At 60.2% G+C, this 98,048-nt stretch carries 93 protein-coding genes (1 of these 93 only partly in view); 43 read left to right on the top strand and 50 right to left on the bottom strand.

All coding sequences use genetic code 11. From position 1 onward, the window contains the following. The 4 genes from ACJ8M3_RS17570 to ACJ8M3_RS17585 form a co-directional block, all read left to right on the top strand. Positions 1–99 carry the 3' portion of a YraN family protein gene (locus ACJ8M3_RS17570; protein WP_089192279.1) on the top strand. The gene continues 255 nt to the left of window position 1, outside the view, so 99 of the gene's 354 nt are visible here — the last part of the coding sequence; its start codon lies beyond the left edge, outside the window; the stop codon is at positions 97–99. 50 nt (positions 100–149) lie between these two features. After that, a complete protein-coding gene (gene diaA, locus ACJ8M3_RS17575; RefSeq protein WP_004937103.1) occupies positions 150–740 on the top strand; it encodes a DnaA initiator-associating protein DiaA in 591 nt (196 codons plus the stop codon). Positions 741–749: 9 nt separating this feature from the next. After that, a complete protein-coding gene (gene dolP, locus ACJ8M3_RS17580) occupies positions 750–1,325 on the top strand; it encodes a division/outer membrane stress-associated lipid-binding lipoprotein (protein WP_004937101.1) in 576 nt (191 codons plus the stop codon). A gap of 116 nt (positions 1,326–1,441) precedes the next feature. Then, positions 1,442–3,004 carry a S10 family peptidase gene (locus tag ACJ8M3_RS17585; protein WP_071845110.1) on the top strand — a complete coding sequence of 521 codons (1,563 nt, stop codon included), beginning with the start codon at positions 1,442–1,444 and terminating at the stop codon, positions 3,002–3,004. Between the two features lie 57 nt (positions 3,005–3,061). Here the strand turns inward: ACJ8M3_RS17585 and mtgA are convergent, their stop codons facing one another. The 4 genes from mtgA to ACJ8M3_RS17605 form a co-directional block, all read right to left on the bottom strand. Continuing rightward, complete coding sequence (mtgA, locus tag ACJ8M3_RS17590; RefSeq protein WP_060660211.1) at positions 3,062–3,793, bottom strand: monofunctional biosynthetic peptidoglycan transglycosylase; 732 nt, start codon at positions 3,791–3,793, stop codon at positions 3,062–3,064. Continuing rightward, positions 3,790–4,443 carry an isoprenoid biosynthesis glyoxalase ElbB gene (gene elbB / locus ACJ8M3_RS17595; RefSeq protein WP_089197491.1) on the bottom strand — a complete coding sequence of 218 codons (654 nt, stop codon included), beginning with the start codon at positions 4,441–4,443 and terminating at the stop codon, positions 3,790–3,792. The genes mtgA and elbB overlap by 4 nt, the downstream gene beginning before the upstream one ends. A 237-nt stretch (positions 4,444–4,680) precedes the next feature. Beyond that, entirely contained in the window at positions 4,681–7,020 is a 2,340-nt protein-coding gene (gene arcB / locus ACJ8M3_RS17600; RefSeq protein ID WP_033644509.1) for an aerobic respiration two-component sensor histidine kinase ArcB, read from the bottom strand. Between the two features lie 92 nt (positions 7,021–7,112). After that, on the bottom strand, positions 7,113–8,051 hold the full coding sequence (locus tag ACJ8M3_RS17605; RefSeq protein WP_089192282.1) for a TIGR01212 family radical SAM protein: 939 nt from the start codon (positions 8,049–8,051) through the stop codon (positions 7,113–7,115). 691 nt (positions 8,052–8,742) lie between these two features. Between ACJ8M3_RS17605 and gltB the strand changes: the two genes are divergently transcribed. The 3 genes from gltB to ACJ8M3_RS17620 all read left to right on the top strand — a co-directional run bounded on the left by gltB (position 8,743) and on the right by ACJ8M3_RS17620 (position 15,280). Continuing rightward, positions 8,743–13,203, top strand: coding sequence for a glutamate synthase large subunit (gene gltB / locus ACJ8M3_RS17610; protein WP_089195220.1), 4,461 nt, complete (start codon positions 8,743–8,745; stop codon positions 13,201–13,203). A 14-nt stretch (positions 13,204–13,217) separates the two neighbouring features. Next, positions 13,218–14,636, top strand: a complete 1,419-nt coding sequence (locus tag ACJ8M3_RS17615; protein WP_089197492.1) for a glutamate synthase small subunit — start codon at positions 13,218–13,220, stop codon at positions 14,634–14,636. 164 nt (positions 14,637–14,800) lie between these two features. Continuing rightward, positions 14,801–15,280: a hypothetical protein gene (locus ACJ8M3_RS17620; protein WP_033644504.1), complete on the top strand. Its 480-nt coding sequence runs from the start codon at positions 14,801–14,803 to the stop codon at positions 15,278–15,280. A 62-nt stretch (positions 15,281–15,342) separates the two neighbouring features. Here the strand turns inward: ACJ8M3_RS17620 and sspB are convergent, their stop codons facing one another. The 5 genes from sspB to zapE form a co-directional block, all read right to left on the bottom strand. After that, complete coding sequence (sspB, locus tag ACJ8M3_RS17625) at positions 15,343–15,843, bottom strand: ClpXP protease specificity-enhancing factor (RefSeq protein WP_033644502.1); 501 nt, start codon at positions 15,841–15,843, stop codon at positions 15,343–15,345. A gap of 5 nt (positions 15,844–15,848) precedes the next feature. Continuing rightward, on the bottom strand, positions 15,849–16,490 hold the full coding sequence (gene sspA / locus ACJ8M3_RS17630; RefSeq protein ID WP_004937082.1) for a stringent starvation protein SspA: 642 nt from the start codon (positions 16,488–16,490) through the stop codon (positions 15,849–15,851). A 326-nt stretch (positions 16,491–16,816) separates the two neighbouring features. Next, positions 16,817–17,209: a 30S ribosomal protein S9 gene (rpsI, locus tag ACJ8M3_RS17635; RefSeq protein WP_004937080.1), complete on the bottom strand. Its 393-nt coding sequence runs from the start codon at positions 17,207–17,209 to the stop codon at positions 16,817–16,819. Positions 17,210–17,224: 15 nt separating this feature from the next. Next, entirely contained in the window at positions 17,225–17,653 is a 429-nt protein-coding gene (rplM, locus tag ACJ8M3_RS17640; RefSeq protein WP_004937079.1) for a 50S ribosomal protein L13, read from the bottom strand. A gap of 275 nt (positions 17,654–17,928) precedes the next feature. Continuing rightward, positions 17,929–19,056, bottom strand: a complete 1,128-nt coding sequence (gene zapE / locus ACJ8M3_RS17645; protein WP_033644501.1) for a cell division protein ZapE — start codon at positions 19,054–19,056, stop codon at positions 17,929–17,931. Positions 19,057–19,287: 231 nt separating this feature from the next. On the opposite strand from zapE, the gene zapG reads away from it, so the two are divergent. From zapG to degS, 3 genes are all read left to right on the top strand, one after another. Further along, the gene (gene zapG / locus ACJ8M3_RS17650) at positions 19,288–19,689 is read left to right on the top strand and encodes a Z-ring associated protein ZapG (RefSeq protein ID WP_004937074.1); all 402 of its coding nucleotides are present in this window, start codon (positions 19,288–19,290) and stop codon (positions 19,687–19,689) included. Positions 19,690–19,862: 173 nt separating this feature from the next. Beyond that, entirely contained in the window at positions 19,863–21,233 is a 1,371-nt protein-coding gene (gene degQ / locus ACJ8M3_RS17655) for a serine endoprotease DegQ (protein WP_025304368.1), read from the top strand. Between the two features lie 88 nt (positions 21,234–21,321). Next, positions 21,322–22,380: an outer membrane-stress sensor serine endopeptidase DegS gene (degS, locus tag ACJ8M3_RS17660; protein WP_103101399.1), complete on the top strand. Its 1,059-nt coding sequence runs from the start codon at positions 21,322–21,324 to the stop codon at positions 22,378–22,380. A 71-nt stretch (positions 22,381–22,451) separates the two neighbouring features. On the opposite strand, the gene murA is transcribed toward degS, so the two are convergent. From murA to mlaF, 7 genes are all read right to left on the bottom strand, one after another. Then, positions 22,452–23,711, bottom strand: a complete 1,260-nt coding sequence (murA, locus tag ACJ8M3_RS17665) for a UDP-N-acetylglucosamine 1-carboxyvinyltransferase (protein WP_089195222.1) — start codon at positions 23,709–23,711, stop codon at positions 22,452–22,454. A 55-nt stretch (positions 23,712–23,766) separates the two neighbouring features. Beyond that, complete coding sequence (gene ibaG / locus ACJ8M3_RS17670; RefSeq protein WP_025304370.1) at positions 23,767–24,021, bottom strand: BolA family iron metabolism protein IbaG; 255 nt, start codon at positions 24,019–24,021, stop codon at positions 23,767–23,769. 140 nt (positions 24,022–24,161) lie between these two features. Then, positions 24,162–24,464 (bottom strand): lipid asymmetry maintenance protein MlaB, encoded by a 303-nt coding sequence (gene mlaB / locus ACJ8M3_RS17675; RefSeq protein WP_033644499.1) that lies wholly within the window; start codon positions 24,462–24,464, stop codon positions 24,162–24,164. Then, on the bottom strand, positions 24,464–25,093 hold the full coding sequence (mlaC, locus tag ACJ8M3_RS17680; RefSeq protein ID WP_033644498.1) for a phospholipid-binding protein MlaC: 630 nt from the start codon (positions 25,091–25,093) through the stop codon (positions 24,464–24,466). Before mlaC ends, mlaB begins: the two co-directional genes overlap by 1 nt. A gap of 14 nt (positions 25,094–25,107) precedes the next feature. Beyond that, positions 25,108–25,656 (bottom strand): outer membrane lipid asymmetry maintenance protein MlaD, encoded by a 549-nt coding sequence (mlaD, locus tag ACJ8M3_RS17685; protein ID WP_033644497.1) that lies wholly within the window; start codon positions 25,654–25,656, stop codon positions 25,108–25,110. A 4-nt stretch (positions 25,657–25,660) separates the two neighbouring features. Continuing rightward, a complete protein-coding gene (gene mlaE / locus ACJ8M3_RS17690; RefSeq protein WP_033644495.1) occupies positions 25,661–26,443 on the bottom strand; it encodes a lipid asymmetry maintenance ABC transporter permease subunit MlaE in 783 nt (260 codons plus the stop codon). Positions 26,444–26,447: 4 nt separating this feature from the next. Next, the gene (gene mlaF / locus ACJ8M3_RS17695) at positions 26,448–27,263 is read right to left on the bottom strand and encodes a phospholipid ABC transporter ATP-binding protein MlaF (protein ID WP_033644494.1); all 816 of its coding nucleotides are present in this window, start codon (positions 27,261–27,263) and stop codon (positions 26,448–26,450) included. Positions 27,264–27,565: 302 nt separating this feature from the next. Between mlaF and ACJ8M3_RS17700 the strand changes: the two genes are divergently transcribed. The 13 genes from ACJ8M3_RS17700 to ACJ8M3_RS17760 all read left to right on the top strand — a co-directional run bounded on the left by ACJ8M3_RS17700 (position 27,566) and on the right by ACJ8M3_RS17760 (position 36,624). Next, positions 27,566–28,543, top strand: coding sequence for a calcium/sodium antiporter (locus tag ACJ8M3_RS17700; protein WP_033644493.1), 978 nt, complete (start codon positions 27,566–27,568; stop codon positions 28,541–28,543). Between the two features lie 16 nt (positions 28,544–28,559). After that, entirely contained in the window at positions 28,560–29,546 is a 987-nt protein-coding gene (gene kdsD / locus ACJ8M3_RS17705; RefSeq protein WP_033644492.1) for an arabinose-5-phosphate isomerase KdsD, read from the top strand. Between the two features lie 17 nt (positions 29,547–29,563). Continuing rightward, positions 29,564–30,118 (top strand): 3-deoxy-manno-octulosonate-8-phosphatase KdsC, encoded by a 555-nt coding sequence (kdsC, locus tag ACJ8M3_RS17710; protein WP_021505108.1) that lies wholly within the window; start codon positions 29,564–29,566, stop codon positions 30,116–30,118. Continuing rightward, a complete protein-coding gene (gene lptC, locus ACJ8M3_RS17715; protein ID WP_033644491.1) occupies positions 30,115–30,693 on the top strand; it encodes an LPS export ABC transporter periplasmic protein LptC in 579 nt (192 codons plus the stop codon). The genes kdsC and lptC overlap by 4 nt, the downstream gene beginning before the upstream one ends. Then, positions 30,662–31,201: a lipopolysaccharide ABC transporter substrate-binding protein LptA gene (lptA, locus tag ACJ8M3_RS17720; RefSeq protein ID WP_025160121.1), complete on the top strand. Its 540-nt coding sequence runs from the start codon at positions 30,662–30,664 to the stop codon at positions 31,199–31,201. Before lptC ends, lptA begins: the two co-directional genes overlap by 32 nt. 6 nt (positions 31,202–31,207) lie before the next feature. Further along, positions 31,208–31,933 (top strand): LPS export ABC transporter ATP-binding protein, encoded by a 726-nt coding sequence (gene lptB / locus ACJ8M3_RS17725; protein ID WP_004937040.1) that lies wholly within the window; start codon positions 31,208–31,210, stop codon positions 31,931–31,933. Positions 31,934–31,985: 52 nt separating this feature from the next. Next, positions 31,986–33,419, top strand: a complete 1,434-nt coding sequence (rpoN, locus tag ACJ8M3_RS17730) for an RNA polymerase factor sigma-54 (RefSeq protein ID WP_043141961.1) — start codon at positions 31,986–31,988, stop codon at positions 33,417–33,419. Between the two features lie 23 nt (positions 33,420–33,442). Next, positions 33,443–33,730: a ribosome hibernation promoting factor gene (hpf, locus tag ACJ8M3_RS17735; protein ID WP_004937038.1), complete on the top strand. Its 288-nt coding sequence runs from the start codon at positions 33,443–33,445 to the stop codon at positions 33,728–33,730. A 155-nt stretch (positions 33,731–33,885) separates the two neighbouring features. Then, positions 33,886–34,347 (top strand): PTS IIA-like nitrogen regulatory protein PtsN, encoded by a 462-nt coding sequence (gene ptsN, locus ACJ8M3_RS17740; protein WP_016930212.1) that lies wholly within the window; start codon positions 33,886–33,888, stop codon positions 34,345–34,347. 127 nt (positions 34,348–34,474) lie between these two features. After that, on the top strand, positions 34,475–35,329 hold the full coding sequence (gene rapZ / locus ACJ8M3_RS17745; protein ID WP_015379177.1) for an RNase adapter RapZ: 855 nt from the start codon (positions 34,475–34,477) through the stop codon (positions 35,327–35,329). Continuing rightward, complete coding sequence (gene npr, locus ACJ8M3_RS17750) at positions 35,326–35,598, top strand: PTS phosphocarrier protein NPr (protein WP_004937034.1); 273 nt, start codon at positions 35,326–35,328, stop codon at positions 35,596–35,598. Before rapZ ends, npr begins: the two co-directional genes overlap by 4 nt. A gap of 295 nt (positions 35,599–35,893) precedes the next feature. Further along, positions 35,894–36,205 (top strand): type II toxin-antitoxin system HigB family toxin, encoded by a 312-nt coding sequence (locus ACJ8M3_RS17755; protein ID WP_004937033.1) that lies wholly within the window; start codon positions 35,894–35,896, stop codon positions 36,203–36,205. Beyond that, complete coding sequence (locus ACJ8M3_RS17760) at positions 36,202–36,624, top strand: helix-turn-helix domain-containing protein (RefSeq protein WP_033644489.1); 423 nt, start codon at positions 36,202–36,204, stop codon at positions 36,622–36,624. The genes ACJ8M3_RS17755 and ACJ8M3_RS17760 overlap by 4 nt, the downstream gene beginning before the upstream one ends. 6 nt (positions 36,625–36,630) lie before the next feature. Here the strand turns inward: ACJ8M3_RS17760 and ACJ8M3_RS17765 are convergent, their stop codons facing one another. From ACJ8M3_RS17765 to ACJ8M3_RS17810, 10 genes are all read right to left on the bottom strand, one after another. Beyond that, positions 36,631–38,547: a BglG family transcription antiterminator gene (locus ACJ8M3_RS17765; RefSeq protein ID WP_033644486.1), complete on the bottom strand. Its 1,917-nt coding sequence runs from the start codon at positions 38,545–38,547 to the stop codon at positions 36,631–36,633. Positions 38,548–38,598: 51 nt separating this feature from the next. Further along, a complete protein-coding gene (locus tag ACJ8M3_RS17770; RefSeq protein ID WP_046687876.1) occupies positions 38,599–39,813 on the bottom strand; it encodes a lactonase family protein in 1,215 nt (404 codons plus the stop codon). An 87-nt stretch (positions 39,814–39,900) separates the two neighbouring features. Next, a complete protein-coding gene (gene dagF, locus ACJ8M3_RS17775) occupies positions 39,901–40,641 on the bottom strand; it encodes a 2-dehydro-3-deoxy-phosphogluconate aldolase (RefSeq protein ID WP_046687877.1) in 741 nt (246 codons plus the stop codon). Continuing rightward, positions 40,638–41,756: a DgaE family pyridoxal phosphate-dependent ammonia lyase gene (locus ACJ8M3_RS17780; RefSeq protein ID WP_033644482.1), complete on the bottom strand. Its 1,119-nt coding sequence runs from the start codon at positions 41,754–41,756 to the stop codon at positions 40,638–40,640. Before ACJ8M3_RS17780 ends, dagF begins: the two co-directional genes overlap by 4 nt. After that, positions 41,740–42,879, bottom strand: a complete 1,140-nt coding sequence (locus ACJ8M3_RS17785; RefSeq protein WP_072626911.1) for an amidohydrolase/deacetylase family metallohydrolase — start codon at positions 42,877–42,879, stop codon at positions 41,740–41,742. The genes ACJ8M3_RS17780 and ACJ8M3_RS17785 overlap by 17 nt, the downstream gene beginning before the upstream one ends. 63 nt (positions 42,880–42,942) lie before the next feature. Beyond that, the gene (locus ACJ8M3_RS17790) at positions 42,943–43,593 is read right to left on the bottom strand and encodes a DUF4310 family protein (protein WP_004937013.1); all 651 of its coding nucleotides are present in this window, start codon (positions 43,591–43,593) and stop codon (positions 42,943–42,945) included. A gap of 11 nt (positions 43,594–43,604) precedes the next feature. Then, entirely contained in the window at positions 43,605–44,381 is a 777-nt protein-coding gene (locus tag ACJ8M3_RS17795; protein WP_004937006.1) for a DUF4311 domain-containing protein, read from the bottom strand. A gap of 30 nt (positions 44,382–44,411) precedes the next feature. Then, complete coding sequence (locus ACJ8M3_RS17800) at positions 44,412–44,708, bottom strand: DUF4312 family protein (protein WP_004937003.1); 297 nt, start codon at positions 44,706–44,708, stop codon at positions 44,412–44,414. Further along, on the bottom strand, positions 44,708–45,073 hold the full coding sequence (locus tag ACJ8M3_RS17805; protein ID WP_004937000.1) for a glycine-rich SFCGS family protein: 366 nt from the start codon (positions 45,071–45,073) through the stop codon (positions 44,708–44,710). The genes ACJ8M3_RS17800 and ACJ8M3_RS17805 overlap by 1 nt, the downstream gene beginning before the upstream one ends. A 36-nt stretch (positions 45,074–45,109) precedes the next feature. Beyond that, positions 45,110–45,436: a glycine dehydrogenase gene (locus ACJ8M3_RS17810; RefSeq protein ID WP_089192640.1), complete on the bottom strand. Its 327-nt coding sequence runs from the start codon at positions 45,434–45,436 to the stop codon at positions 45,110–45,112. A gap of 444 nt (positions 45,437–45,880) precedes the next feature. Between ACJ8M3_RS17810 and rnk the strand changes: the two genes are divergently transcribed. Further along, a complete protein-coding gene (gene rnk, locus ACJ8M3_RS17815) occupies positions 45,881–46,291 on the top strand; it encodes a nucleoside diphosphate kinase regulator (protein ID WP_004936993.1) in 411 nt (136 codons plus the stop codon). 37 nt (positions 46,292–46,328) lie between these two features. Here the strand turns inward: rnk and ACJ8M3_RS17820 are convergent, their stop codons facing one another. Genes ACJ8M3_RS17820 through ACJ8M3_RS17830 form a run of 3 tightly spaced genes read right to left on the bottom strand, consistent with a single transcriptional unit; the run spans position 46,329 to position 49,442 of the window. After that, complete coding sequence (locus ACJ8M3_RS17820) at positions 46,329–47,117, bottom strand: sulfite exporter TauE/SafE family protein (protein ID WP_033644477.1); 789 nt, start codon at positions 47,115–47,117, stop codon at positions 46,329–46,331. Further along, positions 47,110–47,991 (bottom strand): formyltransferase family protein, encoded by an 882-nt coding sequence (locus tag ACJ8M3_RS17825; protein WP_089197496.1) that lies wholly within the window; start codon positions 47,989–47,991, stop codon positions 47,110–47,112. Before ACJ8M3_RS17825 ends, ACJ8M3_RS17820 begins: the two co-directional genes overlap by 8 nt. Further along, positions 47,988–49,442, bottom strand: a complete 1,455-nt coding sequence (locus tag ACJ8M3_RS17830; protein WP_089195224.1) for an FAD/NAD(P)-binding protein — start codon at positions 49,440–49,442, stop codon at positions 47,988–47,990. Before ACJ8M3_RS17830 ends, ACJ8M3_RS17825 begins: the two co-directional genes overlap by 4 nt. A 282-nt stretch (positions 49,443–49,724) precedes the next feature. Between ACJ8M3_RS17830 and ACJ8M3_RS17835 the strand changes: the two genes are divergently transcribed. Next, on the top strand, positions 49,725–50,507 hold the full coding sequence (locus ACJ8M3_RS17835) for an AraC family transcriptional regulator (protein WP_033644472.1): 783 nt from the start codon (positions 49,725–49,727) through the stop codon (positions 50,505–50,507). 4 nt (positions 50,508–50,511) lie between these two features. On the opposite strand, the gene cybC is transcribed toward ACJ8M3_RS17835, so the two are convergent. Together cybC and pmbA are read right to left on the bottom strand one after the other, a co-directional pair. Continuing rightward, positions 50,512–50,898, bottom strand: a complete 387-nt coding sequence (cybC, locus tag ACJ8M3_RS17840; protein ID WP_033644470.1) for a cytochrome b562 — start codon at positions 50,896–50,898, stop codon at positions 50,512–50,514. Positions 50,899–51,036: 138 nt separating this feature from the next. Next, positions 51,037–52,377 carry a metalloprotease PmbA gene (gene pmbA, locus ACJ8M3_RS17845; RefSeq protein ID WP_442514713.1) on the bottom strand — a complete coding sequence of 447 codons (1,341 nt, stop codon included), beginning with the start codon at positions 52,375–52,377 and terminating at the stop codon, positions 51,037–51,039. Between the two features lie 179 nt (positions 52,378–52,556). Between pmbA and yjgA the strand changes: the two genes are divergently transcribed. Then, positions 52,557–53,105, top strand: a complete 549-nt coding sequence (gene yjgA / locus ACJ8M3_RS17850; protein WP_442514714.1) for a ribosome biogenesis factor YjgA — start codon at positions 52,557–52,559, stop codon at positions 53,103–53,105. A 30-nt stretch (positions 53,106–53,135) separates the two neighbouring features. Here the strand turns inward: yjgA and ACJ8M3_RS17855 are convergent, their stop codons facing one another. From ACJ8M3_RS17855 to aaeX, 5 genes are all read right to left on the bottom strand, one after another. Continuing rightward, positions 53,136–53,435 (bottom strand): barstar family protein, encoded by a 300-nt coding sequence (locus tag ACJ8M3_RS17855; protein ID WP_033644909.1) that lies wholly within the window; start codon positions 53,433–53,435, stop codon positions 53,136–53,138. 5 nt (positions 53,436–53,440) lie between these two features. Then, positions 53,441–53,908 (bottom strand): ribonuclease, encoded by a 468-nt coding sequence (locus ACJ8M3_RS17860; protein WP_046687882.1) that lies wholly within the window; start codon positions 53,906–53,908, stop codon positions 53,441–53,443. A gap of 279 nt (positions 53,909–54,187) precedes the next feature. Then, on the bottom strand, positions 54,188–56,155 hold the full coding sequence (aaeB, locus tag ACJ8M3_RS17865; protein ID WP_033644464.1) for a p-hydroxybenzoic acid efflux pump subunit AaeB: 1,968 nt from the start codon (positions 56,153–56,155) through the stop codon (positions 54,188–54,190). Next, entirely contained in the window at positions 56,155–57,090 is a 936-nt protein-coding gene (aaeA, locus tag ACJ8M3_RS17870; protein ID WP_033644462.1) for a p-hydroxybenzoic acid efflux pump subunit AaeA, read from the bottom strand. The genes aaeB and aaeA overlap by 1 nt, the downstream gene beginning before the upstream one ends. 7 nt (positions 57,091–57,097) lie before the next feature. Further along, entirely contained in the window at positions 57,098–57,301 is a 204-nt protein-coding gene (gene aaeX / locus ACJ8M3_RS17875) for a p-hydroxybenzoic acid efflux pump operon protein AaeX (protein WP_004936952.1), read from the bottom strand. A 314-nt stretch (positions 57,302–57,615) separates the two neighbouring features. On the opposite strand from aaeX, the gene aaeR reads away from it, so the two are divergent. Continuing rightward, positions 57,616–58,527 (top strand): HTH-type transcriptional activator AaeR, encoded by a 912-nt coding sequence (aaeR, locus tag ACJ8M3_RS17880; RefSeq protein ID WP_004936950.1) that lies wholly within the window; start codon positions 57,616–57,618, stop codon positions 58,525–58,527. Here aaeR and ACJ8M3_RS17885 read toward each other — a convergent pair. Together ACJ8M3_RS17885 and ACJ8M3_RS17890 are read right to left on the bottom strand one after the other, a co-directional pair. Next, positions 58,518–58,862 (bottom strand): hypothetical protein, encoded by a 345-nt coding sequence (locus ACJ8M3_RS17885; protein WP_033644460.1) that lies wholly within the window; start codon positions 58,860–58,862, stop codon positions 58,518–58,520. The two genes, aaeR and ACJ8M3_RS17885, sit on opposite strands and share 10 nt — an antisense overlap. Next, on the bottom strand, positions 58,859–59,134 hold the full coding sequence (locus ACJ8M3_RS17890) for a zinc ribbon domain-containing protein (protein ID WP_033644459.1): 276 nt from the start codon (positions 59,132–59,134) through the stop codon (positions 58,859–58,861). The genes ACJ8M3_RS17885 and ACJ8M3_RS17890 overlap by 4 nt, the downstream gene beginning before the upstream one ends. A gap of 207 nt (positions 59,135–59,341) precedes the next feature. Between ACJ8M3_RS17890 and uriH the strand changes: the two genes are divergently transcribed. Both uriH and ACJ8M3_RS17900 read left to right on the top strand, forming a co-directional pair. Further along, entirely contained in the window at positions 59,342–60,283 is a 942-nt protein-coding gene (gene uriH, locus ACJ8M3_RS17895) for a uridine-preferring nucleoside hydrolase UriH (protein ID WP_069100226.1), read from the top strand. A 694-nt stretch (positions 60,284–60,977) separates the two neighbouring features. Further along, the gene (locus ACJ8M3_RS17900; protein ID WP_089197497.1) at positions 60,978–62,657 is read left to right on the top strand and encodes a PglL family O-oligosaccharyltransferase; all 1,680 of its coding nucleotides are present in this window, start codon (positions 60,978–60,980) and stop codon (positions 62,655–62,657) included. Between the two features lie 60 nt (positions 62,658–62,717). Here the strand turns inward: ACJ8M3_RS17900 and ACJ8M3_RS17905 are convergent, their stop codons facing one another. From ACJ8M3_RS17905 to csrD, 10 genes are all read right to left on the bottom strand, one after another. After that, positions 62,718–63,482, bottom strand: a complete 765-nt coding sequence (locus ACJ8M3_RS17905) for a CDP-diacylglycerol diphosphatase (RefSeq protein ID WP_069100234.1) — start codon at positions 63,480–63,482, stop codon at positions 62,718–62,720. A gap of 151 nt (positions 63,483–63,633) precedes the next feature. Then, a complete protein-coding gene (tldD, locus tag ACJ8M3_RS17910) occupies positions 63,634–65,079 on the bottom strand; it encodes a metalloprotease TldD (RefSeq protein ID WP_033651236.1) in 1,446 nt (481 codons plus the stop codon). Positions 65,080–65,086: 7 nt separating this feature from the next. Continuing rightward, a complete protein-coding gene (gene nit1 / locus ACJ8M3_RS17915; protein WP_033644455.1) occupies positions 65,087–65,947 on the bottom strand; it encodes a deaminated glutathione amidase in 861 nt (286 codons plus the stop codon). Continuing rightward, positions 65,944–69,747 (bottom strand): AsmA2 domain-containing protein YhdP, encoded by a 3,804-nt coding sequence (yhdP, locus tag ACJ8M3_RS17920; RefSeq protein WP_047573545.1) that lies wholly within the window; start codon positions 69,745–69,747, stop codon positions 65,944–65,946. Before yhdP ends, nit1 begins: the two co-directional genes overlap by 4 nt. Positions 69,748–69,835: 88 nt before the next feature. Beyond that, the gene (gene rng, locus ACJ8M3_RS17925) at positions 69,836–71,305 is read right to left on the bottom strand and encodes a ribonuclease G (protein WP_019453170.1); all 1,470 of its coding nucleotides are present in this window, start codon (positions 71,303–71,305) and stop codon (positions 69,836–69,838) included. A 38-nt stretch (positions 71,306–71,343) separates the two neighbouring features. Continuing rightward, positions 71,344–71,928 carry a Maf family protein gene (locus ACJ8M3_RS17930; RefSeq protein ID WP_033644452.1) on the bottom strand — a complete coding sequence of 195 codons (585 nt, stop codon included), beginning with the start codon at positions 71,926–71,928 and terminating at the stop codon, positions 71,344–71,346. Between the two features lie 10 nt (positions 71,929–71,938). Continuing rightward, a complete protein-coding gene (gene mreD / locus ACJ8M3_RS17935) occupies positions 71,939–72,427 on the bottom strand; it encodes a rod shape-determining protein MreD (RefSeq protein WP_004936918.1) in 489 nt (162 codons plus the stop codon). Next, on the bottom strand, positions 72,424–73,449 hold the full coding sequence (gene mreC / locus ACJ8M3_RS17940) for a rod shape-determining protein MreC (RefSeq protein WP_060424614.1): 1,026 nt from the start codon (positions 73,447–73,449) through the stop codon (positions 72,424–72,426). Before mreC ends, mreD begins: the two co-directional genes overlap by 4 nt. 94 nt (positions 73,450–73,543) lie before the next feature. Then, positions 73,544–74,587: a rod shape-determining protein MreB gene (gene mreB / locus ACJ8M3_RS17945; protein ID WP_003855260.1), complete on the bottom strand. Its 1,044-nt coding sequence runs from the start codon at positions 74,585–74,587 to the stop codon at positions 73,544–73,546. Between the two features lie 412 nt (positions 74,588–74,999). After that, positions 75,000–76,934, bottom strand: a complete 1,935-nt coding sequence (csrD, locus tag ACJ8M3_RS17950) for an RNase E specificity factor CsrD (protein WP_089197498.1) — start codon at positions 76,932–76,934, stop codon at positions 75,000–75,002. A gap of 204 nt (positions 76,935–77,138) precedes the next feature. Here csrD and acuI point away from each other — a divergent pair, with 204 nt between their 5' ends. The 11 genes from acuI (at position 77,139) to fis (ending at position 86,875) form a co-directional block, all read left to right on the top strand. Then, complete coding sequence (gene acuI / locus ACJ8M3_RS17955; protein WP_033644448.1) at positions 77,139–78,116, top strand: acrylyl-CoA reductase (NADPH); 978 nt, start codon at positions 77,139–77,141, stop codon at positions 78,114–78,116. Between the two features lie 156 nt (positions 78,117–78,272). After that, positions 78,273–79,274: a protein-methionine-sulfoxide reductase catalytic subunit MsrP gene (gene msrP, locus ACJ8M3_RS17960; protein WP_033651234.1), complete on the top strand. Its 1,002-nt coding sequence runs from the start codon at positions 78,273–78,275 to the stop codon at positions 79,272–79,274. Beyond that, a complete protein-coding gene (msrQ, locus tag ACJ8M3_RS17965; protein WP_089197499.1) occupies positions 79,275–79,874 on the top strand; it encodes a protein-methionine-sulfoxide reductase heme-binding subunit MsrQ in 600 nt (199 codons plus the stop codon). It abuts the gene before it with no gap. A gap of 287 nt (positions 79,875–80,161) precedes the next feature. After that, the gene (gene aroQ, locus ACJ8M3_RS17970; protein ID WP_004936891.1) at positions 80,162–80,614 is read left to right on the top strand and encodes a type II 3-dehydroquinate dehydratase; all 453 of its coding nucleotides are present in this window, start codon (positions 80,162–80,164) and stop codon (positions 80,612–80,614) included. A gap of 32 nt (positions 80,615–80,646) precedes the next feature. Further along, positions 80,647–81,114 (top strand): acetyl-CoA carboxylase biotin carboxyl carrier protein, encoded by a 468-nt coding sequence (gene accB, locus ACJ8M3_RS17975; RefSeq protein ID WP_033636178.1) that lies wholly within the window; start codon positions 80,647–80,649, stop codon positions 81,112–81,114. A gap of 12 nt (positions 81,115–81,126) precedes the next feature. Beyond that, positions 81,127–82,476, top strand: a complete 1,350-nt coding sequence (accC, locus tag ACJ8M3_RS17980; RefSeq protein ID WP_033651233.1) for an acetyl-CoA carboxylase biotin carboxylase subunit — start codon at positions 81,127–81,129, stop codon at positions 82,474–82,476. Between the two features lie 151 nt (positions 82,477–82,627). Further along, complete coding sequence (locus ACJ8M3_RS17985) at positions 82,628–82,870, top strand: YhdT family protein (protein ID WP_033644445.1); 243 nt, start codon at positions 82,628–82,630, stop codon at positions 82,868–82,870. Next, complete coding sequence (gene panF / locus ACJ8M3_RS17990) at positions 82,860–84,305, top strand: sodium/pantothenate symporter (RefSeq protein WP_004936863.1); 1,446 nt, start codon at positions 82,860–82,862, stop codon at positions 84,303–84,305. The genes ACJ8M3_RS17985 and panF overlap by 11 nt, the downstream gene beginning before the upstream one ends. 11 nt (positions 84,306–84,316) lie before the next feature. Continuing rightward, positions 84,317–85,198 carry a 50S ribosomal protein L11 methyltransferase gene (prmA, locus tag ACJ8M3_RS17995; protein WP_033644444.1) on the top strand — a complete coding sequence of 294 codons (882 nt, stop codon included), beginning with the start codon at positions 84,317–84,319 and terminating at the stop codon, positions 85,196–85,198. Between the two features lie 394 nt (positions 85,199–85,592). Beyond that, the gene (gene dusB, locus ACJ8M3_RS18000; protein WP_033644443.1) at positions 85,593–86,597 is read left to right on the top strand and encodes a tRNA dihydrouridine synthase DusB; all 1,005 of its coding nucleotides are present in this window, start codon (positions 85,593–85,595) and stop codon (positions 86,595–86,597) included. Beyond that, complete coding sequence (gene fis / locus ACJ8M3_RS18005) at positions 86,579–86,875, top strand: DNA-binding transcriptional regulator Fis (RefSeq protein ID WP_000462905.1); 297 nt, start codon at positions 86,579–86,581, stop codon at positions 86,873–86,875. Before dusB ends, fis begins: the two co-directional genes overlap by 19 nt. A gap of 129 nt (positions 86,876–87,004) precedes the next feature. Here the strand turns inward: fis and ACJ8M3_RS18010 are convergent, their stop codons facing one another. Continuing rightward, positions 87,005–87,346 (bottom strand): hypothetical protein, encoded by a 342-nt coding sequence (locus ACJ8M3_RS18010; protein ID WP_016930249.1) that lies wholly within the window; start codon positions 87,344–87,346, stop codon positions 87,005–87,007. Between the two features lie 248 nt (positions 87,347–87,594). Here ACJ8M3_RS18010 and lpxO point away from each other — a divergent pair, with 248 nt between their 5' ends. The 3 genes from lpxO to ACJ8M3_RS18025 all read left to right on the top strand — a co-directional run bounded on the left by lpxO (position 87,595) and on the right by ACJ8M3_RS18025 (position 90,533). Then, positions 87,595–88,500 (top strand): lipid A hydroxylase LpxO, encoded by a 906-nt coding sequence (gene lpxO / locus ACJ8M3_RS18015; protein ID WP_033651231.1) that lies wholly within the window; start codon positions 87,595–87,597, stop codon positions 88,498–88,500. A gap of 300 nt (positions 88,501–88,800) precedes the next feature. Further along, positions 88,801–89,721: a kdo(2)-lipid IV(A) palmitoleoyltransferase gene (gene lpxP / locus ACJ8M3_RS18020; protein ID WP_033644438.1), complete on the top strand. Its 921-nt coding sequence runs from the start codon at positions 88,801–88,803 to the stop codon at positions 89,719–89,721. A 116-nt stretch (positions 89,722–89,837) separates the two neighbouring features. Continuing rightward, positions 89,838–90,533 (top strand): CTP synthase C-terminal region-related (seleno)protein, encoded by a 696-nt coding sequence (locus ACJ8M3_RS18025; protein WP_422067113.1) that lies wholly within the window; start codon positions 89,838–89,840, stop codon positions 90,531–90,533. An 87-nt stretch (positions 90,534–90,620) separates the two neighbouring features. On the opposite strand, the gene ACJ8M3_RS18030 is transcribed toward ACJ8M3_RS18025, so the two are convergent. Next, positions 90,621–97,991, bottom strand: coding sequence for an amino acid adenylation domain-containing protein (locus ACJ8M3_RS18030; RefSeq protein ID WP_442514715.1), 7,371 nt, complete (start codon positions 97,989–97,991; stop codon positions 90,621–90,623). Positions 97,992–98,048 lie beyond the last annotated feature (57 nt).

Genomic DNA, 98,048 nt, shown 5'->3' on the forward strand with positions numbered 1-98,048 from the left:
CGCGGCGCCAGTTTTGACACATCATCTTGCCGTTTTGATGTTTTGGCCATTACCGGTAGCCAGTTAGAATGGATACCCAACGCCTTCAATGCGGATTAATTGGGGTTTGCGGCGCAGACCGGCCCTTTGACTTAGTGGATTAATACAACGTGCTGGATAGAATTAAAGTCTGTTTTACCGAAAGCATCCAAACCCAGATCGCGGCGGCGGAAGCGTTGCCTGACGCCATTTCCCGCGCTGCGATGACGCTGGTTCAATCCTTACTCAACGGCAACAAAATCCTGTGCTGCGGCAACGGCACCTCGGCGGCCAACGCACAGCACTTCGCCGCCAGCATGATCAACCGTTTTGAAACCGAGCGCCCCAGCCTGCCGGCCATCGCCCTCAACGCCGACAACGTGGTGCTGACCGCGATCAGCAACGATCGCCTGCACGACGAAGTGTACGCCAAGCAGGTGCGCGCGCTCGGGCACACCGGCGACGTGCTGCTGGCGATTTCCACCCGCGGCAACAGCCGTGATATTGTGAAAGCGGTCGAAGCGGCCGTGACCCGCGATATGACCATCGTCGCGCTCACCGGCTACGACGGCGGCGAGCTGGCCGGGTTGCTCGGCCAACAGGATGTCGAGATCCGCATCCCGTCGCACCGCAGTTCGCGCATTCAGGAAATGCATATGCTGACCGTAAACTGCCTGTGCGACCTGATAGACAATACGTTATTCCCCCACCAGGACGATTAAGGAACTGAGATGAAGCTAAAAGCCACATTTGCAGTGCTGTCCAGCGCCCTGCTGTTGCAAGGCTGTATCGCCGGCGTCGTCGTCGGCAGTGCGGCCGTCGCGACCAAAACCGCCACCGACCCGCGCAGCGTCGGGACCCAGGTGGATGACGGCACGCTGGAAGCCAGGGTCGAAAGCGCCCTGAGCAAAGACCAGCAGTTGAAGAAAGATGCCCGGGTAGTCGCCACCGCTTATCAGGGCAAGGTGCTGTTGACCGGCCAGTCGCCTAACGCCGATCTCACCGCGCGCGCCAAGCAGATCGCCATGGGCGTGGAAGGCACGACCGAAGTGTATAACGAAATCCGTCAGGGCACGCCGGTCAGCCTGAGCACCGCGTCCTCCGACACCTGGATCACCACCAAGGTGCGTTCGCAGCTGCTCACCAGCGATACGGTGAAGTCGTCCAACGTGAAAGTGACTACCGAAAATGGCGAAGTGTTCTTGCTGGGCCTGGTCACGCAGCAGGAAGGGCAGTCTGCGGCGCAGATCGCCAGCCAGGTCAGCGGCGTGAAGCACGTCACCACCGCCTTTACCTATGTGAAATGATCCTTCAGGCAAGGGGCCTTCCCCTTGCCGCTTTTCTGTACGCCTCCCCCTGTTTTACCCTGGTTTAATGAGCCGCGTTTAAAGTAATCTCTCACTTCATTACGGATAAAATTCAAATGGACAGAATTTTAATCGGTTTTCTCACTGCCGTTTCTTTATTCACCGCCGGAGTTTCCGCCGCCAATCCCACACAGGAGGCGCCCCGCGCCGAACATGCCCCGGCTCCGATGGTCAATCAAACCGTTGCTACTGAAGGCGCGATCACGGTCGACCAGGTAAAAATCAATTATCAGGCGCAAACCGGGGTGCTGGAATTGAGCAGAGATGATCCGGAAGATCCCGTGACCGGCATGTTCTATGTTGCGTATTTCAAAAAGAATGAGAATAAGAACGAGAGCAGGCCGATTACCTTTATCTACAACGGCGGGCCGGGCTCCGCCTCGCTGTGGCTGCATATGGGGGCGCTGGGGCCTAAACGGGTTATCGCTACTCAGCCAGAGAAAACACAGCTGGCGCCTTACCAACTCACCGATAACCAATACAGTCTGCTCAACGTCAGCGATCTGGTGTTTATCGATGCCCCCGGAACGGGTTACAGCCGCTTTTCCAGCAGTGCCGCCAGCCAGCCGGAGAGAGCGCAGCAAAAAGCACAGAGTGCCAGCAACGTCTATGGCGTCAACGGCGATGCTCAGGCTTTTTCTCAATTTATCGTTCAGTTTTTAACGCATTACCAACGCTGGAACTCACCTAAATATTTATTGGGTGAAAGCTACGGCACTACCCGCTCGGTGGTATTGGCCGAGACGCTAAAAAATCAGAATATCGATCTTAACGGTATTATCCTGATGTCGCAGTTTCTGAACTACGACAATAACGTCGACGATCCCAATCAAAACCCTGGCGTCGATCAACCTTACTATCTGGCGCTCCCAACCTACGCAGCCAGCGCATGGTACCACCAGCGGCTGCCGGGCAAACACCAGAGCCTGAAAACCCTGTTAGACCAGGCCGAGCAGTTTGCGCTGGGGACTTATGCCCCAGCCTTGCTGCAAGGTACCAATCTGCCTGAAAAAGATCGCCAAACGCTCGCCGAGCAGCTTTACCAATTTACCGGCATTCCGGCCGATTATTGGCTCAAGGCCAATTTGCGCCTGAGTGGACCGGTCTTCGCCAAGCAACTGTTGCGCAGCCAAGACGAGACCATTGGCAGAATCGATACCCGCTATCGTGGGCCGTCGCTGGATAATATCGCTGAAACGTCCAACTACGATCCCAACGTCAGTGCAATTACTTCCGCCTACGTCGCGCAATTCCACGATTATCTTGGCAAAACGCTGCATTTTAGCGCCGACCAAAACTATCGCGCATTTTCCAATGAGGTCTATGACTGGAACATGTCCAGCAACAGCCGGGACAGATCATTTAACGTGTTGCCGAACCTGTCGCGAGTGATGAAAATGACTCCGACAATGAGAGTGATGGTGATTGGCGGGGTTTACGACCTGGCCACCCCTTACTTCGTCGCCAAATATGAGATGAGCCATCTGCCCGTGTCGCCCAAATTACGCGACAATATCCGTTTCTATTGGTATGACACCGGGCATATGCCGTACGTGGATGAACTATCGCTTAAAAAGATGCACGCGGATTTAACTGCATTTATCAGCGAAAAGCCCTGATGCGGCATTAGCCACCGAAGAGAGGGATACCTTGCCCGAAAGCAGGGTATCGCCCGCTTAATCCAGCTTGTTCTCGCGTAAAAACGTTTCCCCGCCCAGCTGCCGCATTTGGCGCATGATCCACTGTTGACGCTGCACCACATAGCCGGAAGGCGCCTCGGCCCTGAAGCGGTGCGGATTCGGCAATACCGCCGCCAGCAGCGCCGCTTCGGCCGCGGTCAGGCGCTTGGCCGGCTTATGGAAAAAGCGCTGTGAAGCCTCTTCCACGCCGAACACCCCGTCGCCGAACTCCACGATGTTCAGATACACCGTCAGAATGCGTCGCTTGGTCCACACCAGCTCGATGCCCGACGTCAGCCCAGCCTCCAACCCTTTGCGCAGCCAGCTGCGGCCATCCCACAGAAACAGGTTCTTGGCGGTCTGCTGCGACAGCGTGGACGCGCCGCGGATGCGCGTCGGGCGCTTCTCGTTGTGGCTGAGCGCCTTTTCAATGGCCGCCACATCGAAGCCCCAATGGTCTGGAAACTTCTGATCTTCCGCCGCCATCACCGCCAGCACCATCTGCGGCGAAATGTCGTCCATCGACACCCAGTCCGAATGAGCGACGTAGCCGAAGTCGCCGCTCAGCCAGGCGCTGATCTGCCGCTCCACCATCACGGCGGAAAACGGCACCGGCAGGAAGGCGAAGGCCACAATGCCCAACACCCACAGGCCGATAATCGCGATGACGCCGCGTTTCAGCCAATACCACGGACGCAGCCGCCGCCATCCGCCGACCGATTTGCTCATTCAGCCAGTTCCAGCACCCGCGCCACCAGTTTATCGATGCCGACGGCCGCCTGCGCGATCGACGGTGCCAGCATATAGGCCGGCGTGGTCACGATCTTGTGCTCGCTGTCCACCACGATGTCGTCCACCGGGCAAATCACCGGCTCGCCGCCCATGGCGTCAATCACTTCTCCCAGGTCGGGATCGTTGCCAATGGTCAGCCGCGCTTGTTGATCGAGCAGCTTCGGCAACAGCGCCGGTGCGATGCACATCAGGCCAATTGGTTTGTTGGCCTTATGCATCTCGCGCGTCAGACGCGCCAACGTTTCATCGACCCAACATTCCGCGCCGGCCTCGGCGAAATTGCTGAGATTCTTGGCGGCGCCAAAGCCGCCGGGCACAATCAGCGCATCCAGCTGCGCGGCCTCGGCCAGCGCCAACGGCTGCACTGCGCCGCGGGCAATGCGCGCCGATTCAATCAGGACGTTGCGCGATTCCGCCATCTCCTCACCAGATAAGTGATTAATAACATGGCGTTGCGGTTTATCAGGCGCAAAACACACCGCCTGCGCGCCGGCACGGTCCAGCGCCAGCAGCGTCAGCACCGCTTCGTGGATCTCCGTACCGTCATAAACGCCGCTGCCGCTGAGGACTACACCCACCTTTTTCATCACTCTTACTCCTGTCGCTGCTGTCAACTGGTTCGTGCTCGGAGTTGACAAACACTAATCTACATCACACATTTTAATGAATCTTCTAACAAGAGCGCTTACATTTGCTATGTTGTTGGCTGTATGATGTTTAGGAATTCGCTACAACCTGCTCGACCAGAACACTGAAACCAATACGCAGGTTCACAATTTCCCTGGTGTTGGCGCAATATTCGCGCACCCCGGCTCACGTCGGGGTCATTTTTTTTCAGCGTTCTCTACCCAAGCCCGCAGTACCTGCACGTCGTTACGCCACTCTTGCTTCAGCTCATCTACCCAGTCCTGCACGTTATCCCACCAGGCCGGCAGCGTCGGCGTTTGAATCTGTTGCGCCAACTGCTGCAGGTGACGCAGGCCGACCGAACCGGCGGCGCCCTTGATCTTGTGCCCTTCCTCGGTGATGCCTTTCTGATCGCGCGCCGTCATGTTGGAATCCAGCACCGCCAGATAACCCGGCATCATCTGTTCGAACATCTCCAGACTTTGATGGATCAACTGCGGACCAACCAGGTCCATGTACTGCTCCAGCATCGCGGTATCGAGTAACGACTCATTAATCTGCATCGCCTTGTGCTCCGTTTTCTTAGAAGTGTGAGAAGGTTGATGATCCCAATAGTGTTTGATGACCTTGGTCAGCGCCGGCACCGACAGCGGCTTGCTCAGCACATCGTCCATGCCCGCCTCGAGATACTCTTTTTTGTCTTTCAGCACGTTGGCGGTCAGGGCCACCAACGGCGGCAGCGCCTGCCCGGCGTAACGCTCGCGCAGCGCCCGGGCGATATCCAGCCCGGTCATGTCCGGCAGTTGGATGTCCAGCAGCACCAGATCGAACTCGTCCGGATCGAACATCGCCAGCGCGTCGTGGCCGTTCATCGCCACCTCGACGCTGTTGCCCAGCTTCTCCAGCACCGAGCGCGCCACGATCACGTTCAGTTCGATATCTTCCACCAGCAGGATGTGCAGCGCCGGCAACGGCAGCTCCTCTTCCTCCGGCGCCGCGCTGACGGCTTCCTGCACCGCCGGCGCCTTGATGGTCAAAGTGAAGCAAGAACCGTGCCCTTGTTCGCTGCGCACGGTAATGTCGCCGCCCATGCTCTGCGCCAGCCGTTTGGAGACCGCCAGCCCGATGCCGGTGCCGGTGGCCGGACGGCCGCCGCGCTGATCTTTCACCTGATAATACATGGCGAAGATCTTGTCCTGCTCGTCCTGCGGGATGCCCATGCCCGAGTCTTCCACTTCGAACACCAGCTTCTCCTGCGCCTCGCGCCGCACGCGCACCACAATTTGCCCCTGCTGGGTAAATTTCACCGCGTTGCCGATCAGGTTCCACAAGATCTGCCGCAGGCGCGTGCCGTCGGTCACGATCTGCTGCGGCAGCGGCGTCTGCGGCTCCATGATGAACTGCAGCCCTTTCGGCTGCGCCAGCAGGCCCGAGAGATTCTCCAGATCCGCCAGGAATCCGGTGAAGTCCACCGGCTGGTTGTCGAGCTGCACCTTGCGCCGCTCGAGCTTGTCCATTTCGATAATGTCGTTGAAGATATTGCCGAGGGTGATGGCGCTGACGTGAATGGTCTTCAGGTATTTCAGCTGCTCGTCGTTCAGCTCGGTATCAAGCAAAATGCGGCTCAGGCCGACGATGCCGTTAAGCGGCGTACGCAGCTCGTGGCTGATCGTGGAGATAAAGGTGGTCTTCTCCCTGCTGGCGTTCTCCAGCGCGTCCTGGTAGCGCTTACGCTCGGTAATATCGCGGCCGAAGCCCATCAGCCCGTGGCGTTTGCCCACCCGGTCGTAAAACGGGACCTTGCGCAGCTCGAAACAGGCCTTGCGGCCGTCGGGATACACCAGCCACTGTTCGTAGGTCAGCGAAACGTTGTGGCGGAACACCTTCTCGTCGGTCTCAATGACCTTTTCGGCGATCTCCTGGCCGTAGACGTCGAACGGCGTCAGGCCGATCAGCTGTTTCTCGCTTTTGCCGGTCAGCAGTTCCATCGCGCGGTTACAGCCGGAAAACTCTTTATCTTCGTTGCGGTAGTAGACCAAATCCGGCGAGGCATCGAGGAAGGAACGCAGCAGCGCCGATTGCTGGCCCAGCTCAATCTGCGCCTGCTCGCGCTGCTCCATCTCTTCCGTCAGCTTTTCCATCACCTGCAGGCGCTCTTCTTCCGCTTTGATACGGTCGGCGATCTCCTGATTCAGCTGGCTGATATTGTCTTTGAGCTGCTGATTAAGCTCCAGATCGCGGTGGCGCATCTCTTCCAGCTTGTCCACCAGCCGCGCCAGCCGTTGGCGCGACTCTTCCAGCTGTTCCACCACCACCGAGAGAAAGTAGACCGCCCACGGGGTGATCAACAGACCGAAGAAGATTGAACGCACCACGTCGATGCTTTCCACTTCGCCGCGCAGCAGCATGGTCACCGCCATCTGCACCACCATCGCCAGCACCACCAGCGCCGAGGCCAGCAGCAGCGAGAAGCGCACCAACCCCAGTTTCACCATTAAATCAACGTAGTACTGGGCCAACACCCGGATTTGCTTCATAGCGGCTCCCATCAGACACAATCTTTTGAATCATACCGTAAAACCGCAATGAGATAAGGCGGCAAACGCCGAAGTGTGGCAAAGATTGCACTTCAGAGCGGCATTCCGGGGCGGTAGCGCCGCTTTTCATCCAGCGCGCTGCCCTGCCCGCCGTATTGCTGCAGATAAGCACCGACCGCCTGCATGCCGCTCCAGCGGTTTTCGCACCACAGCGGCGCCAGCAGCGTCGGCCGACGGGCGCTGGCGGAAAGACGGTGGTACACCACCTCGCCCGGCGTATGGCGGATCATCTCCCCGGCGCTGGCGGCGTAAGCTTCCAGCGCCAGTTCGGGCAACCGCCCGGCATGCCACGCCCGCGCCAGGGTACTGCCGGTGACGACGTGCAGCGGATGCAGTTTGATGCCATCCACGCCGGTCTCCGTCACCCGCTGCAGCGTGAGCAGATGATCGCGCTGAGTTTCTCCCGGCAGCCCGACGATCAGATGGCAGCACACCTTCAGCCCGCGCTGCCGGGCCAGTCGCGCAGTCTGCTGATAACAGCGAAAATCATGGCCGCGGTTGATGCGCTTCAGCGTTTTCTCGTGCGCCGTCTGCAGCCCCAGCTCCAGCCACACTTCATAGCCTTGCTCGCGGTATCCCGTCAGCAGATCCAGCGCGGCGGGTGGCACGCAGTCCGGCCGGGTGCCGACGCACAGGCCGACCATGGCGCTCTGCGCCAACGCCTGCCGATACATCGTCTCCAGCCGTTCAACCTCCGCATAGGTGCTGGTATAGGCCTGGAAATAGGCCAGATAGCGCCGCGCCCGATCGGCCCGCGCGGCCTGCTGCGCCAGCTGTTCGGCAATGCTCTGGCGTTGCATCGCTTCATCGGCGAACGAGGCGACATTGCAGAACGTACAGCCGCCGCGCCCCAACGTGCCGTCGCGGTTAGGGCAGCTGAATCCGCCGTGCAGCGTGAGTTTATGGATCTTTTCGCCATAGCGGCGCTGGAGATCCGCGCCAAACATATTGACTAATTGCGGCAACTGCATAATCTTGGTGGTTCTCTGTGTTCAAAGCCGCGATGCTAATAAGAAACGGTTTTTCCCGCGATGACAGAGATCAACGCTTTCCCCGCAAGGCGCCATCAGGCATAACTATTCATCATAAACGCAAATCAATTCACTCTAATTCTGATGAATTATTCTAATCGTCACGCAACCGTTAACGGCAATATGACAACACGGTGAAAAATAGTCATAAACATCAGCCAAGCAATATCTTATAGAATAAAATTCTGGCATTACCCCCCGCACTAGCATGGTGCAGAGATTAAGGGGTTGCACTATAGTGAGACAGCTCACACTTCTGCAAGGATCGGCGTTGCCCCACGATAGTGCAAAAATGCATTAAATTACTTATTTATCAAATAAATAAACATCATTAATTCGATAAGAATCTATCTTAAGCCCACATTTGACCTGCGAATTCTTTCTCGCTAAGTTGGAAGTCCGCTGGAAGCTTTCTGGACGGGCAAACGTCTCGTCATATTTATGCAGTAATTGAAGACTCCCTCTTAAAACAAGTCCTATACCACTTGTGAGACCGTCACGAGAGGCCATTGATGGAGGGCGGAAAAGCAGATTGGCGGGGTTAACTTGCTGATTGGACTTCTGCCTGAAATTGGGAAGCCCCCTCGCAGTAGGTTGTGAGAGTCACGCAGAGCCTGGGGAGGTTCACGATATGTTGTACGATAAATCCCAAGAGAGGGACAACTGTGGTTTCGGCCTGATCGCCCATATAGAAGGCGAACCTAGCCACAAGGTGGTGCGCACCGCCATTCACGCGCTGGCCCGCATGCAGCACCGCGGCGCGATCCTCGCCGACGGCAAGACCGGCGACGGCTGCGGCCTGTTGCTGCAAAAACCCGATCGTTTCTTCCGCATGGTGGCGGAAGAGCGCGGCTGGCGTTTGGCCAAGAACTACGCCGTCGGCATGATGTTCCTCAGCCAGAATGAAGAGGAAGCGCGCATCAGCCGCCGCATCGTGGAAGAAGAGCTGCAAAACGAAACGCTGTCGATCGTCGGCTGGCGCGAAGTGCCGACCAACCCGGACGTGCTGGGTGAAATCGCCCTCTCCTCCCTGCCGCGCATCGAGCAAATCTTCGTTAACGCCCCGGCCGGCTGGCGCCCGCGTGATATGGAGCGCCGCCTGTTCGTGGCGCGTCGCCGCATCGAGAAACGCGTGGAGGACGACAGTTTTTACGTCTGCAGCTTCTCTAACCTGGTGACGATCTATAAAGGCCTGTGCATGCCTGCGGATCTGCCGCGCTTCTATCTCGATCTGGCGGACCTGCGCCTGGAGTCGGCCATTTGCCTGTTCCACCAGCGCTTCTCCACCAACACCGTGCCGCGCTGGCCGCTGGCGCAGCCGTTCCGCTACCTGGCGCACAACGGCGAAATCAACACCATCACCGGCAACCGCCAGTGGGCGCGCGCCCGTACCTATAAATTCCAAACACCGCTGATCCCGGATCTGCAGGCCGCCGCGCCGTTCGTCAACGAAACCGGCTCCGACTCCAGTTCGCTGGACAACATGCTGGAGCTGCTGCTGGCGGGCGGGATGGATCTCATCCGCGCCATGCGCCTGCTGGTGCCGCCGGCCTGGCAGAACAACCCGGACATGGACGGCGATCTGCGCGCCTTCTTCGACTTCAACTCGATGCACATGGAGCCGTGGGACGGCCCGGCCGGCATCGTGATGTCCGACGGCCGCTACGCCGCCTGTAACCTCGATCGCAACGGCCTGCGCCCGGCGCGCTACGTGATCACCAAAGACAAGCTGATTACCTGCGCCTCCGAAGTCGGCATCTGGGATTACCAGCCGGATGAAGTGGTGGAAAAAGGCCGCGTCGGCCCCGGCGAGCTGATGGTGATCGACACCCGCAGCGGCCGCATCCTGCACTCGGCGGAAACCGATAACGATCTGAAAAGCCGCCACCCGTATAAAGAGTGGATGGAGAAAAACGTCAAACGCCTAGTGCCGTTCGAAGATCTGCCGGACGATCAGGTCGGCAGCCGCGAGCTCGACGACGCGCAGCTCGAAACCTATCAGAAACAGTTCGGCTACAGCAGTGAAGAGCTGGATCAGGTGATCCGCGTGCTGGGCGAAATTGGCCAGGAGGCCACCGGTTCGATGGGCGACGATACCCCGTTCGCCGTGCTCTCCAGCCGGCCGCGCATCGTTTACGACTATTTCCGCCAGCAGTTCGCGCAGGTCACCAATCCGCCGATCGATCCGCTGCGTGAAGCGCACGTCATGTCGCTGGCCACCAGCATCGGCCGCGAAATGAACGTGTTCTGCGAAGCCGAAGGCCAGGCGCACCGCCTGAGCTTCAAATCGCCGATCCTGCTGTACTCCGATTTCAAACAGCTCACCACGCTGGAAGGCGAATACTATCGCGCCGAGACGCTCGATCTGACCTTCGATCCGCAGCAGCAGGATCTGGAGCAGACCATTCGCGCCCTGTGCGACGAAGCGGAACGCAAGGTGCGTGAAGGTGCGGTGCTGTTGGTGCTGTCCGACCGCGCCATCGCGCCCGGCCGCCTGCCGGTGCCTGCTCCGATGGCAGTCGGCGCCGTGCAAACCCGCCTGGTGGAAAAAAGCCTGCGCTGCGACGCCAACCTGATCGTTGAAACCGCCAGCGCCCGCGATCCGCACCACTTCGCCGTACTGCTCGGCTTCGGCGCGACCGCCATCTATCCGTATCTGGCCTATGAAACCCTGGCCAAGCTGGTGGACAGCCAGGCGATCGACAAGAAATACCGCGACGTGATGCTGAACTACCGCAACGGCATCAACAAAGGCCTGTACAAGATCATGTCCAAGATGGGCATTTCGACCATCGCCTCTTACCGCTGCTCCAAGCTGTTCGAAGCGGTCGGCCTGCACCGCGATCTAGCGGATCTGTGCTTCCAGGGCGTGGTCAGCCGTATTGGCGGCGCCAGCTTCAGCGATTTCCAGCAGGATCTGCAGAACCTTTCCAAGCGCGCCTGGCTGAAACGCAAACCGCTGGAGCAAGGCGGCCTGCTGAAATTCGTGCACGGCGGCGAATACCACGCCTACAACCCGGACGTGGTGAACTCGCTGCAAAAAGCGGTACACAGCGGCGAGTACAGCGACTATCAGGCTTACGCCAAGCTGGTGAACGAGCGGCCGGTCGCCATGCTGCGCGATCTGCTGGCCATCACGCCGAAAGGCGAACCGATCCCGGTCGATCAGGTCGAACCGGCGGAATCGCTGTTCAAACGCTTCGACACGGCGGCGATGTCGATCGGCGCGCTGAGCCCGGAAGCGCACGAGTCACTGGCGATCGCCATGAACGGCCTCGGCGGCTTCTCCAACTCCGGCGAAGGCGGCGAAGATCCGGCGCGCTACCGCACCAACAAGGTGTCGCGCATCAAACAGGTGGCCTCCGGCCGCTTCGGCGTAACACCGGCCTACCTGGTGAACGCCGACGTGATCCAGATTAAGGTGGCGCAAGGCGCCAAGCCGGGCGAAGGCGGCCAGCTGCCGGGCGACAAAGTCACCCCGTACATCGCCAGACTGCGTTACTCGGTGCCGGGCGTGACGCTGATCTCCCCGCCGCCACACCACGACATCTACTCGATCGAAGATCTGGCGCAGCTGATCTTCGATCTGAAGCAGGTCAACCCGAAGGCGGTGATCTCGGTGAAACTGGTGTCCGAGCCAGGCGTCGGCACCATCGCCACCGGCGTGGCGAAAGCCTATGCCGATCTGATCACCATCGCCGGTTACGACGGCGGCACCGGCGCCAGCCCGCTGTCCTCGGTGAAATATGCCGGCTGCCCATGGGAACTGGGCCTGGTGGAAACCCAGCAGGCGCTGGTGGCCAACGGTCTGCGCCACAAGATCCGCCTGCAGGTGGACGGCGGCCTGAAAACCGGCGTGGACATCGTCAAAGCGGCGATCCTGGGCGCGGAAAGCTTCGGCTTCGGCACCGGGCCGATGGTGGCGCTGGGCTGCAAATACCTGCGCATCTGCCACCTCAACAACTGCGCGACCGGCGTCGCGACTCAGGACGACAAGCTGCGCCGCGATCACTACCACGGCCTGCCGGAACGCGTGACGAATTACTTCCAGTTTATCGCGCGTGAAACCCGCGAGATCATGGCGCAACTGGGCGTGAGCCAGTTGGTGGATCTGATCGGCCGCACCGAGTTCCTGACCGAGCTGGACGGCATCTCCGCCAAGCAGAACAAGCTGGATCTGTCGCCGCTGCTGAAAACCGCCACGCCGCATCCGGGCAAAGCGGTGTACTGCACCGAAAGCAGCAACCCGGCGTTCGACAAGGGCCTGCTGAACAAAGAGCTGCTGGCGCAGGCGCAGCCGCATATCGAAGCGAAACAGGGTAAAACCTTCTACTTCGACATTCGCAACACAGACCGCTCCGTGGGCGCCATGCTGTCCGGCGCTATCGCCAACGTGCACGGCGATCAGGGCATGGCGGCCGATCCGATCAAGGCGCACTTCTCCGGCACCGCCGGGCAGAGCTTCGGCGTCTGGAACGCCGGCGGCGTCGAGCTGACCCTGACCGGCGACGCCAACGACTATGTCGGCAAAGGCATGGCCGGCGGCAGCATCGCGGTGCGTCCGCCGATCGGCTCCGCCTTCCGCAGCCATGAAGCCAGCATCGTCGGCAACACCTGCCTGTACGGCGCCACCGGCGGCAAGCTGTTCGCCGCCGGCCGCGCGGGCGAGCGTTTCGCGGTGCGCAACTCCGGCGCCATCACCGTGGTGGAAGGCATCGGCGACAACGGCTGCGAATACATGACCGGCGGCATCGTCTGCGTGCTGGGTAAAACCGGCATCAACTTCGGCGCCGGCATGACCGGCGGCTTCGCCTACGTGCTGGACGAAGACGGCGAGTTCCGCAAGCGCGTGAACCCGGAGCTGGTGGAAGTGCTGGATGTCGATCAGTTGGCGATCCATGAGGAGCATCTGCGCGGCCTGATCACCGAACACGTGCAGGCGACCGGCTCTTCCCGCGCGGAAGAGATCCTGGCCAACTGGCCCGAGTGGGCGCCGAAGTTCGCCCTGGTCAAACCGAAGTCCAGCGATGTCAAAGCGCTGTTGGGTCACCGTAGCCGTTCCGCAGCCGAGCTGCGGGTGCAGGCGCAGTAAGAGGTAGGTCATTAATGAGCCAGAACGTTTATCAATTTATCGACCTGCAGCGTGTTGATCCGCCTAAGAAACCGCTGAAGATCCGCAAAATCGAGTTCGTCGAGATCTACGAACCGTTTTCGGAAACCCAGGCCAAAGCCCAGGCGGACCGCTGTCTGTCCTGCGGCAACCCGTATTGCGAGTGGAAGTGCCCGGTGCACAACTACATCCCGAACTGGCTGAAGCTGGCCAACGAAGGCCGCATCATGGAAGCGGCGGACCTGGCGCATCAGACCAACAGCCTGCCGGAGGTGTGCGGCCGCGTATGCCCGCAGGATCGCCTGTGCGAAGGGTCTTGCACCCTGAACGACGAGTTCGGCGCGGTCACCATCGGCAATATCGAGCGTTACATCAGCGATAAGGCCATCGAAATGGGCTGGAAGCCGGACATGTCGCACGTGCAGCCGACCGGCAAGCGCGTGGCGATCGTCGGTGCCGGCCCCGCCGGGTTGGCCTGCGCTGACGTGCTGACCCGCAACGGCGTCAAAGCGGTGGTGTATGATCGTCATCCTGAGATCGGCGGTCTGCTGACCTTCGGCATCCCGGCCTTCAAGCTGGAAAAGGAAGTGATGGTCAAACGCCGCGGCATCTTCAGCGAGATGGGCATAGAGTTCCAGCTGAATACCGAAGTGGGCAAAGACGTCAGCATGGAGACTTTGCTGAGCGAGTACGATGCGGTGTTCCTCGGCGTCGGCACCTATCAATCGATGCGTGGCGGGCTGGAGAATGAGGAAGCGCAGGGCGTGTACGACGCGCTGCCGTTCCTGATCGCCAACACCAAGCAGCTGATAGGGTATGAAACCGAGCAGCACGAGCCTTATGTCAGCATGGAAGGCAAACGGGTGGTGGTGCTGGGCGGCGGCGATACCGCCATGGACTGCGTGCGCACCTCGGTGCGTCAGGGCGCGACGCAGGTCACCTGCGCCTACCGCCGCGACGAGGCCAACATGCCGGGCTCCAAGCGCGAAGTGAAGAACGCCCGGGAAGAAGGGGTGGACTTCCAGTTCAACCTGCAGCCGCTGAGCATCGAACTGAACAGCGCCGGCCGCGTGGCCGGGGTGAAAATGGTGCGCACTCAGTTGGGCGCGCCGGATGCCAACGGCCGCCAAGCGGCGGAGCAGGTGCCGGGTTCCGAACACGTGATCGACGCCGACGCGGTGGTGATGGCGTTCGGCTTCCGCCCACACCGTATGGACTGGCTGGCGGCGCACGACGTGCAGCTCGATAAACAGGGCCGCATCGTGGCGCCGGAAGGCAGCGACAACGCATTCCAGACCAGCAACCCGAAAATCTTCGCCGGTGGCGACGCGGTCCGCGGCTCCGACCTGGTGGTGACGGCGATCGCCGAAGGCCGCAAAGCGGCAGACGGCATCATGAACTACCTGGAAGTGTAAACCTTCCGTACCGCCAAAGGCCCGGCACATTGCCGGGCCTTTGTTTTAACCGGCCACGCTTTGTAACAACCTCCCCCCTCCTCACTGCCTCAACGCGCTATAGTATTGAGTTAGCACCATTGCAGGGCGCGGCTGCGCCTGACACCGAGATAAGGATAGCGAACATGAAATGCTCCATTTCCCTGTTGGCCGGCGCACTGCTGGCCGTCAGTTTCAGCGCCTCAGCCCTGGCGCTGGATTCGCAGGAGGTCGGTTACAATATCGAAGCGCGCGGCGCGCGGCCGGTCGTGGCTCAGTTGGGCAAGGCCGGGCAGTTCAGCGCCGTGGAAAACAGTATCCGGTTGGGGGACGACAACTGGATTGCCCTGGCGCCCAAGCTGGCCGGCGGCGGCAATGCCGGATTTACCGCCGGCATTAAATCTGCCCTCTCCGCCGCCCTGATCTACAACCCGGCGGCGGTATTGCAGGCGCTCAACAAAGGCAACGATCTGCCGCTCAATGACATCTGCACCGCGCCGCCGGAAGTGCAAGGCGACACCGCCATCACCAGCTTCCGTGAGCGCGCGGCCCGCGCGCTGTCCACCGTGCGCGTAGGCGATCTCAGCGCGCCGCGCGATGCCTGCATTGCCGCCTTGAAAGGCTGATCCGCTTCGTCCGGGCAAAAAAAAGCACCCCACGGGGTGCTTTTTCGTTTGTTCACGCGGGCTTATTTCACCACGCGCAGCGCCGGGCGGCCACCGCGCGGCGGCTGCGGCGGTTCGTCGTCCGAGCCGTCATCTTCCGCGGTATCCGGGCGATCGCCGTCGATCACCGACATCAACGTTTCCGAAGGGATCGTCTCATTGTCCAAACCTTCGAACACGCCTTCGCTTTCGTCGTAGGCGGCTTCCGGTTCAAACATCGTGCCGGCGCCGTTCTCACGCGCATAAATCGCCAGCACGGCGGCCATCGGCACCGAAACCTGGCGCGGCACGCCGCCGAAGCGCGCGTTGAACTGCACGTCTTCGTTGCCCAACGCCAGGTTGCCTACCGCGCGCGGCGCGATATTCAACACGATCTGGCCATCGCGCGCGAACTCCATCGGCACCTGAACATCAGGGCGAGTCACGTCGACCACCAGGTGCGGCGTCAGCTGGTTATCCAGCAGCCAGTCATAGAACGCCCGCAGCAGATACGGGCGACGCGGCGTCATCTGAGACATGTCCATCGCGCTTAGCCCCGGGTTTGCAGGCGCATTTCACGCTCGGCTTCGGTCAGGGAAGCCAGGAAAGCGTCGCGTTCGAAGACGCGGGTCATGTAGCCTTTCAGCTCTTTGGAGCCGGCGCCGCTCAACTCGATGCCCAGCTGCGGCAGACGCCACAACAGCGGTGCCAGGTAGCAATCCACCAGGCTGAACTCTTCGCTCATGAAATACGGCGCCTGGCCGAAAATAGGCGCGATCGCCAGCAGCTCTTCACGCAGTTGGCGGCGGGCGGATTCTGCTTCCTGACCGCTGCTCTTCTCGATCTTGTCCATCAGCGAGTACCAGTTCTTCTCGATGCGCAGCATCATCAGACGGCTCTCACCACGGGCAACCGGGTAAACCGGCATCAGCGGCGGGTGCGGGAAGCGCTCATCCAGGTATTCCATGATGATGCGGGATTCATACAGGGTCAGTTCGCGATCGACCAGCGTAGGCACCGTCTGGTAAGGGTTGAGGTCAATCAGATCTTGCGGCAGGTTATCCATTTCGACCTGCTCGATCTCGACGCTGACACCTTTCTCCGCCAGTACGATGCGTACTTGATGGCTAAAAATGTCGGTCGGGCCAGAGAACAGCGTCATTACCGAACGTTTGTTGGCAGCGACAGCCATGAAAACCTCCAAGTTATCTAGAAAATACTGCGAATAGCCAACTGACAGGCTGCTATCCTGAATAATCTTGCCGCAGGCCGGCAGCACGCAGCGCGACCCGAACCCATAAAAAAACCGGCCCAGGAGGTCAACTGCACGGCGAACAGGCGCAAAAGTGGGTGATAGTTTACCAGATTTTGCTTGTTTTGTGGGGGCGCTGCGGCGAATTCATGTTGAATTGTCTGATATGCCACAGATTTTAGTCGGGGAAGGCGGATTTCAGGCATAAAAAAACCCGGTGAAGCACCGGGTTTTTTGCGTAAATCGCACTGCCGAAGCAGCGGAAATTAACGCTTGGAGAACTGCGGACGACGACGTGCTTTACGCAGACCGACTTTCTTACGTTCAACCTGACGAGCGTCACGGGTGACGAAGCCAGCTTTACGCAGTTCAGAACGCAGAGTCTCATCGTACTCCATCAGTGCACGGGTGATACCGTGACGGATGGCGCCAGCTTGACCGGAGATACCACCACCTTTAACGGTGATGTACAGATCCAGTTTGCCAACCATGTCGACCAGTTCCAGCGGCTGACGAACTACCATGCGGGCAGTTTCGCGACCGAAGTACTGTTCCAGGCTGCGCTGGTTGATAACGATGTTACCGTTGCCCGGCTTGATGAAGACGCGAGCGGCGGAGCTTTTGCGGCGACCAGTGCCGTAGTATTGATTTTCAGCCATTGCCATTAATCCCGATTAAATGTCCAGAACTTGCGGTTGCTGTGCCGCGTGATTGTGCTCGGTGCCCGCGTAAACTTTCAGTTTACGGAACATAGCACGACCCAGCGGGCCCTTTGGCAGCATGCCTTTAACCGCGATTTCAATCACGCGCTCAGGACGGCGGGCAATCATCTCTTCAAAGGTCGCTTGCTTGATACCACCGATGTGGCCGGTGTGGTGGTAGTACACTTTGTCTGTACGCTTGTTGCCGGTTACAGCAACTTTGTCAGCGTTCAGAACGATGATGTAATCACCGGTATCCACGTGCGGGGTGTATTCCGCTTTATGCTTGCCGCGCAGGCGACGAGCCAGTTCAGTAGCGAGACGGCCTAAAGTTTTACCATCTGCATCAACAACGTACCAGTCGCGTTTTACGGTTTCTGGTTTAGCTGTAAAAGTTTTCATTAGAAAGCTTACCCAATAATTAGTTACACGTTGGTGAACACCCAAACGCTCGAAAACAGTTGAGGCTCACACGACCATACAAGTCCAGCAAACCTACCCCTTCGAATAGCCATTGCCGGCACTATAAAGTTTTTGGGAAAAAAAACTTTGTTGTAACGTGGGGTCGCAAGATTATAGAGAAGTCGCTCACAAAGATCGAACGGTTTTTGAATGGAAAATAAATTTATCGCCGGCGGCGGACAACCGGCGATACGGCGGCGGCAAGCCCGGCAGACTCAGGGCAAATGCGGCAGCTTGAGGTACTCTTCGCTCTGCATTTCCTGCAGGCGCGACAGGCAGCGCTGGAATTCAAATTTCAGCTGCACCCCCTGATAGATCTCGAACATCGACGCTTCGGCGCCGATCACCAGCTTGATGTGCCGCTCGTAGAATTCGTCCACCAACGCCAGGAAACGGCGCGCGGTATTCTCTTTCAGCGGCCCCATCACCCGCACATTATACAGGATCACGCTGTGATACAGCCGCGACAGTGCGATGTAGTCCAGTTGGCTGCGCGCCTCTTCGCACAGCGTGTGGAAATCCACCGCCAGCACGCCGTCCACCGAACGGATAGCCTGCAGCGGCCGATGGTTGATCTGCAGCACCGGCGCGTCCTCCCCCGCCTTGCCCGCCAGCTTGACGAACATCCGATCCAACGTCTCGCGCGTCTGGTCACTCAGCGGCGTCAGGTAGAGGTGCGCCTGGGTCAGGGTACGCAGACGATAGTCGATGCCGGCGTCGACGTTCATCACGTCGCAGTACTCGTTGATCAGATCGATGGCCGGCAGGAAACGCGCCCGCTGCAGACCGTTGCGGTACAGATCGTCCGGCGGGATGTTCGACGTGGCCACCAGCGTAATGCCGCGCGCGAACAGCGCCTGCAGCAGCGTGGCCAGCAGCATGGCGTCGGTGATGTCGGACACGAAGAATTCGTCGAAACACAGCACGTCGGTCTCGGCCTTAAAGCCGTCGGCGACGATTTCCAGCGGGTTTTCCCGCCCCTGCAACTCGGTCAGTTCTTCATGCACCCGCAGCATGAAGCGGTGAAAGTGCAGACGCATTTTGCGATCGCCCGGCAAACTGTGGAAGAACATATCCATCAACCAGGTTTTGCCGCGCCCGACGCCGCCCCACATATACAGCCCCTGCACCGGGCGCTGCGGCGCCGTGTCGCCGCCCTTGCCCAGCAAGCGGCTGAGCTTACCGCGCAGCCCGCCGGCAGGCGCGCTCGCCGCCGGCTTTTGCAACAGAGCCTGATAAATGCGATCCAGTTGAGTGACGGCCCGGCGTTGAACCTCATCGGCCTGATATTCCCCCGCATCCAGCGCCTGCTGGTAGCGAGATAACGGTGATAGTGCCTGCATCTGTTCGATGTTCCCTAAGAACGCTTAGAAATTATTTAGCCAACGTTGGCGGCAAGTTGATGCCGATTCGCACCGTTATCGCCACAAATGCCCGCTGCGGGCGCCGCTGAAAACCCTGTAAAAATTAGGTGGAAGCGCATCAGGATTCCACTCGGACAAGGTTAACGGTTATAGTGGATATTATTAAGTGAAAAATCCCTGCGGAACAACGAAGTCAAAATAGGAGTCATCATGACCTGGGAGTATGCGCTGATTGGTTTGGTCGTCGGTATCGTGATTGGTGCGGTGGCGATGCGTTTTGGCAACCGTAAATTACGTCAACAACAAGTCCTGCAGAACGAGCTGGACAAGAGCAAAACCGAGCTGGAAGAGTACCGTCAGGAGCTGGTCGGCCACTTTGCCCGCAGCGCCGAGCTGCTGGACAACATGGCGCGCGATTATCGTCAGCTGTATCAGCACATGGCGAAAAGCTCGAACAACCTGCTGCCGGATCTGCCGATGCAGGAAAATCCGTTCCGCTATCGCCTGACCGAAGCGGAAGCAGACAACGATCAAGCGCCGGTGGAAATGCCGCGCGACTATTCGGAAGGCGCCTCCGGCCTGCTGCGCGGGCAAAGCGCGCGCCGCGACTGACCCCCTTCGCCCGCGGGGCCACCCGCGGGCTTCCTCCGTTTACCGTCTTGACCTTCCCTCGCATTACCTTTACTGAACTTTGCACGCAAATTCACGGTCTTACCCTTCACTATGACAAGGTGATTGCCTTATCATCAAATTTTCATCGGCAGGTATTGAGAGAGTTATCATCAATGAAGAAAAAGTCGTTAATTCTTAGTGCATTGGCAATGAGCCTCGGCCTGACGCTCAGCTCCGTACCGGTGGCCAACGCGGCCCTGCCCGTCGCCGTTCAGGGGCAGCCTCTGCCGAGCCTGGCGCCGATGCTGGAAAAAGTCTTGCCCGCCGTAGTGAGCGTGCATGTCGCCGGCACTCAGGTGCAGCGTCAACAACTGCCGGAAGAGTTCAGGCGCTTCTTCGGCCCTAACTTCCCCGGCCAGCAGCAAAGCTCCCGTCCGTTTGAAGGGCTGGGTTCCGGCGTTATCATCGACGCCGCCAAAGGCTATGTACTGACCAACAACCACGTCATCAACAACGCCGATAAAATCCGCGTGCAGTTGAACGACGGTCGCGAGCTGGACGCCAAGCTGGTCGGCCGCGATGAGCAATCCGACATCGCCCTGCTGCAGCTCAGCGACACCAAAAACCTGACCGCCATCAAGATGGCCGACTCCGATCAGCTGCGCGTCGGCGACTTTGCCGTCGCCGTCGGCAACCCGTTTGGCCTGGGCCAAACCGCCACTTCCGGCATTATCTCGGCGCTGGGCCGCTCCGGCCTGAATCTGGAAGGGCTGGAAAACTTCATTCAGACCGACGCCTCCATCAACCGCGGCAACTCCGGCGGCGCGCTGGTTAACCTGAACGGCGAGCTGATCGGCATCAATACCGCCATTTTGGCGCCGAGCGGCGGCAACGTCGGCATCGGCTTCGCCATTCCGAGCAATATGGCGCAGAACCTGAGCCAACAGCTGATTGAATTCGGCGAAGTGAAACGCGGCCTGCTGGGCATCAAGGGCAGCGAAATGACCCCGGATATGGCCAAAGCCTTCAACACCGACGCGCAGCGCGGCGCCTTCGTCAGCGAAGTGTTGCCGAAATCCGCCGCCGCCAAGGCCGGCATCAAGGCCGGGGACATTCTGGTTTCCGTCGACGGTAAACCGGTAAGCAGCTTCGCCGAGCTACGCGCCAAGGTGGGCACCACCGCGCCGGGCAAAACCCTCAAAGTGGGCCTGCTGCGCGACGGCAAACCGCAGGAAGTCTCGGTCACGCTGGACAATAGCGAGAGCGCCTCGACCAATGCCGAAACGCTGTCGCCGGCGCTGCAGGGTGTTTCCCTCAGCAACGGCGCGCTGCCGAGCGGCGACAAGGGCGTGAAGGTGGAGAACGTGGATAAAGGCTCGACGGCGGCGCAGATCGGCCTGCAGAAAGGCGACGTGATCATCGGCGTCAACCGTCAGCGCGTGGACAACATCACTACGCTGCGCAAAGTGCTGGAGGCCAAGCCACCGGTGATGGCGCTCAATATCGTACGCGGCAACGAAACCATTTATCTGCTGCTGCGTTAATTTGTGCAAAAACCGGGCTCGGTGACATACTGCGCCCGGTTAACTCATGCTATCCTCCGAACATCGTTCACCACACCACGAAAACTCCATGTTTGCTAAGCTCTTGCGTTCTGTCGTTATCGGTCTCATTGTTGCCGGCCTGCTGTTGGCCGCCCTGCCCATGCTGCGCTCTTCCAACGGCCTGTTTGCAGAGAAAACCGAGAATACCAGCGACGAAACGCCGGTGAGCTTTAATAAAGCGGTGCGCCGCGCCGCCCCCGCCGTGGTGAACATCTATAACCGCAACCTGAACGGCGCCGCCAACGTGCTGTCGCTCGGTTCCGGCGTGATCATGAATGAACGCGGCTATATCATTACCAACCGCCACGTGATCAAAGACGCTCAGCAGATCACCGTGGTGTTGCAGGATGGCCGTCGCTACGAAGCGCTGTTGGTCGGCTCCGACGGCCTGACCGATTTGGCGGTGCTGAAGATCGATCCCGGCAATTTACCGGTGATCCCGACCAATAAAAATCGCGTTGCCCACGTCGGCGACGTGGTGCTGGCAATCGGCAACCCCTATAACCTGGGGCAGACCGTCACTCAGGGCATCCTCAGCGCCACCGGGCGCATCAGTATGAGCACCACCGGCCGGCAGACGTTCCTGCAGACCGACGCCTCCATCAACCGCGGCAACTCCGGCGGCGCGCTGGTCAACTCGCTGGGCGAGCTGATCGGCATCAACACCCTGACCTATGACAAAATTACCGACGGCGAAACGCCGGAGGGCCTCGGCTTCGCCATTCCGATCGAACTGGCCACCAAAATCATGGACAAGCTGATCCGCGACGGCCGCGTCATCCGCGGCTATTTCGGCATTCAGGGCAAAGAGATCATTCCGCTGCGCTCGTCCAATTCCGGCATCGATCGCCTTCAAGGCATCATCGTGACCGAGATTACGCCAAACGGCCCGGCGAGCAACGCCGGCTTCCAGATCAACGACATCATCATCAACGTGGATAACAAACCGGCGGTGTCCGTGCTGGAGACCATGGATCAGGTGGCCGAGATCAGACCGGGCACTGAGATACCGGTTATCGTGCTGCGCGACGGCAAGCGCATTACGTTGAAAATGACGGTGGGTGAATTCCCGGAAGACAGCAATTAAAAAAGGGCCGGCATTGATTGCCGGCCCTTTGATTTTCTTCCTGCCGACGCAGCCGCGCCGGCGCTAATGACTTACTCGCCTTTCACGCGCTCGATGTTCGCACCCAGCGCGCGCAGCTTGTCTTCGATACGCTCATAGCCGCGATCGATGTGGTAGATGCGATCGACGACGGTCACGCCATCGGCGATGCAGCCGGCGATCACCAGGCTGGCGGAAGCGCGCAGATCGGTCGCCATTACCTGAGCGCCGGACAGCTGCTCAACGCCGTGGCAGATTACGGTGTTGCTCTCGATTTCCGCGTGCGCGCCCATGCGGATCAGTTCCGGCACGTGCATGAAGCGGTTTTCGAAGATGGTCTCGGTGATAACGCCGGTGCCTTCCGCCACCAGGTTCAACAGGCTGAACTGGGCCTGCATGTCGGTTGGGAAACCCGGGTGCGGCGCGGTGCGCACGGTGACCGCTTTCGGGCGTTTGCCGTGCATGTCCAGGCTGATCCAGTCTTCGCCCACGTCGATATCGGCACCGGCTTCGCGCAGCTTGGCCAGCACCGCATCCAGCGTATCAGGACGGGTGTTGCGGCACATCACTTTGCCACCGGAAACCGCGGCGGCGATCAGGAAGGTACCGGTCTCGATACGGTCAGGCAGCACGCGATACACGCCGCCGCCCAGACGCTCGACGCCCTCGATGGTGATCTTGTCGCTGCCTGCGCCGCTGATCTTCGCGCCCAGCGTATTGAGGAAGTTGGCGGTATCGACAATTTCCGGCTCACGCGCGGCGTTCTCGATAACGGTCGTGCCGGTCGCCAGGGTCGCGGCGCTCATGATGGTCACGGTCGCGCCCACGCTCACCTTGTCCATCACGATGTGCGCGCCTTTCAGACGGCCATCGACGGACGCCTTGACGTAACCTTCTTCCAGCTTGATCTCGGCCCCCAACTGCTCCAGGCCGGTGATGTGCAGATCGACCGGACGCGCGCCGATCGCGCAGCCGCCCGGCAGGGAAACCTGGCCGCGGCCGAAACGTGCCACCAGCGGCCCCAGCGCCCAGATGGAAGCGCGCATGGTTTTCACCAGATCGTAAGGCGCGCAAAACTCGTTCACGCCGCTGGCGTCCACGAAGACCGAACCGTTGCGCTCAATCTTGGTGCCCAACTGGCTGAGCAGTTTAATGGTGGTGTCGATGTCCTTCAGCTTGGGGACATTCTGCAGCTCGACCGGCTCTTCCGCCAACAGGGCGGCGAACAGGATCGGCAGGGCGGCGTTTTTGGCCCCGGAAATAGACACTTCACCGCTCAGGCGGGTCCGACCCTGCACACGAAATTTATCCATCTGACTACTCTCTGTTATCTAATCTGAAGCTGCCCGCCCGGCAGGGCAAACAGCCTTAAAATCCGTTGAGTTTGCGGTCTCGCTGCCACTCTTCAGGGGTGTACGCCTTGATAGACAAGGCATGAATGCGGTTGTCCGCAATGTATTCCATCAGCGGTGCGTAAACCGTCTGCTGTTTTTTGACGCGGCTCATGCCGGCGAACAGTTCGCCGACCACGATCGCTTGAAAATGGCTGCCGTCGCCCGTCACGTGCGCTTCATCCAGTGCCAATGCCTGCATCAGCACGTCTTTAATCTCGTTGGTTTCCATAGTATCCAGTTCTGCCGCTAAAGGATCATAAACAGCCTAGTATCTTAGTGGAATACGATGTTTTCTTAAACTAAAGAAAAAGCCCCTGCATAACAGGGGCTTTGTATCGTTTAACCACGCAAAGGCGGTGTAAAACGCCGCTAACCGGCGGTATCGACAGGCATTATCGCCTGCAGGTTGTAGAGCGCGATCAGCGTTTTCAGACGCTCGGTGACGCCGAAAATTTTTAGCGCGACGCCACGTTGGCGCTGCTCTTCCTGCAGATGCAGCAACAGCGCCAGCCCGGAGGAGTCCACGCGCTGCAGTTGCGCCACGTCGATCGCGGTTTTATCCGCCATCAGCGCGTCGCGCTGCCGCCACAACGGCAGCAGCGTTTCACGGTCCAGTTCACCGCGCAGGATCAGCGTCTGCTGCTCTGATTCGAAGCTGAGCGCTGCCGACATCAGTTTTTCTTGTCCAGCGAGATGGGCTGCGCGGCAGCGGCCTGCAGCTGTTTGGTCAGGCCGTCGATGCCCTGAGTACGCAGCGTAGACGCCCACTCGTTTTGCTTGGTGGTGATCATGCTGACGCCTTCGGCGATCATGTCATACGCCTGCCAGTAGCCGGTTTTGCTGTTCTTGCGCCATTGGAAATCCAGACGCACCGGCGGGCGGCCGCCGTTGTCGATGATGGTGACGCGAATGGCCACGATGTCGGCGTTGCCCAGCGGCTGTTCAGGCGCGATCTGGTAAGTCTGGCCGTGGTACATCGCCAGCGCCTGGCCGTAAGCCTGCTCCAGGTAAGCCTGGAAAGCGGTGAAGTAAGCTTCGCGCTGCGCAGGCGTCGCATCTTTGTAGTAACGGCCCAGCACCAGCGCGCCGGCGTATTTCACCTGCACGAACGGCATCAGTTCCTGATGCACGATGGAGCGCAGGTAGTTCGGGTCCTGCTTGATCTTCGGCTGTTCGTTCTTCAAACGGCTGAAGGTCTTCTGCGCCGCGTCTTGCATCATGCTGTAAGGATTGGTTTGGTCGGCTGCGCTCGCCAGCGGCGCAACCACCAGCAGAGCCACCATCAGTAAACGTTTAAACATGCAGGTATCCTCTCTTAATGATTTGGAACAGCGGGTTGCGGTGCAGCGCCGGCAGCCGGCTCAGCGGCCGCGTCTCCCGGTTTGGCGCTGTCCTGACCGCCGCTTTTATACAGGAACTGGCCGATCAGATCTTCCAGAACCATGGCTGATTTAGTGTCCTGGATGGTGCCGCCGTCTTTCAGAATGGTGGTGCCCATATCAGGATCTTCGAAGCCCACGTTAAGCGCCAGATATTGCTCGCCCAGCAGGCCGGAGGTGCGGATCGCCAGCGAGCTGGTATCCGGGATTTCGTCGTACTTTTTCTGGATATCGAGCGCCACGCGCGGCGTGTAGGTTTTCGGATCGAGTTCGATGTCCGCCACGCGGCCGATCACCACGCCGCCGATCTTCACCGGCGAACGCGGTTTCAGGCCGCCGATATTGTCGAACGTCGCGTAAACGCGGTAGGTCGGCTCGCTGCCGATCGATTTAAGGTTCGCCACCTGCAGGCAGATAAACACGATGGCGCACAGCGCGATCAGCATGAATGCCCCAACCCAGATTTCACTCTTCTTCGTTTGCATCGAATCAATTCCCAAACATCAGTGCGGTCAGCACGAAATCCAATCCCAACACCGCCAGTGACGAATGCACCACGGTACGCGTCGTCGCCCGGCTAATCCCTTCAGAGGTAGGCACGGCGTCATACCCGTTGAAAATGGCAATCCAGGTTACGGTAATGGCGAACACCACGCTCTTGATCAGGCAGTTGAGCAGATCTTTTTTCCACTCTACGGCGCCTTGCATCGCCGACCAGAAGAAGCCGCTGTCGATGCCTTTCCAATCCACGCCGACCACCGAGCCGCCCCAAATGCCGATCGCCACGAAGATGATGGTCAGCAGCGGCATGCTGATCATCCCCGCCCAGAAACGCGGCGCCACGATGCGCCGCAGCGGATCGACCGCCATCATTTCCAGGCTGGAGATCTGTTCCGTCGCCTTCATCAGGCCGATTTCCGCCGTGAGCGCGGAACCGGCGCGGCCGGCGAACAGCAGCGCCGTCACCACCGGCCCCAGCTCGCGCAGCAGCGACAGCGCCACCATCATGCCGAGGCTGGCTTCAGCGCTGTAGGTGGTAAGCACGATATACCCCTGCAGGCCCAGCACCATGCCGATAAACAGCCCGGAAACCATGATGATCAGCAGCGACTGCACGCCGACGCTGTAAAGCTGTTTCAACAACAGCGGCCACTGCTTGCCGGGTTCCGGCCGGCCAATCAATGCGTTGAACAGCATCAACCCGGCGCGGCCGAAGCTGGCGCTGGTGTTGATGCCACTGCGCCCCAGAGACGCTAACGCTCTTAATAACATGAGCTTATTTACTCCCTAAGCCTAGCAGTTCAGTCTGATAATCCCCGGCCGGATAGCGGAACGGCACCGGTCCATCCGCTATACCATCCAGGAACTGGCGCACGCGCGCATCAGGATTGTTCTGCAATTGCTGCGTGGTGCCTTCGGCAATCACCCGGTGATCGGCCACGATATAGGCGTAGTCGGCGATGCTCAGCACCTCCGGCACGTCGTGCGACACCACGATGCAGGTAATGCCCAGCGCATGGTTCAACTCGTCGATCAGCTTGACCAGCACCCCCATGGTGATCGGATCCTGGCCGACGAAAGGTTCGTCGAACATGATCATCTCCGGGTCCAGCGCGATCGCGCGCGCCAACGCCGCCCGGCGCGCCATGCCGCCGGAGAGTTCATTGGGCATCAGCTGCGCCGCACCGCGCAGCCCGACCGCTTCCAGCTTCATCAGCACCGTGCTGCGCAGCAGGGGCTCAGGCAGGTTGCTGTGCTCACGCAACGGGTAGGCCACGTTTTCGAATACGGTCAAATCGGTGAACAGCGCGCCCGACTGGAACAGCATGCTCATCTTTTTGCGCGCGTCGTACAACTGACGGCGGGACAATGCGGGAATGTTGTCGCCGTCAAACCAAATCTCCCCGCGGTCCGGCGTCAGCTGACCGCCGATCAGACGCAGCAGCGTGGTTTTGCCGATGCCCGACGGCCCCATGATCGCCGTGATCTTACCGCGAGGCACCGTCAGGTTGATGTCTTCAAATATCCGCCGGTCGCCGCGCGAGAAGCTCATGTCGCGCACTTCGACCAAATTATCTGCCTTTTGGAGCATGTTAATGGACCCTTTACGACTCATCTTTTGCAGAATCTACCCGTGATGTTAAAGCAATGGGCGCAATCCGTCTCATCTTTACAAAAACTTACTGCCATTTCGCAACCAATGATGCCATTGGTTTTACTTTTCCGCGCCACCCGGTCAAAATTGGCGCCATAACGAAAAAAAACGAAAGTGTTCAACAATTAGCCGGGAAAAACCGTTGCTGCGCTCAAGCGCACGCACCGGAGGGCAAGCAATACCGCCGCATTGACGGCTTTAACCAACGAACCGGGATAATACCCGACAAAGGACCCTGCATGTTTCTCGCAATAGCATTATTAATCGTTGGTTTATTTCTACTGGTGTATGGTGCAGACCGCTTAGTTTATGGTGCTGCCGTGATTTCCCGTTCGCTTGGCGTGCCGCCGTTGATCATCGGCATGACCATCGTCGGCATCGGCACTTCACTGCCGGAGCTGATCGTGTCCACCACCGCCGCGCTGAACGGGCAGATAGATATGGCCGTTGGCAACGTATTAGGTTCCAACATCACCAACATTTTATTGATCCTGGGCGTCGCAGCGCTGATTCACCCGCTGGCTGCACGATCGGAAATACTGCGGCGCGAACTGCCGCTGATGTTAGCGGTCACAGTATTGTGCGGTTTCGTGTTGATGGACGGCACCCTGAGCAGGCTGGACGGCGTGCTGCTGCTGACCGCCGCCGCCGGTTTCATCCTGCTGATGCTGAAAATCGCCCGGCTGGCGCAGCGCGAGGGCAGCGACAGCCTGACCATGGAGCAGATCGCCGAACTGCCGCAGGACAGCAGCAATACCGTAGCGGTGCTGTGGCTGGTGCTGGCGTTTATCATTCTGCCGCTCTCTTCCAGAATGGTGGTCGATAACGCGACGGTGATCGCGCACTATTTCGGCCTGAGCGAACTGGTGGTCGGCTTGACCATTATCGCCATCGGCACCAGCCTGCCCGAGCTGGCCACGTCCATCGCCGGAGCATTAAAGGGCGAAGATGATATGGCGATTGGCAATATCATCGGCTCCAATATTTTCAACACGGTGATCGTGCTGGGCGTCCCCGCCCTGCTGTCGCCGGGCAGCGTGGACGCCGCCGCCTTCCAGCGCGATTACTGGGTGATGCTGGCGGCCAGCGTGCTGCTGAGCGTGCTGTGCATCGGCCGCAAACACCGCATCGGCCACCTAGCCGGCGCGCTGTTATTATGCGGCTTTATTGCGTATCTTGCGGTGCTGTTCTTTAACCCTTTCAGTACTTTCGGCTAAACCGACGGGAATGAGTATGTCGAACATTGAGTTGCAACCGGGCTTCGATTTTCAACAGGCCGGCAAAGAAGTGCTTCAGATAGAGCGTGACGGGCTGGCTCAGCTCGACAGCTACATCAACGCAGACTTCACCCGCGCCTGCGAAACGATCGCCGCCTGCGGCGGCAAAGTAGTGGTGATGGGCATGGGCAAATCCGGCCATATCGGCTGCAAGATCGCCGCGACCTTCGCCAGCACCGGCACCCCCTCATTCTTCGTTCACCCGGCGGAAGCCAGCCATGGCGATTTGGGCATGGTCACTCCGCAGGATATCGTGCTCGCCATCTCCAACTCCGGTGAGTCCAGCGAGATCCTGGCGCTGATCCCAGTGTTGAAACGGCAGCGGATCACCCTCATCTGCATGACCAACAATCCGGAAAGTTCGATGGGCAAGGCGGCGGACATCCACCTGTGCATCAAGGTGCCGCAGGAGGCCTGCCCGCTGGGGCTGGCGCCGACCACCAGCACCACCGCCACGCTGGTGATGGGCGATGCGTTGGCCGTCGCGCTGCTGAAGGCGCGCGGTTTCACGCCGGAAGATTTCGCGCTGTCGCATCCGGGCGGCGCACTCGGCCGCAAGCTGCTGCTGCGGGTTAGCGATATCATGCACAGCGGCGACGAAATGCCCCACGTCAGCGCCGACGCCTCATTGCGCGACGCGCTGCTGGAAATCACCCGCAAAAATCTGGGTCTGACGGTGATCTGCGACGATCTGATGAAAATCGCCGGCATCTTTACCGATGGCGACCTGCGCCGGGTGTTCGATATGGGCATCAACCTGCACGAAGCCAAGATCGCCGATGTCATGACGCCGGGCGGCGTGCGGGTGCGTCCCAACCTCCTGGCGGTCGATGCGCTGAATCTGATGCAGCAACGCCACATCACCGCGTTGCTGGTTGCCGATGGCGACCAGTTGCTGGGTGTGGTACATATGCATGACATGCTGCGTGCCGGCGTCGTTTAATTAAGGAATAGAACGGAATGGGTATGGTAGAAACCTGCTACGGGCCGGTAGAACAAGAGGTTATGGCGCGTGCCGGGAACATCCGCCTGTTGATTTGCGATGTTGACGGCGTACTGTCGGACGGCCTGATCTTCATGGGCAACAACGGTGAAGAATTGAAGGCGTTCAACGTGCGCGACGGTTACGGCATCCGCTGTCTGAAAACCTCCGACATCGAGGTGGCGATCATTACCGGTCGCTCCGCCAAGCTGCTGGAAGACCGCGCGCAAACGCTCGGCATCACCCATCTGTATCAGGGGCAATCCGATAAGCTTTTGGCCTTCCGCGAACTGTTGGATAAACTGTCGTTAACGGCGGATCAGGTCGCCTATATCGGCGATGACCTGATCGACTGGCCGGTGATGGCGCAGGTGGGCCTGGCGGTCGCGGTCGCAGACGCTCATCCGCTGCTGACGCCGCGAGCCCACTACGTCACCCGCATTGCCGGCGGCCGCGGCGCGGTGCGCGAACTGTGCGACATCATTCTTTTGGCTCAAAATAAGCTGGAGGACGCCAAAGGGCTGTCGATATGAGTAAAACCAAACTTTGGATCACCATCCTGTTGACGGTGATCGTTCTGGCGCTGATCGGCTGGAACATGACGGACTTCAGCGACGATACGGCTCCTGGCCCGGCTAACGATCAGGATCCGACCTACCAGAGCCAGCACACGGTCACCGTGGTGTACAATCCGGCCGGTAAACTGAATTATAAGCTGGTGGCGGAAGACGCGAAGTATTACACCGCCGGCGAGCTGAGCTGGTTCACCCAGCCGGTGATGACGCTGTTCGACGAGAATGCGGTGGCCACCTGGTCAGTTCGCGCCGATCGCGCCAAACTGACGAAAGACCGGATGCTGTATCTGTATGGCCACGTCGAGGTAAACAGCCTGACCACCACCTCGCAGCTGGAAAAAATTAAGACGGACAACGCTCAGGTAAACCTGGTCACCCAGGACGTCACCTCCGATGACGAAGTCACGCTTTACGGGACCAATTTTACCTCTAACGGCATGAAAATGCGTGGGAACCTGCGGACCAAAACCGCTGAGCTGATTGATAAGGTTAAGACCAACTATGAAATCCAGAACCAAAAACCAACTCCGTAATCTGTTGATCGGCAGCTTAGTTTTGGCCGCCAGCGCCCCTGCTCTGGCGCTGAAATCCGACTCCAGCCAGCCGGTCAGCATCGACTCGCTCAAGCAGTCGTTGGATATGCAAAGCAACGTCAGCACCTTTACTGACAACGTGGTGATCAAACAGGGCACCATCGATATCCGCGCTGACAAGGTGGTGGTCACCCGTCCGGGCGGAGATCAGAATAAGACCTATATTGAAGCGTTCGGCAACCCGGTAACCTTCTACCAGATGCAGGACAGCGGCAAGCCGGTCAAAGGCCACGCGCAGAAAGTGCGTTACGACGTGGCGACCCAGCTGGTGACCCTGACGGGCAACGCCTATCTGGAGCAGCTCGACAGCAACGTGAAAGGCGATCGCATCACCTATCTGGTGCAACAGCAGCAAATGCAGGCGTTTAGCGACAAAGGCAAACGCGTGACAACGGTTCTGGTACCGTCGCAGTTGCAAGACAAAAACGGGCAAAAAAAGAGTAACTAATCACTTATGGCAACACTCATCGCAGAAAACCTGGCGAAAGCCTACAAGGGCCGTAAAGTTGTCGAAGACGTCAGCCTGAAAGTGAAATCCGGCGAGATCGTCGGCCTGCTCGGCCCGAACGGCGCCGGTAAAACCACCACCTTCTACATGGTGGTCGGCATTGTGCCGCGCGACGCCGGGCGCATCGTGATCGACGAGGAAGACATCAGCCTGTTGCCGCTGCACGCCCGTGCGCGCCGCGGCATCGGTTACCTGCCGCAGGAAGCGTCGATATTCCGCCGCCTGAGCGTGTACGACAACCTGATGGCGGTGTTGGAGATCCGTCCCGATCTCACCAGCGAACAGCGCGAAGACCGCGCCAAAGAGCTGATGGAAGAGTTCCATATCTCCCATCTGCGCGACAGCCTCGGCCAGGCGCTGTCCGGCGGTGAACGCCGCCGCGTCGAAATCGCCCGCGCGCTGGCGGCCAACCCGAAATTCATTCTGCTGGACGAACCCTTCGCCGGGGTGGATCCGATTTCCGTTATCGATATCAAGAAAATCATCGAGCACCTGCGTGACAGCGGCCTGGGCGTGCTGATCACCGACCACAACGTGCGCGAGACGCTGGACGTGTGTGAACGCGCCTACATCGTCAGCCAGGGCAAACTGATTGCCCACGGCACGCCGGATGCTATTCTGGCCGACGAGCAGGTTAAACGCGTTTATCTGGGCGAAGAGTTCCGCCTCTAAGCGCCGGCGCGTCCTGCGGGACGACACCGTTAACGGAAGTAGACAGAAAACTATGAAGCAAGGTTTGCAACTCAGGCTCAGCCAACAGCTGGCCATGACACCTCAGCTCCAGCAGGCGATCCGCCTGCTGCAGTTGTCCACGCTTGAGCTTCAGCAAGAGATCCAGCTGGCGCTGGAGAGCAATCCGCTGCTTGAACAGACCGATCTGCACGACGAAATCGACGCCAAAGAAACCCAGGAGACCGAGGGGCTCGATACCCGCGAGGCCTTGGAGCAGAAAGACATGCCGGAAGAGCTGCCTCTGGACGCCACCTGGGATGAAATCTATACCGCGGGCACGCCGTCCGGCACCGGCACCGACTACAGCGACGACGAGCTGCCGGTCTATCAGGGCGAGACCACCCAAACGCTGCAGGATTATCTGATGTGGCAGGTGGATCTGACGCCGTTTTCCGATACCGACGCCGCCATCGCCACTTCCATCGTCGACGCGGTGGATGACACCGGCTATCTCACCGTCCCGCTGGAAGACATTCTGGAAAGCCTGGGCGACGAGAACGTGACCCTCGAGGAAGTCGAGGCGGTGCTGAAGCGCGTGCAGCGTTTTGATCCGATCGGCGTCGCCGCGCGCGATCTGCGCGATTGCCTGCTGGTGCAGCTCTCCCAATACGCCAAAGATACGCCTTATCTGGCCGAAGCGCGGCTGATCATCAGCGAGCATCTGGATCTGTTGGCCAACCACGACTTTCGCAGCCTGATGCGATCAACCCGGCTAAAAGAAGATACACTGAAAGAAGCGATGCTGCTGATTCAGTCGCTCGATCCGCGCCCAGGGCAGTCGATCAATACCGGCGAATCGGAATACGTCATTCCGGACGTGCTGGTGCGCAAAACGCAGAACAAATGGACGGTCGAGCTCAACGGCGACAGCGTGCCGCGTTTGAAGATCAATCAGCAGTACGCCGCGCTGGGCAACAGCGCCCGCAGCGAAGCCGACGGCCAGTTCATCCGCAGCAACCTGCAGGAAGCCAAGTGGCTGATTAAAAGCCTGGAGAGCCGCAACGAGACGTTGCTGAAGGTCACCCGCTGCATCGTCAGCCAGCAGCAGGCGTTCTTCGAGCAAGGCGAAGAGTTTATGAAACCCATGGTGCTGGCGGATATCGCCCAGGCCGTGGAGATGCATGAATCGACGATCTCGCGCGTCACCACGCAGAAGTTTCTGCACAGCCCGCGCGGCATTTTCGAATTGAAATATTTCTTCTCCAGCCACGTGAATACCGACAGCGGCGGCGAAGCCTCCTCGACGGCGATCCGCGCGTTGGTGAAGAAATTGATTGCGGCGGAAAACCCCGCCAAACCACTCAGCGACAGCAAGCTGGCCACCCTGCTCGCCGATCAGGGGATCATCGTGGCCCGGCGCACCGTCGCCAAGTACCGAGAGTCTTTGTCCATCCCGCCGTCGAACCAGCGCAAACAGTTGGTTTGACCTCTATTGAGAAGGAAGACACTATGCAGCTCAACATTACCGGACACCACATCGAAATCACCGATCCGTTGCGCGAGTTCGTGAACAACAAGTTCGCCAAACTCGAACAGTATTTTGATCGCATCAATCAGGTGTATGTTGTATTAAGTGTGGAAAAAGTGCAGCAAATTGCGGAAGCAACGGTGCACGTGAATGGAGGCGAGTTGCACGCCACCTCGGAAGACGAGAATATGTATGCCGCAATTGATACGCTGATCGACAAATTGGCACGTCAATTGAACAAACATAAAGACAAATTGAAGCAACACTGACACCCTGACCCATTCCGTGAGGCGGCATCCGTCGCCGCCTCTCCCTTCGGCGCGTGACCCGCATGGGTGACGCGCCGAACGGTAATCAGGGTCAAAACCGACGAAAAACCGCCTTGCCGGGTTCGCCCGGCGGCGCGGTTTTAAGTGAAGATGAGATGAACAACGAATATATGCAATTAAGCTCGGTGTTAAACATCGAGTGCACCAAAAGCTCGGTACACTGCACCAGCAAGAAGCGGGCTTTGGAAATTATCAGCGAACTGGCCGCCAAACAGCTCAATCTGCCTTCGCAGGTGGTGTTTGACGCGGTTCTCACCCGGGAGCGCATGGGCAGCACCGGTATCGGCAACGGTATCGCCATTCCCCACGGCAAACTGGAAGAGGACACACTGCGGGCCGTTGGCGTGTTTATCCGTCTCGACCAACCCATCGCTTTCGACGCTATCGACAATCAGCCGGTCGATCTGCTGTTTGCGCTGCTGGTGCCTGCCGATCAGTGCAAAACCCATTTGCATACGCTGTCGCTGGTCGCCAAACGCCTGGCAGACAAAACCGTATGCCGCCGCCTGCGCGCCGCGCAGAGCGACGAAGAACTTTACCAAATCATCACCGAGTGATGCCCGGCCGGCGTGACTTCCAGCCCGGATAACGATACTGTTTTACGATGATGGATCCGGCTACGGCCGGAATAACAAAGTTTAACGGTGGCGATGAACGCCGCCGCGATGCCAGGGGAGTTGCCACATGGTGCTGATGATTGTCAGCGGCCGTTCCGGTTCCGGAAAATCCGTCGCCTTGCGGGCGCTGGAAGACATGGGTTTTTACTGCGTTGACAACCTGCCGGTGGTTCTGCTGCCGCAGCTCGCCAATACGCTGGCGGAACGCAATATCTCCGCGGCGGTCAGCATCGACGTGCGCAACATGCCGGAATCGCCGGAAGTGTTCGAATACGCGATGACTCAGCTGCCGGACAGCTTCTCGCCGCAGCTGCTGTTCCTCGACGCCGATCGCAACACGCTGATCCGCCGTTACAGCGACACCCGCCGCCTGCACCCGCTCTCCAGCAAAAACCTGTCGCTGGAAAGCGCGATCGACGAAGAGAGCGATCTGCTCGAACCGCTGCGCTCGCGGGCTGACCTGATTATCGACACCTCGGAAATGTCGGTGCACGAACTGGCCGAAATGCTGCGCACCCGCCTGCTCGGCAAGCGCGAGCGCGAACTGACGATGGTGTTCGAATCCTTCGGCTTCAAGCACGGTATTCCTATCGACGCCGACTACGTGTTCGACGTGCGCTTCCTGCCTAACCCGCACTGGGATCCGAAGCTGCGGCCGATGACCGGTCTGGACAAGCCGGTAGCGTCGTTCCTCGATCGCCATACCGAAGTGCATAACTTTATTTACCAGACCCGCAGCTATCTGGAACAGTGGCTGCCGATGCTGGAAACCAACAACCGCAGCTACCTGACGGTCGCCATCGGCTGTACCGGCGGCAAACACCGTTCGGTGTACGTGGCGGAACAGCTGGCCGATTACTTCCGCTCGCGCGGCAAGAACGTGCAATCGCGCCACCGCACGCTGGAAAAGCGCAAACAATGACGGTCAAACAGACGGTTGAAATCAAAAACAAGCTGGGCATGCACGCGCGCCCGGCGATGAAACTGTTCGAACTGGTGCAAAGCTTCGACGCCGAAGTGATGCTGCGCAACGAAAGCGGCACCGAAGCCGAAGCCAGCAGCGTCATCGCGCTGCTGATGCTGGACTCCGCCCAGGGTCGGCACATCGAAGTCGAAGCGACCGGCCCCGATGAAGTCAACGCGCTGGCGGCGGTGGTCGAGCTGTTCAACTCCGGGTTTGATGAAGATTAGTCGCTGTGACTCTTCCCATGCGTCGCCTCGGCGCATGTGTTGCCTCCGCCCCTCCCATAGTGTAGCCCTCCCGTTTCTCATTTTGCGAATCCGCTTCCAGAATCAGCCGTAACCGCCTGTAAATTCACGTCATGGATTTACCCCCACCACGGTAATCGCAATAGTGTGTAACGCAAAAACAGACAACAGGCGGATGTTTCCCCCACGCTTTGCTTGCGGGACAACAGAAAGTTTACAATTTGTGAACTTCACCGGCAGTCGCTATAATGTTCACCGGGTAGGAATCGAAGGAACGATGCATATCATTTCCAGGGAACCGTTCAATAACGCAACGAAGCAATATCCCAATGAAGCCACTGCTCTCGAGGCCATTTATAAAGCGTTGCGACGGGGTGAGTTCCGCACGCCGGACGAGTTAAAAGCGCTTTTTCCTTCGCTCGATCGTATGAAGTACAAAGAGAAATGGTGGGTCATTGACGTCGGCGGCAACCACCTGCGGATCTTGTTCTTTGCCAGCTTCGAGACACAGAAAGTCTTCATAAAGCATATCGTTAGCCACGCCGAATACGACAAGCTGATGCAGCACTATCGAAGGAGTTCGTCATGATTACAGATGCCATTAAGGCGGCCGATGCGCTACTGCGCGCCGTACCCTTATTGCAGGGCAGCCACGCTCAGCAAGACTACCGAGAAGCGCTCGAATTGGTGGAATATCTGCTGGAAAACGATGAACGCCATCCGCTGATTGACATGTTGGCAAAAAAAATCGCCGAATATGAAGACAACAGCGCCGAATTTACTGCATTCAACCAGCGTATCGCCCAACTCCCGCAGGGGGTGGCCGCGCTTCGCGTATTGATGGAACAGCACCAACTCAGCCAAAGTGATTTTGAACATGAGATCGGCAAAAAGTCGTTGGTCAACCAAATCCTGAACGGCAAAAGATCGCTGACCATTCCGCACATTATGGCGCTGGCCAAACGCTTCAATCTGCCCCCAGCCCTGTTCCTGCCGGAAGCGGATTAATTCCCCTCAACTCCGGCTCAGGCAGTCCAGCGCCACCGCCTTAAAACTGTCGAAGCTGTCGCTGCCCAGCAGGCGGCTCATTGAGCGTTCACGCACGAAGGTGACGAACAGCTCATAGATCGCCATCGCCTCTTCATAGTCGCTCTTGCTGATCGCCAGCAGGAAAATCACGTGCGCGACCTCGCCCTCGCCCCAGGCGACGCCCTGCGGCGCCAGTAGCGTCACCACCACGGTCTTTTTCGCCAGCAGCCCCAGCGAGTGCGGCAGCGCGATGCCTTCGCCCAGCAGCGTGGAGACGATCGCCTCGCGTTCGACCACCGACGGATAAAAGTCCGCGCCGACGTACCCTTCCCGCTCCAGCTGGCCGCACACCCGGCTGAACAGTTCCGCCTGCGTCAGCGGCTCGTTGAGCACCATGAAATGCTCGGCGTCGAAGAACTTCTCCAGCATGTACGGTCGGGTGCGATCCACCAGCACCAGTTTGCCCAGTTGCTCCAGCTGATAATCGGTCGGGAACGGCGACATCACCACTACCGGCTTGTTCTTTTCGCCGATGCGGGCGTTGGAAATCACGAAGTCTTCGTCGATGTGCGCGAGCATCTCATAATCGCGCAGCGAGACGATGCGCGTCATCACCAGCTGCGGGTACTTGCGCGCAATCTGCGCCTGGATCATGCGCACCGTCGAGTTGCCGGTGTCGCACACCAGCATCACCTGCGGGTGGCGTTCATAACCGATGTTGTAATGCCGCTCCAGCCCCACGCCGATGTGCAGCACCAGATAACCGATTTCGTTCTCGCTCAGCGTATAAGGCGTGTACTTGCCCCAGCTGGAGACCGCCGCCAGCGTCACGTCGTAAGCCATCGGATAGTGCTGCTTGATGTTGGCCAACAGCGGATTGGGGATGTTGATCTGGTATTTCACCCGCGTAATCATGGTCTTGATATGGGTAAGCAGATCGGCCCGCAGCTGCTCGTCGCCCTGCAGGTTGTAGTTATAGTGTGCGTTGATGTAGGAAAGAATGTAGTCCACCAGCGCTTCTTCATCGTCGGCGTTGATTTCGGTCGGCTGCACGTCCTGCACGCGGCGCGCGGCGATGTTGACCCGCAGATAGGCCTCTTCGGCCATCGAGATCTCTTTGCCGGAGGCCGCACGCAGCTCCGCCGCCAGGCGGGTCGACACCTGGCGCACCGCCTCGTCGCCGTCCTCCACCTCGAAGTCCGACAGCGGATAGCCATCGTTGATGCGCCGCAGCGCCACCGCACAGTAGAAAATCAGGTACTGCTCGCCCTCGTCGGTCAGACGAATGGCATATTGCGACAGCAGCGGGTGCAGCAATCCGGCGAACGCCGCCACCTGCGGCTGCAGCAGGATCTCGTTGTTGAGCAGCGGGTTCTCGGCGTCGGCCAACTGCAGCTGGAACAGCAGGTCGGTCAGGCAGGCGCGGATCGCCATCTCCGCACCGAACAGCTTCATGCCGTAACGCGGCTTGGTTTCGATCGTCAATTGATAGTGCGCCAGACGCTCTCTCACCTCAGCCATGTCGTTTTGCAGCGTGCCGCGGCTGACGAACCACTCGTCAGCCAGATCTTCCAGTTTGAGGGAGAAGGCTGAGGTCAAAAAACGCACCAGCAGATAATGCACCCGCTCCTGCGCGCTGCGCGGGGTGGCGTGTTTGCGGCGCTCCTGATGCTGCAGGGCGCTGAACAGCGCAGCATTATCGACCTGCAAACGATAGCCGGCCCCGCGGCTATGCACGAAGCGCGCGCCGTATTTGTCCAGGATCTCGTTCAGCGCGGTGATATCCGCCCGCACCGTGCGGGTAGACACGGCGAAACGCTTCGCCAGCTCATCCTGCGGCAAAGTCTCGGTTTGCAAAGCATCGAACAAGTAAGCCAAACGCGGGTAAGGAAATCGCACCATTCTGTGTCCGTCAATCAGGCGGCCCGCCCGGTGAACCGGGCGGGCCACGGGTTACTTCGGCGGCGGCAGGAACGCCATTTGCGAGGGGCTGCCGATCGGCAGATAGCCGCCCACAAAGCTGAGTTTGCCGTCCGTCGGGTTGACGCTGAAGCGGGTGACGTTATCGCTGCGCTGGTTCAACGCATACAGATAGCGGCCATCCGGGCTCAGCGCCAGCGAACGCGGATAATCGCCGCGCGTCCAGGTTTCCGCTACCGGTTTCAACTCACCGCCAGCGCCCACGCTGAACTGGGCAATGCTGTTATGCAGCCGGTTGGCGACGTACAGCGTGTCGCCGTTCTTGCTGAGCGCCAGCCCCGAAGCGAAGCTGGTGCCCTGATAGTCGGCGGGCAGCGCGGAAACCGCATGCAGTTGTTTCAGAGTACCTTTTTGGCGATCAAAACGGTAGCTGGTCAACGTCGAGGCCTCTTCGTTCACCAGCAGCACGGTTTCGCCGTCCGGATGGAACACAAAGTGACGCGGCCCCGCGCCGGCGGAAGAGGCGGCGATCCACGGCGGATCGTTCGGCGTCAGCCGGCCGCTCGCGGCGTCAAAGCGCCATTGGTAGATGCGATCCAACCCCAGATCGGTGGAGAACACGAACTTGCCGCTCGGATCGCTGGCGATCATATGGGCATGCGGGCCGTTGTGATCGCTGATGGCGAAGCTGCCGTTCACCGCTGCCGCCGGTTTGGCCGCGCCCGCCGGGCCCTGTTGCTGCTGCACCGAGCTGGCGGCGCCCAGGCTGCCGTCCGCTTCAATCGGGAAGACCGCCACGCTGCCGCTGACGTAGTTCGCTACCAGCAGATGCCTCCCGTCCGGCGTCGAGGTGAGATACACCGGCCCTGCCCCCTGCGAATCCACCTGGTTGAGCTGCGTCAGTGCGCCATCGGCCGGATTGACCCGGTAGGCGGTGATGCCGCCGTGCTTGCCGCCGTTGAAATCGGCCACTTCGCTGGCGACATACAGCGTCTTGCCGTCAGTGCTCAACGTCAGCTGCGCCGGATTCGGCACGTTGCTGACCAGCGTAACCTGGCTCAACGCGCCGCTGGCCGGATCGACCCGCACTCGGTAAACGCCTTCGCCGTTGGGATTGTAGGTGCCGATATAGGCAAAATGAGATGACGTGGAGTTCATTGCATCCTCAGCATGCAGCGCCGGGCCGGTCACGGCCAGCAGCGCCAGGAACAACGCGGCGCGTCGGGTTGGAGCCTGCCAGTTTCGCATAGTAGTCCTCAATATAGGTAACGGCGCGGCATGCCGCGCCACGGGAAAACCTTCGCCTCCCAGCGTTTACCTCATCCCATTACGCGTTCAACCCACCAGCTTTTTGGTCATCGCCAGCAGGGCTTTCACGTCCTGCGGACGCGTATCGCCGCTGGCGGCGTCGATGATCGAGCTGTAGATATGCGGGATCACGCGTTTCACGCCGGCCGCCAGCGCGATCTCGACGATCGGCTCAAAGTTCTCCAGATCGATACCGCCGGTCGGCTCCAGCATGAAGTCATGCTCGGCGCAGGCCTTGGCTACGTACTGGTACTCGTCCTTGCACTTCAGGCCGCCCATCGGGAAATACTTGATGGAGCTGCCGCCCATGTCTTTCAGCAGGGCGATGGCGGTTTCCACCGGCACGATGCCGTCCGGCGCCGCGGCGCTTAATGGGCCGGTAGAGATCTTCACCCAACCGACGCGGCCGGTCGGCGACACCAGGCCGTTGACCACGCTGTCGTTCTGGCCCAGCAGCGCGCGGCTGGCGCCGACGCCGGTGAACACCTGGTTAACGTGCTGCGGCTGCACCTGCTGAGCGATCAGGCTGACCATCGCCGACTGCTTCGGATCGCCGGCGCCCAGGCCGACCGAGAGCGCGTTTTCAATCAGGCGCGCATAGCGCAGCATGTCGGTCACCGCGCTGTCGACGTCCGGGTAGTTCTTGGAGAGCACGCCCACCAGCACATGGCCTTCCGCCGCAGCGTAGATGTCCTGCGCGTTGGCTTTGGAGCCGGCCAGCACGTTCAGGCAGACGCGGTCGCGATAGTAGTTAGGCTGCAGCTTCATGCTTGTTTCTCCGTAAACAGATTTTTGATACAGGTAAAGACGGTCATCAGTTGCCGCTCGTCGACGCTGCGCACGTCGACCTCAATCTTGCCTTCGTTGGCCTTGTAGCCGCGGAAGTAGATGGCGATATCGCCGGTTTTCAACGCCTGGACGATGTCATAGGTCGACCGCCCCAGCACCGCCTCATCAAAGGTGATCTCGGCGCGAGCGATATCGCGGCCGGCGCTGTCCCAGACGGTCTTGGCGCTGACGCCGGTCAGGGTGTTGAGGCTGTCGAGGAACGGCGTCATCCGCTCCACCATCTGTTGCCCGGTGGTTTTCTCAAGCGTCAGATAGCTTTCAATCGCCTGGGTCAGGCCGAGGATGCCCTCTTTGCCGACCTTCATCGCCCGGCCGATGCCGCCGGATTGCAATTTCACCCACTCGACGTACTGTTTCTTGCCGATCACGAGACCGCTGGTCGGCCCCTCGATGGCTTTGGCGCCGCTGTAGATCACCAGATCGGCCCCCATCTGGTAGTAACACATCAGATCTTCTTCCGCCGCGGCGTCGACGATCAGCGGCAGGTTATGCTTGCGCGCCACCACCGCCGCCTGTTCGACGGACAGAATGCTTTTCTGCACGCAGTGGTGCGATTTGACGTACAGGATCGCCGCAGTCTGCGGCGTGATGCAGGCTTCAATCTGCTCCGGCGAACATTCGTTGGCGTACCCCGCCTCCACCACCTTGCCGCCGCCCAGCGCCACCATGGTGTCCACCGGCGCGCCGAAGTTGACGTTGTGGCCGCGCGGCAGCACGATCTCGCGCGGCACGGCGATCGGCGCCGAATGCAGGTTCACCAGCAGATTGGCGTTATCTTTAACGATCACCGCCGCCACCGACTGGGCGATGCCCGCCGAGGCGCAGGAGACGATCACCGCATCTTCCACGTTGAGCAGATCGGCGATGTAGGCACCGGTCTTGTTGACCAGATCCTTGATTTCGAAATAGTGGTTCAGGCCGTAATCAACGGCGTCGATCACGTCCTGGCGCGGCGTGGAAACGCCGAGAATGGTCATACGGCCGGAGGTGTTGATCACCTGCTTCAAACCGTATTTTTCATAAATCGAAGACATGGCTTGCCTCCCCTTGTTCGGTTAATAGGATTTCCCCGGCCACCACCGCGGCCAGCGGCACCAGCAGCCGTTCGCCCTCGGCGGTTTGCCCTTCGGCGTCGGCGAACACCTGCGGTTCGCGGCGCAGCTCAAACAGCGTGAAATCGGCGTCATAGCCCGGCTCCAGCCGCCCTTTGCCGCTCAGCTGCAGCGCCGACGCGGCGTTCTCCGTCACGCAGGCGATCACCTGCGGCAGCGTCAGGCCGACGCTGAAGAATTTGGACATCACCGTCGCCAGGCTGTGCACCGGCCCGTTCATGCGGTTGCGGCAGTAAATATCGGAGCTGATGGTGTGCGGCAAAATGCCCAGTTTGATCGCCTGGCGCGCCACCTCGAAGCTGAAGCTGGCGGTGCCGTGCCCTACGTCGAGCAATACGCCGCGCCGCAGCGCGCGCTGGATAGACTCGCGCAGCGTGCCCGCCGGCGTCAGAATGCGGTTCGGTTTGCCGTTGTAGCAGTGGGTGATGATGTCGCCACGGGTCAGCAGATCGGCGATATCGTCCAGATCCGGCGGGTTGTTGCCGATATGCACCATCAGCGGCAGCCGACGGTTTTCCTGCTGGATCTCTTTGGCCAACACCAGCGGCCGGGTGCCGTTCTTGCCCACCACGCTGCTGCTCATGCGCGCCTTGATGCCGATGATGAAACCGGGATGGTTGGCGATGGCCTGGCCGGCCTCGCGCTTGTCGATGTCCGTCAACTCCGCCAGCTCGTTCTGCCGCAGCAGGCCGATGCGCGAGATATTGAGGAAGGCGAAAACGTTGGTTTTGGCGCTGCGCGTCAGCTGATAAAAGGCGTCGATATCGTCGGCACCGGCGCTGCCGGCATCGACCACGCTGGTGACGCCGCTGGCGATGCCGACCCGATCCGGCTCGTCATGGTAGATCGGCGATTCGGGATAGCAGTGCACGTGCGCATCGATCCAACCGGCGCTCAGGCGGCAGTTGCCCGCCAGATCCAGCTGGCGAACGACGCTGACATCCGCCGCCAATCGCCCCACCGAGGCTATTTTGCCGTCTTTCACCGCCAGATCGATCAGCGTATCGTCCGCCAGTCTGGCGCCTCTGATTACTAAGTCATACATACCGCATTGCTCCTGTTAGCCCGGGCGCCGCCGCAGTTTCGGGCGGCGCCTGGCGCAGGCCTCTTAAGAAATGGCTACCGGGAAGATCGCCCCCAGGATCATCGCGCCGAGGATCGCTCCGCCGGTGATCGGTTTGCCCCAGATATAGAACAGCAGCGCGCCGAGCAGCGAACCGATGCCGATCGGGATCGAGGCGGTCATCGCCGACAGGATGATCAACGGCCCGAGGAAGCGGCCCGAGGAGTTGCCCGCGCCCATCATCACGTCAGCCCCGTAGGTGGAGTTGCTCTGATTGATGGTGAATTTGCGCGCCAGAATGATCACATAACCGATCGCCAGGCCGATGATCAGGCCGGTGGCCAGCGAAGCGGCGAAGTTGGCGACCGGGAACACGATGCCGGCCCCCAAAAGCAGCGCCGGTACGCCCAGCCCGACGCCGGTCTGGATCGCGCCGCCGATGTCGAGGATGCCCACCAGCGAACCTTCGATGATGCGCGCGAACAGGAAGCTGGCGCCGAACGCCGCCACAGCGCCGTACACGCCGGTATCCATCCCCGCCCGCAGCATGGAGACGAAGGCCACTTCGTTAAAGGCACCGATGCCGTACAGGTAGTACATGTGCGTCCCGGCGAACACGCCGGAGGACAGCAGGCCAACAAAAATCGGGAATGACCAGTCGGCGTACCAGAAGCCTTTTTGGGTTTGCTCTTCCATCATCCCGCTCCTTATTTACCGCTCAGGGTGTTGTGAATGGCGTCCAGCCAGCCCGGCACGCCGAGGCTGAAGGACTCGAGAACTTTCATGTCGAAGCCGCGGAAGAAGCCGCTCAGCACGAACAGCAGCACGATCACCGCCATCATGATCTTGGTGATTTTGTTCCAGCCGCTCTCTTCCACGCCTTTGCCGATCAGAATGCCCAGCACCAGGCCCGGTACGGCGTTGCCCATGATCAGCTGCGCCAGGCCGCCGAAAATGGTGCCCCAGAAGCCGGAACGGCGCCCGGCGTCGATCGCCGCCAGCCAGAAGATCACCGGCATCACGGTGTTCACCAGCAGGTTGGCCGCCGGCACCAGCACCTTGATCGCGGTGACCTGCAGCGCGGCAGGCACGGCGGAAGCGGTGGTATTGAGGAAGGCCACCACCAGCATGCCGATGATGCCGCAGGCGATGGCCATTTTTTTCGGATCGTGCAGCGTTTGCGCCAGATTGCGGTTCTTGACCATCAGGGCCGCCGCGCCCCAGTGCGGGATGATGCGGTGATCGACGTCCTGCGTGAAGGAGCCCGCCGCCACGGAAGACGCCCAGGCGTTGAAGAAGAAGCCCAGACCGAATGAGAAGTGGGAAGCCGGATCGCCCTCGCAGGAGTTCAGCTCGCCCAGGGTGCGAAACGCCCCCATGCCCTGTGTTGTCGGCGCGTGGAACATGCGTGCGGCGCCGGCCCCTACGCCAACCCCCACCAGCCCACCGATAATAATCGATTTAAATAAGATGATTAAAAACATCAGTATACCCTTTCATTTATGCTAACGTTTTTATTTCGTGACGAAGACAACCTTCTCGGTATTGATAATGGTTACGTTCACGGTTATTTCCAGAGAAACGGCATAGCTCTTTCTTTCACGCGGCAAAAAGAAGAAAAGAAATTTCTCTTTTGTTATTTTCTCTTCCGCTTTCACCACGCTGACGTCCTGCGGCTCGATGCGCAGCAGAATATTGTTGGTGGACTTTAATACCGCGCCCTGCACATTAGCCAAGGCGGAAGCAAAAGCTTTCGCTTTGCTGTCGCCTTTACCCTCCACCTTTACCGATGTGGTATATTGCTCTTTCATTATGGGTTGCCATGTTTTTTGACGTAGGCTTCCACCAGTTTCTGGCCCAGCTCTTCTTTATCCATAAAGCCGAACCCCAGCACGTTGCAGCCTTCGTTAATTGCCGTCACGCCCTCTTCCACCGAACGCATGCCGTATTTGGCTTTGTAGCCGTATTTGGTTTGCGCGGTAATCGCGCCGGCGCCGCCGCTGCCGCAAAAAGAGATGCCCAGCTGCGCGTTTTCCGCTTTCATGACGTCGCCCAGCTTCATATCCGCCGCCACGCCGGGGATAACCACCGCTTTTCCGCCTGCGTTTTCAACGCCCTGGCCGACTTTTTGCCCTTTTCCCAAACGATCGCCGATCACTACGGTAATTTGACCCATGGTATATTCTCCTGATTGAAATCGATGCGTTAACCGCTATGCGTTATTATCTTTCGCCACTTCGAAGTGCACTGAAAGCAAATAGGCTTCTTCGATAGGCAATGTGCCAAACTGATCCACCACGCGCTCCGCCATTTGCATGGACTCGGCGGAAATTTCGTCGAACAGTGATTTATCCACCTCCGGCAACGGCTCACCGGTTATTGAGCGCAGCACCATGGCGCGAATATGCGACTCCAGCATCTGTTGCTGCACCGCATTGGTATAAATATTCTCAGCATTCAGCATCGCGGTAATATCCGCCAGCACCCGAGCGGTGATCTCACCGGCTTCGCTGATATCGGATTGTTCAATTTCTTTTATCGAAGCAGATCCATCATTCACTTTTCAGTACCCCTAGATCCCACATTAATCAGTAAGCCGTAAAGCGCATCACCTGAATAACCCGCTTTCTGTGATGTCTTTACCCTACCCCCGGTAAGATTTTCTGTGGAGACCGGTTTTTTCCAGTTCGAAGTGGAAATCGAATGACGCGCGGAGATCCATTTCGCAAAACGGCGCTAAGGCGAAAAAGTAAATGAGATAACAATTACATAACCCGGCTAACGGTTTTTTTTGCCTCGATTGACGATAAAAGCCTTCGTGATCGGGATCTCTTTCTTTTCTCGCCCCAACCGCCTACTATCAATGGGACAAATCGACATTACCCACACCCCCGCTCCTCTGGCGCGGGGGTGTTGCTTTGTGTTGTTTTTCCGAATTTATGGGTGCACAGACTGGCGCCCTTTGATTTGACTGGAGAGTGGAATGACCAAACCCATCATTACTATTAATGAGCTGGATGCGGAACGCCTGGATGCGCTATTGGAACAACCGGCCTTTGCCAACACCGACGTCGCCGCCGCGCTGAACGACGAGTTGGATCGCGCGGAAATCCTGCCGCCGGAGAAAATGCCGGCCAACGTGGTGACCATGAACAGCCGCGTGCGTTTTCGCGATCTGCACACCGATGAAGAGCACGTGCGCACGCTGGTTTACCCGGCCTCGCTGAAAGACAGCCACGATCAGCTGTCGGTGATGGCGCCGCTGGGCGCAGCGCTGCTCGGCATGCACGTCGGCAAGCAGATCTCCTGGCAATTGCCGAACGGTGAAGAAGCGCGGATTGAAGTGCTGGAATTGCTGTACCAGCCGGAAGCGGCGGGCGAATACCACCGTTAAGCGGTTCTCAGGGCGGCATCCGGCCGCCCTTTCTGTTTCAGAGGCAGATAGCGATCAGCACGGCGATCAGCAGCAGCACATAGATTTTGGCATGCAGCGCATCGCTCACCTTCGGCAAACAGCGCCTGGCAAACACGATCCCCGCAATCCCCGCCACCACCAGCAGCCCCAGAATGTTCAGATTGACGTAGCCCAGATACTGCGGCCCGCTCATCTCGCGCCACCCCAACACGATATACATCAGCGCCCCGATCACCGCCACCGGGATCGACAGCGGGTTGGCGGCGCTGACGCAATACTTCATGTCATAGCCATGGCGGCGCAGCAGCGGCACGGTCATCACGCTGCCGCCCACCCCCAGCAGTGTGGCGATGCCGCCGATCAGCGGCCCGCCGCCCCACAGCGTGGCAGGGGAAAGTTCAGCGCGCGCCGGTTTGGTCAGGAACCCCCGGCGGAACAGACAGTCGGCGATGGTCACCGCCATATAGGCCACGAACAGCACGCGGATCACGCCGTCCGCCAGAAGCGAGGAGGCAAACGCGCCCAGCGCCGCGCCGATGCCGATGAAAAAGATCAGCGGCACGATGGTTTCCCGCAGCAGGTTGCCGCTGCGCCAGTTGGTCAGGGTGGCGTACCCCGCGTTGAGGATCATCACCGCCGTCGAGGTCGCCACCGCAATATGCATCGCCTGGCCGGGCTGCTCGCCTGAGGCGGAGATCAAATGGTAAACGAAAGGTACCACCACAAAGCCGCCGCCGAAGCCAAACAGAATGGTGGTGATGCCGGTCAGAAAACCGGCACCCAGAACGATTAACATTTCAATCATGGCCGTGCGCCCGCACGAAGTCGTCGAACCCGGCGCAGAACTGCCCCGCCAGCGGGTGGAAACGATCGCCGACAAACAGCCCCAGATACTGCTCGCGCACGGCGTCGTGATCCACCAGCTCAATGCCCGCCTGTTCCGCCTGCGCCAGCGTCTGCGCATCCGGGAAGCCCCAATAGCGCGAATCGCCCTGCTTTTCCGCCGCTATCGCTTCGCTCCGTTCCGCCCGCATCAGCTGGCGCGCCAGGAAGGTGCCGCTCTGCACGCCCAGCAACATCATGTTTTCCAGGAACGACAGGTCGTGGCGCAGCTCGGCGGGCAGGCGGGCGAGCACCGGGCCGGCATCCCAATGTTCGTCCATTTCATGCAGCGTCACCGCACAGTCCTTGTCACCGTTCATCATCGCGCGGAACAGCGTCATCACCCCGCGATAGCGCGGCAAGTCACCCGGATGCAGGTTCCACAGCAGCTTGCCGCGCCGGCTGAAGGCGCGCACATAGTCGGCGGAAAATTTCTGATAACAGCGCAAAGAAATCACCCCGTCCATATGACCCAGGCTGCTGATAAACGCGGCGTCATTGATGTCGAGAACGCGATGCGCTTTGACCCCGGCGGCGGCCAGGAACAGTGCCGGCGGCTGATAGGCGCCCTCACAGGCGGCGGCGTTGCGGCCAACGAACGGGAACACGAAATCGTTCAGCACCTCGCGCTCATACAGCCCCAGGCGGCGAACCGCCGGCTCCTGGGCGCAGCCGCCGCTTTTCGCCAGGGGGAAATACACCGTAAAAGCACACTCGCCTTTCAGGGCGGCGATCAGATCCTGACATACCAGCCAGGAGAAAATGTCGTTGCCGACAAAGAGCGCTACGTTTTTCATGCTTCAGCCTTCTTTGCGTTGAAAATAGGGTTGTTAAACACGATTTTGCTGATATCTCGCGTGATGGATTCCATCGCCGAGGTGTAAAAAAGGTCGCCCTTGGCGGGCGCGCCGAGCGAGTAGAGATGCTGCTCGCGGCCGCGGCGATCGGCGATTTTCAGCGTGTGCGGGTTGCACTTCACGCCGCCGAACAGGTTCTCCTGCACCACCCCGTCTTGCAGCAGTTGATGGCTCAGGCGGTTGGGCGGCAGTTGATAAGAAGGCGTGGTGCAGTTGAACAGATACTGCGCATGCACCCGCGTCTCATGGCAACGAAGGATAAATCCGTCCGCCCCCTTGCTGATATCCGCCAGGCCACCGCAGGCGCGCAGGCGTTGGCTCTCCAACGCCGCCACGATCTTGTAGGCGTTCTTGATCGGCATGGCGTGCCGATTGCGCATCCAGGAGGAGTTGTAAAAGCGCATGAAGATCTGCCGGTTGTTGGCATCCATTTTGACCCAGGCGGCGCACACCGTCGGATGGATCGCCGCCAGGTAGCTGCAGATGTGCTCCCGGGCAAAGCGCGCCCGGTCGAGGCTGTCCGCCAGATCGCGGTAGCAATCGCGCCTTTCCCCCAGCGCCGAGAGCACCGTCAATCGTTCCGGCCCCGGATAGTGACGCGCCAGCGCGGCGTTGACCGCATGCACCAGCTGATGCGCATCAATAAAATCGTTACCGGCGACAAAGCGCCGCAGCCCCTCAACAAACGCCTCCGGCGGCGGACGCATCAACGCCGGTTGCACGCTGGGGAACAGGCCCGAACGCGACAGGGCGCAGATATCGGTGGCCCCCAGGCGCTCCATCAGTTCAACGATGGCGTCGATCGCCGTCAGGCTGCAGCCGATCACGCCGATGGTTGAGTAAGGGTTGATCGGCGGCAGATCCCGGTGGGCCTGATAAGCGATCACCCCGTCCACCGGATAGAGACATTCCGGCGGGTTATGCCCCGAACACAACACCAGCGCGTTCATCTGTTCGGCGGCGCCGCAGGCGGTGGTCAGCCGATAGCCTGCCTCGTGCGGCGCAATGGCATTCACTTCGGCGGTCACGAAATTCAGCGCCACGTTGCTGTCCGCCGCCATATACATCGTCATGTCGCGAATAAAATCGAGATATTCCCGATACAGCCAACGCGGCGGATAACGATCCTGGCAAAACTGCGGGAAATGCATGGCGATCCAATCAACGAAGTGCGCGTCGTCGAAAATATCCGCCGACATATTTTCTGGCGTCATATTTAATATATGGCTGTCAAAATCGCTGCTGTATGCCATACCGCCCTTGAAGCCCTGCTTGTCGAACACCGTCAGGGAAAGCGGCCTTTTGCAATGATTAACCGACTTATTTTTTATAAAGTTATACGCAAAAGAGATGCCGGCGGCTCCGCCGCCAATCACACCGAACTTATACATGAAATATCACCTTATAGTCATTGAACTGCGCTAAGAACTATTGCTTCAGGTGTTGGAATAAAATGACGATTTATTCCTTATTAACTTCTTGTATTGCGAGAACGAAAACCTTCTTCTCACCCCGGTGTGAAAACTTGCGCGGGCTTTATGGCCGATAAAATAACGGCGCCCCGGACAAGCGTTATTTTTCTGCCCCGATAGTAGGGCGACCGCCGCTGGCTTGCTTTATATGAAAGGCCAACTATCATTGCGTTTCGGCCAACCTGCCGCCAAAGGGGACACATGCGCAACGTCCGCATTGATGACATCGACCACGTAGCGCGCGCGGTAATCGCCATCGGCACCGATTATCCGCCGGGGCATTTGCTGCCGATGCACAGCCACCGGCGCGCGCAGTTGCTGTACGGCGCCACCGGCGTCATGCACGTTTTCACGCAGCAAGGCAATTGGATCGTCCCGCCGCAGCACGCGGTGTGGCTGCCGCCACAGATGCCGCACGCGGTGAGAATGGTCGGCGTCACTACCCGCAGTCTGTACCTCGAACCGGGCGCGTTGCCCGCCGAACAGCCTCAGGTTTGCCAGGTGGTTAGCGTCACCCCGCTGATGCGCCAACTGTTGATGGCGGCGGTGGACATGCCGCTGGAGTATGAGCGGGAGGGACGCGACGGGGCGCTGGCGACGCTGCTGCTGCACGAGCTGGCCCGGCTGCAACCCTTGCCGTTGCACATCCCGCTGCCCGCCGATCCTCGGCTGGGCGAGCTGTGCCGCGCCTTTTTGCAGCACCCCGACGCCCACGACTCCGCGCAGCAATGGGCCCCTCGTCTGTACATGAGCATTCGCACCTTCAGCCGCTTCTTTCGCGCGCAGACCGGCCTGCCTTTTTCGCAATGGCGTCAGCGCGCCTGCGTGGTGCTGGCGTTGGCGCTGCTGGCCGAAGGGCGCAGCGTGACGCAGGTGGCCATGGAGATGGGATATGACAGCAGCGCGGCGTTTTCAACCATGTTTCGCCGCGTGCTGGGGCAGGCGCCCTCCTCCTATCTGACGGAAGACGGGCGCGACGGTTGACGGGTTAGCGGAATTTCTTGTGGTTGGCGTCGCGGGTCTGCTTGAAGCCCTGCGCCAGCTGCTTGGCTTCGGCGACTTTGCCCTGATTGGCCAGCGCCAGCGCCTGATCGATCTGGCCGATCAGGGTATCCAACCCGCTGCGGAAATCTTTCATCTCCGGGCTGTCGGCGGCTTTGCTCTCCAGTTTCGGCGGAGTGCCCTGCTTGGCATCCTGCGCGGCGGCGCGCATGTTCTGCAGGCTCTGTTTGAGGGTGGCGGCGGAGTCGGTATTCAGCACCGTTTTGTAGTTTTCCGCCAGGGTGTCCATATCGTCGCCCAGATCGGCGGCGGCCGCCAGCGAACTGGCCGCCAGCAGCGTCAACGCCGCCAGCGCTTTCAGGGTATTCTGCATGTTTGCTCACCTTCCAGTTATTGTTTTAGTTAACCCACCGCTACCATAGGCAAGGCCGGGCAAAATCGAAACCGGAGATTTGTAAGCAAGGTTGAGACGGGATAACGCGCGGCCGGCGGACGCCGACCGCACAGAGGATCACTGGCCGGCGATCTTCATTTCCGGCAGCAGCACCGAACCGCACTGGATATTGCTGCGGGTTTCGATATCGCTGCCGACGCTGACGATGTTGCGCAGCATGTCTTTCAGGTTGCCGGCGATGGTGATCTCGCTGACCGGGTACTGGATCTCGCCATTTTCCACCCAAAAACCGGCGGCGCCGCGAGAATAATCGCCGGTGACGCCGCTGACGCCCTGGCCCATCAATTCGGTGACCACCAGGCCGGTGCCAAGCTGTTTCAGCATGCCGGCGAAGTCTGCGCCCTGCCCGGCAATGCGCCAGTTATGGATGCCGCCGGCATGGCCGGTGCTGTGCAGGCCCAGCTTGCGCGCCGAGTAGCTGGTCATCAGCCAGGTTTGCAGCACGCCATCCTTGACGATATCGCGCCGTTGGGTGCGCACGCCCTCGCTGTCGAACGGCGTTGACGCCAGCCCTTTCAGCAGATGCGGGTGTTCCTCGACGGTCAGCCACGACGGCAGGATCTGCTTGCCGAGCGCGTCCAGCAGGAAAGTGGATTTGCGGTAGACGCTGCTGCCGCTGATGGCCCCCACCAGATGGCCGAACAGCCCGGTGGCCACTTCGGAGGCGAACAGCACCGGCGCCTTCATGGTCGACAGTTTACGCGGCGCGAGACGCGCCAGCGTGCGGCGGGCGCACTCCTGCCCCACCCACTCGGGGCTGTGCAGATCGCCCATCGCACGGCCGATGGTGTAAGCGTAATCCCGCTCCATGTCGCCGTCCTGCTCCGCAATGACGCAGCTAGACAGCGAATGACGGCTGGAACAGTAGCTTTGCAGCATGCCGTGGCTGTTGCCGAACACCTTGATGCCGTAGTGGCTGTTGAAGCTGCCGCCTTCGGTGTTGGTAATGCGTTTGTCCGCCGCCAGCGAAGCCTGCTCGGCGCGCTCCGCCAGCTCGATGCCGCGCTCGGCGTCCAGCTCGGTCGGGTGGAACAGATCGAGATCCGGCGCCTCAAACGCCAACAAATCTTTCTCCGCCGGGCCGGCGCAGGGATCTTCAGAGGTGTAACGCGCGATGTCCAGCGCCGCCTGTACGGTGCGGGCGATGGCATCCGGGCTGAGATCGGTGGAAGAGGCGCTGCCTTTACGCTGACGGTGATACACGGTGATGCCCAGCGCGCCATCGCTATTGAACTCGACGTTTTCCACCTCGCCGAAGCGGGTGCTGACGCTGATACCAGTCGATTTGGTGACCGCGACTTCCGCCGCGTCGGAACCGGCGCGTGCCAGCTCCAGAGCCTGAGAAACGGCCTGTTCCAGCGCCTTGCGCTGTTCTGCAACTTGAGTGACTACTTTCATCAATCTGCCATAATTAATCAGAAAATCGTTGAGAAAAGTGCCGGAGCGGCGTAGTTGTGCACGCGGGGCGGCGCGCAAAAATCCTGAGATCTCTGCCGTTGAGTCTAACAGGAACCGCGTTGAATTTCGCATAAAGCCGGCAACCTGTTAGGATTAGCCTCTTTTTAACGGAGCCTACCATGAACAAACAGCCTGAAGACTGGCTCGACGATGTCCCGGAGAATGAAAACGAGGACGATGACGAGATTATCTGGGTCAGTAAAAGTGAAATTAAACGTGATGCCGAAGCGCTGAAAGACCTGGGGGCCGAAATGGTCGATCTGGGCAAAAACGCGCTGGATCGCATTCCGTTGGACGAAGATTTGCGCACCGCCATCGAGCTGGCGCAGAAGATCAAGAAAGAAGGCCGTCGCCGTCAGCTGCAGCTGATCGGCAAGATGCTGCGCGCCCGCGATATCGAGCCGATCCAGACCGCGCTCGACAAGCTGAAAAACCGCCACAACCAACAGGTTTCGCTGTTCCATAAGCTGGAAGCGCTGCGCGACCGCCTGGTGGAAGAAGGCGATGACGTCATTCCGTCGATTCTGGATCTGTATCCGGCCGCCGATCGTCAACAGCTGCGTTCACTGGTGCGCAATGCGCAGAAAGAGAAGGCCGCCAACAAGCCGCCTAAGGCTTACCGCCAGATCTTCCAATACCTGCGCGAGCTGGCCGAAGCGGCTGACTAAACGCCGCCGCCATCCCGGGATGAACCCGTTTCATCCCCGGTGATGCGCCGGTTCACCGCTGCTTTCGCGGATATTGAAACGCAGGCTGCCTTCCAGCTCTTCTTCCGCTTCTTCAAACAGCAGAATGATCGCGCCAAAACGACGTTTACTGCGGGCATTGAGGTGGGTGAACTCGATTTCCACCGGCAGACCGATATCGCCGGTCACCACGTCCCACAGCGCGTCGAGGTTGGCGCCAAACCCCTCGTCCAGCGCAAACTTATGCGCGAAATCGCGGTAGAAGGCCGGCACATCCTGGATCTGCTCAAAATCAAACTCTACTTTTGCCATCAAACTCACTCCACACGAATGAAGTTTTTGTAATGGTCACGCGAGACGAAGATCAGACCGTCGCTCGAATACAGCAGGCGATCGGCGCCGCGCCGGCCACACTGGTAATTGATGTCCGCTTCACGCCAGACCCGGCCGCCGGCGCTCGGCAGTTGCCCTTCACGGTTAGAAAATCGATCGCCGCCAATCGCCTTGCCCGGCAATACCGAACAGAGGTTGCCTGAACGCGGGTCCCAGCCCTGCTCGCGCGCCTGCTTCTTGGTGATGTAATAATCCGGCAGCCGCTGATGCTGCTGCAGGTAACTCACCACCGTTTGCTGCTGCGTGAGCCGATCGATGCTCTGTTGCTGCCCCGCCGGCGCTTGCACCACCGTCGCATTGCCGCCGATCGCACGGTGCTCGTTGCCGCGCAACGCGCTGAAGACGGCGATGACCACGGCGATGACAATCGCCAACAGAATCCGCTTGTTCATGACATTCCCTGAAATTATGCCGCCGGAGGCGCCGCAGCTCCCCCAGGCTAGTTAGGTATATAGTCGACCTGGATGAAACTAAGATGACCGACACGTTGCGTTTTCGCGGCGGTGAGGGTTTCATCCATTCATGTCAATGATGCCACTTTCCAGCCGTTCTGGCACTCGGAGTCTCTCTGAAAACGAGCCGCCTGCTCTGAGACGGCCCGCCGAACAACGACTGCTTACAGTATAGTCAGGGAAGGCGCCGCACAGCGCGGCGCAACAGGAGGGAACGCATCAATCGATCAAGGCGTGGCGATAGCGGTGCAGCATGTCGGCCAGGCGTTTCACCGGCCCGGTGACGCTGAGCGGCGCCTGATTGTCGACCAGCTTCTGTTGGTACTCGTTCATTTCGCCCAGCAAGCGATCGTAGTAGTAGGCGCGCTTGACGTCGTTCTTGGCGGAGACCACCCGATCGGCGGTGCTGCGGATCTGGCGGTGGAAGGCCGACAGCTCTTCGCTGGCCGGAATTTCCGCTCGCTGCATGCGCTGGTGGGCGATGATCAGGTTCAGCGCCAGACGATACTTGGCGATGTCGTTCGGGAACATCATCAGCAGCTGATTAAGCTGCTGATACAGCGCGGGCAGGTGGTTTTGCCGACGGCGCGCCGCCTTGGTGGTCAGCGCCGACACCGCGCTGCTGACGAACTGGTTGAGCAACGTGCGGCCGGTGCGTTCGCGCGAATTATCGCGGATCAGCAGCAGCACCATCAGCCCGACGCAGCTGCCGAGGAACTGGCCCAGCGCCCCGTCAAGAAACTGGGTCACGTTGAACTCCATCGGGTTGCTCAGCACCAGAATGTTGATGGTCCCCGCCAACAGCCCCAGCGAACCGAGCCGCCGCTTCTGCACCTCGATGCCGATGAAAAACGCCAGCAGGCCAAGGCTGAGACACAGCAGCAAAATGCTCTGCTGGGTCGCCGGCAGGATCACCATGAAGAACAGAGAACCGACCGGGATTGCCGCCAGCATGCCCAGCACGAAATCCATCGCCACCATGCGCGGCGCCGGGGTGCGCATCGCCAGCGAGGTGATCACCGCAATGATCACCATAAAACCGCTGCCGGACGTCCAGCCGGTCCACAGCCACAGCAGGCAGCCGAAGGCCGTCGCCACAAAGGTGCGCAGACCGTTGATCATCGCGTGATGCCCTTCCGCCGAGGTCGGCTTGACCACGGTTTCGTTGCTCAAGACGCCCTCTTCCACCGCGCTGATGCTGCAGTTGGTGTGCACGCCTTTCGACAGCAGCAGGTAGCGCGTCGCCGCGCCGACCCAGCCGGTGATGGTCGGCAGCGTTTCCTCGGAGCGATGCGTGGTCAGCACCTGACGCAACAGCTTCATGCGCTTGTGGATCTCCTGCGGGGTCTCCGCCGGAACCATCAGCTGTTCCCGCAAACTTTCTTTCAGCGCCTGCGGGTGATTCAACAAGATCAGATAGGTTTCACAGGCCTGGGTGATCAGCGTCAGCGACAGGGTATGCAGCGCTTTCACCCGTCGGTTGACCTTCTGCCAGCGCGAGGATTCCATCATCAGGTTGTTGCGCATGCCGTCCAGCGCCGTGGTGCTCTTCACCAGATTGCTCCAGGCGCGGTCGATGTCCTCTTTATCGGCATGGCTGATGCACATCTGCATCAGGCGGTATTGATCCACCAGCAGCTTATCCACCGCCCGATCGATGTCCTGCTTGATCGAACGCGGCGAAAACAGCAGATCGGCCAACACGGCGCTGACGATCCCCAGCACGATCTCGCTGCAACGCTCGATGGCGAACTGCGGCGCTTCCAGCAGGTGGGCCTCGCTGGTGGCGACCGTCACGATGATGATCAGCGCGGTATAGCCGGCCAGCCCCCAGGCGTAGGAGTTCTCCACCTTGATAAGCGAAGAGAGCCAGGTGCAGAAACCGGCCCACATGCAGCACAGCATCAGCATCACTACCGGCGCGCGGGCGGTGGTGATGATGATGAGCAGGCCGACGAAGCAGCCGATAAAGGTGCCGATGATGCGCAGCCAGCCGCGATGGCGAATGGCGCCGGAGAAGGGTTCACCGCCGGCGGCAAAGGCCGGGCCGGCGGCGACGATGGCGGCGGTCATCGCCGACCAGCGCGGGGTTTCCAGATTAAGATGGAAGCCGACGAACAGCGCAAACACAATCGCGAAGCTGAGTTTGAAGGCAAATCTCAGCCGGATAAAGGTTGGGCTGCTCATTAGCCGAACTCACGCAGCCGGTGCATCAGGCGCACAAAAGGCGAGCCGCTGTCGGCATTGCGATCGTTCTTGCCGACGATCACCACGGTGGCGGTGGTGCCGGCCGGGTACGGATGCTGTTGGTCCTTGGCGTCCAGCAGGATCTTCACCGGCACGCGCTGCGCCAGGCGCACCCACTCCAGGTTGCTGTCGATCGAGGCCAACCCTTTGTTGTTCACCGTGCTGCTGCTGTTGTTCACCGCCGCCGCCACGCTATCGACGGTGCCGTGCATGATGCGGTTGCTGCCGAGCGGGGTAATCTCCGCGCGATCGCCCTTATTCAGGCCGTTCAGCTTGGTCTCTTCCAGGTACGCCAGGATGTAGAAGGAATCTTTCTTCACCAGCGCCACCGCGACCGACCCGCGGGTGATGTATTCACCGGCGTGTACGTTGAGGTTGGTGATCCAGCCATCGGCCGGGGCGCGCACCGTGGTGCGCTCCAGATCCAACTGCGCCAGCTCGCGAGCCGCAATGGCCTTCGCCAGCTGGTGCTGCACGGTCTGCAGCGAGTTGTTCGACTGGTCAATCTCTTCCTGCGACATCGCCTGCACGCCCAACTTCACGCGGCGGCCGGCCTCACGCCGTTTTTCCGCCGCCAGCGTCTGATAGTAGGCGACGTCGGCGCCGGCTTCCGCCAAGGCCTGCTCATAACGCGGCCGATCGACCACGAACAGCACCTGGCCTTTCTTGACCAGTTGGTTGTCCACCACCGGCACGTCGGTCAGCAGGCCGCTGACGTCCGGCGCGATCGCCACCACGTCGGCGGTAAACTTGGCGTCACGCGTCCACGGCGACTCGGTGTAGAACACCCAGGCCTTGAATACCGCGGCAATGCCCAGCAGCACAAGAATCAAAGTGATCGCGATTCGGGTTATTTTTATCGAAAAATTTTTCACAGCGACCTCAAACAAAAAGACACGAAATCAGATAAAACAAGCAGCAATACAGCGCGGTATTAAACAGCGCCGGATGCCAGACAAAATCGTAAATCCCCGTCGGCTGCAGCAGGCGGCGCAAGAGAAAAAACAGCGCCAGCGACACCAGCAGCTCGAAAAACACCGGCGGAAACGACAGTCCGAAGATGACCATAACCGGAAGCAAACTCATCACTTTTTCCTTATTGTTCACTGCGCCGGGGAAAGACAGGTCTCGCCATTCACATTCTCTTTACATTTTAGCGTGCGCGCGCCACAAATCTTGACCAGGCAGCTTGTCCAGGTCACGAACCCGAAAAAAGGTTAAACTTTGGGGCAGACATCCACGACAGGGATTGCGAGGGTGCCGGAGGAGCGGCAGGATGACGTCGCCGCTCGCTCTCGCACGTTGGTGAGGTCTATTCACCCGACCACGTTATATTAGCCTGCTTACTATCAAGGCATCAACAATCTGTGATCTAAATCACTTTTAAGCCAGAGTGAATAATGGAAAGATTAAAACGCATGTCGGTATTCGCCAAAGTGGTTGAGTTCGGGTCGTTTACCGCGGCCGCGCGCCAACTCGACATGAGCGTTTCATCGATCAGCCAAACCGTCTCGAAACTGGAAAATGAGCTGCAGGTCAAGCTGTTGAACCGCAGCACGCGCAGCATCGGCCTGACCGAGGCCGGCAAGATTTACTATCAGGGCTGCCGACGCATGCTGCAGGAAGTCAGCGAAGTGCATGAGCAGCTGTACGCGTTTAACAATACGCCCGCCGGCACGCTGCGCATCGGCAGCTCGTCCACCATGGCGCAAAACGTGCTGGCGAACATGACCGCCGAGATGATGAAAGAGTACCCGGGTCTGACGGTCAACCTGGTGACCGGTATACCGGCGCCGGATCTGATCACCGACGGTCTGGATCTGGTGATCCGCACCGGCGCGCTGCAAGACTCGAGTCTGTTCTCGCGCCGCCTGGGGCAGATGCCGATGGTGGTGTGCGCCGCCAAAAGCTACCTGAGCCAGCACGGCACGCCGCAGAAGCCGAGCGACATGGTCAACTTTTCCTGGCTGGAGTACAGCGTGCGGCCCGACAGCGAATTCGAACTGATGTCGCCGGAAGGCATCACCACGCGCATTTCCCCGCAGGGGCGCTTCGTCACCAACGACTCCTCCACCATGATCCGTTGGCTGAAAAACGGCGCCGGCATCGCCTACGCCCCGCTGATGTGGGTGATCGAAGAGATCAAACGCGGCGAGATCGAGATCCTGTTCAAAAGCTACCATTCGGATCCGCGGCCGATCTACGCGCTCTATACCGAGAAGGACAAACTGCCGCTGAAGGTACAGGTGTGCATCAACTATTTAACCGACTATTTCGAACGCGTAGCGGCGGTCTATCAGGGTTATCGCTGAGCAGCGCTTAAATAGCGGCGCGCCAGCGCGGCCAGCAGCATCAGCGCCAACATGCCGATGCCCCACAGCAGCCAGACGGCGTAGCCCGCCCAGGCCAGCAGCAGAGGAAAATAGCTCGCCAGCCCGCTGCCCAGCTGTTTCAGCCACGGCAGCCAAGTGTCCAACACCGTCTGCGGCACCAGGCTCAGCGCACCGTTCACCGGCAACGTTGCGTTTCCGGCCGCCTCCGCCAACGTCGGCAGCCAGGTCAGCAGGCCGGATACGCCCCAGGCCAGCAACGTCCACAGCGCCATGGCGCCGAGCAGCAGCGCGACCGTCCAGCCGCCCCGATTCACGGCACACCGCCGCCGCACTGCGGACAAAAGCGGCTGCCCGGCGGCAACGGCGCGGCGCACTGTCCGCAGGTGGCGCTCACCGCAGCAAACGGCTGGCCGCAGCGGTGACAATAACGCGCGCCCGGCTTATTCACGGCCCGGCATTCCGGGCACTGCGGCCCCTGTTCGCCATGCTGGCTATAGCGGTTGCCATGGTGGCCACCGCCGTGGCCCGCGCGCCGATGACCGCCGTTAATACCGCCTTGCCCCAACAACCTTTTCAGTAAGCTCATCCCGCCTCTCCTCTGTGCATTCACGCTGAAGCTCACTGTAAACCCTGGAGTAAACTCCAGGGTAAAGCCCGGCGATGAGGATTTACGTTTCATTACATCGTAATAATGGCAAGGCTTTGATGCCGTTAACAAAAGCATCATCGGCATTATCCCACGCCGCTGCGCTGCGTTATGCTGCGGGCACCTCTCCCTGCATCAGGAATAACCATGAAAAAAATCATACTGGACTGTGACCCGGGGCATGACGACGCCATCGCCCTGCTGCTGGCCTGGGGCAATCCGCAAATCGACCTGCTGGCGGTCACCACCGTGGTGGGTAACCAGACGCTGGACAAAGTGACGCGCAACGCCCTCGCGGTGGCGCGCATCGCCAATATCACCGGCGTGCCCTTCGCCGCCGGCTGCCCGCGCCCGCTGGTGCGCAATATCGAAGTGGCACCCGACATTCACGGCGACTCCGGCCTCGATGGCCCGGTGCTGCCGGAGCCTCACCTGCAGCTGGACTCGCGCCACGCGGTGGATCTGATCATCGATACCGTGATGGCCCACCCGCCCGGCAGCGTGACGCTGGTGCCGACCGGCGGCCTGACCAATATCGCCATGGCGGTGCGTAAAGAGCCGCGCATTGCCGAGCGGGTCAAGGAAGTGGTGCTGATGGGCGGCGGCTATCATGTGGGCAACTGGAGCGCGGTGGCGGAGTTCAATATCAAAATCGATCCCGAGGCGGCGCACATCGTGTTCAATGAAAAATGGCCGCTGACCATGGTCGGGCTGGATCTCACCCACCAGGCGCTGGCCACGCCGGCAGTCTGCGAACGCATCGCCGCCCTCGGCACCCGGCCGGCCGCCTTCGTCGGCGAACTGCTGGCATTCTTTGGCCATATGTATCAGCAGGCGCAGGGCTTCAGCGCCCCGCCGGTGCACGATCCTTGCGCAGTGGCCTATGTGATCGATCCGAGCGTTATGTCGGTGCGCAAAGTGCCGGTGGATATCGAGCTGACCGGCACCCTGACGTTGGGCATGACGGTCGCGGACTTCCGCGCGCCGCCGCCGCCGGACTGCCACACCCAGGTCGCGGTCAAACTGGATCAGGATAAATTCTGGGATCTGGTGGTGGATGCGCTGGAGCGGATCGGCGACGTGGAGTAAGCGCACAAGAGACGAGATTAACGCGCTTGGGCAGGCGCGTTAGTCTGTATTCTGCCGCGGCAACGGGGAGGCTCAAGTCATAACCGCTTTTATTTCCAATGCAGCAGAACAATCCTAATAATAAATTATTTCATGAAAATTTAAAAAAACAGATAAAGACAGGAAGAATCTTAATAAAATTAAAACCATGAAAATCACATTGAATTTAAAAATCAGCAATGGAAAACGATGAAGTAAATCTCCACCGTCACGCCGCCATTGACGGCATCAATTAAACAAGCAGATACCTCTTTTATTCTTCACACTGCCTGCCAATCTAGGCCGTTGCCGGGATACCCCACGATATCCACACACGCAAGAACCACAAACAACCCATTGATTTTAATTAATAAAAACAACATTAGGATTAAAAATTGACTGAATCACAATAGATTTGAGAAAATAGCGCGTCTGTTTTTGCAAACAACAAAAATGCCTTTTGCGAGTGAAAAATACGGCTTAACCTTTCTTTGGGCAAACAGCCTCGCGCATTCTCAGGGCAAACATTATTTATCGCTTTACCATAAAGACGGTTTAAATTTCCCGTGAGACATTTTCGATTTCAACATTACACGCATTTCAACACCAGGATAAAGGATAGGGAATAATCAAAGCATGCATTTAATAAACGCTATCAGGCCTTGGCAGGTTAACCATGGCCGATAAATCTCCCGCTAACGCAGCGACCATCGCCGTGCTGCCCCTGCTGCTGATCTGGATGGCGGCGGTCCTGCCGGTCTATCATCCCAACATGGGCGGCGACGGTCTGGCGCTGCCGCAAAACATTCTGGCCTGGGGCGTCATGGCGCTCACTACGCTGATCGTGACGTTTACCGTTTGCCTGGGTCGCATCCACCTTTCGCTCACGCCCACCGCGCGCCTGTTGCTGCTCGGCATCGCCGTGCTGGCGCTGCCGTTGCTGTATACCCGCCCCGAATGGCGCGAAGACGCCCTGTGGCGCTGCGCCGGTTTGCTCGGCGGTTGGTTGTTCTATGTCGCCTGCCTGCAGCTGCGCGTCACCGCACGGCAGCGCGAGCTGCTGCTGTTCGGCCTGTTGTTTGCCGTCGGCATTCAGGCGTTGTTGGCGGCTTTACAGCTGTTCGCCCCCGCGCTGGCCTGGGTATCCCCTAACGGCGGCCGGGTCTACGGCGTCTTTCAGCAGCCGAACGTGCTGGGCAGCTTTATCGCCACCGGGCTGGCTTTGGCGCTCTGGCTGCTGCTGGCTCCCTTCTCTGCGCCGACACGGCGGCAAATCCCGCTGCTCGCCCTGCTGGCCGCTTTCTCCGCCCTGCTGGTGCTGATCCAGTCGCGCGCCGCCTGGTTGGGGGCCGCATTGGCGGCGGCGCTGCTGCTGTGGCGCTTTGCCCGCCAACGCCCGGCCGCAAGCCGCTGGGCCGGCGGCGCGCTGCTGCTGGGCGCCGCGATCGGTCTGACGGTGCTGTTCACCGGTTTTGGTCTGGATGGCCGCGCTGGCCTGATCGGACGGGAGCTTTCCAACAGCGCGCGCCTGACCATGCTGCACGACGTCGGCGCCATGATCCTGGCCAAGCCGCTGCTGGGCTGGGGCTACGGCGGCTTTGAATACAGCTTCGCGCACTTCCGCCTGCAGACAATGCCCTGGAGAGAAGTGCTGGAAGTCGCCGGGCATCCGCACAATGAAATCCTGCTGTGGTGGGTCGAGGGCGGCCTGACGGCGCTGGCGGGTATCGCTATCGTCCTTGCCGCCGGCGTACGGCTGCTGAAAAGCGCCTGGCAACGGGATCGAGAACAGCAGAACGGCGCGCGCGTCGGCCTGTTCCTGGTGCTGCTGCCGATGCTGATACACACTCAGCTGGAATACCCTTTCTATCTGTCTGCGCCGCACTGGCTGGCGTTTCTGCTGCTGCTGGCGCTGCTGGACGGCCAAACCGGCGAGCCCCGCCCGCTGCCGTTCGCCAAAGCCCTGAGCCTGCCGGTGGCGCTTGCGGCGCTCGGCGTGCTGGTGATGGCGGCCTTCGCCTGGCAAGGGCGCATGGCGCTCACTCAGTCGGAGCGCACTATGCTGGCCAACATCGACAGCATCGAGCAGATGCCGCCGCCGGCCGCCTGGATCTACCTGGAGCGCAAAACCTTCGACGAGCAATCTCACGCGCTGCTGGTCTATAACCAAACGCGCGATGATGCCCTGTTGACCGGCTATCGGCAGTGGGCCAATGCCTATCTGCAGCGCCGCATCGACGCCAACGTCTACGCCACGCTGATCATGATCTTGCACTATCAGGGGGATCAAGCACAAGCCGATGCTCGCCAACGGGAAGCCGCTTTTCTGTTTGCGCGGGATGCGCGGTTCAGGTAGGGACAACGAGGTGAGAGCGATGCTTCACCGCTCTCACCTGCGTCATTTTATGTAGCAAAATTAACGCGGCAAAATCGCGCACTCTTTATCCAGCAGCGACTCTACCGAAGCGCGGTTGCCGACGTCCCAGCCGCGCTTCGAGGCCAGCAAAATAAACCCCCGTTGGCCGCCAAACGTAGTGGGCACTAACGCCACGCCATATTCCGCCATCTGCGGCGGCGACAGATGGAAATAATCCGCCAGATCCTTAATCGGGTAAACGCCCATCGCGGTTGGCTGCATCACGCGGCGCGCGTAGTAGGTGTGGCGCAACAGCTTATCCGGCAAGGGCCGCCATTGTTCCTGTATGTAGGGGCGTTCCGCCTGCAATTGACGCCGCACGTCCTCACGCAGACAGGTCAGGTGAATGTGCAATTGGTTTTGGCTGCGGCCGTATGCGGAGTTGATCGCCATGCCCAACATATCATCCGGCACCGGCCCGCCATATTCGGCGGCCAGCCGATAACGCATCAGCCAGGCATAGCCAAAATAGTCCGTCCGTTCCCCGGCCAGCATCTGTGGGCTTTCGATGCCGGAGAGCGGCGCCGTCGGAACCAGAATAAAATGATAGGGGTAACGCGGATTTTGCAGCACGCTAAAGCCCTGGGCCTTCCCCTGCGGCATATAAATCTGCTCACAGGGCGCCGGATCGCGCTTTTGCTGATAATTGGCCATGCAAAGCTTATCGACCACGCCCCACAGCGCATCGGAGCGGGCGCAGCCCGTCAGGGACAGGACGCCCAGCGCCAGCAGCCAACGCCGGGCGGGTATAGCCAGACGCGTCATCATCGTATTGCTCTGTTTTTTCGCCACGTCAATTTTATTCCATTATATCGTGCAGGCTACGGCGTCCTGCCGCGCTTAGCGTTACGAATGCGAGAAAGGCCGCAAAATGGAGCATGATTGAGGGGCCAACGCGTGGCCCCTGGAGGAAAAATTACGCCGTGCCGCCGACGGTGAGCGTGTCCAGTTTCAGCGTCGGTTGGCCGACGCCCACCGGCACGCTCTGGCCTTCTTTGCCGCACACGCCCACGCCTTTATCGAGCGCCAGATCGTTGCCGACCATCGAGATCTGCTGCATCGCCTCGATGCCGGAGCCGATCAGCGTCGCCCCCTTCACCGGTTTAGTGATGCGGCCCTTCTCGATCAGATAGGCTTCGGTGGTGGAGAACACGAACTTGCCGGAGGTGATATCCACCTGGCCGCCGCCAAAGTTCGGCGCGTACAGGCCGTACTCAACGCTGGCGATGATCTCTTCCGGCGTCGATTTACCCGCCAGCATGTAGGTGTTGGTCATGCGCGGCATCGGCAGATGCGCGTAGGACTCGCGGCGGCCGTTGCCGGTCGGCGCGACGCCCATCAGGCGCGCGTTGAGCTTGTCCTGCATGTAGCCTTTCAGCACGCCGTTTTCGATCAGCACGTTGTACTGGCCCGGCACGCCTTCGTCGTCGATCGCCAGCGAACCGCGGCGCCCTTGCAGGGTGCCGTCGTCCACCACGGTACACAGCTCAGACGCCACCCGCTCGCCCATATGGCCGCTGAACACCGAGGTGCCGCGCCGGTTGAAGTCGCCTTCCAGGCCATGGCCCACCGCTTCGTGCAGCAGCACGCCCGGCCAGCCGGCACCCAACACCACCGGCATATTGCCGGCCGGCGCCGCTACCGCGCCGAGGTTGACCAGCGCCATGCGCACCGCTTCTTTAGCGTAAGCGTCGGCGCGCACGTCGCCGTCGACGGTTTCCAGGAAGTAGTCATAGCCGAAACGGCCGCCGCCGCCGCTGGAGCCGCGCTCACGCTTGCCGTCCTGCTCCACCAGCACGCTGACGGAAAGGCGCACCAGCGGGCGAACGTCCGCCGCCAGCGTGCCGTCGGTGGCGGCCACCAACACCTGCTCGTAAACGCCGGTGATGCTGGCGTTCACTTCCTGCACCCGCGCATCGGCGGCGCGCGCCACCTTGTCGACGCGGTGCAACAGGGCGATTTTCTCTTCGCGCGGCAGGCTTTGCAGCGGATCGAGCAGCGGGTACAGCGCTCGATAACCGATTTCGCCCAGGGTATGCGCCCGCCCGTCGCCCTGCTCGCGCACGATGCTGCGCGCCGCCTGGGCGCTCTGCTGCAGCGCATTCAGAGTGATCTGATCGGCATAGGCGAACCCGGTCTTCTCACCGCTGACGGCGCGCACGCCGACGCCCTGGTCGATATTGTAAGAGCCATCCTTGATGATGCCGTCCTCGATCACCCAGGCTTCGTGATAGCTGGACTGAAAATAGAGATCGGCGTAGTCGATACGGCGTTCTGCCAGTTGACCCAGTACCGAGTACAGGTCTTGATGACTCAGCTTGTTGGTAGCGAGTAACTGCTCACTGACAAACGTCAGACTCATAATGGTTTCACTCTTGATTGGAGGATAACTTGTCAGACGGCGCCGTCAGCGACGTCTGGAATCGGTTGTGCTGCAGCACCGGCATCTGCGCACGAATATTTTTCAGGCTTGCGGCGTCCACGCGCACCTTCAGTGCCGCCACGGCGTCCGGGTTCTCGGCCAGTACCTTGCCCCAGCCGTCGACGGCCAGCGTGTGGCCCCAGGTGCGACGGGTCGGCCCGTGGCGCCCCACCTGCGCCGGCGCCAGGATCATGCACTGGTTCTCGATCGCTCGGGCGCGCAGCAGGATTTCCCAATGCGCCTCGCCGGTTACCCGCGTAAAGGCCGCCGGCACCGAAATCAGTTCGGCGCCCTGCGCCCGCAGCGCCTGGAACAGCGCGGGGAAGCGCAGATCGTAGCATATGGTCATGCCCAAACGCCCGACCGGCGTATCCACCACCGTCAGGTGCTGCCCATGCTGGTAGGTATCCGACTCGCGGTAATGGCCGTGCGCGTCGTTGATGTCCACATCGAACATGTGCAGTTTGTCGTAGCGGGCGCGGATCTCGCCCTGCTCGTCGAACAACAGGCTGCTAGTGGTGATAAGCTCCGGGTTCTCACGGCTGACGAGCGGCATCGAGCCCACCAGCAACCACACGCCATAGCGGCGCGCCAGTTCGCGCACCGCATTCTGCAGCGGGCCATCGCCCTGTTTTTCCGCCTGTTGGCGGTAGGCTGCGGAGTTGGCGAACAGCAGCGCGTTCTCCGGCGTCATGACCAGTTTTACCCCGGCATTGAGCTGCTTAATCTGCTGTTCAATCTGGGCCAGGTTATCGCGCACCTGATCGCCACTGCACAACTGCAACAACGCAACGTTAGCATTCCTCATGACGCCTTATCCTCCTTTGACTTACGCTGTACCTCATTGATCTTCGGCTGGTCGAGATCGCCGCCGATATGGTAGCGAATCAGCGAAATCTTGCTCCACAGCGGCCCCAGCACCTGCGAAGCGGCGAACACCGCCGCGCCGACGATCGGGTTAACGACAAACGCCGTGGCCACGCCGACGGTCGCTGAAATCGCCGGCGCCACCACCGCTTCCATATCGATGCGGCGGCGCGCCAAATCGATCTGGCCGCTCATAGCGATATCCGCCGCCAAGCCGTCGATCAATAGATTATCAGTATGCATTATGCCATCTTTCAGCCAGGCGGTACTGCGGATGGAATCAAAGTAGAAGCCTTTGCCGAAGGTATCGCTGAAGTCGAACTGCAGCTTGCGCAGCAAAGCGTCGAAGCTGACCAGCCGCAGCAGCTGACCGGCGCGGCCGCCGCCCATGCTGTCGATCTCGCCCTTGCCCATTTTGACCTGCAACGCGCCGCTCAGCGTATCGACCCGCGGCTGCCACGGCGTGCCATGCCAGTACAGATCGAAATCCACGTCGTAAGGCGCTCCCTTGAGCGGAATGGTGATGCCAAAGAAGGCGGCGGTTTCATCAATCTTGCCGCCGAGCAGCTTGCCTTTCAGCGAGCTGCGCTCTTCTTGCGCGTTTTGTTTCCACAGGCCGGTGGCGGTCATGCGCCCTTGGCCGGTATCGACCAGGCCGTGATCCAGCGTCAGAGTATCGCCCCGATTAGTCAGATCCGCCTCGACCTTGCCGAGGTTCTGCCCCAGTACCCAGCACGACTTGCAGCGCAACATCAGCGAAGGCCAGTCGCGGAAGGAAACTTTTTCGGTCGACGGCGGCGGCGTGCCCGCCGCGCTTTTCGTCTCTGCGAACTGCGGGTTGTAATACAGATAATTGATATCGGCGCGCCACGGCCCGCGATCGGCCACCCGCAGGCTGCCGTCCACTTCGTCGCTCTTGGCGCTCACGAGGGTAGCGCCAAGCTGTTTCTCGGCCGACAGCGTCAGCTTATGCCAGGCCTGGCCGCCCAACAGCAACTGCGGCGTGGTCAGCGCCACGGTGGTGGGGAAGCTGAAACCGCCCACCTGGCCGCTGCCGCCGCCCTGTTTCAGCGCCGGCGCGAGCAGCGCCAGCCACTGCTCACCGTCCAACGCCGGCAGATTCAGCGTCATCGACTTGCCGGCCGGCAGCGGCGGCGTGCCGCCCCCGTTGGTTTGCCAGGCGGCGCGCGCCAGATTCACCTGTTTTTTATCGAAGTTCCATTCACTGTTGAAACGGTTCTGTTTGCCCGCGCTACCGGTCAACATGAAGCCGTTCAAACCGCCTTTGACCTTGACGTTCACCGGCAGCGCCTCTCCTGGCGCCTTGTCCAGCGGCGAAGGTAAGTGACTGCTCACTTTCTTCAAATCCGCGTCGAGACCGATATCGTAGCTGGCCGAACCTTGGTGCGGCAGCGTGATGGCCACCTGGCTCTGCCAGGGCGCGCTGCCGCTGAGCGCATCGGCGGCCTCTTTCGGCAGGCCGGGGAACTTGCCCGGCTGCCAGTCTCCTTTCAGACCAACGTTGACCTTGTAGTCACGCTCGCCTTCCTGCGTAGTGAAGTTGACCGCCACCGGTTGCCCGAACCAGTTGGCCGACAGGGTGTCGCTCTCCAGATTGCCGTTGTTGAAACGGAATTTGCCGCTGAGCTTCTGCAGCTCGCTTTCCAGCGGTTTTATCAGCAACGAATTATTGTTCAGCGCCACTTCACCGGTGGCTTTGACCTGCTCGCCGTCCAGCGGGATATCCAGATGTAAGCGCCCACTGACATCGCCGCCAATTTGCAGCTGCTCCAGTGCCGCCCCCAGCGAATCGTGCAACGGCGTCTGCATAAAGTAGTCATGCACATCGCTGCCCGCGCCTGCGACTTCGGCGTCGATCAGCAATCGCTCTTTCAGGTAATCCGGGATCACCGCGCTGATATTTTTACCCGCCACCTTGCCCAACCGGGTTTGCGGCGCATGCATCCACAGCCCCTCGTTGGCGAAATCGAGATCGATCGCCAAATCGGTCAGCGCCGGCCAGCCCGGTTGGAACTGGAAGGTGGCATGGCGCAGCGGTACGAAGACTTCGAACTGCCCTTCGTTTTTGCGATACGGGAAGTGCTGCGGATCGCCGGAATAAATCAGCGTGGCGTTATCCACCTGGCCGCCCTGAATGGCGCCGCTCAGGTAGTCCACCAGATGCTTGCCCATCAACGGTTCCGGGAAATAGCGCCAGGCGTCGGCGCCGTCATACAGGCGGATGCCCGCCAGGATGTTCAGCCACGGATCGCCCTTGGCCGGCTGCTGATAACGGAAATCGCCGTTGACCCACAGCGACTTCGCCTTGACGTCCAGCCCCTGGCTCGCCAGTTCCCAGCCCTGATCGTTGTAACGCCAGGTCAGCGCGCCACGCGCGCGGCTGACTTCAAGCGGCGCTCGGAACATGTCGCCGTAAGGCAGGGTGCTGTCGGTAAGCCCCAGCGTCAGGCGGCCGTTCTCCACCCCGCCGCTCAACGCCCCGGAGAAGTGGTTAACGCCCGGCAGCAGTTCCCAACGCTGCCAGCTGACATCGCGCCACAGCGCCTGGAAACGGCTCTTTTCCGGCTGCTTGAGCGGAATGTCCAGCGCCAGCGCTTCCAATTGCCCCTGCGGCTGCAGATCGTTCCAGCGGTCGAGCACGTCCGGGCTGAGGAACGAGAAGGTCGGCAACAGCGCCGACAGACGCTCCAGCTGAATATCAGTCGCGCGCACACGCAGTTCTTCATTCTGCGCCGGCCCCATGAATTCGGTGTTTTCCGGCAGCCACAGCGCGGAAAGCCCGCCCTGCGGCCAGGCCTGGCCGTCGGTGCTCAAACGCAGTTGCGGCACGTCGAGCTGCCAACCGGTGCCCTGGCGGCGCAGCGACAGCGCCAGATTATCCACGTCCAGCCGGTGCTGCGCGGCGCCGGTGTCCCAGTTGGCCGCCCCCTGCTTGAGCAACGCATTGCCGCCGGCGATCTGGCCGTTCTGCACCTGCAGCCAGGCCGCCAGGCTGAAGTCGGCGCTTTCCAGCCCGGTGTTGGCGCGCAGCCAGCGGGTAAACCAGGGTTTCATGTCGATGTTATCGGCCTGCAGGTAGACCGTGCCGGTATCCAGCAGGCCCTGATTATCGCGCAGGTCCATGCGCAGCTGCACCACGCCGTGTTGGCCGTTCAGCGTAGACAGACTGATCTGCCCCTCGGCGCGGTGGCGATCGCGGCCGTTGAGCCAGGTCAGCTGGGGAATGTCAAATTCGGCGCGCGCGCCGGCGGGCGTCAGGAACGAGATACGGCTGTCGCGCAAATCGAAATGATCGAGCTGGCGCAGCATCAGATCGCTGATCTTGCCCGGCTCAAGGCCTTCGCCCTGCTGGTCGCCGCCCAGCGTGGCGTTCAAGTCGAGGCGGAATTGGTAGAAGGTCAGATCGCGGAACTGCCAGCGCCAGTGCAGCAGCGACTGCCACACGTCCAACGCCAGCGTCACGCGCTCGATATGCACATCGCTTTTGGGCAGCGTAGCGCTCAGGTTGCGCATTTCAAGCTGCGGGCCGAACGTTTCCCAGCTGCCCTGCACGAAATCCATCCGCACGGGCACGCCGGACAGCTTCTCCACCTGCGCCAGCAGTTGCGGGCGGTAGTCGTTCAGCTTCGGCAGCATCAGGCGCAGCCCGCTGATCAGCAGCGCCACAATCACAATTAGGGTGGCGCCTGTTGCTAACAGAATCCCAGGCAGTCGCCTCACGCAGTTCTCCTTGCTCCGCTGCCTGGCAACGGGAATATCTATGCACTGACGGGCCCGGCGTGCCGGGCCCCTACCGATGTCGGGCGGGCTACATCATGACGACGTCGAACTGCTCCTGGCTGTACAACGGTTCGATCTGCACCTTCACCTGTTTGCCGACGAAAATCTCCACTTCGGCCAGCGCGTGCGACTCTTCGCTCTTCAGCGCTTCGCCGACCGCCGCGGAGGCGTACACCAGGAAGCGATCGGAATCGTAGGCGTGATGCACGCGCACAATTTCGCGCAGGATCTCGTAGCACACGGTTTCCACCGTTTTCACGGTGCCGCGCCCATTGCAAGTAGGACAATCGTGACAGAGCACATGTTCAATGCTTTCACGCGTTCGTTTACGCGTCATTTCAACTAAGCCTAGCTGAGAGAAGCCGTTGATCGTGGTTTTTACCCGATCTTTACTCAACGCCTGCTCCAGCGAGTGCAGCACCCGGCGGCGATGCTCTTCGTTGTTCATATCGATGAAGTCGATAATGATGATGCCGCCCAGGTTGCGCAGCCGCAGCTGGCGGGCAATGGCCTGCGTCGCCTCGATGTTGGTATTGAAGATGGTTTCATCGAGGTTGCGGTGGCCGACGAAGGCGCCGGTGTTGATGTCGACGGTGGTCATCGCCTCGGTCTGATCGATGATCAGATAGCCGCCGGACTTCAGCTCCACCTTACGCTCCAGCGCGCGCTGGATCTCGTTTTCCACATCGTACAGATCGAAAATCGGTTGGCTGCCGGTGTACAGCTCCAGCTTGCGGGTGATGTCCGGGATATACTCGCCGGTAAACTCCACCAGCAGATCGTGCGTCAACCGCGAATCGACGCGAATGCGATCCAGGGCCGCGCCGGCGAAGTCGCGCAGGATGCGCTGCGCCAGCGCCAGCTCGCCGTACAGCTTGTATTTGGTCTGGTTGCGCTTCTTGCGCTCCATCACCTTGGTCCACAGGCGTTTGAGGAACGCAGCGTCCTGCGCCAGCTCCTCCTCGCCGATGCCCTCCGCCGCGGTGCGGATGATAAAACCGCCCAGCTCGTCGCAGTGCGGCGCAACGATGGACTTCAGGCGTTCGCGCTCGGCTTCGCTTTCAATGCGCTGCGACACGCCGACGTGCGCCGCGCCCGGCATGAAGACCAGATAGCGCGAAGGCAGCGTAATGTCGGTAGTCAGACGCGCGCCCTTGGTGCCGAGCGGATCTTTCACCACCTGCACCATCAGGTCTTGCCCCTGGCGCACCAGCTCGGCGATGTCGCGCACGTGGAAGTTTTTCCGCTCGTCGCCGGCGACGCATTCGGTATGCGGCATGATGTCGGAGGCGTGCAGGAAGGCGGCCTTGTCCAGGCCGATGTCGACGAACGCCGCCTGCATCCCCGGCAGGACGCGGCTGACGCGCCCTTTATAGATATTGCCGACGATGCCGCGTTTGGATTCGCGTTCGATATGAATCTCTTGCAGAATGCCGCCATCGATATAGGCGACCCGCGTTTCAGACGGTGTGATATTAACCAGTAGCTCAGCTGTCATGCCTTCTCCTCAGAGCCGGTCGATAATGGCAGCGCCCATCAACCGGTTCTTACATCACGTAATGCGACAAAATTACTGAGCAGCTCATGTGTTTCGACCAGTGGCAGACCGACCACCGCGTGATAACTCCCGGTTATCGTTCTGACGAAACAACCACCCTTTCCTTGAATGCCGTAGGCGCCCGCTTTATCCATCGGTTCGCCCGTAGCAATATAGTCGCGGATATCCTGTTGCGACAGGCTGCGGAACGTCACGTCGGTCACCACCAGCTGGCAACGCACGTCTTGGCGATCGGCGATCGCCACCGCCGTCATCACCTGATGCTGTTTGCCCGACAGGGCCGCCAGCATCTGTGCCGCATGGGCTTCGTCGCGCGGCTTCTCCAGCACCCGGCCGTTGAGCACCACGATGGTGTCGGCGCCCAGCACCGGCCGATCTTCCTGCGCCAGCGCCACGCCCGCTTTGGCCTTGTCCTGCGCCAGGCGGCGCACATAGGCTTCTGCGGCTTCGCCTTCCCGGCGCTGCTCTTCGGTATGCGTCAACAGGATGTCGAACGATACGCCCAGCAGGGTCAGCAGTTCACGTCGACGTGGGGAGCCGGAGGCCAGATAAAGCGAAGTCATTGAGATACCCTTACTGTACGGCGAACTGACGGCGGATTTTGCGCATCAACAGGAATAACCACGGCCACAAAATGCCGTTTACCACACTACTCCAGAACACCTCTGGGCGGAAAGAGACGTTGATCACTAAAAACTCAGCCCAGAACACCACCACGTCCATCGACAGCGACAGCAGCACGACGATCAGCGCCTGTTGCCACAGCGCCATATTGCGGAACAGTTGGAATTTGAACGCCACCAGGTAGGCGATGATGCCCAGCGCCAGCGCGCGCACGCCCAGCGTGGAGCCGAGGATCAGATCCATGATCAACCCCAGCACGAAGCCGGTGCCGACGTTGACCCGGTGCGGCAAGGCCATCACCCAGTAGATCAGGATCAACACCAGCCAGGAAGGCCGGAACATGTAGATTTGCTCCGGCCACGGCATGATTTGCAGCACCAACGCCACCAGGAACGACAGCCAGATTATCCAGCGCCCGTGGCTGCGGTAGCTGTTCATTGCACCACTCCCGCCGCAGCAGGCTGAGCTTGAGGCTGGACAGACGCCGGAGCGGCGGTTTGCGGCGCCACGCCGGTAGCCGGAGCCGGCAACTGAGGCCCGACCGAACCGGCAGGCGGCAGCACCTGCGGCATCATCTGCATCAGGCGTTCATTGGCCACGCGGTGCACTTCGTCCGGCGGCAGCGGCATGTCGCCGTTGCGATCGGCGCCCCACAGCAGCAGCAGGTAGCGCAAGCGCTGCAGACCGGCGGTCGGCCGTGCCTGAATCACAGTGTAAGCGCGTTGATTGTCGACCTTGACCGAAGAGACTACCGCCACCGGATACCCTTCCGGGAAACGGCCGCCGAGGCCGGAGGTCACCAGCACGTCGCCAACGCGGATATCGGTATTGTTCGGCAGGTGTTCCAGCTGCAGATCGTCGGCGCAGCCGCTGCCTGCGGCGATCACCCGAATATCGTTGCGCAGCACCTGAATCGGCAACGCGTGCGAGGCATCGCAGATCAGCAGCACGCGGCTGGTCACCTTCGCCACCGCCACGACCTGGCCAACTACGCCCTTGTCACTGATCACCGGCTGGCCTTCATAGACGCCGTTGTCCGACCCTTTGTCGATAACGACCTGGTCGCTGTACGGATCGGAACCGGTGGAGATCACCTGGGTGACCATCTTGTGTTCGTCCTGGCGCAGCGGGGAACCCAGCAGCTCGCGCAAGCGGGCGTTTTCCTGCTTGAATTGGCCAAGAAGAAGAATATCGCTGTTTTTCAGCAGCAGTTCCTGCCGCAGAGCTCGGTTTTCCAGCTCCAGCTGTTGGCGGGTGGCCAGCGTTTCCGACACGCTGTCCAAAACTTTACGCGGCCCGTTGGCCAGAAAATAGAAAGGGCTGACTGCGGTGTCCATGTAGTTACGTATCTTCACGAACGTGCCGAGCCGGCTGTCGGCAACGATCAGGCCAATGGCCGCGATCACCGCCAAAAAAAGTCGCAGTTGCAGGGAAGGCCCCCTGCTAAAAATCGGCTTCATAAATTATGCGAGTTCCTCGACAACAGAAAGAGGAACCGTACCCGATTTTCGCTGTGCGCATTCATCCGATACGATTCCTCCTTCCAGGGGCTGACTATTCTTCGCTGAACAAATCGCCGCCGTGCATGTCGATCATTTCCAACGCCTTGCCGCCGCCGCGCGCCACGCAGGTCAGCGGATCTTCCGCCACCACGACCGGGATGCCGGTTTCTTCCATCAGCAGGCGATCGAGGTTGCGCAGCAACGCGCCGCCGCCGGTCAAGACCATGCCGCGTTCGGAAATGTCGGAGGCCAATTCTGGCGGGCACTGCTCCAGCGCAACCATCACCGCGCTGACGATGCCGGTCAGCGGCTCTTGCAGGGCTTCGAGGATTTCATTGGAGTTCAGGGTAAAGCCGCGCGGTACGCCTTCAGCCAGGTTACGGCCGCGCACTTCGATTTCGCGCACTTCGTCGCCCGGATAGGCAGAACCGATTTCGTGCTTGATGCGCTCTGCAGTGGCTTCGCCGATCAGCGAGCCATAGTTGCGGCGCACATAATTGATGATGGCTTCATCGAAACGGTCACCGCCGATGCGCACGGAAGAGGAGTACACCACGCCGTTCAGCGAGATCACCGCCACTTCAGTGGTACCGCCACCGATATCCACCACCATGGAGCCGGTCGCTTCGGAAACCGGCAAGCCTGCACCGATCGCCGCCGCCATCGGCTCTTCAATCAGGAACACTTCACGCGCGCCGGCCCCTTGGGCGGACTCGCGGATAGCGCGGCGTTCAACCTGGGTTGCGCCGACCGGCACACAGACCAGCACGCGCGGGCTTGGGCGCATAAAGCTGTTGCTGTGAACCTGTTTGATAAAGTGCTGCAGCATTTTTTCGGTCACGAAGAAGTCGGCGATCACGCCGTCTTTCATCGGGCGAATAGCCGCGATGTTGCCGGGGGTGCGGCCCAGCATCTGTTTGGCGTCATGACCGACGGCCGCTACGCTCTTTGGGGAGCCGGCACGATCCTGGCGAATGGCAACCACCGAAGGTTCATTCAGTACGATGCCTTGCCCTTTAACATAAATCAGGGTATTGGCGGTACCCAAGTCGATGGACAAGTCGTTGGAAAACATGCCACGAAATTTCTTAAACATAACGAAAGGATAATCCTGCAAGCTGGGGGCGGAAAATAAAATCCGCCTACTTTACCAACCACACGAAGCAGCGACAAGGCGCAAAAACGTTCTACTTCGGTGAAAAATAGTCTGTATTGTTTCTGCTCGAATGCACGGAAATTGGATGAGGCCTGAATTCCCTGAACAAAGGCTCAGTTTACCACCCTGTCAACGCACGAAACGGCGTAACACAGCTCATAAAATCTAACATATTCCCTGATTGCCGCCGGTGGTAAGCACCTACCAACGTCAACCAGATAAAGGCAGACAAGAGCCTATCTCAAATAGGCGTTGTTGTCGCAGGCAGTTTGGAAAAAACTCCAAAAAGACGGTAACGAGGCCCAGATGGATCCGGTCCTCATTCTACGTCAATTTTTGTCCGTCAATCAGCTTAAACACGATAACGACGTGAATATTTTTTACGCCCCATGTCGATCGGTTCCGGCGACGCGAAAAAGTCGCCCTGCCCGCCATGGATCCCACGCTCTTTCAGCGTCTGCCATTCATTGCGCGTACGTACGCTGGCAGCGAACACCTGAGCGCGCGTGCCCGCGCAGGCGCCGGTCAGGCTCTGCACGAACAGCTGGTTTTCGTCCCGCTTATCGATACTCCGCACCAACCCCGGGTGGAGCTTGACGATCTCCACCTGCAACGACTTGATATAGGACGTACTGACCACGGTTAACCCCGCTTTGGACACCGCCAGGCGGCAACCCAGCCCTGACAGCAACCTCAGCACCGGACGCAAACGGTCGATATGTTGACACACATCTGCCTCCGCAAGTTCAATCAGAATTCGTCGACGCTGACTTTTTTCGCACTGCAACAGCATATCGCGCAACCAGCGCTGGAAAGAGCGCTGCAAAATCGAGTCCACGCACAGCGGGAACGCCAGCGTTTCTTCAGGCCACTGCGCCAGCAACGGGATGATGCGGCTCACCTGTTGGCGATCGTAACTCTCCGCCAACCCCAATTGCTCCACCAGCGGCATATATTCCGCCGGCAGCAATTCCTGGGCGCCGTCATAAATTCGGCTCATGATCTCACGGTGGTGCACCTCGCCTTCCACGGTCACCGCCGGTTTCTGATACAGCCGCGGGCCGCCGCGCGCCAGCACCTGTTCCAGCAGCGTGCGCCACTTGACGCTGCCGCGCCCCTTTTCCGGCACCTGGCTGTCGTACACGTACCAACCGTTTTCGCCCTGCAGCGTGGCGTGCCGCGTCGCCTGCTCCGCGTAATCGATCACCTGCTCCGTGGTCTGGCCGCTGCGGTACGCCACGATGCCGATGTGCAGGAAAGCCTCACGGTCGATCATCGCCGTGGAAGGCAAGGCATCGATGGCGTTGACCAGCTGTGAGGCGATGCCGTCGGCCTCCTTCAGCGTGCGATGCGGCAGCAAGACGGTAAAATCGCTGTGAAAATAGCGCGCCAGCAGCGCCGACGGATAGCGCATCACGAAGGTAGACAGCAGATTGACCAGCGAATACATCAGCTCCTGCACCGCCACGCTGCCGTGCGTGTCGCGCAGGGTCTCGAAATCGGGCAGCCGCACCATCATCACGATGCCGTGCGAGCCTTCCTCTTCCAGCTGAGTGGTCAATTGGTTATCGAAGAACAGGCGATTGTTCAGCCCGGTTTTGGCGTCCTGCGCCGCGAAGGCGCGGATCAGCGTATCGACCCGGCTGCGCTCCTCCCGGGCTTCCGCCAGATCGGCCAGCAGGCGGTCGAGCGCCCCGCTGACGTTGGCCGGCCATTCGCGCACGTCGCCCTGCATGACGTTTTCGCGCTCGCCGTTCAGAATGCGCCGCGCGCGGCGCTCCAGACGATCCTCGCCGTCGGCCTGTTCACGCAGCCAGCGCAGGCTGAACAGCAAAATCACCACCATAACGACGATCGACAGCGTGACGGCGGCCGTGGATTGCAACGTGCGCACATCGCTGGCGAAGGGATCGAGGTAGGTGATTTGCAGCATACTGCCCGGGTGCTGCAACAGCGGCCGCGAGACCTGACGATAGCCGTTCAGCGCATCCCAGGGCTCTTTTTTCGCCGTCGGCAATTTATAGTCGAGGAGCTTGCTGGCGCCGGCCTCTACGCGGATCGACACAATGCCGAGCGGGCGCATGACAATCGGCAACCATTTCTCCTGATCGCGCGGCGACTCGCGCAACATGGCTTGATCGAGAGACGTGACCAGCGAATCAAAGCGACGCTCCTGGCGATCCTGGGTAACGTAAAAGAAGCTGTATGAGCATCCCATCAGCATCAAAAACATCGCCAGCGCGACCAACAGAGTGATCAATGCAGAGAGTTTGGTGGTAAATCGCATCCCTGTGCCTTGTCCGCTATGGTTAAGTGAGTGTTCACCCTTTAGCTAAAAGGGGCCGTCCAACCCTAACAAGCCTTGCTGAGGAATTAAACCTGCAAGCGCCGTTTTTGTCCTTTATCAGGACTTGGGCCGCTTATTATGCATATAGTCAAATAAATGTGATTCAGCCATTGATAGAAAAGTGTAAACGAGAGGAAGAGTGACATGCGTGCACTGTTATTGGAACAACAAGACGACCAAACTCTGGCTCATATCAAAGATATCGGCAGCGATCGGTTGCCGGAAGGCGATGTTACCGTCGACATCAACTGGTCCAGCCTGAACTACAAGGATGCGCTGGCGATCACCGGGAAAGGCAAGATCGTGCGTCATTTCCCGATGGTGCCGGGCATCGACTTCGCCGGCACCGTGCGCCACAGCGGTGACGCTCGCTTTAAAGAGGGGCAAAGCGTGGTGCTCACCGGTTGGGGCGTGGGTGAACACCACTGGGGGGGCCTGGCCGAGCAGGCTCGCGTCTCCGGCGAGTGGCTGGTGCCGCTGCCGAACGGCCTGGATGAGCGCAAGGCGATGATCATCGGCACCGCCGGCTTTACCGCCATGCTGTGCGTGATGGCGCTGGAGGAAGGCGGGGTACACCCGGACGACGGCGATATCCTGGTTACCGGCGCCAGCGGCGGCGTGGGCAGCACCGCCATCGCCCTGCTGGCGGCGCTGGGGTACCGGGTGACCGCCATCAGCGGCCGCGACAGCAATACCGACTACCTGAAAGCGCTCGGCGCCAAAGAGGTGATGTCGCGCGATGGCTATATCGACACGCCGCGTCCGCTGGAGAAACAGCTGTGGGCCGGCGCGGTGGACACCGTCGGCGACAAACTGCTGGCCCGGGTGCTGGCGCAGATGAACTATAACGGCACCGTCGCCGCCTGCGGCCTGGCCGGCGGCTATCAGTTGCCGACCACCGTGATGCCGTTCATTCTGCGTAATGTGCGCCTGCAAGGGGTGGATTCGGTGCATACGCCGCTGCATCGCCGCCAAACCGCCTGGGAACGGCTGGCCGGCATTCTGCCGGACAGTTTCTATCAGCAAGCCACGCACGAAATCACCCTCGAACAGGCGCCGGCCACCGCCGCCGCGCTGCTGAACAACCAAATCACCGGCCGCACTCTGGTGAAAATCCGCTGACGGACTCCCCCCGGCGACGGGGGGCTCACCGGCGTCTGCGAAATTTCATATTTTCCCGTGTCCCCTCGCTTCCGGCCGGCTTTAGCGCCATGCTTATTTCATGGAGCCCCGTTAACCGCTTGCGGGCGGCGGGCATCAGTCGCGGAGAACATAAGCATGAACAAACACCCCAAATTGACCGAGGCCGACGTCACGCCGGAGAGCGTATTCCATCAGCGGCGCAAAGTGCTGCAGGCGCTCGGCATCACCGCCGCCACGCTGGCGCTGCCTACCGGCGCACAGGCGGACCTGCTGTCGTGGTTCAAAGGCAACGATCGTCCCAAAGCGCCGCCGGGCAAAGCGCTGGAATTCAGCAAACCGGCCGCCTGGCAGGCGCAGCTGGCGATGACGCCGGAAGACAAGGTCACCGGCTACAACAACTTCTATGAGTTCGGCCTCGACAAGGCCGATCCGGCCGCCAACGCCGGCGGGCTGAAGACCGAAGGCTGGAAAGTGCGCATCGACGGCGAAGTGGCGAAGCCGATAACGCTGGATATCGACGATCTGATGAAGCGTTTCCCGCTGGAGCAGCGCATTTATCGCATGCGCTGCGTCGAGGCCTGGTCGATGGTGGTGCCGTGGATCGGTTTCGAGCTGGGCAAGCTTCTCAAGCTGGCCGAGCCGAACGGCAACGCGCGCTACGTGGCCTTCCAGACGCTGTACGATCCGGAACAGATGCCCGGCCAGAAAGATCGCTTTATCGGCGGCGGCCTGAAATATCCCTACGTCGAAGGGCTGCGGCTGGACGAGGCGATGCATCCGCTGGCGCTGCTGACCGTCGGCGTGTACGGCAAAACCCTGCCGCCGCAAAACGGCGCGCCGCTGCGGTTGATTACGCCGTGGAAATACGGCTTCAAAGGCATCAAGTCGATCGTGCATATCCGTTTGGTGCGCGATCAGCCGCCGACCACCTGGAACCAATCTGCGCCGAACGAGTACGGTTTTTACGCCAACGTGAATCCGCACGTCGATCATCCGCGCTGGTCGCAGGCCACCGAGCGTTTCATCGGCGCCGGCGGCATACTCGACGTCAAACGCCAACCGACTCTGCTGTTTAACGGCTATGCCGATCAGGTGGCGTCGCTGTATCACGGCATGGACCTGCGGGAGAATTTCTAAGTGCGCCTGACGCCTGTTCATATCAAATGGCTGAAAGCCGCCCTGCATCTGGTGGCGTTTTTGCCCTTTCTCTGGCTGGTGTTGGCGGTGGATCAGGGCTGGTTCAGCGCCGATCCGTCCAAGGACATTCAGCATTTTACCGGCAGAATGACGCTGAAACTGCTGCTGGCCACGCTGGCTATCGCCCCGCTGGCGCGCTACGCCCGGCAGCCGCTGCTGATCCGCTGCCGCCGCCTGGTCGGGCTGTGGTGCTTTGCCTGGGGCACGTTGCACCTGATAAGCTACTCTACGCTGGAACTGGGGCTGAGCAATCTCGGCCTGCTGGGCAGCGAGCTGGTGAACCGCCCGTATCTGACGCTCGGCATCCTCACCTGGTTGATCCTGCTGGCGCTGGCGGCCACCTCGACACTGTGGGCGATGCGCAAACTGGGCGCCAAATGGCAAACGTTGCACAACTTCGTCTATCTGGCGGCGATCCTCGCGCCCATCCACTATCTGTGGTCGGTCAAAACGTTTTCCCCCCAGCCGTTCATTTACGCGCTGTTGGCGGTGGCGCTGTTGGGCCTGCGTTACAAGAAATTCCGCGCCTGGTGGCGCTGAATCGCGCGGCGGCGCGTGGGATTGCCGCTGAAAAACGCGCGCCGCCGGCGGGAACTTTTTTTGTGTTCCAGCGCTCATATTCCTGTCACGGCTCCCCGAGTTCGTCGATTTGGGGTTGAATATCTTCGCTGATAAGACCAGTATTTAGCTGCGAATTGCTACGATATCGTTATAATGCCCGACCTTGTTTCTGTTCTCAGGGTGAATTTGCCCCTTAACAGGTGACAAATCGGTAACATCGGGTTATTTTCTACGATGATGGTTTTATTGCCGGAGATACCAGCACAATGGCGGATAAGTTTCACATTTTGCTTCTGAACGGCCCCAATCTCAATCTGCTGGGGACGCGTGAGCCGGAGAAGTACGGCAGCACGACGCTGACAGAGATTGTTAACGGATTGGAAAACCAGGCATCCGCATTGGATATTACCCTGAGCCATCTGCAGTCCAACGCCGAGCATCAGCTGATCGATCGCATCCATCAGGCGCGCGGCAATACCGATTTCATTCTGATAAATCCGGCGGCGTTCACGCATACCAGCGTGGCGCTGCGCGATGCGTTGCTGGCGGTGCAGATCCCGTTCATCGAGATCCACCTGTCCAACGTGCACGCCCGCGAACCTTTCCGCCATCACTCTTATCTCTCAGACGTAGCGGTAGGCGTGATTTGCGGCCTCGGCGCGGATGGCTACGCTTTCGCTTTACAGGCAGCGGTTAACCGTCTGTCGAAAACCCACTAATTGCTCCACAAAAAGAGTACGGAATCACACTCATGGATATTCGTAAAATCAAGAAACTGATCGAACTGGTTGAAGAATCAGGCATTTCTGAACTGGAAATCTCTGAAGGCGAAGAATCGGTTCGCATCAGCCGTGCCGCACCGGCGCAGGCTTATCCCGTCATGCAGCAGGCCTACGCGATGCCGGCACAGCAGCAGCCAGCCCTGGCTAACGCCGTTGCCACCGCGCCTGCGGCAGAAACCCCTGCAGCACCGGCGGCCGTGAGTGGCCACGTCGTTCGTTCCCCAATGGTAGGCACCTTCTACCGCACCCCAAGCCCGGACGCGAAAGCCTTCGTGGAAGTGGGCCAGAAAGTGAACGCCGGCGATACCCTGTGCATCGTTGAAGCCATGAAAATGATGAACCAGATCGAAGCGGACAAGTCCGGCGTCGTGAAAGCCATCCTGGTGGAAAACGGCCAGCCGGTCGAATATGACGAGCCGCTGGTCGTCATCGAATAACGAGGCGCCCCCATGCTTGATAAAATTGTTATCGCCAACCGCGGCGAGATCGCGCTTCGCATCCTGCGTGCCTGTAAAGAACTGGGCATCAAGACCGTTGCGGTTCACTCCGCGGCCGACCGCGATCTGAAACACGTTCTGCTGGCCGACGAGACCGTCTGCATCGGTCCTGCGCCATCGGTAAAAAGCTATCTGAACATCCCGGCCATCATCTCGGCGGCGGAAATCACCGGCGCAGTGGCGATCCACCCGGGCTACGGCTTCCTGTCCGAGAACGCCGACTTCGCCGAGCAGGTTGAACGCTCCGGTTTCATCTTTATCGGCCCGAAAGCCGAAACCATCCGCCTGATGGGCGACAAGGTTTCCGCGATCAACGCCATGAAAAAAGCCGGCGTGCCCTGCGTACCGGGCTCCGACGGCCCGCTGACCGATGACATGGATAAAAACCGTGCCTTCGCCAAGCGCATCGGTTATCCGGTGATCATCAAGGCCTCCGGCGGCGGCGGCGGCCGCGGCATGCGCGTCGTGCGCAGCGACAAAGACCTGGAGCAGTCCATCAACATGACGAAAGCGGAAGCCAAAGCGGCTTTCAACAACGACATGGTGTACATGGAAAAATACCTGGAGAATCCGCGTCACATCGAGATTCAGGTATTGGCCGACGGCCAGGGCAACGCCATCTATCTGGCCGAGCGCGACTGCTCCATGCAGCGTCGCCACCAGAAAGTGGTCGAAGAAGCGCCGGCGCCGGGCATCACCAGCGAAATGCGCCGCTATATCGGCGAGCGCTGCTCGAAAGCCTGTGTGGAAATCGGCTATCGCGGTGCGGGCACCTTCGAGTTCCTGTATGAAAACGGCGAGTTCTATTTCATCGAAATGAACACCCGTATTCAGGTAGAGCACCCGGTTACCGAAATGATCACCGGCGTGGATCTGATCAAAGAGCAGCTGCGCATCGCTGCCGGTCAGCCGCTGTCGATCAAACAGGAAGAAGTGAAGATCCACGGCCATGCGGTAGAATGCCGTATCAACGCCGAAGATCCGAACACCTTCCTGCCGAGCCCGGGCAAGATCACCCGCTTCCACGCGCCAGGCGGTTTCGGCGTGCGTTGGGAATCTCATATCTACGCCGGTTATACCGTACCGCCGTACTATGACTCCATGATCGGCAAACTGATCACCTACGGCGAAAACCGTGACGTGGCGATTGCCCGCATGAAAAACGCCCTGGCTGAACTGATCATCGACGGCATCAAAACCAACGTTGAGCTGCAGCAGAAGATCATGAACGACGAAAACTTCCAGCACGGTGGCACCAACATCCACTATCTGGAGAAGAAGCTGGGTCTGCAGGAAACCTAAGCAGGCACGCAGCATCGTCTGACGAAAGGCCGGTTAATCACCGGCCTTTTTCTTTGGCGCTGACGCCAGTAACGGCTTGGCAAAACGCCGTCATGCCGTAAAATTCCCTACCTTTGATGAATCCATCACCGTAAACCTATGGGAGACACGGATGGACAAACGCTTTATTCAGGCGCACCGCGAAGCGCGCTGGGCGCTGGGGCTGACGCTGCTCTACCTGCTGGCCTGGGGGTTGGCGGCCTACCTGCCGGACAGCGCCATCGGCGTCACCGGCCTGCCGCACTGGTTCGAAATGGCCTGTCTTCTGGTGCCGCTGCTGTTCATCGGCCTGTGCTGGCTGATGGTGCGCACGGTGTTCCGCGACATTTCGCTGGAGGACAGCGATGCAAACTGAAGTGATCCTGCCGCTGGTCGCCTACCTGTTGCTGGTGTTCGGCCTGTCGGTGTATGCCTATCGCCGCCGTCAGAACGGAAATTTCCTCAGCGAATACTTCCTCGGCAACCGCTCGATGGGCGGCTTTGTGCTGGCGATGACCCTGACCGCCACCTACATCAGCGCCAGTTCGTTTATCGGCGGGCCCGGCGCCGCCTACAAATACGGCCTGGGCTGGGTACTGCTGGCGATGATCCAACTGCCGGCGGTGTGGCTGTCGCTCGGCGTGCTGGGCAAGAAATTCGCCATCCTGGCGCGGCGCTACAACGCCATTACCCTCAATGACATGCTGTATGGCCGCTACCAAAGCCGCCTGTTGGTGTGGCTGGCCAGCCTCAGCCTGCTGGTGGCGTTCCTCGGCGCCATGACGGTGCAGTTCATCGGCGGCGCCCGCCTGTTGGAGACCGCCGCCGGCATTCCTTATGACACCGGCCTGCTGATCTTCGGCATCAGCATCGCGCTGTACACTGCCTTCGGCGGCTTCCGCGCCAGCGTGTTGAACGACGCCATGCAGGGGCTGGTGATGCTGCTTGGCACCGTGCTGCTGCTGGTGGCAGTGATCCATGCCGCCGGCGGACTGGACAGCGCAGTAAGCAAACTGCAGCAGATCGATCCGGCGCTGGTGTCGCCGCAGGGCGGCGATCAGATCCTCAGCCTGCCGTTTATGGCGTCATTCTGGATCCTGGTGTGCTTTGGGGTGATCGGCCTGCCCCACACCGCCGTGCGCTGCATCTCCTACAAGGACAGCAAGGCGGTGCATCGCGGCATTCTGCTCGGCACCGTAGTGGTGGCGGTGCTGATGTTCGGCATGCACCTGGCCGGCGCGCTCGGCCGCGCGGTATTGCCCGATCTCAAGATCCCCGATCAGGTGATCCCAACGCTGATGATCACCGTGCTGCCGCCGTACGCCGCCGGGATCTTTTTGGCGGCGCCGATGGCGGCGATCATGTCGACCATCAACGCCCAACTGCTGCAATCCTCCGCCACCATCATCAAGGATCTCTACCTGGGCGTGCGGCCGCAGCAGATCCACAACGAGCGATTGATCAAGCGCTTCTCCAGCCTGACCACGCTGATCCTCGGTCTGCTGGTGCTGCTGGCGGCCTGGCGGCCGCCTGAGATGATCATCTGGCTCAACCTGCTGGCTTTCGGCGGGCTGGAGGCGGTCTTCCTGTGGCCGCTGGTGCTGGGCCTGTATTGGGAACGCGCCAATGCACAGGGAGCGCTTAGCTCAATGGTGTCGGGTGCGGTATGCTATACGCTATTGGCCAGCTTCAACCTGCAACCGGCGGGGCTGCACCCTATCGTGCCTTCGCTGTTGCTCAGCCTGTTGGCGTTTTATCTCGGTAACGTCGTCGGCGAAAAGCGCCGGGCGGCGTCATCATTACCCTCTTGAAGAGAATTGCTATGCCTTGGATCCAACTCAAACTGAACACCACCGGCAGCCAGGCGGAAGACCTGAGCGACGCGCTGGTGGAAAGCGGCGCCGTGTCGGTGACCTTCCAGGACACCCACGACAACCCGGTGTTCGAACCCTTGCCGGGTGAAACCCTGCTGTGGGGCGATACCGATGTGATCGGCCTGTACGACGCCGAAACCGATATGGCCGAGGTGGTGGCGATGCTGGAACAGCACCCGCTGCTGGGCGCCGGTTTCCGCCACAAGATAGAACAGCTGGAAGACAAGGACTGGGAGCGCGAGTGGATGGACAACTTCCATCCGATGCGCTTCGGCGAGCGCTTGTGGATCTGCCCGAGCTGGCGTGACGTGCCCGATCCCGACGCGGTCAACGTGATGCTCGATCCGGGCCTGGCGTTCGGCACCGGCACCCACCCGACCACCGCGCTGTGCCTGCAGTGGCTGGACGGCCTCGATCTGGCCGGCAAAACCGTTATCGACTTCGGTTGCGGCTCCGGCATCCTGGCGATCGCCGCGCTGAAGCTGGGTGCGGCGCGCGCTATCGGCATCGACATCGATCCCCAGGCCATTCAGGCCAGCCGCGACAACGCGCAGCGTAACGGCGTTTCAGAGCGTCTGGAGCTGTATCTGCCGAAAGACCAGCCTGCCGACCTGCTGGCGGACGTGGTGGTCGCCAACATCCTCGCCGGCCCGCTGCGCGAGCTGGCGCCGCTGATCGGCTGTCTGCCGAAGGCCGGTGGCCATCTGGGGCTGTCCGGCGTGCTGGCCAGCCAGGCGAGCAGCGTAGCGGAAGCCTACGCAGAGAAGTTCACGCTCGATCCGGTCGCCGAGCGCGAAGAGTGGTGCCGCATTACCGGCCGCCGCAAGTAAGCGTCACGGTATAGTGCCCCTCTCGTCCACCGGCCCTGCGCCGGTGGATTTTTTTTGTCCGGCGATCGGCCCTCGGGCGGCACAAAATTTTATGCAATTTTTCGCCGCTCAACGACGGATCGCCCTGAGAATGCGCCTTCCAGGCAGGCTATCCCGGCAAAAATAGCGGGCGAATGCAGATAATATCCTGCGCAAAGGCGAATATTTTGCCGCACACAAAATAAGCACTTTTCGTCAACTTATTGTAAAATATATATAATATTTTTATGAATCGCCGCGTAGCGTATTTTCCGTCCTAATATCGGGCCAATTGGTTAAAGTTTGGCCTTTCATCTCGACGCAAAAATGCGTAATATACGCGCCCTTGCGGACACAGTATGGTCACTCTTTGTCTATGCGCATTGGACACCACCAGCTTACTAATTGCCTGATTGCGGCCCCGATGGCCGGTATTACAGATCGCCCGTTCAGAACCCTCTGTCATGCAATGGGTGCTGGGATGGCTGTATCCGAAATGCTCTCCTCCAACCCGGAGGTGTGGCGGACGGATAAGTCGCGTCTGCGTATGGTGCATAGCGATGAACCTGGGATCCGCTCCGTGCAAATTGCCGGATGCGATCCTGATGATATGGCCGCCGCCGCGCGTATCAACGTGGCCAGCGGCGCGCAGATCATCGACATCAACATGGGATGCCCGGCCAAAAAAGTGAACCGGAAGCTTGCCGGGTCCGCTTTGTTGCAGTACCCGGATCTGGTTAAACGGATCCTCCACGCGGTGGTCGACGCGGTGGATGTGCCGGTAACGCTGAAGATTCGCACCGGCTGGGCGCCAGAGCACCGTAACTGTGTAGAGATTGCCCAACTGGCCGAAGACTGTGGTATTCAGGCCCTGACGATTCACGGCCGAACCCGCGCCTGTCTGTTTAACGGCAACGCGGAATACGACAGCATTCGGGCAGTTAAGCAGAGTGTTTCCATTCCGATTATCGCGAATGGGGATATTACTGACCCGCATAAAGCCAGAGCAGTGCTCGACTACACCGGGGCCGATGCCCTGATGATAGGCCGCGCTGCTCAGGGGAGACCCTGGATCTTCCGGGAAATCCAGCATTATCTGGACACTGGGGAGTTGCTGCCGCCGATGCCGCTTGGCGAGGTGAAGCGCTTGTTGATTGGGCACATTCGGGAATTGCACGGCTTCTATGGCCAAGGCAAGGGATTCCGGATTGCTCGTAAGCACGTGTCCTGGTATCTCCAGGAACACGCTCCGAATGACCAGTTTCGGCGCACATTCAACGCCATAGAGGATGCCAGCGAACAGCTGGAGGCGTTGGAGGCATATTTCGAAAATCTTAGCGTAAAAAAAGAGCTGACAGAACTATGTTCGAACAACGCGTAAATTCTGACGTACTGACCGTTTCTACCGTTAACTCACAAGATCAGGTGACTCAAAAGCCTCTGCGTGACTCGGTTAAACAAGCACTGAAGAACTATTTTGCTCAACTGAACGGTCAAGACGTAAATGACCTGTATGAGCTGGTACTGGCTGAAGTTGAACAGCCACTGTTGGACATGGTGATGCAATACACCCGTGGCAACCAAACCCGCGCAGCCCTGATGATGGGCATCAACCGCGGCACGCTGCGTAAGAAGCTGAAAAAATACGGCATGAACTGATACTAGTCAGTTAACGTGTTGAAAAGGCGCTTTATCTCATTTGATAAGCGCCTTTTTCTTTGGGGCACACTCGGTTTGCAGGCAATAAAAAAGGCCGCAACGCGGCCCTTGGGGTAAAAAGCGGAGACCTTACTCGGTCGCTTTGTTTTTGAGGCTTTCCGCCCCTTGCTTGGTCTTGTCCCAAGCCTTCTCCGTACCCTGTTTGGTGGAGTGCCAGGCTTTTTGCGAGCCTTCGCTCACTTTACTGCCAACGCTATCGCTCTTGCCTTCGGCGGCGTGCTTGGCTTTCAGCTTCAGCTCTTCACCCTTGTCCTGAGACTGGTGCAGCTTTTCTTTGGCGGTATCCGCCCCTTTATGCGCCTCAGCGACAACCTCGTTGCTGGCGTGAGCGGCGGTGTCGGTCGCGGTTTCAGCAGCGAACACCGGGGAAGCGAGCAGCAGTGCAGACAAGGCAATGATTGATTTCTTCATAAGTCCCTCTTTTCTCAGATACGTGCCATTCGTCATGAAACAAGATGGCATGAAACGCCCCTTGAACGATTTAAGAATAGGACTAAAACCAAAAAAATCGATATAAAATTTTATTACAAACAGTTTTATTGATTTTTTATGCCACTAAGCAGCATGAGCGGGGAAAGCGCACGAAAAAGTTAAATTTTTCCTGTCACAAAACTATAATTTGTACGAATTTTTAACAAACACTAACAGGGATGGATTCTATGGTTGCCGCGATCATTATCGGCATTTTTATCATCAGCTTCCTCTACGCACACTCCCGCGGCAAAGAGAAACAAAAGCTTACCCGTCAGCTGTTCGATCACTCCACGTTTATGGGGCCGATCAACATGTTTATGACCGGTTTCTCCCGTTTGCCCGCCAAACAGCCCTATTTCGACGAAAAAGGCTTCCCGGAGCTGCAGACGCTGACCGACAACTGGCAGACGATCCGCGAAGAAGCGGTGCGCCTGCAGGATCACATCAAAAAGGCGCAGTCGCACAACGATGCCGGCTTCAACACCTTCTTCAAACGCGGCTGGAAACGTTTCTATCTGAAATGGTACAGCGACAGTCATCCTTCGGCGCAGACGCTGTGTCCAAAAACCGTCGAGCTGCTCAACCGCATCCCGTCGGTCAAGGCGGCGATGTTCGCCGAGCTGCCGCCCGGCAGCCACCTAGGTAAACACCGCGATCCTTACGCCGGCTCGGTGCGCTATCACCTGGGGCTGATGACGCCCAACGACGATCGCTGCTTCATCGAAGTAGACGGCGAGCAGCACAGCTGGCGCGACGGCGAGGCGGTGATCTTCGACGAGACCTACGTGCACTGGGCGCAGAACGCCACCGATCAGACGCGCATCATTCTGTTTTGCGACGTCGAGCGGCCAATGAAATGGCGCTGGGCGCAGGCGGTCAACCACTGGGTCGGCGCTACGCTGATGTCGGCGGCCAGTTCGCCGAACGACGATCAGGACCGCACCGGCGGCATCAACCGCATCTTCAAATACGTCAACGCGGTGCGCGATGCCGGCCAACGCCTGAAAGCGCGCAACCGCCGCGGTTACTACCTGCTGAAATGGCTGGTGATCGCCGCGATCTTCGCCGCGATTATCATTCCCAGCCTGTAAAACGCGCCAATCCTCAACTCAGGGGCAACGCGAATGAGAATATTCGCATGCCCCTCTTCCGCCACACCCCGTACCCTGTGTTAGCATAAGCATTCCTAGAGCCGCCTCCGCTGGCCAACAGCTATCCCTCCGAAGCCTGATAGCAGCGCAAACCGCCCTTCGAATGTAAATGTTTAGTCAATTATGGAATTCCGACTAAACCCTGGCCGTACCCGGGTGTCTGAGTAGTCGTATCGCTATCGAGTGGAACCTTTATGCGTTACAGCTTGCTGCCCCTTTTAACGTATAAAACGAGTTTCTATGAAATCAGCCAAAGCATTTCAACTGGCCTTGCTGCACCCGCGCTACTGGCTAACCTGGTTCGGCCTCGCTCTGCTGTTCCTGCTGGTACAGCTCCCCTATCCGCTGCTCTACCGTCTGGGGGTGTGGATGGGACGCACCTCGATGCGTTTTCTCAAGCGCCGCGTCACCATCACCCGTCGCAACCTCGAGCTGTGCTTCCCCGAGATGGACGAAGCGCAGCGCGAGCGCAAAGTGGTGGGCAATTTCGAATCCCTCGGCATGGGCCTGCTGGAAACCGGCATGGCCTGGTTCTGGTCAGATAAACGCGTCAAGCGCTGGTTCAACGTCTCCGGCATCAACCACCTCAAAATGGCGCAGCGCGACGAGCGCGGCGTGCTGGTGATCGGCGTGCATTTTATGTCGCTGGAGCTGGGCGGCCGGGCGATGGGCCTGTGTCAGCCGATGATGGCGATGTACCGTCCGCATAACAACAAGGCGATGGAATGGGCGCAGACCAAAGGCCGCATGCGTTCCAACAAGGCGATGATCGATCGCAAGGATTTGCGCGGCATGGTGCATGCGCTCAAGCGCGGCGAGGCGGTGTGGTTCGCGCCGGATCAGGACTACGGCCCGCGCGGCAGCGTATTCGCGCCGCTGTTCGCCGTCGATAAGGCCGCCACCACCAGCGGCACCTTCATGCTGGCACGCATGGCCAACCCGGCGCTGGTGCCGGTGGTGCTGATCCGCCGCGAAGGCGGCCGCGGCTACGACCTGCTGATCCAACCGGCTCTGGAAGACTATCCGCTCAGCGACGAACAGGCGGCGGCGGCTTACATGAACAAAGTGATCGAGAAAGAGATCATGCGGGCGCCGGAGCAATACATGTGGCTGCACCGCCGTTTCAAAACCCGACCGGCTGGCGCGCCCTCGCTGTACTGACCCCCTTATTTCCAGCCCGGCCAACGCCGGGCTTTTTTGTGCGCCGCGTTTAAAAAATCTGCGGCTCGGGCTCCCGCTTTCCTGTAATCTCCTTTTTTACCCGCACAGGAAAGGAAATGATGAAAGCTCAAGTCCGCATTGCTCTGGTCGGTGATTACAACCCGCAAGCCGTGGCCCACCAGGCCATCCCCGTGGCGCTCCAGCTCACCGCCGCCCACCTCGACATCGACGTTCAGCCCCAGTGGCTCCCGACCGAAACCCTGACCTCCCCCGACGCGCTGCAAGATTTCGACGCCATCTGGGTGGTGCCGGGCAGCCCGTATCGTCACGACGACGGCGCCTTTATGGCGATCCGTCATGCGCGGGAAAACGACGTGCCGTTCCTCGGCTCCTGCGGCGGTTTTCAATACGCCATCGTCGAATACGCCCGCAATGTGATGGGCTGGCACGACGCCGGTCATGCGGAAACCGACAGCGGTGGCCGGCTGGTGATCGCCCCATTGAGTTGCTCGCTGGTGGAAAAAACCGGCGACATCGTTTTTCAGCCTGACACCCGCGTCGCGCAGGCCTACGGCAGCCTGAACGCCCATGAAGGCTACCACTGCAACTTCGGCGTGAATCCGGACTTCGTCGCCGATCTGCAGCGTTTCCCGCTGATCATCAGCGGCCACGACACCGAAGGCGACGTACGCGCCATCGAACTGCCGGGCCGGCGTTTTTACGCCGCCACGCTGTTCCAGTCGGAACGCGCCGCGCTGCGCGGCGAGCTTTCACCGTTGGTGGTGGAACTCGTCAAAGCCGCCAACGGGTAAACAAAGGTTCATCGGCGCCATCGGGGCGTTGTCACCGGATAAAAAAAGCCCTCTTGCGAGGGCTTTCTGATCGTCTATCCCGCCGACTTACGCCTGTCCGAGATCGCGCAACGCCAGATTGAAGTGCTGGCCCAGCTCACGCCGGTGAACCGGATGCTCCATCATCGACACATGGTCGCCGTTGACCTGGCTGACGCGGACGGTCGCCGGCGGCAACAGCCTATCCCATCCCAGCGCGGAAGCGTCTTCGCGGCAATATCCCGCCTGCTTGATCTTCTGCCAGTACGCCTGGAACTGCTCGTTCTGCGAATTGGCGGAAACCTGCTCCTGCTTCGCCTTGAACAGATGGATCTTGAGCGATGCAGGCTGCACCTGAGTCGCTTCCACCAGCTTGGCGTAATGGTGTCGCTGTTGCCAGAGAGCCGCCTCGTCGGCCACTTCCGCACGCTGAGTCTTGATCCCAGCGCGTTGCACGGCCGCTATCGCCTCCGGTAACGGCAGCTCGGCCAACTGCTGACAGAACTGCGGATCCGGCCTCTCCTGCGTGGATTCCACCCAGTTCAGCAACAGCTGGACCGGGCTGTGCATCGCCTCCACCGGCCGCAACGTGTCAATCAGCCCCAGGAAAGCGACCGCTTCCCCGCTCGATTGCAGTTGCTCGGCGATGGCATAGGCCAACACCCCGCCGGAAGAGTACCCCGCCAGATGGTAGGGCCCCTGCGGCTGCACTTCGCGAATCAACGCCACGGCGCTGGCGGCCATGTCGCTCATGGTCGCCGGCTTCTCCTCCACCGCCGGCCACGGCACAGCGTAGACCGGGAAGCTTTCATCGATCTCCTTGGCCAATTCAAATACATAAGAGTGATCGCCAAAGCCGGTCGGGACGAAGAACAGCGGCGGTCGGCTGCCGCTGCTGCGAGCCGGCACCGCTTTGCACAGCGGAGCCTCGGCGGTGCGACGATCGATCCGTTCGGCCAATTCGGCCAAGATCGGATGGTTGAAGATCGCCTGTACCGGCAAGGTGATGCCTTGCTGACGCAGTTGGCTGGAGAGACGCACCGCCAGCAGTGAATGGCCGCCGAGCTCGAAGAAATTGTCGTGGCGTCCTATCTGGCCAATCTCGAGCAGCTCGCACCATGCCCGCGCCAGCGTCGTTTCGGTCTCACCCTGAGGCGCCGCATACTCCCGAGCGCCGACTGCCGCACACTCCGGCTCCGGCAAGGCGCGCCGATCCAACTTACCGTTGGCGGTCAACGGCAGCGCATCCAGCCAGACATAAGCCGACGGCACCATGTACTCCGGCAACCGTTCGCTCAAATAGGCCCGCAACTGCCCTTGCAGCGCGCTGCGTTCCCCCTCGGCCGCCGGTACGATCCAGGCGACCAGACGCGGGTGGTGCTCCGTCGAACAAACCTGCACCACCGCTTCCCGCACCCACGGGCTCGCTGCCAGCTGCACCTCGATCTCGCCCGGTTCGATGCGGAACCCGCGCAACTTGACCTGCTGGTCGCACCGCCCTTGGTATTCAAGACAGCCGTCCGGCAGATAACGCGCCAGATCGCCGGTACGATACATGCGGCCGCCGCCGACCGGGTTGAACGGATCGCTCAGGAAACGCTGCGCCGTCAGTTCCGGCCGGTTCAGGTATCCCAACGCCACCCCCACGCCGCCGATGTGCAGTTCTCCTATCGCCCCCATCGGCACCGGGCGCCCACGGGCGTCCAACAAGTACGTGCGGGTATTGCCGATCGGTTTACCAATCGGCAAACGCGCCTCCCCTTCGGCCCGCTCGATACGCGCCGTGGTCGCAAAGGTCGTGGTTTCCGTCGGCCCATAGGCATGGATCAGTTGCACCGGCCCTTGTTCTTGCAGCAACCGCGCATAAGCGCCCGGATCCTCTTTCTCCCCCCCGCTGATCAGATATTTCAGCTGCGCCAGCGCGCCGCTGATGCTGTGCACATACTGATTGAACAACGCGGTGGTCAAGAACAGCGTGGTGATGCGATGACGCTGCAGTTCGGCCGCCAGACGTTCGGCTTCCATCATTACCTCCGGCGCTATCACCACCAGCGCACCGCCGTTCAGCAGGGCCGCCCACACCTCCATCGTGCTGGCGTCAAACGCCGGGTTGGCGGCAAAGGCAACGCGGTCTTCAGCGTCAAAGGCGGCGTAGCGATTGTTGCGCACCAAACGAGTAATGCCCTGGTGCGGCGTCATGACCCCTTTCGGCGTACCGGTCGAACCGGAGGTATACATGATGTAGGCCGTCGTGCCGCTCGACAATCGCAACGCCGGATTACCGTCATTGCCTTCGCAATCCTCGACCGGCAGCTGCGGAATGCCCTCATTGCCGGCGGTCTCTGCCAGCATCAGACACGCGCCGCTGTCATTGACGATCCACGCCTGACGCGCGGTCGGCAGTTGCGGATCGAGGGGCACATACGCCGCACCGGCCTTGACGATCGCCAGTTGGGCGCAAACCAGTTCGATGCTGCGCGTCAGCCGCACCGCGACCCGATCGCCCGGTTGTACGCCGCGCTCAATCAGCCGGTGCGCCAACCGGTTAGCGCGCGCATTCAACTGCGCGTAACTGAGCTGCCGCGCCCCCTGGATCACGGCGACGGCCTGTGGCGTCAACTGCGCCTGTTGTTCAAACAGTTCGTGCACGCAGGTATCCGCCGGGTAAGGTTCCGTCGTATGATTCCAGCTGCACAGCTGCAGCGCATACTCCTCATCCGGCATCACGTCCAGTTCGCAGATCGGTGTCTGCGGCGCCTCTTCCAGCGCCTGCGCCAAGGCGCTCAACGCCTGCGCCATGTAACCGCACACGCGCAGCGCTTCAATCGGCTGTCTGACCTGCGCCGTCAGGCCCAACGAATCGCCGCCGTCCTCGACCGACAACACGAACGGATAGTTGGTGCGTTCCTGGCTATCCAACAGCGTCACGCCGGCCGGCAAGGCAGTCTCCTCGCCGCTGTTATGCCGATAGTTCAGCAGGGCGCTGAACAGCGGCGTGCCCGCGGCGACGCCGCTGCAGCGCTGCGCCAAGGCCAGCGGCGCATGCTCATGGGCCAGCAGTCCGCTCAGCCGGATATGCGCCTGCAACGCCGCCGATTCTGCGCCAACCTCATTGACATCCAGCCGCAGCGGCAAGGTGTTGATAAACAGTCCGAGCGCCCGTTCCGCCCCGTCTCCGGCCTGCATGCGGCCCAGCAACACGGTGCCGAACACCACCTCATCGCGGCCGGTGGCGCGCGCCAGCACCTGCGCCCAGGCCAGATGGCACAGACTGGCCAGGCTGACGCCCATCCGTCGCGCCTGCCGCCGCAGCTGCTGATTGAGCGCATGCGGCAATGCCAGGTGCGCCGTCGAGATATCTCGCCCTTCGCCATGCACATCGCTCAGGCCGAACGGCAGCGACGGTTCATCGATATCCGCCAGCAGAGTGCGGAAGAACTGCTCGTGTTCAGCGTTGCTGACGCCGAGCCGCGCCTGCGCCACCGCGTTGCGGAACGGCGGCGCCTTGGCCAATTCGTCTCCGCGTCCGGCCAGGATCAGATTGATTTCCTCCTGCATCACCGCCAGGGTCGAGTGGTCGCCGATCAGGTGATGCCACTGCTGGAGCACACACCAACTGCCCTCCTCTTCCCGTGCAGCGACAAAGCTCAGTAACGGCGCGCGCGTCAGATCTGGCCGTACGCGGCGCGGATCAAACAACGCCGTCAGCCGCGAACCGATATCGCCCTGCGCCGGATCGAGCCGCAGTTCTTGCAGCGACAACTCGGCCTTGCGCCACACCACCTGCACCGGCGAAGACACGCCCTGGGTGATGAACGCGGTGCGCAGAATGTCATGGCGGTCGATCACCTGCTGCATCGCCGCCAGCCAGGCATCCAGACGCGCACGGCTGTCGAAACGCAGCACCGCGGACAGCTGGTACGGATCGCCCTGCTCCGCCAGCAGATGGTGGAACAAAATCCCCTCCTGCAGCGGCGACAAAGCGTAGATGTCCTGTACGTTGGCCACACCGCCCGGCACCTGCGCCACCACCGCGTCGATCTCCGGCTGGCTCAGCGCCGCCAGCGGCAACATCTCCGGCGTAATGGAAGCGCAACCCGGTTGGATACCGTTGGCCGGCACGCTCACCTCTTGCTGCGTGACCAATGTCTGCGCCAACGTCGACAGCGTCGGCGCGGTGAACAGCGTTTGTACCCCGGCGCTCAACCCCACACGGCGCAGCTGCGCCATCAGTTTGACCGCCAGCAACGAATGGCCACCCAGTTCGAAGAAGTTATCGTGACGTCCTACACGCTCAATGCCCAGCAACTCGCGCCAGATCCCCGCCAGCAGCGTTTCCAGCTCGCCTTCCGGTTCGGCGTAAACCTCACGCACGTAGGCGTCCTCTTGCGGCTCAGGCAGCGCGCGCCGATCCAACTTGCCGTTCGGCGTCAGCGGCAGCGTATCCAGCGCAACCCAGGCCGTCGGCAGCATAAACTCCGGCAACATGCCCGCCAGATACTGCCGCAGCGTCACCGCCAACGTCTGACGGTCCGCTTCAGCCTCCGGCACCACCCACGCCACCAGCCGTTTATTGTTCGCTTCGCCGAGGACATCCACCACCGCTTCGCGCACCGCCGGATGACCAGCCACTCGCGCCTCGATTTCACCGCATTCGATGCGGAAGCCGCGGATTTTCACCTGCCGATCGTTACGGCCTTGGTAGTCGATATTGCCGTCCGGCAGGTAGCGCGCCAGGTCTCCGGTACGATAGATCCGGTCTCCGGGATTGAAGGGATCCGTCAGGAACCGTTCTGCCGTCAGTTCGGCGCGATTGAGATAACCCAATGCCACGCCGGCACCGCCGATATAGAGCTCACCGGTGGCCCCGAGCGGCACCGGCTGCAAATGCTCATCCAGCAGATAGATGTGCGTATTGCCGATCGGCCGGCCGATCGGCAGGCGTTGCCATGGCCCTACTTGTTCAACTATCGCCGCAGTGGCGATAACGGTGCCTTCCGTCGGCCCATAGGCATTGACCAGACGCACCGGCCCCGCCTCTTTCAGCATACGAGCAAAGGCGTGCGGATCCGCAGCTTCACCGCCGCTGATCAGATATTTCAACTGCGCCAACGTCGCGGCGATGCTATGGACATATTGGTTAAACAACGACGTGGTCAGGAACAAGACGTTAATCTCTTGCCGCACCAGCGCTGCCGCCAACGCATCGGCATCCGTCAATACCTCCGGCGCAATGATCGCCAGACTGGCGCCATTGAGCAACGCGCCCCACATTTCCAACGTGCTGGCGTCGAATGCCGGATTAGCGGCGAAAGCAAAGCGATCGCCGCGTTCGAACGCCGCAAACCGATTGTTAATCGCCAGTCGGAGGATGCCTTGATGCGTCACCATCACGCCTTTAGGCGTGCCGGTCGAGCCCGAGGTATACATGATGTAAGCCGGTGCGTCGCCGGCGCGAGCCACCGCCGGATCGTGGGTCGGATCCTGCCGCAGACGATCGATACGCAGACATTCGATCTCGCCGGCTATCTCGCGATCGAGATCGCGATCGCACAGGATCAACGTCGTTCCGCTGTCGCCGATGATCCACGCCTGCCGCGCAACAGGCAGGTGCGGATCGAGCGGCACATAAGCGGCGCCCGCCTTGAGGATCGCCAACTGGGCAATGACCAGAGAGAAACTGCGTTCGAGCGACGTGGCCACGCGGTCGCCGGGGCGTACACCCTGTCCGATAAGTTGGTGTGCCAGTTGGTTAGCGCGGGCGTTCAATTGCGCGTAGCTAAGGCTGTCCGCCTCGTTTACCAACGCGATGGCATCCGGCGTACGCCGCGCCCACTGTTCAAACTGGGCGTGAACAGGGTTCTGCGCCGGATAAGCTTCCGCGGTTCGGTTCCAGCCATACAACAGCAGTTCGCGCTCAGCGGCCGGCAGCAGATCGATATGCGAAGCAGACTGCGAAGCGTTTGTCGCCATCGCCCGCAGCACCTGCACCAGATAGGCGCCGTAACGCTCGGCGGTGGCGCGATCGAACAACGCCGTGGCGAAGTTCAGCGTGCCGCTGATGCCTTCGCCGGTATCGGCCAGATCGAGCGTCAAATCATACTTGGCGATCCGATAGCCCAACTCGGCGCTCTCGGCCTGCAGTCCAGGCAGCGGAATATTGCGCACCGAGCCGTCCTGCCAGGCCAGCATCACCTGGAACAGTGGGGTATAGCCCAGATGGCGCGGCGGGTTGACCAGCTCCACCACCTGCTCGAACGGCAGATCGCGGTTTTCCTGCGCCGCCAGCACTGTGTGGCGGATCCGTTCGAGCAGCGTCGGCAGATCCGGATCGTCGCGAAGATCGATGCGCAGCGCCAGCGTGCTGACGAAGAAACCGACCAGCGATTCGGTTTCCAGCCGGCTGCGGTTGGCCTCCGGCGTGCCGATCACCAGCTCCTGCTGTCCGGCCATGCGCGCCAGCACCAGACTCCAGGCCGCCAGCACCGTCATAAACAGCGTGCCGCCATGCTGTCGGCTGAATTGACGCAGCGCCTGCGTCAACTCGGCGTCGATCGCGATCGGCACTTCTGCGCCGCTGAAAGACTGCACCGTCGGGCGCGGCCGGTCGGTCGGCAACGTCAGCAGCGCCGGCGCATCGCTCAGCGTTTCACGCCAGTATTGCGCCTGCGCCGCCAGCCGTTCCGGCGTCAGGTAGCGACGCTGCCAGGCGGCGTAATCCGGGTATTGCAAGGTCGGCGGCGGCAGCGGATCGGCCTCGCCGCGACGGAAAGCGCCGTACAGCACGCCCAATTCGCGCAGCAGTATGCCGGTCGACCAGCCGTCGGAGACGATGTGATGGCAGGTGAGCAGGAACAGATGCTCCTCATCCGCCAGGCGGAGCAGCGCGGCGCGCACCAGCGGACCGGAACTCAGCTCGAAAGGCGCCTCCGCCAGGTGCTGCGCCAGTTGCCGCGCTCGGCTTTGGGCATCCTGCTGCCCACGCAGATCGTGAACCGTCAACGGCAGCGCGTCTGCCGGCAGAATGTGCGTCTGCGGCTGCCCCTCGACGGTGATAAACCGGCTGCGCAACGCTTCGTGACGGGCATAGAGCGCATCCAGACTCTGCCGCCAGGCAGGCAGATCCAGCTCGCCGCGCAGGCTCAGCGCCAGCGGGATATGGTAAGTTTCACTCATTCCCTCCAACTGGGTCAGGAACCACAAGCGCTGCTGAGCAAACGACAGCGGCAATGCGGCGTCGCGCGGCAGAGCTTCGATCGGCGGCAGCGCTTCACTCGTCCTTTGCAGTTCCTGCGCCACTACGTGCAGCGTCGGATTGGCGAACAGGGTCTGCAACGGCAGCTGCCATTCCATCTGTTGCAGACGGTTGGTCAGACGTACCGCCAGCAGCGAGTGGCCGCCCAGTTCGAAGAAGTTATCGTGGCGGCCAACCCGCTCCACGTTCAGCAACTCGCGCCAGATCTCCGCCAGCAGCGTTTCGCGCTCACCCTGCGGCGC

This window comes from Serratia sp. CY55921, from assembly GCF_052167655.1.
Lineage (GTDB): Bacteria > Pseudomonadota > Gammaproteobacteria > Enterobacterales > Enterobacteriaceae > Serratia > Serratia ureilytica.

Coding starts and splice junctions, on each gene's coding strand:
- dolP (WP_004937101.1), top strand. CDS start 750: ATGAAGCTAAAAGCCACATTTGCAGTGCTGTCCAGCGCCCTGCTGTTG.
- ACJ8M3_RS17585 (WP_071845110.1), top strand. CDS start 1,442: ATGGACAGAATTTTAATCGGTTTTCTCACTGCCGTTTCTTTATTCACC.
- mtgA (WP_060660211.1), bottom strand. CDS start 3,793: ATGAGCAAATCGGTCGGCGGATGGCGGCGGCTGCGTCCGTGGTATTGG.
- elbB (WP_089197491.1), bottom strand. CDS start 4,443: ATGAAAAAGGTGGGTGTAGTCCTCAGCGGCAGCGGCGTTTATGACGGT.
- arcB (WP_033644509.1), bottom strand. CDS start 7,020: ATGAAGCAAATCCGGGTGTTGGCCCAGTACTACGTTGATTTAATGGTG.
- ACJ8M3_RS17605 (WP_089192282.1), bottom strand. CDS start 8,051: ATGCAGTTGCCGCAATTAGTCAATATGTTTGGCGCGGATCTCCAGCGC.
- gltB (WP_089195220.1), top strand. CDS start 8,743: ATGTTGTACGATAAATCCCAAGAGAGGGACAACTGTGGTTTCGGCCTG.
- ACJ8M3_RS17615 (WP_089197492.1), top strand. CDS start 13,218: ATGAGCCAGAACGTTTATCAATTTATCGACCTGCAGCGTGTTGATCCG.
- ACJ8M3_RS17620 (WP_033644504.1), top strand. CDS start 14,801: ATGAAATGCTCCATTTCCCTGTTGGCCGGCGCACTGCTGGCCGTCAGT.
- sspB (WP_033644502.1), bottom strand. CDS start 15,843: ATGGACATGTCTCAGATGACGCCGCGTCGCCCGTATCTGCTGCGGGCG.
- sspA (WP_004937082.1), bottom strand. CDS start 16,490: ATGGCTGTCGCTGCCAACAAACGTTCGGTAATGACGCTGTTCTCTGGC.
- rpsI (WP_004937080.1), bottom strand. CDS start 17,209: ATGGCTGAAAATCAATACTACGGCACTGGTCGCCGCAAAAGCTCCGCC.
- rplM (WP_004937079.1), bottom strand. CDS start 17,653: ATGAAAACTTTTACAGCTAAACCAGAAACCGTAAAACGCGACTGGTAC.
- zapE (WP_033644501.1), bottom strand. CDS start 19,056: ATGCAGGCACTATCACCGTTATCTCGCTACCAGCAGGCGCTGGATGCG.
- zapG (WP_004937074.1), top strand. CDS start 19,288: ATGACCTGGGAGTATGCGCTGATTGGTTTGGTCGTCGGTATCGTGATT.
- degQ (WP_025304368.1), top strand. CDS start 19,863: ATGAAGAAAAAGTCGTTAATTCTTAGTGCATTGGCAATGAGCCTCGGC.
- degS (WP_103101399.1), top strand. CDS start 21,322: ATGTTTGCTAAGCTCTTGCGTTCTGTCGTTATCGGTCTCATTGTTGCC.
- murA (WP_089195222.1), bottom strand. CDS start 23,711: ATGGATAAATTTCGTGTGCAGGGTCGGACCCGCCTGAGCGGTGAAGTG.
- ibaG (WP_025304370.1), bottom strand. CDS start 24,021: ATGGAAACCAACGAGATTAAAGACGTGCTGATGCAGGCATTGGCACTG.
- mlaB (WP_033644499.1), bottom strand. CDS start 24,464: ATGTCGGCAGCGCTCAGCTTCGAATCAGAGCAGCAGACGCTGATCCTG.
- mlaC (WP_033644498.1), bottom strand. CDS start 25,093: ATGTTTAAACGTTTACTGATGGTGGCTCTGCTGGTGGTTGCGCCGCTG.
- mlaD (WP_033644497.1), bottom strand. CDS start 25,656: ATGCAAACGAAGAAGAGTGAAATCTGGGTTGGGGCATTCATGCTGATC.
- mlaE (WP_033644495.1), bottom strand. CDS start 26,443: ATGTTATTAAGAGCGTTAGCGTCTCTGGGGCGCAGTGGCATCAACACC.
- mlaF (WP_033644494.1), bottom strand. CDS start 27,263: ATGCTCCAAAAGGCAGATAATTTGGTCGAAGTGCGCGACATGAGCTTC.
- ACJ8M3_RS17700 (WP_033644493.1), top strand. CDS start 27,566: ATGTTTCTCGCAATAGCATTATTAATCGTTGGTTTATTTCTACTGGTG.
- kdsD (WP_033644492.1), top strand. CDS start 28,560: ATGTCGAACATTGAGTTGCAACCGGGCTTCGATTTTCAACAGGCCGGC.
- kdsC (WP_021505108.1), top strand. CDS start 29,564: ATGGGTATGGTAGAAACCTGCTACGGGCCGGTAGAACAAGAGGTTATG.
- lptC (WP_033644491.1), top strand. CDS start 30,115: ATGAGTAAAACCAAACTTTGGATCACCATCCTGTTGACGGTGATCGTT.
- lptA (WP_025160121.1), top strand. CDS start 30,662: ATGAAATCCAGAACCAAAAACCAACTCCGTAATCTGTTGATCGGCAGC.
- lptB (WP_004937040.1), top strand. CDS start 31,208: ATGGCAACACTCATCGCAGAAAACCTGGCGAAAGCCTACAAGGGCCGT.
- rpoN (WP_043141961.1), top strand. CDS start 31,986: ATGAAGCAAGGTTTGCAACTCAGGCTCAGCCAACAGCTGGCCATGACA.
- hpf (WP_004937038.1), top strand. CDS start 33,443: ATGCAGCTCAACATTACCGGACACCACATCGAAATCACCGATCCGTTG.
- ptsN (WP_016930212.1), top strand. CDS start 33,886: ATGAACAACGAATATATGCAATTAAGCTCGGTGTTAAACATCGAGTGC.
- rapZ (WP_015379177.1), top strand. CDS start 34,475: ATGGTGCTGATGATTGTCAGCGGCCGTTCCGGTTCCGGAAAATCCGTC.
- npr (WP_004937034.1), top strand. CDS start 35,326: ATGACGGTCAAACAGACGGTTGAAATCAAAAACAAGCTGGGCATGCAC.
- ACJ8M3_RS17755 (WP_004937033.1), top strand. CDS start 35,894: ATGCATATCATTTCCAGGGAACCGTTCAATAACGCAACGAAGCAATAT.
- ACJ8M3_RS17760 (WP_033644489.1), top strand. CDS start 36,202: ATGATTACAGATGCCATTAAGGCGGCCGATGCGCTACTGCGCGCCGTA.
- ACJ8M3_RS17765 (WP_033644486.1), bottom strand. CDS start 38,547: ATGGTGCGATTTCCTTACCCGCGTTTGGCTTACTTGTTCGATGCTTTG.
- ACJ8M3_RS17770 (WP_046687876.1), bottom strand. CDS start 39,813: ATGCGAAACTGGCAGGCTCCAACCCGACGCGCCGCGTTGTTCCTGGCG.
- dagF (WP_046687877.1), bottom strand. CDS start 40,641: ATGAAGCTGCAGCCTAACTACTATCGCGACCGCGTCTGCCTGAACGTG.
- ACJ8M3_RS17780 (WP_033644482.1), bottom strand. CDS start 41,756: ATGTCTTCGATTTATGAAAAATACGGTTTGAAGCAGGTGATCAACACC.
- ACJ8M3_RS17785 (WP_072626911.1), bottom strand. CDS start 42,879: ATGTATGACTTAGTAATCAGAGGCGCCAGACTGGCGGACGATACGCTG.
- ACJ8M3_RS17790 (WP_004937013.1), bottom strand. CDS start 43,593: ATGGAAGAGCAAACCCAAAAAGGCTTCTGGTACGCCGACTGGTCATTC.
- ACJ8M3_RS17795 (WP_004937006.1), bottom strand. CDS start 44,381: ATGTTTTTAATCATCTTATTTAAATCGATTATTATCGGTGGGCTGGTG.
- ACJ8M3_RS17800 (WP_004937003.1), bottom strand. CDS start 44,708: ATGAAAGAGCAATATACCACATCGGTAAAGGTGGAGGGTAAAGGCGAC.
- ACJ8M3_RS17805 (WP_004937000.1), bottom strand. CDS start 45,073: ATGGGTCAAATTACCGTAGTGATCGGCGATCGTTTGGGAAAAGGGCAA.
- rnk (WP_004936993.1), top strand. CDS start 45,881: ATGACCAAACCCATCATTACTATTAATGAGCTGGATGCGGAACGCCTG.
- ACJ8M3_RS17820 (WP_033644477.1), bottom strand. CDS start 47,117: ATGATTGAAATGTTAATCGTTCTGGGTGCCGGTTTTCTGACCGGCATC.
- ACJ8M3_RS17825 (WP_089197496.1), bottom strand. CDS start 47,991: ATGAAAAACGTAGCGCTCTTTGTCGGCAACGACATTTTCTCCTGGCTG.
- ACJ8M3_RS17830 (WP_089195224.1), bottom strand. CDS start 49,442: ATGTATAAGTTCGGTGTGATTGGCGGCGGAGCCGCCGGCATCTCTTTT.
- ACJ8M3_RS17835 (WP_033644472.1), top strand. CDS start 49,725: ATGCGCAACGTCCGCATTGATGACATCGACCACGTAGCGCGCGCGGTA.
- cybC (WP_033644470.1), bottom strand. CDS start 50,898: ATGCAGAATACCCTGAAAGCGCTGGCGGCGTTGACGCTGCTGGCGGCC.
- pmbA (WP_442514713.1), bottom strand. CDS start 52,377: ATGAAAGTAGTCACTCAAGTTGCAGAACAGCGCAAGGCGCTGGAACAG.
- yjgA (WP_442514714.1), top strand. CDS start 52,557: ATGAACAAACAGCCTGAAGACTGGCTCGACGATGTCCCGGAGAATGAA.
- ACJ8M3_RS17855 (WP_033644909.1), bottom strand. CDS start 53,435: ATGGCAAAAGTAGAGTTTGATTTTGAGCAGATCCAGGATGTGCCGGCC.
- ACJ8M3_RS17860 (WP_046687882.1), bottom strand. CDS start 53,908: ATGAACAAGCGGATTCTGTTGGCGATTGTCATCGCCGTGGTCATCGCC.
- aaeB (WP_033644464.1), bottom strand. CDS start 56,155: ATGAGCAGCCCAACCTTTATCCGGCTGAGATTTGCCTTCAAACTCAGC.
- aaeX (WP_004936952.1), bottom strand. CDS start 57,301: ATGAGTTTGCTTCCGGTTATGGTCATCTTCGGACTGTCGTTTCCGCCG.
- aaeR (WP_004936950.1), top strand. CDS start 57,616: ATGGAAAGATTAAAACGCATGTCGGTATTCGCCAAAGTGGTTGAGTTC.
- ACJ8M3_RS17890 (WP_033644459.1), bottom strand. CDS start 59,134: ATGAGCTTACTGAAAAGGTTGTTGGGGCAAGGCGGTATTAACGGCGGT.
- uriH (WP_069100226.1), top strand. CDS start 59,342: ATGAAAAAAATCATACTGGACTGTGACCCGGGGCATGACGACGCCATC.
- ACJ8M3_RS17900 (WP_089197497.1), top strand. CDS start 60,978: ATGGCCGATAAATCTCCCGCTAACGCAGCGACCATCGCCGTGCTGCCC.
- ACJ8M3_RS17905 (WP_069100234.1), bottom strand. CDS start 63,482: ATGACGCGTCTGGCTATACCCGCCCGGCGTTGGCTGCTGGCGCTGGGC.
- tldD (WP_033651236.1), bottom strand. CDS start 65,079: ATGAGTCTGACGTTTGTCAGTGAGCAGTTACTCGCTACCAACAAGCTG.
- nit1 (WP_033644455.1), bottom strand. CDS start 65,947: ATGAGGAATGCTAACGTTGCGTTGTTGCAGTTGTGCAGTGGCGATCAG.
- rng (WP_019453170.1), bottom strand. CDS start 71,305: ATGACAGCTGAGCTACTGGTTAATATCACACCGTCTGAAACGCGGGTC.
- ACJ8M3_RS17930 (WP_033644452.1), bottom strand. CDS start 71,928: ATGACTTCGCTTTATCTGGCCTCCGGCTCCCCACGTCGACGTGAACTG.
- mreD (WP_004936918.1), bottom strand. CDS start 72,427: ATGAACAGCTACCGCAGCCACGGGCGCTGGATAATCTGGCTGTCGTTC.
- mreC (WP_060424614.1), bottom strand. CDS start 73,449: ATGAAGCCGATTTTTAGCAGGGGGCCTTCCCTGCAACTGCGACTTTTT.
- mreB (WP_003855260.1), bottom strand. CDS start 74,587: ATGTTTAAGAAATTTCGTGGCATGTTTTCCAACGACTTGTCCATCGAC.
- csrD (WP_089197498.1), bottom strand. CDS start 76,934: ATGCGATTTACCACCAAACTCTCTGCATTGATCACTCTGTTGGTCGCG.
- acuI (WP_033644448.1), top strand. CDS start 77,139: ATGCGTGCACTGTTATTGGAACAACAAGACGACCAAACTCTGGCTCAT.
- msrP (WP_033651234.1), top strand. CDS start 78,273: ATGAACAAACACCCCAAATTGACCGAGGCCGACGTCACGCCGGAGAGC.
- aroQ (WP_004936891.1), top strand. CDS start 80,162: ATGGCGGATAAGTTTCACATTTTGCTTCTGAACGGCCCCAATCTCAAT.
- accB (WP_033636178.1), top strand. CDS start 80,647: ATGGATATTCGTAAAATCAAGAAACTGATCGAACTGGTTGAAGAATCA.
- accC (WP_033651233.1), top strand. CDS start 81,127: ATGCTTGATAAAATTGTTATCGCCAACCGCGGCGAGATCGCGCTTCGC.
- ACJ8M3_RS17985 (WP_033644445.1), top strand. CDS start 82,628: ATGGACAAACGCTTTATTCAGGCGCACCGCGAAGCGCGCTGGGCGCTG.
- panF (WP_004936863.1), top strand. CDS start 82,860: ATGCAAACTGAAGTGATCCTGCCGCTGGTCGCCTACCTGTTGCTGGTG.
- prmA (WP_033644444.1), top strand. CDS start 84,317: ATGCCTTGGATCCAACTCAAACTGAACACCACCGGCAGCCAGGCGGAA.
- dusB (WP_033644443.1), top strand. CDS start 85,593: ATGCGCATTGGACACCACCAGCTTACTAATTGCCTGATTGCGGCCCCG.
- fis (WP_000462905.1), top strand. CDS start 86,579: ATGTTCGAACAACGCGTAAATTCTGACGTACTGACCGTTTCTACCGTT.
- ACJ8M3_RS18010 (WP_016930249.1), bottom strand. CDS start 87,346: ATGAAGAAATCAATCATTGCCTTGTCTGCACTGCTGCTCGCTTCCCCG.
- lpxO (WP_033651231.1), top strand. CDS start 87,595: ATGGTTGCCGCGATCATTATCGGCATTTTTATCATCAGCTTCCTCTAC.
- lpxP (WP_033644438.1), top strand. CDS start 88,801: ATGAAATCAGCCAAAGCATTTCAACTGGCCTTGCTGCACCCGCGCTAC.
- ACJ8M3_RS18025 (WP_422067113.1), top strand. CDS start 89,838: ATGATGAAAGCTCAAGTCCGCATTGCTCTGGTCGGTGATTACAACCCG.